122 protein-coding genes and 5 pseudogenes (1 of these 127 running past the window's edge) are annotated in these 113,372 nt (G+C 52.0%); 90 read left to right on the forward strand and 37 right to left on the reverse strand.

Annotated features, from left to right (window positions below; translation table 11 throughout):
* On the forward strand, positions 1-356 hold a 356-nt coding region (locus ACMGGH_RS22780), incomplete at its 5' end, for an SDR family NAD(P)-dependent oxidoreductase (protein ID WP_420299215.1).
* A 130-nt stretch (positions 357-486) separates the two neighbouring features.
* Here the strand turns inward: ACMGGH_RS22780 and ACMGGH_RS22785 are convergent.
* From ACMGGH_RS22785 to ACMGGH_RS22795, 3 genes are all read right to left on the reverse strand, one after another.
* Complete coding sequence (locus tag ACMGGH_RS22785; protein WP_420299216.1) at positions 487-1,326, reverse strand: SDR family NAD(P)-dependent oxidoreductase; 840 nt, start codon at positions 1,324-1,326, stop codon at positions 487-489.
* Positions 1,323-2,525, reverse strand: coding sequence for an MFS transporter (locus tag ACMGGH_RS22790; RefSeq protein ID WP_420299217.1), 1,203 nt, complete (start codon positions 2,523-2,525; stop codon positions 1,323-1,325). The genes ACMGGH_RS22785 and ACMGGH_RS22790 overlap by 4 nt, the downstream gene beginning before the upstream one ends.
* A gap of 204 nt (positions 2,526-2,729) precedes the next feature.
* Positions 2,730-3,866 (reverse strand): metallophosphoesterase, encoded by a 1,137-nt coding sequence (locus ACMGGH_RS22795; RefSeq protein ID WP_046887548.1) that lies wholly within the window; start codon positions 3,864-3,866, stop codon positions 2,730-2,732.
* A gap of 107 nt (positions 3,867-3,973) precedes the next feature.
* Here ACMGGH_RS22795 and ACMGGH_RS22800 point away from each other — a divergent pair, with 107 nt between their 5' ends.
* Entirely contained in the window at positions 3,974-4,957 is a 984-nt protein-coding gene (locus tag ACMGGH_RS22800) for a LysR family transcriptional regulator (protein WP_021468895.1), read from the forward strand.
* Positions 4,958-5,006: 49 nt separating this feature from the next.
* On the opposite strand, the gene ACMGGH_RS22805 is transcribed toward ACMGGH_RS22800, so the two are convergent.
* A complete protein-coding gene (locus ACMGGH_RS22805; protein WP_021468894.1) occupies positions 5,007-5,843 on the reverse strand; it encodes a sugar phosphate isomerase/epimerase family protein in 837 nt (278 codons plus the stop codon).
* Between the two features lie 402 nt (positions 5,844-6,245).
* Between ACMGGH_RS22805 and ACMGGH_RS22810 the strand changes: the two genes are divergently transcribed.
* The 10 genes and pseudogenes from ACMGGH_RS22810 (at position 6,246) to ACMGGH_RS22855 (ending at position 12,505) form a co-directional block, all read left to right on the forward strand.
* Positions 6,246-6,512, forward strand: coding sequence for a DUF1778 domain-containing protein (locus ACMGGH_RS22810; RefSeq protein WP_012540086.1), 267 nt, complete (start codon positions 6,246-6,248; stop codon positions 6,510-6,512).
* Positions 6,500-6,985 (forward strand): GNAT family N-acetyltransferase, encoded by a 486-nt coding sequence (locus ACMGGH_RS22815; RefSeq protein WP_420299218.1) that lies wholly within the window; start codon positions 6,500-6,502, stop codon positions 6,983-6,985. The genes ACMGGH_RS22810 and ACMGGH_RS22815 overlap by 13 nt, the downstream gene beginning before the upstream one ends.
* A gap of 281 nt (positions 6,986-7,266) precedes the next feature.
* Positions 7,267-7,419, forward strand: a pseudogene (locus ACMGGH_RS22820) (DUF5431 family protein); the annotation flags it as partial.
* Positions 7,364-7,486 carry a type I toxin-antitoxin system Hok family toxin gene (locus tag ACMGGH_RS22825; protein WP_223256846.1) on the forward strand — a complete coding sequence of 41 codons (123 nt, stop codon included), beginning with the start codon at positions 7,364-7,366 and terminating at the stop codon, positions 7,484-7,486. The pseudogene ACMGGH_RS22820 and the gene ACMGGH_RS22825, both read left to right, overlap by 56 nt.
* 919 nt (positions 7,487-8,405) lie before the next feature.
* A complete protein-coding gene (locus ACMGGH_RS22830; RefSeq protein ID WP_420299287.1) occupies positions 8,406-8,666 on the forward strand; it encodes a hypothetical protein in 261 nt (86 codons plus the stop codon).
* A gap of 60 nt (positions 8,667-8,726) precedes the next feature.
* A complete protein-coding gene (locus ACMGGH_RS22835) occupies positions 8,727-9,188 on the forward strand; it encodes a hypothetical protein (protein WP_420299219.1) in 462 nt (153 codons plus the stop codon).
* A gap of 87 nt (positions 9,189-9,275) precedes the next feature.
* Positions 9,276-9,476 carry a hypothetical protein gene (locus tag ACMGGH_RS22840; protein ID WP_031494497.1) on the forward strand — a complete coding sequence of 67 codons (201 nt, stop codon included), beginning with the start codon at positions 9,276-9,278 and terminating at the stop codon, positions 9,474-9,476.
* Positions 9,477-9,516: 40 nt separating this feature from the next.
* A pseudogene (locus ACMGGH_RS22845) lies at positions 9,517-10,299 on the forward strand (N-6 DNA methylase); the annotation flags it as partial.
* Positions 10,300-11,373: 1,074 nt separating this feature from the next.
* Positions 11,374-11,667: a hypothetical protein gene (locus ACMGGH_RS22850; protein WP_420299220.1), complete on the forward strand. Its 294-nt coding sequence runs from the start codon at positions 11,374-11,376 to the stop codon at positions 11,665-11,667.
* A 16-nt stretch (positions 11,668-11,683) separates the two neighbouring features.
* The gene (locus ACMGGH_RS22855) at positions 11,684-12,505 is read left to right on the forward strand and encodes a DUF932 domain-containing protein (protein ID WP_420299221.1); all 822 of its coding nucleotides are present in this window, start codon (positions 11,684-11,686) and stop codon (positions 12,503-12,505) included.
* 28 nt (positions 12,506-12,533) lie between these two features.
* Here the strand turns inward: ACMGGH_RS22855 and ACMGGH_RS22860 are convergent, their stop codons facing one another.
* On the reverse strand, positions 12,534-13,073 hold the full coding sequence (locus ACMGGH_RS22860; RefSeq protein WP_420299222.1) for a lytic transglycosylase domain-containing protein: 540 nt from the start codon (positions 13,071-13,073) through the stop codon (positions 12,534-12,536).
* 598 nt (positions 13,074-13,671) lie between these two features.
* Between ACMGGH_RS22860 and ACMGGH_RS22865 the strand changes: the two genes are divergently transcribed.
* Positions 13,672-14,058: a relaxosome protein TraM gene (locus ACMGGH_RS22865; RefSeq protein WP_023338043.1), complete on the forward strand. Its 387-nt coding sequence runs from the start codon at positions 13,672-13,674 to the stop codon at positions 14,056-14,058.
* A gap of 38 nt (positions 14,059-14,096) precedes the next feature.
* Here the strand turns inward: ACMGGH_RS22865 and ACMGGH_RS22870 are convergent, their stop codons facing one another.
* On the reverse strand, positions 14,097-14,738 hold the full coding sequence (locus ACMGGH_RS22870; protein ID WP_420299223.1) for an Arc family DNA-binding protein: 642 nt from the start codon (positions 14,736-14,738) through the stop codon (positions 14,097-14,099).
* A 195-nt stretch (positions 14,739-14,933) separates the two neighbouring features.
* Here ACMGGH_RS22870 and ACMGGH_RS22875 point away from each other — a divergent pair, with 195 nt between their 5' ends.
* The 35 genes from ACMGGH_RS22875 to ACMGGH_RS23045 all read left to right on the forward strand — a co-directional run bounded on the left by ACMGGH_RS22875 (position 14,934) and on the right by ACMGGH_RS23045 (position 48,159).
* Positions 14,934-15,287, forward strand: coding sequence for a type IV conjugative transfer system pilin TraA (locus ACMGGH_RS22875; protein ID WP_015572086.1), 354 nt, complete (start codon positions 14,934-14,936; stop codon positions 15,285-15,287).
* A 3-nt stretch (positions 15,288-15,290) separates the two neighbouring features.
* The gene (traL, locus tag ACMGGH_RS22880) at positions 15,291-15,593 is read left to right on the forward strand and encodes a type IV conjugative transfer system protein TraL (RefSeq protein ID WP_015572087.1); all 303 of its coding nucleotides are present in this window, start codon (positions 15,291-15,293) and stop codon (positions 15,591-15,593) included.
* Positions 15,594-15,598: 5 nt separating this feature from the next.
* A complete protein-coding gene (locus ACMGGH_RS22885; RefSeq protein WP_420299224.1) occupies positions 15,599-16,180 on the forward strand; it encodes a TraE/TraK family type IV conjugative transfer system protein in 582 nt (193 codons plus the stop codon).
* A gap of 11 nt (positions 16,181-16,191) precedes the next feature.
* Positions 16,192-16,932, forward strand: a complete 741-nt coding sequence (gene traK, locus ACMGGH_RS22890) for a type-F conjugative transfer system secretin TraK (protein WP_420299225.1) — start codon at positions 16,192-16,194, stop codon at positions 16,930-16,932.
* Positions 16,929-18,332: an F-type conjugal transfer pilus assembly protein TraB gene (traB, locus tag ACMGGH_RS22895; protein ID WP_420299226.1), complete on the forward strand. Its 1,404-nt coding sequence runs from the start codon at positions 16,929-16,931 to the stop codon at positions 18,330-18,332. Before traK ends, traB begins: the two co-directional genes overlap by 4 nt.
* A 13-nt stretch (positions 18,333-18,345) precedes the next feature.
* Positions 18,346-18,825, forward strand: a complete 480-nt coding sequence (locus ACMGGH_RS22900; protein ID WP_420299227.1) for a hypothetical protein — start codon at positions 18,346-18,348, stop codon at positions 18,823-18,825.
* The gene (locus ACMGGH_RS22905; RefSeq protein ID WP_420299228.1) at positions 18,822-19,244 is read left to right on the forward strand and encodes an MgtC/SapB family protein; all 423 of its coding nucleotides are present in this window, start codon (positions 18,822-18,824) and stop codon (positions 19,242-19,244) included. Before ACMGGH_RS22900 ends, ACMGGH_RS22905 begins: the two co-directional genes overlap by 4 nt.
* Entirely contained in the window at positions 19,237-19,701 is a 465-nt protein-coding gene (locus tag ACMGGH_RS22910; protein ID WP_420299229.1) for a hypothetical protein, read from the forward strand. Before ACMGGH_RS22905 ends, ACMGGH_RS22910 begins: the two co-directional genes overlap by 8 nt.
* Positions 19,702-19,789: 88 nt before the next feature.
* A complete protein-coding gene (locus tag ACMGGH_RS22915) occupies positions 19,790-20,188 on the forward strand; it encodes a hypothetical protein (RefSeq protein ID WP_420299230.1) in 399 nt (132 codons plus the stop codon).
* A 54-nt stretch (positions 20,189-20,242) separates the two neighbouring features.
* Positions 20,243-20,782 carry a type IV conjugative transfer system lipoprotein TraV gene (gene traV / locus ACMGGH_RS22920; protein ID WP_420299231.1) on the forward strand — a complete coding sequence of 180 codons (540 nt, stop codon included), beginning with the start codon at positions 20,243-20,245 and terminating at the stop codon, positions 20,780-20,782.
* Positions 20,779-21,033: a hypothetical protein gene (locus tag ACMGGH_RS22925; RefSeq protein ID WP_015572096.1), complete on the forward strand. Its 255-nt coding sequence runs from the start codon at positions 20,779-20,781 to the stop codon at positions 21,031-21,033. The genes traV and ACMGGH_RS22925 overlap by 4 nt, the downstream gene beginning before the upstream one ends.
* On the forward strand, positions 21,030-23,639 hold the full coding sequence (gene traC / locus ACMGGH_RS22930) for a type IV secretion system protein TraC (protein ID WP_420299232.1): 2,610 nt from the start codon (positions 21,030-21,032) through the stop codon (positions 23,637-23,639). Before ACMGGH_RS22925 ends, traC begins: the two co-directional genes overlap by 4 nt.
* Positions 23,636-24,049: a type-F conjugative transfer system protein TrbI gene (gene trbI, locus ACMGGH_RS22935; protein ID WP_015572098.1), complete on the forward strand. Its 414-nt coding sequence runs from the start codon at positions 23,636-23,638 to the stop codon at positions 24,047-24,049. Before traC ends, trbI begins: the two co-directional genes overlap by 4 nt.
* Entirely contained in the window at positions 24,046-24,681 is a 636-nt protein-coding gene (traW, locus tag ACMGGH_RS22940) for a type-F conjugative transfer system protein TraW (RefSeq protein ID WP_420299233.1), read from the forward strand. Before trbI ends, traW begins: the two co-directional genes overlap by 4 nt.
* Positions 24,678-25,070, forward strand: coding sequence for a hypothetical protein (locus ACMGGH_RS22945; RefSeq protein ID WP_259142882.1), 393 nt, complete (start codon positions 24,678-24,680; stop codon positions 25,068-25,070). The genes traW and ACMGGH_RS22945 overlap by 4 nt, the downstream gene beginning before the upstream one ends.
* Complete coding sequence (locus ACMGGH_RS22950; RefSeq protein WP_420299234.1) at positions 25,061-25,339, forward strand: hypothetical protein; 279 nt, start codon at positions 25,061-25,063, stop codon at positions 25,337-25,339. Before ACMGGH_RS22945 ends, ACMGGH_RS22950 begins: the two co-directional genes overlap by 10 nt.
* Entirely contained in the window at positions 25,330-25,875 is a 546-nt protein-coding gene (locus ACMGGH_RS22955) for a hypothetical protein (RefSeq protein WP_420299235.1), read from the forward strand. Before ACMGGH_RS22950 ends, ACMGGH_RS22955 begins: the two co-directional genes overlap by 10 nt.
* A 103-nt stretch (positions 25,876-25,978) precedes the next feature.
* Entirely contained in the window at positions 25,979-26,200 is a 222-nt protein-coding gene (locus tag ACMGGH_RS22960; protein WP_015572104.1) for a hypothetical protein, read from the forward strand.
* A gap of 55 nt (positions 26,201-26,255) precedes the next feature.
* Positions 26,256-26,579, forward strand: coding sequence for a hypothetical protein (locus tag ACMGGH_RS22965; RefSeq protein ID WP_045341727.1), 324 nt, complete (start codon positions 26,256-26,258; stop codon positions 26,577-26,579).
* On the forward strand, positions 26,576-27,574 hold the full coding sequence (gene traU / locus ACMGGH_RS22970) for a conjugal transfer pilus assembly protein TraU (RefSeq protein WP_015572105.1): 999 nt from the start codon (positions 26,576-26,578) through the stop codon (positions 27,572-27,574). Before ACMGGH_RS22965 ends, traU begins: the two co-directional genes overlap by 4 nt.
* Positions 27,575-27,584: 10 nt before the next feature.
* A complete protein-coding gene (gene trbC / locus ACMGGH_RS22975) occupies positions 27,585-28,208 on the forward strand; it encodes a type-F conjugative transfer system pilin assembly protein TrbC (RefSeq protein WP_420299236.1) in 624 nt (207 codons plus the stop codon).
* Positions 28,205-30,064 carry a type-F conjugative transfer system mating-pair stabilization protein TraN gene (traN, locus tag ACMGGH_RS22980; protein WP_420299237.1) on the forward strand — a complete coding sequence of 620 codons (1,860 nt, stop codon included), beginning with the start codon at positions 28,205-28,207 and terminating at the stop codon, positions 30,062-30,064. Before trbC ends, traN begins: the two co-directional genes overlap by 4 nt.
* A complete protein-coding gene (gene traF, locus ACMGGH_RS22985) occupies positions 30,061-30,843 on the forward strand; it encodes a type-F conjugative transfer system pilin assembly protein TraF (RefSeq protein ID WP_047959887.1) in 783 nt (260 codons plus the stop codon). The genes traN and traF overlap by 4 nt, the downstream gene beginning before the upstream one ends.
* A gap of 9 nt (positions 30,844-30,852) precedes the next feature.
* Complete coding sequence (locus tag ACMGGH_RS22990) at positions 30,853-31,344, forward strand: hypothetical protein (protein ID WP_047959888.1); 492 nt, start codon at positions 30,853-30,855, stop codon at positions 31,342-31,344.
* The gene (locus ACMGGH_RS22995) at positions 31,341-31,559 is read left to right on the forward strand and encodes a hypothetical protein (RefSeq protein ID WP_047959889.1); all 219 of its coding nucleotides are present in this window, start codon (positions 31,341-31,343) and stop codon (positions 31,557-31,559) included. Before ACMGGH_RS22990 ends, ACMGGH_RS22995 begins: the two co-directional genes overlap by 4 nt.
* Complete coding sequence (gene trbB / locus ACMGGH_RS23000; RefSeq protein WP_047959890.1) at positions 31,549-32,160, forward strand: F-type conjugal transfer protein TrbB; 612 nt, start codon at positions 31,549-31,551, stop codon at positions 32,158-32,160. Before ACMGGH_RS22995 ends, trbB begins: the two co-directional genes overlap by 11 nt.
* A 17-nt stretch (positions 32,161-32,177) precedes the next feature.
* The gene (locus ACMGGH_RS23005) at positions 32,178-32,441 is read left to right on the forward strand and encodes a hypothetical protein (RefSeq protein WP_420299238.1); all 264 of its coding nucleotides are present in this window, start codon (positions 32,178-32,180) and stop codon (positions 32,439-32,441) included.
* Positions 32,438-33,802: a conjugal transfer pilus assembly protein TraH gene (traH, locus tag ACMGGH_RS23010; RefSeq protein ID WP_069733721.1), complete on the forward strand. Its 1,365-nt coding sequence runs from the start codon at positions 32,438-32,440 to the stop codon at positions 33,800-33,802. The genes ACMGGH_RS23005 and traH overlap by 4 nt, the downstream gene beginning before the upstream one ends.
* On the forward strand, positions 33,802-37,110 hold the full coding sequence (gene traG, locus ACMGGH_RS23015; RefSeq protein WP_420299239.1) for a conjugal transfer mating-pair stabilization protein TraG: 3,309 nt from the start codon (positions 33,802-33,804) through the stop codon (positions 37,108-37,110). Before traH ends, traG begins: the two co-directional genes overlap by 1 nt.
* Positions 37,111-37,121: 11 nt before the next feature.
* Entirely contained in the window at positions 37,122-37,694 is a 573-nt protein-coding gene (locus tag ACMGGH_RS23020) for a hypothetical protein (protein WP_420299240.1), read from the forward strand.
* 285 nt (positions 37,695-37,979) lie between these two features.
* Positions 37,980-38,711: a conjugal transfer complement resistance protein TraT gene (gene traT / locus ACMGGH_RS23025; RefSeq protein ID WP_420299241.1), complete on the forward strand. Its 732-nt coding sequence runs from the start codon at positions 37,980-37,982 to the stop codon at positions 38,709-38,711.
* A 191-nt stretch (positions 38,712-38,902) separates the two neighbouring features.
* Complete coding sequence (locus ACMGGH_RS23030) at positions 38,903-39,214, forward strand: hypothetical protein (protein ID WP_420299242.1); 312 nt, start codon at positions 38,903-38,905, stop codon at positions 39,212-39,214.
* Positions 39,215-39,330: 116 nt separating this feature from the next.
* Positions 39,331-41,922 carry a type IV conjugative transfer system coupling protein TraD gene (traD, locus tag ACMGGH_RS23035; protein ID WP_420299243.1) on the forward strand — a complete coding sequence of 864 codons (2,592 nt, stop codon included), beginning with the start codon at positions 39,331-39,333 and terminating at the stop codon, positions 41,920-41,922.
* The gene (gene traI / locus ACMGGH_RS23040) at positions 41,919-47,342 is read left to right on the forward strand and encodes a conjugative transfer relaxase/helicase TraI (RefSeq protein WP_420299244.1); all 5,424 of its coding nucleotides are present in this window, start codon (positions 41,919-41,921) and stop codon (positions 47,340-47,342) included. The genes traD and traI overlap by 4 nt, the downstream gene beginning before the upstream one ends.
* Positions 47,343-47,370: 28 nt before the next feature.
* Positions 47,371-48,159, forward strand: a complete 789-nt coding sequence (locus ACMGGH_RS23045) for a DsbA family protein (protein ID WP_420299245.1) — start codon at positions 47,371-47,373, stop codon at positions 48,157-48,159.
* 138 nt (positions 48,160-48,297) lie between these two features.
* Here ACMGGH_RS23045 and ACMGGH_RS23050 read toward each other — a convergent pair whose 3' ends face one another.
* Positions 48,298-48,882, reverse strand: coding sequence for a GNAT family N-acetyltransferase (locus tag ACMGGH_RS23050; RefSeq protein WP_136487025.1), 585 nt, complete (start codon positions 48,880-48,882; stop codon positions 48,298-48,300).
* Complete coding sequence (locus ACMGGH_RS23055) at positions 48,869-49,231, reverse strand: DUF1778 domain-containing protein (protein WP_136487027.1); 363 nt, start codon at positions 49,229-49,231, stop codon at positions 48,869-48,871. The genes ACMGGH_RS23050 and ACMGGH_RS23055 overlap by 14 nt, the downstream gene beginning before the upstream one ends.
* A gap of 578 nt (positions 49,232-49,809) precedes the next feature.
* Here ACMGGH_RS23055 and ACMGGH_RS23060 point away from each other — a divergent pair.
* On the forward strand, positions 49,810-50,487 hold the full coding sequence (locus ACMGGH_RS23060) for a hypothetical protein (RefSeq protein WP_420299246.1): 678 nt from the start codon (positions 49,810-49,812) through the stop codon (positions 50,485-50,487).
* A 312-nt stretch (positions 50,488-50,799) separates the two neighbouring features.
* On the opposite strand, the pseudogene ACMGGH_RS23065 reads toward ACMGGH_RS23060, so the two are convergent.
* Positions 50,800-51,788 (reverse strand): annotated as a pseudogene (locus ACMGGH_RS23065) (tyrosine-type recombinase/integrase).
* A gap of 223 nt (positions 51,789-52,011) precedes the next feature.
* Between ACMGGH_RS23065 and ACMGGH_RS23070 the strand changes: the two are divergent.
* The 3 genes from ACMGGH_RS23070 to ACMGGH_RS23080 are packed head-to-tail and all read left to right on the forward strand — an operon-like array spanning position 52,012 to position 55,313.
* A complete protein-coding gene (locus tag ACMGGH_RS23070) occupies positions 52,012-53,214 on the forward strand; it encodes a DUF262 domain-containing protein (protein ID WP_420299247.1) in 1,203 nt (400 codons plus the stop codon).
* Positions 53,207-54,304, forward strand: coding sequence for a DUF3696 domain-containing protein (locus ACMGGH_RS23075; RefSeq protein WP_420299248.1), 1,098 nt, complete (start codon positions 53,207-53,209; stop codon positions 54,302-54,304). The genes ACMGGH_RS23070 and ACMGGH_RS23075 overlap by 8 nt, the downstream gene beginning before the upstream one ends.
* 1 nt (position 54,305) lies before the next feature.
* Entirely contained in the window at positions 54,306-55,313 is a 1,008-nt protein-coding gene (locus tag ACMGGH_RS23080; RefSeq protein WP_420299249.1) for a hypothetical protein, read from the forward strand.
* A gap of 299 nt (positions 55,314-55,612) precedes the next feature.
* Here the strand turns inward: ACMGGH_RS23080 and ACMGGH_RS23085 are convergent, their stop codons facing one another.
* Both ACMGGH_RS23085 and ACMGGH_RS23090 read right to left on the reverse strand, forming a co-directional pair.
* On the reverse strand, positions 55,613-56,098 hold the full coding sequence (locus ACMGGH_RS23085) for a GNAT family N-acetyltransferase (RefSeq protein ID WP_248056648.1): 486 nt from the start codon (positions 56,096-56,098) through the stop codon (positions 55,613-55,615).
* Positions 56,086-56,352, reverse strand: a complete 267-nt coding sequence (locus tag ACMGGH_RS23090; protein ID WP_248056646.1) for a DUF1778 domain-containing protein — start codon at positions 56,350-56,352, stop codon at positions 56,086-56,088. The genes ACMGGH_RS23085 and ACMGGH_RS23090 overlap by 13 nt, the downstream gene beginning before the upstream one ends.
* 653 nt (positions 56,353-57,005) lie before the next feature.
* Between ACMGGH_RS23090 and repA the strand changes: the two genes are divergently transcribed.
* Together repA and ACMGGH_RS23100 are read left to right on the forward strand one after the other, a co-directional pair.
* Complete coding sequence (repA, locus tag ACMGGH_RS23095) at positions 57,006-58,019, forward strand: plasmid replication initiator RepA (RefSeq protein WP_420299250.1); 1,014 nt, start codon at positions 57,006-57,008, stop codon at positions 58,017-58,019.
* A gap of 881 nt (positions 58,020-58,900) precedes the next feature.
* Positions 58,901-59,707, forward strand: a complete 807-nt coding sequence (locus tag ACMGGH_RS23100; protein ID WP_063617333.1) for a DUF4225 domain-containing protein — start codon at positions 58,901-58,903, stop codon at positions 59,705-59,707.
* On the opposite strand, the gene ACMGGH_RS23105 is transcribed toward ACMGGH_RS23100, so the two are convergent.
* The 8 genes from ACMGGH_RS23105 to ACMGGH_RS23140 all read right to left on the reverse strand — a co-directional run bounded on the left by ACMGGH_RS23105 (position 59,682) and on the right by ACMGGH_RS23140 (position 65,375).
* Positions 59,682-60,008: a hypothetical protein gene (locus ACMGGH_RS23105; RefSeq protein ID WP_063617334.1), complete on the reverse strand. Its 327-nt coding sequence runs from the start codon at positions 60,006-60,008 to the stop codon at positions 59,682-59,684. The genes ACMGGH_RS23100 and ACMGGH_RS23105 overlap by 26 nt on opposite strands.
* 131 nt (positions 60,009-60,139) lie before the next feature.
* Positions 60,140-60,910 (reverse strand): TraX family protein, encoded by a 771-nt coding sequence (locus ACMGGH_RS23110; RefSeq protein ID WP_420299251.1) that lies wholly within the window; start codon positions 60,908-60,910, stop codon positions 60,140-60,142.
* A gap of 347 nt (positions 60,911-61,257) precedes the next feature.
* On the reverse strand, positions 61,258-61,755 hold the full coding sequence (locus ACMGGH_RS23115) for a hypothetical protein (protein WP_420299252.1): 498 nt from the start codon (positions 61,753-61,755) through the stop codon (positions 61,258-61,260).
* A gap of 12 nt (positions 61,756-61,767) precedes the next feature.
* Positions 61,768-62,262 carry a thermonuclease family protein gene (locus tag ACMGGH_RS23120; protein ID WP_420299253.1) on the reverse strand — a complete coding sequence of 165 codons (495 nt, stop codon included), beginning with the start codon at positions 62,260-62,262 and terminating at the stop codon, positions 61,768-61,770.
* Positions 62,263-62,437: 175 nt separating this feature from the next.
* The gene (locus tag ACMGGH_RS23125) at positions 62,438-63,190 is read right to left on the reverse strand and encodes a hypothetical protein (RefSeq protein WP_420299254.1); all 753 of its coding nucleotides are present in this window, start codon (positions 63,188-63,190) and stop codon (positions 62,438-62,440) included.
* A gap of 42 nt (positions 63,191-63,232) precedes the next feature.
* On the reverse strand, positions 63,233-63,907 hold the full coding sequence (locus ACMGGH_RS23130) for a DUF6884 domain-containing protein (RefSeq protein WP_420299255.1): 675 nt from the start codon (positions 63,905-63,907) through the stop codon (positions 63,233-63,235).
* On the reverse strand, positions 63,904-65,115 hold the full coding sequence (locus ACMGGH_RS23135) for a hypothetical protein (RefSeq protein WP_420299256.1): 1,212 nt from the start codon (positions 65,113-65,115) through the stop codon (positions 63,904-63,906). Before ACMGGH_RS23135 ends, ACMGGH_RS23130 begins: the two co-directional genes overlap by 4 nt.
* Positions 65,112-65,375, reverse strand: coding sequence for a hypothetical protein (locus tag ACMGGH_RS23140; RefSeq protein ID WP_420299257.1), 264 nt, complete (start codon positions 65,373-65,375; stop codon positions 65,112-65,114). Before ACMGGH_RS23140 ends, ACMGGH_RS23135 begins: the two co-directional genes overlap by 4 nt.
* Positions 65,376-65,648: 273 nt before the next feature.
* Between ACMGGH_RS23140 and ACMGGH_RS23145 the strand changes: the two genes are divergently transcribed.
* The 3 genes from ACMGGH_RS23145 (at position 65,649) to ACMGGH_RS23155 (ending at position 68,235) form a co-directional block, all read left to right on the forward strand.
* Positions 65,649-66,149, forward strand: coding sequence for a HEPN family nuclease (locus ACMGGH_RS23145; RefSeq protein WP_420299258.1), 501 nt, complete (start codon positions 65,649-65,651; stop codon positions 66,147-66,149).
* 12 nt (positions 66,150-66,161) lie between these two features.
* Positions 66,162-66,935 (forward strand): hypothetical protein, encoded by a 774-nt coding sequence (locus ACMGGH_RS23150; RefSeq protein WP_103744263.1) that lies wholly within the window; start codon positions 66,162-66,164, stop codon positions 66,933-66,935.
* Between the two features lie 166 nt (positions 66,936-67,101).
* On the forward strand, positions 67,102-68,235 hold the full coding sequence (locus tag ACMGGH_RS23155; protein ID WP_420299259.1) for a DUF3800 domain-containing protein: 1,134 nt from the start codon (positions 67,102-67,104) through the stop codon (positions 68,233-68,235).
* Positions 68,236-68,268: 33 nt separating this feature from the next.
* Here the strand turns inward: ACMGGH_RS23155 and ACMGGH_RS23160 are convergent, their stop codons facing one another.
* The 4 genes from ACMGGH_RS23160 to ACMGGH_RS23175 all read right to left on the reverse strand — a co-directional run bounded on the left by ACMGGH_RS23160 (position 68,269) and on the right by ACMGGH_RS23175 (position 71,384).
* The gene (locus ACMGGH_RS23160; protein ID WP_420299260.1) at positions 68,269-68,781 is read right to left on the reverse strand and encodes a hypothetical protein; all 513 of its coding nucleotides are present in this window, start codon (positions 68,779-68,781) and stop codon (positions 68,269-68,271) included.
* A 382-nt stretch (positions 68,782-69,163) separates the two neighbouring features.
* Positions 69,164-69,463: a hypothetical protein gene (locus tag ACMGGH_RS23165; protein ID WP_420299288.1), complete on the reverse strand. Its 300-nt coding sequence runs from the start codon at positions 69,461-69,463 to the stop codon at positions 69,164-69,166.
* A gap of 121 nt (positions 69,464-69,584) precedes the next feature.
* Positions 69,585-70,589: a hypothetical protein gene (locus ACMGGH_RS23170; RefSeq protein WP_274578683.1), complete on the reverse strand. Its 1,005-nt coding sequence runs from the start codon at positions 70,587-70,589 to the stop codon at positions 69,585-69,587.
* Positions 70,590-70,658: 69 nt separating this feature from the next.
* Positions 70,659-71,384: an isochorismatase family protein gene (locus ACMGGH_RS23175; RefSeq protein ID WP_274578682.1), complete on the reverse strand. Its 726-nt coding sequence runs from the start codon at positions 71,382-71,384 to the stop codon at positions 70,659-70,661.
* 510 nt (positions 71,385-71,894) lie between these two features.
* Here ACMGGH_RS23175 and ACMGGH_RS23180 point away from each other — a divergent pair.
* Complete coding sequence (locus ACMGGH_RS23180; protein ID WP_274578681.1) at positions 71,895-72,788, forward strand: LysR family transcriptional regulator; 894 nt, start codon at positions 71,895-71,897, stop codon at positions 72,786-72,788.
* A 354-nt stretch (positions 72,789-73,142) separates the two neighbouring features.
* On the opposite strand, the gene ACMGGH_RS23185 is transcribed toward ACMGGH_RS23180, so the two are convergent.
* The 5 genes from ACMGGH_RS23185 to ACMGGH_RS23205 form a co-directional block, all read right to left on the reverse strand.
* Positions 73,143-74,129: an SDR family NAD(P)-dependent oxidoreductase gene (locus ACMGGH_RS23185; RefSeq protein WP_274578680.1), complete on the reverse strand. Its 987-nt coding sequence runs from the start codon at positions 74,127-74,129 to the stop codon at positions 73,143-73,145.
* Positions 74,130-74,196: 67 nt separating this feature from the next.
* Complete coding sequence (locus ACMGGH_RS23190; RefSeq protein WP_274578679.1) at positions 74,197-75,177, reverse strand: aldo/keto reductase; 981 nt, start codon at positions 75,175-75,177, stop codon at positions 74,197-74,199.
* 227 nt (positions 75,178-75,404) lie between these two features.
* A complete protein-coding gene (locus tag ACMGGH_RS23195) occupies positions 75,405-76,379 on the reverse strand; it encodes an SDR family NAD(P)-dependent oxidoreductase (RefSeq protein WP_274578678.1) in 975 nt (324 codons plus the stop codon).
* Positions 76,380-76,418: 39 nt separating this feature from the next.
* Positions 76,419-77,615: an MFS transporter gene (locus ACMGGH_RS23200; protein WP_274578677.1), complete on the reverse strand. Its 1,197-nt coding sequence runs from the start codon at positions 77,613-77,615 to the stop codon at positions 76,419-76,421.
* A gap of 422 nt (positions 77,616-78,037) precedes the next feature.
* Positions 78,038-79,630, reverse strand: a complete 1,593-nt coding sequence (locus ACMGGH_RS23205; protein WP_282982952.1) for a carboxylesterase/lipase family protein — start codon at positions 79,628-79,630, stop codon at positions 78,038-78,040.
* Between the two features lie 234 nt (positions 79,631-79,864).
* Between ACMGGH_RS23205 and ACMGGH_RS23210 the strand changes: the two genes are divergently transcribed.
* A complete protein-coding gene (locus tag ACMGGH_RS23210) occupies positions 79,865-80,758 on the forward strand; it encodes a LysR family transcriptional regulator (RefSeq protein ID WP_282982951.1) in 894 nt (297 codons plus the stop codon).
* A 300-nt stretch (positions 80,759-81,058) separates the two neighbouring features.
* Here the strand turns inward: ACMGGH_RS23210 and ACMGGH_RS23215 are convergent, their stop codons facing one another.
* A complete protein-coding gene (locus tag ACMGGH_RS23215) occupies positions 81,059-82,195 on the reverse strand; it encodes an alpha/beta hydrolase (protein WP_420299261.1) in 1,137 nt (378 codons plus the stop codon).
* Positions 82,196-82,365: 170 nt separating this feature from the next.
* On the opposite strand from ACMGGH_RS23215, the gene ACMGGH_RS23220 reads away from it, so the two are divergent.
* From ACMGGH_RS23220 to ACMGGH_RS23255, 8 genes are all read left to right on the forward strand, one after another.
* Entirely contained in the window at positions 82,366-83,250 is an 885-nt protein-coding gene (locus tag ACMGGH_RS23220) for a LysR family transcriptional regulator (protein WP_282982949.1), read from the forward strand.
* A gap of 583 nt (positions 83,251-83,833) precedes the next feature.
* Entirely contained in the window at positions 83,834-84,613 is a 780-nt protein-coding gene (locus tag ACMGGH_RS23225) for a carboxymuconolactone decarboxylase family protein (RefSeq protein ID WP_282982948.1), read from the forward strand.
* Positions 84,614-84,657: 44 nt separating this feature from the next.
* On the forward strand, positions 84,658-85,134 hold the full coding sequence (locus ACMGGH_RS23230; protein ID WP_338019606.1) for a cupin domain-containing protein: 477 nt from the start codon (positions 84,658-84,660) through the stop codon (positions 85,132-85,134).
* 567 nt (positions 85,135-85,701) lie between these two features.
* Entirely contained in the window at positions 85,702-86,370 is a 669-nt protein-coding gene (locus tag ACMGGH_RS23235; RefSeq protein ID WP_420299262.1) for a DUF3313 domain-containing protein, read from the forward strand.
* An 88-nt stretch (positions 86,371-86,458) separates the two neighbouring features.
* Positions 86,459-87,085, forward strand: a complete 627-nt coding sequence (locus ACMGGH_RS23240; RefSeq protein WP_282982946.1) for a paraquat-inducible protein A — start codon at positions 86,459-86,461, stop codon at positions 87,083-87,085.
* The gene (locus ACMGGH_RS23245) at positions 87,078-87,698 is read left to right on the forward strand and encodes a paraquat-inducible protein A (RefSeq protein WP_420299289.1); all 621 of its coding nucleotides are present in this window, start codon (positions 87,078-87,080) and stop codon (positions 87,696-87,698) included. The genes ACMGGH_RS23240 and ACMGGH_RS23245 overlap by 8 nt, the downstream gene beginning before the upstream one ends.
* Entirely contained in the window at positions 87,695-89,335 is a 1,641-nt protein-coding gene (locus tag ACMGGH_RS23250) for an intermembrane transport protein PqiB (RefSeq protein ID WP_420299263.1), read from the forward strand. Before ACMGGH_RS23245 ends, ACMGGH_RS23250 begins: the two co-directional genes overlap by 4 nt.
* Before the next feature lie 32 nt (positions 89,336-89,367).
* Positions 89,368-89,940 (forward strand): PqiC family protein, encoded by a 573-nt coding sequence (locus ACMGGH_RS23255; protein ID WP_420299290.1) that lies wholly within the window; start codon positions 89,368-89,370, stop codon positions 89,938-89,940.
* A gap of 388 nt (positions 89,941-90,328) precedes the next feature.
* Here ACMGGH_RS23255 and ACMGGH_RS23260 read toward each other — a convergent pair whose 3' ends face one another.
* Positions 90,329-90,946 carry a TetR/AcrR family transcriptional regulator gene (locus ACMGGH_RS23260; RefSeq protein WP_282982942.1) on the reverse strand — a complete coding sequence of 206 codons (618 nt, stop codon included), beginning with the start codon at positions 90,944-90,946 and terminating at the stop codon, positions 90,329-90,331.
* Between the two features lie 420 nt (positions 90,947-91,366).
* Between ACMGGH_RS23260 and ACMGGH_RS23265 the strand changes: the two genes are divergently transcribed.
* The 4 genes and pseudogenes from ACMGGH_RS23265 (at position 91,367) to ACMGGH_RS23280 (ending at position 94,598) form a co-directional block, all read left to right on the forward strand.
* The gene (locus ACMGGH_RS23265) at positions 91,367-91,546 is read left to right on the forward strand and encodes a helix-turn-helix domain-containing protein (RefSeq protein WP_282982941.1); all 180 of its coding nucleotides are present in this window, start codon (positions 91,367-91,369) and stop codon (positions 91,544-91,546) included.
* Positions 91,542-91,718: pseudogene (locus ACMGGH_RS23270) on the forward strand (AAA family ATPase); the annotation flags it as partial. The gene ACMGGH_RS23265 and the pseudogene ACMGGH_RS23270, both read left to right, overlap by 5 nt.
* A gap of 560 nt (positions 91,719-92,278) precedes the next feature.
* Complete coding sequence (locus tag ACMGGH_RS23275; RefSeq protein ID WP_420299264.1) at positions 92,279-93,493, forward strand: MFS transporter; 1,215 nt, start codon at positions 92,279-92,281, stop codon at positions 93,491-93,493.
* Positions 93,494-93,719: 226 nt separating this feature from the next.
* Positions 93,720-94,598 (forward strand): restriction endonuclease, encoded by an 879-nt coding sequence (locus ACMGGH_RS23280; RefSeq protein ID WP_420299265.1) that lies wholly within the window; start codon positions 93,720-93,722, stop codon positions 94,596-94,598.
* A 193-nt stretch (positions 94,599-94,791) separates the two neighbouring features.
* Here the strand turns inward: ACMGGH_RS23280 and ACMGGH_RS23285 are convergent, their stop codons facing one another.
* Positions 94,792-95,163 carry a DUF4440 domain-containing protein gene (locus ACMGGH_RS23285; protein WP_420299291.1) on the reverse strand — a complete coding sequence of 124 codons (372 nt, stop codon included), beginning with the start codon at positions 95,161-95,163 and terminating at the stop codon, positions 94,792-94,794.
* Positions 95,164-95,310: 147 nt separating this feature from the next.
* Here ACMGGH_RS23285 and ACMGGH_RS23290 point away from each other — a divergent pair, with 147 nt between their 5' ends.
* The gene (locus ACMGGH_RS23290) at positions 95,311-95,751 is read left to right on the forward strand and encodes a GNAT family N-acetyltransferase (RefSeq protein ID WP_420299292.1); all 441 of its coding nucleotides are present in this window, start codon (positions 95,311-95,313) and stop codon (positions 95,749-95,751) included.
* 97 nt (positions 95,752-95,848) lie between these two features.
* On the opposite strand, the gene ACMGGH_RS23295 is transcribed toward ACMGGH_RS23290, so the two are convergent.
* Positions 95,849-96,802: a serine hydrolase domain-containing protein gene (locus ACMGGH_RS23295; RefSeq protein ID WP_306498512.1), complete on the reverse strand. Its 954-nt coding sequence runs from the start codon at positions 96,800-96,802 to the stop codon at positions 95,849-95,851.
* Positions 96,803-97,478: 676 nt separating this feature from the next.
* On the opposite strand from ACMGGH_RS23295, the gene ACMGGH_RS23300 reads away from it, so the two are divergent.
* From ACMGGH_RS23300 to ACMGGH_RS23310, 3 genes and pseudogenes are all read left to right on the forward strand, one after another.
* Positions 97,479-98,132, forward strand: a complete 654-nt coding sequence (locus ACMGGH_RS23300) for a hypothetical protein (RefSeq protein ID WP_420299266.1) — start codon at positions 97,479-97,481, stop codon at positions 98,130-98,132.
* A 73-nt stretch (positions 98,133-98,205) separates the two neighbouring features.
* Complete coding sequence (locus ACMGGH_RS23305; RefSeq protein WP_420299267.1) at positions 98,206-98,841, forward strand: hypothetical protein; 636 nt, start codon at positions 98,206-98,208, stop codon at positions 98,839-98,841.
* Between the two features lie 47 nt (positions 98,842-98,888).
* Positions 98,889-99,667: pseudogene (locus ACMGGH_RS23310) on the forward strand (site-specific integrase).
* A gap of 141 nt (positions 99,668-99,808) precedes the next feature.
* On the opposite strand, the gene ACMGGH_RS23315 reads toward ACMGGH_RS23310, so the two are convergent.
* Positions 99,809-100,114, reverse strand: a complete 306-nt coding sequence (locus ACMGGH_RS23315) for a hypothetical protein (RefSeq protein ID WP_420299268.1) — start codon at positions 100,112-100,114, stop codon at positions 99,809-99,811.
* Positions 100,111-100,737 carry a ParA family plasmid-partitioning AAA ATPase gene (locus tag ACMGGH_RS23320; protein ID WP_008502208.1) on the reverse strand — a complete coding sequence of 209 codons (627 nt, stop codon included), beginning with the start codon at positions 100,735-100,737 and terminating at the stop codon, positions 100,111-100,113. The genes ACMGGH_RS23315 and ACMGGH_RS23320 overlap by 4 nt, the downstream gene beginning before the upstream one ends.
* Before the next feature lie 232 nt (positions 100,738-100,969).
* On the opposite strand from ACMGGH_RS23320, the gene ACMGGH_RS23325 reads away from it, so the two are divergent.
* Complete coding sequence (locus ACMGGH_RS23325; protein ID WP_420299269.1) at positions 100,970-102,328, forward strand: hypothetical protein; 1,359 nt, start codon at positions 100,970-100,972, stop codon at positions 102,326-102,328.
* Between the two features lie 605 nt (positions 102,329-102,933).
* On the opposite strand, the gene ACMGGH_RS23330 is transcribed toward ACMGGH_RS23325, so the two are convergent.
* The 3 genes from ACMGGH_RS23330 to umuD all read right to left on the reverse strand — a co-directional run bounded on the left by ACMGGH_RS23330 (position 102,934) and on the right by umuD (position 105,849).
* Positions 102,934-103,800 carry a replication initiation protein gene (locus ACMGGH_RS23330; protein ID WP_420299270.1) on the reverse strand — a complete coding sequence of 289 codons (867 nt, stop codon included), beginning with the start codon at positions 103,798-103,800 and terminating at the stop codon, positions 102,934-102,936.
* Positions 103,801-104,146: 346 nt separating this feature from the next.
* A complete protein-coding gene (locus ACMGGH_RS23335) occupies positions 104,147-105,418 on the reverse strand; it encodes a Y-family DNA polymerase (protein ID WP_420299271.1) in 1,272 nt (423 codons plus the stop codon).
* On the reverse strand, positions 105,418-105,849 hold the full coding sequence (gene umuD / locus ACMGGH_RS23340; RefSeq protein ID WP_420299272.1) for a translesion error-prone DNA polymerase V autoproteolytic subunit: 432 nt from the start codon (positions 105,847-105,849) through the stop codon (positions 105,418-105,420). Before umuD ends, ACMGGH_RS23335 begins: the two co-directional genes overlap by 1 nt.
* A gap of 231 nt (positions 105,850-106,080) precedes the next feature.
* Between umuD and parM the strand changes: the two genes are divergently transcribed.
* The 14 genes from parM to ACMGGH_RS23410 all read left to right on the forward strand — a co-directional run.
* Positions 106,081-107,052 (forward strand): plasmid segregation protein ParM domain-containing protein, encoded by a 972-nt coding sequence (parM, locus tag ACMGGH_RS23345; RefSeq protein ID WP_420299293.1) that lies wholly within the window; start codon positions 106,081-106,083, stop codon positions 107,050-107,052.
* A 2-nt stretch (positions 107,053-107,054) separates the two neighbouring features.
* Complete coding sequence (locus tag ACMGGH_RS23350; RefSeq protein WP_420299273.1) at positions 107,055-107,717, forward strand: plasmid partitioning/stability family protein; 663 nt, start codon at positions 107,055-107,057, stop codon at positions 107,715-107,717.
* 3 nt (positions 107,718-107,720) lie between these two features.
* Positions 107,721-107,984, forward strand: a complete 264-nt coding sequence (locus ACMGGH_RS23355) for a hypothetical protein (protein ID WP_032663691.1) — start codon at positions 107,721-107,723, stop codon at positions 107,982-107,984.
* Between the two features lie 2 nt (positions 107,985-107,986).
* Positions 107,987-108,205, forward strand: a complete 219-nt coding sequence (locus tag ACMGGH_RS23360) for a hypothetical protein (protein ID WP_396349949.1) — start codon at positions 107,987-107,989, stop codon at positions 108,203-108,205.
* 356 nt (positions 108,206-108,561) lie between these two features.
* Positions 108,562-109,029 carry a hypothetical protein gene (locus ACMGGH_RS23365; protein ID WP_420299274.1) on the forward strand — a complete coding sequence of 156 codons (468 nt, stop codon included), beginning with the start codon at positions 108,562-108,564 and terminating at the stop codon, positions 109,027-109,029.
* A gap of 310 nt (positions 109,030-109,339) precedes the next feature.
* Positions 109,340-110,032 (forward strand): DNA methylase, encoded by a 693-nt coding sequence (locus tag ACMGGH_RS23370; protein WP_420299275.1) that lies wholly within the window; start codon positions 109,340-109,342, stop codon positions 110,030-110,032.
* Complete coding sequence (locus tag ACMGGH_RS23375) at positions 110,029-110,250, forward strand: hypothetical protein (protein WP_420299276.1); 222 nt, start codon at positions 110,029-110,031, stop codon at positions 110,248-110,250. The genes ACMGGH_RS23370 and ACMGGH_RS23375 overlap by 4 nt, the downstream gene beginning before the upstream one ends.
* Before the next feature lie 55 nt (positions 110,251-110,305).
* The gene (locus tag ACMGGH_RS23380) at positions 110,306-110,728 is read left to right on the forward strand and encodes a DUF1380 family protein (RefSeq protein WP_420299277.1); all 423 of its coding nucleotides are present in this window, start codon (positions 110,306-110,308) and stop codon (positions 110,726-110,728) included.
* A gap of 355 nt (positions 110,729-111,083) precedes the next feature.
* Positions 111,084-111,512 (forward strand): antirestriction protein, encoded by a 429-nt coding sequence (locus tag ACMGGH_RS23385; protein ID WP_125366686.1) that lies wholly within the window; start codon positions 111,084-111,086, stop codon positions 111,510-111,512.
* A 42-nt stretch (positions 111,513-111,554) separates the two neighbouring features.
* Positions 111,555-111,842 carry a hypothetical protein gene (locus ACMGGH_RS23390; protein ID WP_420299278.1) on the forward strand — a complete coding sequence of 96 codons (288 nt, stop codon included), beginning with the start codon at positions 111,555-111,557 and terminating at the stop codon, positions 111,840-111,842.
* 172 nt (positions 111,843-112,014) lie between these two features.
* On the forward strand, positions 112,015-112,212 hold the full coding sequence (locus ACMGGH_RS23395) for a hypothetical protein (RefSeq protein ID WP_023337955.1): 198 nt from the start codon (positions 112,015-112,017) through the stop codon (positions 112,210-112,212).
* A gap of 177 nt (positions 112,213-112,389) precedes the next feature.
* The gene (locus tag ACMGGH_RS23400; protein WP_420299279.1) at positions 112,390-112,524 is read left to right on the forward strand and encodes a hypothetical protein; all 135 of its coding nucleotides are present in this window, start codon (positions 112,390-112,392) and stop codon (positions 112,522-112,524) included.
* A 496-nt stretch (positions 112,525-113,020) separates the two neighbouring features.
* Positions 113,021-113,293 (forward strand): DUF905 family protein, encoded by a 273-nt coding sequence (locus ACMGGH_RS23405; protein WP_420299280.1) that lies wholly within the window; start codon positions 113,021-113,023, stop codon positions 113,291-113,293.
* A gap of 43 nt (positions 113,294-113,336) precedes the next feature.
* A protein-coding gene (locus ACMGGH_RS23410; RefSeq protein ID WP_032656165.1) for a hypothetical protein crosses the window boundary here: on the forward strand, positions 113,337-113,372 show its 5' end (the start). The gene runs 330 nt beyond the window's last position; only the first 36 of its 366 coding nucleotides appear in the window; it begins with the start codon at positions 113,337-113,339; its stop codon lies off the right edge, out of view.

A 113,372-nucleotide genomic window follows, 5' to 3' on the forward strand; every position in this document is an offset into this window, starting at 1 on the left:
CTTTCGAAGCGGTTTACGGGGCGTCAAAGGCTTTCGTAAACTCCTTCTTTTACGCTATACGTAACGAGCTGATGGGTAGCGGTGTATCAATGACGCTTCTGATGCCTGGGGCAACGGAGACCAATTTCTTCAAAAATGCAGGACAGGCCAGCACGACCGTAGGTTCGATGAAAAAGGACGATCCGAAAGAAGTGGCAAAACGTGCCTGGTATGCCCTGATGACAGGACATGAATTTGTCTATGGTAGTGAGTATGCCGAGTATGAGGGCGAGGTGATGAACAGAATGATGAGTGAGTCACACAAGGCTCAGCGTCACCGCATCATTTCTGAACCCGATTCTGCCACGAAAAAGTAAATCCGCACGGCGCCGGGCATCAGCCCGGCGCCTCTTTCAACAGCATAAATACAATGCCAAAAGCATGGTTGCTGACGGCCTCATTTCATCTTTTAGGCAACCTGCCCCAGAGCAGGCTACCGATGACACATCAGCTTTTCATCCAGCGTTCAAAAGCCGTCTTCCAGTCAGGATGCCAGCGCGACAGGGCCGGGCGGTTGTCCAGCATATCCTGGGCGGCCCAGAGGATACGCTTAGCATCCATCTCGCTGGTAACGGCGTTATCAGGGCAGATGACGTAGAAGTCACCCCGCTCAAAGCGCGGGAGGAAATAATCAATAACCTGCGCAGCCGTCCACGCTTCATCGGGCTTGTTACCGCTGCGCTCGTTCATGCCAGGATCGTTCATATCGGTCCAGGTATAGCCTGGCACCAGAAGATGAGCGGTGAGCCTTGTGCCGGTTTCCTTCACAAGCTTATGAGACAGCTGCTCCGTCAGCACCTTTACGGCTGCCTTTGAGGCGTTATAGGCTGCGAACCCTGGTGGGGTCGTAATACCTTCCTTCGAGCCCAGGTTAACGATCGCACCCTTCTCATCCATTTTTAACATTTCTGGCAGAAAAATATGCTGTGTGGCAACCATGGACAGCAGGTTTACCTCCATCTGCTGTCGCCAGAGAGTTGGTGAATCACAGGCGCCGGCAGCTATTTTCACGCCGGCATTGTTAAACAGCAGATTTACTTTCCCCCAGGCGCTGTAAACGGTGTACTTGAGCTGTTGGAGATCTTCATCACGGGTAATGTCGCCAGTGACCAGCAGCGTTTCAGCCTCCAGTTCGCCGGCCAGCTGCTCGAGCGCCTGTCTGTTCCGGTCAAAAAGACAAAGCTTCATGCCCTTTCGTGCCAGCTCCCTTGCCGCCGCAGCGCCAATCCCTCTCGCCGCGCCGGTTATTACGGCAACGTTACCTGTCCTGATGACTTTATCGTTCATGATTTACTCCCGTCAGTAATGCGTACCGATAAGAACATAAGAAGAAGTGCTAACAGGGAAAAAGCAGCCCCAACCCATCCCGTAGAGATCCAGCTTCCTCCCGAAGCGATAACGAAACCGCCAGCAGCTGCGCCAAGTGCATTGGAAATATTAAACGCGCTGTGCGTCAGGGATGACGCCAGAGTCTGTGCCTCACCGGCAATGTTCATCATATGGGCCTGAAGCGCCGGCACGAGCGAAAATCCGCACCCGAGCATAAACAGCACGATGAGAACCGGGGTCTGCAGTGTGCCCGTAAGGGAAAACAGGCCCAGAAAGACGATGTTCCAGGCGATGATGCCAAATATGGATGGGATCAGCACAATGTCCGCCAGCCTGCCACCGATAATGTTGCCGGCAACCATGCCCGCCCCCCAGAGAACCAGGATCCATGGCACGGCTGAGGTTGAAAACCCGGCAGCTTTCGTCAGCGCCGGGGTGATAAAGCTGTACACGGCAAACATGCCCGCAAAGCTGACTGAAGCGACGGCAAACGTCATCAGGATCTGTGGGCTCTTCAGCGCGCCAAGTTCCTTGAGCGGTGAAGCGGACCTGTCGGCCGCCACGGATGGAACAAAAAGCATAACCATTATGGACGTCAGCACCAGGCCCGCTGCCACCATCCAGAAAGAGATCCTCCAGCCCAGCGTCTGGCCCGCCCATGTGACAAGCGGAACGCCGGCAACGTTCGCTACGGCCAGTCCCAGCATTACGTAACCGATATACCGGGCTTTGTGCTGTGGCGAGACCATTGAAGCCGCCACGAGCGCGGAAACGCCGTACCAGGCGCCATGAGGCATACCAGAAATAAAGCGGGCTGCGAACATGGAGTTATAGCCCATGGCCAGAGCGCTCAGGGCATAGCCTGCAAGTGTAATAATTAACAATATCAGCAGAAGGTTTTTACGGGCCTGGCGCGCGCAAAGTACCGCGATCGCAGGGGCACCGACCACAACGCCTGCAGCATAGGCACTGATATAGCCTCCCGCGGCAGGGATTGAAACGCCGGTTCCCCGCGCAAGATCCGGCAGGAGGCTCATGGGCGCAAACTCGCCCGTTCCGATGCACAATCCGCCCGCGCCCAGCGCAAGCATGGCCGGAAAAAGACCCACAGGCGGATGAATACGTTCATCCTGCCGTGAAAGCGTTTGTTCAGACATTGACTATAATTCCTGATCCCGTTCACTGCCGGCTGCAAAAAAGAAGAACCGCTATCTGTCGGGTAACGGCTCTCAGCTATGTGCAGCTTATGAGTCACAACGTTCCGGAAAGAACGGCAACAGGCAGTGGTATATTGAACTGAAATAAACTATAAACGCCTCCTTTCGGTTATTGATGAATCAGATAGTCAGTAACGATGAGTATTATTCAACAATTCTATTGCTGGTTTCGCCATGCAGTGTGATAAGCGTTATTTCTGCAGGTTTCCCAAGCCGGAAGGGAAAACCGTTCCATATGCCGGAACCGTTGCTGACGTAAAGCTTCAGGGTCCCTGTTTCGTAGAGCCCGGATACAAAACCGTTATTAGCCGATGCGACCAGCCTGTCCAGACCAGCAATCATACCGCCGTGAGTATGTCCGGAAAGCTGAAGGCTAACTCCGCTTTCTGCGGCCTCGTCAGCATTTTCAGGCCTGTGGTCAAGAAGGATGACTGTTTCACCCGGGCGGGAAAATTTCAGGGCCAGGGACAGATCAGGACCCGGCAGGCCGTATGATGGCGCAACGGCATCCGTCACGCCCGACAGATACAGCGAGTCGCTGCCACGGTTTATACGGTAACCGGCATTATTAAGAAAATGCAGGCCCAGTTTTTCAAAGGTCTGGATCCAGTTTTCAGCGCCGAAGTAATATTCATGATTGCCCGTTACGGCAAAAACGCCGTCCTCAGCCCGCAACTTTCCAAGCGGCTCAATGTCGGAGAAACGCGCTTCTGGCCAGCCATCAATCATATCCCCGGTAACCACAATCATATTCGCATCGAGCTCACGGGTGCGGGTAACAACATCCTGTATCCAGCTTCGCGGCAGCAGTCTGCTGGCGTGCAAATCCGTCAGTTGAACTATCCGGTAACCTTCAAAACGGGGGGACAGGCTCCTGAGCGTGACGTCTATCTTTTTCACTTCAGGAACCGCTGTACCATTTTTCAGGGCCAGCGCTGTAAGCATGGCCGCCAGAACAGGCAGGATAAACCAGAAAGCCGTATGCCATTTCATCCGGCGTCCTGATACCAGTCGGTGTAATATCCAGAATAGGTCACGCAGTACTAACAGGACTGCCATAAAAACGGTCATACCGAAAAGCCCGGTAGTAAGCAGCAGCAACGGTTTTGGTATCTCGGGAGAAAACATATTCCCCGTAAATAATTTCGTGAGCAGATGAAACTCGCAGGCCACAATCATTGTGCCTGCGACGGCTATTTTTACCGAAACCGGGGCGGGAAGCGGCCTGATAAAACGAAACAGCACGTAAAGCGCTGGAATGAGGGTCCAGATATGAAACACGCGGAAATCTCCCGGGAATGAAAAACTGTTAGTTTGCCGTGGCAGCGGGTTGCAACGTTTTGTTGAATGAATCTAAACTTACCATCCTTCAGGAACGATTTAATGCAATGTCATTTGACATTGCATTGAATTTTAATCAACGGTTTAACGCCATGTCCTCCAGACTGTCTACAACGCTCACCCGAAGCGATCTTGCTGAGCTCAACGCATTTCTTATCACTGAGAAAAGGCGCAGTTTTACCAGGGCCGCCATAGAACTGGGGATCACCACCTCTGCGCTGAGCCATACAATACGCAATCTCGAGACGCGCCTGGGTGTCAGGTTGTTGAACAGAACAAGCCGTACGGTCTCTCCGACCGAAGCGGGCGCAAGCCTTGCTCTGCGTCTTGAAACAGGCTTTAAAGAAATAGGCGACGCGCTTGAGGAAATTAACCGCATGCGCGATCGGCCCGTTGGAAAGCTCAGGCTTAATGTGCTGAGTGACGGAGCACGCCTCATCATGGCGCGACATCTTCCGCGCTTTATCAGCAAATACCCTGAAGTGGAACTCGAAATCAGCGTTGATGACAGAATGGTCGATATCGTCCAGGAAGGATTTGATGCCGGGATACGCTTTGGCGGAACCGTTCCTGAAGATCTCGTTGCAGTCCGACTGGGGGGAGAGCTCAGATGGGTGGCGGTGGCATCGCCACGCTATCTTTATCAGCATACCCCACCTGCCGTGCCTGAGGATCTGCGCCTGCATGACTGCATTCAGCTGCGAACCGGGCAGGGCGTCATCTACAAATGGGAATTCCGTAAAGGAGAAGACTATCGCGTAGTTGACGTCAGGGGGCAGCTCTGTGTGAGCGAAACGGCGCTGGCAATTGAAATGGCATTAGCTGGCGTGGGTATTGCTTACTGCCTCGAAGACCGGGTGCGTGATGATATTCGTGAAGGCAGACTCAGGATTGTTCTTCCGGAATGGGCTCCTCTGGAAGAGCCGATGTATCTGTACTATCCAGGTCACAGACAAGTTCCCCAGGGATTAAAGGAACTCATCGAAATTCTGAGAGAAGAAATAGAACTAACACACGCAGTTTCAGCCTGAATCAGACTCAGGGATCCGCAAATCACCTGAGCCTGGTGTTCATAACCTGTTAGGGATGTTTTTGGAGCATTTCCTTAAGGTTATGACGTGAGGTCGTAATGATAGTCCAGGGATCTTTTGGCGCGTCATGCTCAACAATATACCACTCAACCCCACTGCTTCTCCCCGCACTGATGATTGAGCGCCATTCCAGCAAACCTTCACCTGCCGGAGTGAAATTCATTTCGTCATCACGAATCCCGATAGCAGCGTTATCTTTTGCATGAATCGCATAGACGCGTCCTGAATATCTTGCAATTATTGACGCAGGATCCTGTCCTCCACGTGCAGCCCATGCCACATCAAGCTCAAGGCTAAGATTATTTTTATGGGTGTGCTTCATAATCAAATCCAGGGCTGTTACATCATCATACTTCTTCATCTCAAAGTTATGATTATGGTAAGACAACGACATTCCTTCATTTCTTAACGCCTCCCCCATACGATCAAGCCTCCTGGCATAATCTATCCATCCCTGTTTTGTCGTAGGTCGTTCATTAACCTCAATCCATGGGACAACGAGGTGAGAGTTTCCTATGCCTTTGTTAAACGCAACAATTTTTTCGCGCTCGTTCTCAAGAGCTGATAGCTGTACATGCGATGCAATAACGTTAAGCTGATATTTTTTTAACGTTTCCTGCATTGTCGGTAAATCCAGGTGATGATCACCGACAAGTTCGACATGTGAAAATCCCGCTTTTTTAGCCATGGCAAACTGCGCATCGGTATCACCAACATTTCTAAGCGTGTACATCTGAATAGCAATATCGTCCTGCGCTTCGGTACGGGCATACCCCACCATACTTGCCATCATAAGGACACCACAAAAAATCGAGTTTTTAATCATTATCGTTCTCATCAAAAAGTAATCGATTACAAAATATAATTTGGCAGATTTTTAATACAACAAGCATCCATAAAAATGTGAACTAAATCACTGAAAGAAATTTTCCCTGATAATCAGTAAAAGTTAATTTATTTAACATTTTTGTTAAATATCTATCAGCAGCAGTAATCCAGCTCCATTACAGAGGTCGCTGAATATACAGGTCGGCTATGGGGTTGATGTCTCTAATTTGGGGTATCACCTCGCCCATTAACCATTAGGGTTCGTGCTTAACGTCCGTTCCTGGCACAAAGCGGACATCAGTATTTAAAAATGGAAAACCACGACTTAATGATGTATAGCGTTTGCTATACGTGATGGTTATGCTATGCTTGTAAAGCAAATGCTATACAGAGGTGTCTTATGAAATCAGATGTTCAACTTAATCTTAGAGCCAAGGAATCACAACGGGCACTCATTGATGCTGCTGCGGAAATTCTTCACAAATCACGAACAGACTTCATTCTGGAAATGGCCTGTCAGGCCGCCGAGAATGTGATCCTCGATCGTCGGGTCTTTAATTTTAACGATGAACAATATGCAGAGTTCATCGACATGCTTGATGCCCCTGTAGCAGATGACCCTGCCATAGATAAACTCCTGGCAAGGAAACCTCAGTGGGACGTGTAACAGCACCAGAACCTTTATCCAGCTTTCATCAGGTGGCAGAGTTCGTTTGCGGTGAAACTGTTCTGGATGACTGGTTAAAGCAGAAAGGCCTCAAAAACCAGGCTCTCGGAGCGGCCAGAACGTTTGTAGTGTGTAAGAAAGACACAAAGCAAGTAGCCGGTTTTTACTCTCTGGCCACCGGGAGCGTCAACCATACAGAAGCGACAGGCAATCTTCGGCGTAACATGCCAGATCCCATCCCTGTCATCATACTTGCCCGTCTTGCAGTCGATCTCTCTTTTCGCGGAAAAGGGCTTGGTGCTGATTTACTTCATGATGCAGTGCTTCGTTGCTATCGGGTTGCCGAGAATATTGGTGTACGTGCAATTATGGTTCACGCACTCACCGAAGAAGCTAACAATTTCTACATTCACCATGGTTTCAAGCCATCACAAACTCAGCAACGGACATTATTCCTTAAACTGCCTCAATAAACGCGAAGACTATTACGATCAAACTGATACGAGCGAGGATCGGATGGTGCGTCTAATGTTAATTCAGTAGAAACGCTTCACGAAAGAAGATGACGAACAGTTATTGATGAGACTGTAAGGCGAAAGGAAGGAAGCGGCGGTATGGATAATTCGGTTACGGAATAGTTTATTTAGTGTTAGCAGAAAATAAAAAAGAGCCCATATATTAAATGGACTCTTTCTCTGATGCCTCGGTTAATCTGTCCAACTTTTTGGGGTCAGTACACCACGAGGCCCACTGAATGTCTAGTCAACACCAGTATGGCCTCTTACCGTGCAATTTGCAAGGAGGAGTAAACCATGAAACTGCCGCGAAACGCCCTTATCTGGTGCGTATTAATCGTGTGTATAACGCTCTTAATATTCACATGCCTGACCCGGAACCGCTTATGCGAACTCCGGCTAAAGGACGGGGACAGGGAGGTCGCGGCAAGCCTGGCTTACGAATCCAACGGTAAGTAGCAACCTGGAGGCGGGGGAAACCCCGCCTTTTCAGGAGCTGAGTTGGCCTGATATGCCTGAAGCGCCTTTATGAAGGGGTTGCCGGTTCGCCGGTAGCCCCTTTTTCCTTCCCGACGCGACCGCACGCCTGAACCTCCGGGAAGGGCTGTTCCCATTCGGGGAACGGGGGAAGGGGGACGCGCCTCCGGCGCTGCCCCTCTGCTCCCTCTGACTGATCCTCCCTCCTGCCTGATTTTGTTGAATTCGTAACTCCGTGAGCTATCTGCTCATACCTGGCTTCAGCCTGGTGTGCCCGATTTTCTTTATCCCTGGCGTCATATCCTGCGTCCTGACGGTTAACTTTCTCAGCTGCAGCTGCATGGCCATACCCCGAAAACAGGGCAGGGCGATGGCCCCCTTCTGCTCCCGGCCAGCGCTGCTGTCCGGTCGTCGAGCCCCACTCCGCCAGGGCGGCCGCTGCGCACCCGCCAGGCTCCGCCGAACCCCTGCGGGTTTCGGGCCATACGGCTAGGGTCTGATGGCAAAGGTCAAAGGCTGCGGCTTCTCCGGCCGTGCCGTCCGGAACGCCTTCACCGCGCCGGCTGATGCCGTCGCTTTAATGGCGCCACGCCGTTCCGACGTGTCGGGTGTGTGCATCCTGTTCCCCCGGTGAAGCCTCCCCGTGAGCCCTCACGCGGAGGGCTTGTCGTAGCACCGTCGGGTCGTCATCCAAGGGGTGAAATGCACTCCGCCAAAACTTTTTGCGTGCCGCAAAAACTTTAGTCTCCGCCCCTTTCCTTCCTCCCTTCGCCGTTGCTCCTTTGCCCTTTGCCGCGAGAGAACTCACCAGGGAGATGGCCAGCCATCACCACAGGAGAAAACCAGGATGCACACACGAAACGTCAACGTCAAAACCGCCGCTCAAGAATCTTCCAGAAAGATGGGGGGAAAAACCGTGTCGTACACGATCCTCGTCGCTGAGACGAAAAAAAACTCAGAAGAGGAATCGGACGTTCTGGAGTTCAGCAGCCTTGCTGAGCTGAAGAAACTGCGCAGACGCTGCCCAGAAACGATGCGCTGCACCTATTTCTACGCCCTCAGCAGCGGCGTCGATAAACAGTTACGCCATATCCATGTGGCAGAAGCTGACCACTTCAAACAGTTTGTGCGCCTGATCGAGCGCGCAGGTATCGACATTTAAACACGGTTCACCCCGTGCGGCTGCCGCCGCACGGAACCTCATCAGACAGGAGCCAGAAACATGAACGTTAATACTCCAACCGCTACACCAATGGCCTTTTTCGTTCCGTCTCATAACGCCGTTTATGACCGCGCAACCCAGCTGGAAGGGCAGTGGGTGACTCAGCGTGAAGCGATAACGCTGGAATCCCTGCGCCGTCTCTATCCGGATGCGGAGCTGATCCCCGCGACTCTGGTACAGGAAAAGCAGAATGACGGCTATCGCCGTCCCTGGGTGGAAATCACCGAGGCCCGGTACATCGGCCAGCTGGAAACGCTGCCGCCAATGGACTGGTGCAGAGGGTATGGCGGGGAGTCGTTCAAATCGATGGAGTTTACGGGCGGGGATGTGACCGCGATTTTCGTCCGGTATGGCGCGCGTTTCTTTGAGTGCCATGACCTGCACACCCGCCATCACCGGGAGCTGATTGGGGTCGTGATCGCCCGTTTCTGTCTCGATGCACCGCTGAATTCAGCGCATTAAAAAAGCAGGGTTGCCCCTGCTTTCTCAACGCCGGGTAGCCGCAGCAACGGTGAACCGGCAATCACAACCAAAGTAAGGAGATTGATCGTGAAATTTGACCCGCAAACTGTTGCACAGGCGAAGGCATTTGTAAATGCCCTCCGCGCCGGAAAACGCGCACGAGTACCCGCGCTGCGTTTCTCACAGTGGCAGCCGTTCCTGTCCGTGGTAAATGCCGAAACGGGCTACGCCGCCGATGCTGACTGTGGTCTGGCTGTCAGCGTCTACCCGGCGCTTGGACTGGCTTAACAGGAGACGGCCGCCCGCGGGCGGCCGGTAAGGAGAAACCATGTCACAACTGAGTTTTGAATCCCTGTTCCTGTCTGAGCAGGCAGAGGCGCTGACGCGGGCTTCTGCTCCTGCCCGAATGTTGTCGCCAGCTGAGGCGCGTAGAGAGTTCGCCAGTGTCTTCCGTCAGACTGCGAAACATATGCGCCGTTCCGAAGTGTTCCGCGACTTTATCCAGCTTGCTGCCAGCCAGCTGGATGTGGCTCGGGTGCGCACGCCAGAGGGTATGGAAAGTAACTATCTGATCTGCAAACGTTATGAACCGTCCGATTTAGACGCCATGAACCAGCTGTTCTGCCTGTTGGTGGAGGGGCTGGCGGGTGAAATACATGATTTCCTCGGCGCTCTGTATATGGAGCAGGAGCTGGGCGCGGACGAAATGGGGCAGTATTTCTCTCCGTCCTCCATCTCCCGCCTGATGGCCGGATTACTCATGCCCGGCGCTCAGGAGACGATAAATCGTGAGGGTTGGATGATGCTCGATGAGCCTGCCTGTGGTAGCGCCGGTATGGTCATTGCCTTTGCATACTGGATGACTGAAGCGGGATATAACCCGTCAGAACAGCTGTATGCCACCTGCACAGATATCGATCCGATGGTAGCTGATATGGCCTTTATCCAGCTGTCACTGCTGGGTATCCCTGCGAAAGTCGTGACCGGTAATACGCTGACCCTGAAAGCAAATCACGTGCGTTATACCCCCGTTTATTACTTCAATGACTGGCAGGGACGTCTGGAGTTCCGCAGCCGTTTCGAAGCTATGAAAAACTTTCTGGCCACCGTGGCCGCCAGACTGACAGAGCGGCAGGGCAGACCTGCCGCAGGGAGAGAGAAAATGACAAGCAACACACTAAACGCTGTTCCGGCGACCGTGCTGGAGACGCTGGCAGAACGCCTGAAAGACCAGCCTGAACCGCTAAAAATTCGCAGCAACGATGATCACGCCGCGCTGGCTGCTGATGTGCTCTGGAACTTCGCCCGTAAAACCGGGCTGAATAGGGAAAGCGAAAGCGTGCAAACCGTCATCACGGATTTTCTGGCCAATCTTCTGCACCTGTGCGAACAGTGCGATCCGGACGGGGCGGGTATCGATGGATTTAATGCCCTGCTGAATATGGCCGTGATGCATTATGAGCAGGAAAATGGGGGTGACAGCGAAGAACCAGTTTGATCGGGAGTCTGTGCCCTGGTGCATGCCATCAGGGCAACCGCACAAACCCTTTTTCCCCTTCGGGGAAACGGGGAGGGCGAAAGCGCCTCCGGCGCTCCTGCTTTTCCCCGTTGCCGTGTTTCTCTCCTTGCCTGTAATCATAACCGTCGTCCTGCTGGTTAACTTGCTCAGCTGAAGCTCCGTGGCCATACCCCGAAAACAGGGCAGGGCGATGGCCCCCTTCGGCTCCCGGCCAGCGCTGCTGTCCGGTCGTCGAGCCCCACTCCGCCAGGGCGGCCGCTGCGCACCCGCCAGGCTCCGCCGAACCCCTGCGGGTTTCGGGCCATACGGCTAGGGTCTGATGGCAAAGGTCAAAGGCTGCGGCTTCTCCGGCCGTGCCGTCCGGAACGCCTTCACCGCGCCGGCTGATGCCGTCGCTTTAATGGCGCCACGCCGTTCCGACGTGTCGGGTGTGTGCATCCTGTTCCCCCGGTGAAGCCATCCCCCGTGCGTCCTCACGCGGAGGGCTGGTCGTAGCACCGTCGGGTCGTCATCCGAAGGGTGAAATGCACTCCGCCAAAACTTTTTGCGTGCCGCAAAAACTTTAGTCTCCGCCCTTCTCCTGCCGCCCTGCCGTTGCTCTTTTGCCCTTTGCCGCGAGAGAACTCACCAGGGAGATGGACACCATCACCACAGGAGAAAACCAGGATGCACACACGAAACGTCAACGTCAAAACCGCCGCTCAAGAATCTACCGGAAGATGTGATTCAAACCTCACCACGTCCCAGTTCACGGATCTGTTTTGCTGGGTCCTGGCAGCATCGGAAGGGGAGCCACAACCGGTAATTTTTACGCCGCCAGAGAATGCCACTGAGCTGACGTTAATTAATGACGAATGCCCGGATTATATCTCTGTCTGGGTTTTAGATGGTCGCCCGGTGGCAGCTGCAATGCCGCTGGATAATTTTCACCGCGTTATTCCTTCATCACTAACTAAATAATCAGGAGTAAATAAAAATGGTCAGTTTCGCAAGCCGCTATCGTATGCCTACCTCGATCCGCAAAGACCGTCCGCTGACGAATGAGGAATTACAGCTCATCGTTCCAAGCGCGTTCTCATCGGATAAACACGATTCACGCTCTGAACGTTATACATATATCCCGACCATAAACATTCTTGACCGTTTACGTGATGAAGGGTTTCAGCCGTATTATGCAGCGCAGTCACGCACACGTGACCAGGATAAACGCGAATTTACAAAACATATGCTTCGCCTGCGTCGTCATGACCAGATTAACGGGAAAGAAGTACCGGAAATTATTCTGCTGAATAGCCATGATGGTTCAAGCAGCTATAAAATGATCCCCGGTATGTTCCGTCAGGTTTGCAGTAATGGTCTGGTTGCATGGAAGGATTTTGGTGAAATCCGCGTACCCCACAAAGGGGATATTGTCGGGCAGGTTATTGAAGGCGCTTACACAGTGCTGAAAACATTTGACGCGGTTGATGAAAATATTGACCTCATGAAAAGCATTCAGCTTACTTTGCCTGAGCAGCGACTTTTTGGTGCGACCGCCCTGGAACTTAAGTATGATGGAAAACCAGCGCCGATTACACCGGAGCAAATTATTAACCCCCGCCGGGTACTCGACAGAGGCCAGGATTTATGGACCACGTTTAACGTGGTGCAGGAAAATGTGATCCGTGGGGGGATTCGTGGCAGAACGCAAAAAGGGAAGTTGACCAGAACGCGGGAAGTCACCGGAATTGATGGTGACATCAAATTAAATCAGGTTCTATGGAAAATGGCTGAGGAGTTTGCAAAACTGAAGGCCTGAAAATTAAGCCGCTCAACAGAGCGGCTTTTTACTGTCCGCTATGTAACGAGGCCGTATCCGCAATTTTAATCTCATGCTCCTTTCCTACAGCTGGCGCCAGACGTTCAGAAAGTAACTTTTTTCTTGCCAGCAATACGCGATATATATTTTTGATATCCTGAGCATAGGCCTTGCGCTTCGCGATGAGCTTTTTGCTCGGCCCCGTATTATACATCCCCACACTGTCCCAGTTTTTTCCGTATGACCTGAAGTTGTGCGCCAGTACCCATGCCCCCGTATAAACGCAGATGCATGGATCATTCAACAGGCGCTCACGGGTAATATTGAAGTTTTTAAGTTTACCGTAATGAGAGCTGTTTACCTGCATACCACAGACATCTTCTGTCCCATTCCTGTTTGATCCATTTATCGCATCCGGTACCAGATGGCTCTCTTTAATCGAAATTGACATAAGCAGCAGTGGATCAATTTGATAATCTTTCCCGGCCTGATCAAAGCACATTTGTGGAGCTGCGCCAGCAGACATGGAAAGGGTCAGTAATGCCGCAGGCAGTATCGATATTTTCATGGTTTGGCCTTTTAACGAAATACACGGACTCTGGAGAGTCGCCTTAAAAAATACCCCGGCGGATCGTCGTAATCAAGTTAATTCACTACAAACGCGCGTGAGCGCTCTCCTGAGGGGATATAACACCTGTCCGAAATAAACATGTCAGAGCAGTAGACGGTATTAACATGCCGCTCTTTACTAACCCCTTAAAACATCACACCCCACGCAAGACTTCGTCTTGCAGATTTTTTCTTTAAATTCAGTGGCATGATGTGTGTTTTATTTCGTAATTTTTGAGTATGTGCGATTAAGGTGTGTGGACTAACACACATTGCAGTGCTTAATCAGGCACTGCAATGTGTGCTAATACAGCACTCTGAAGTGTGGGGATTGTGTGTATTCAATTAATAGAGTAAGTTAAAAGCAGATAGTGCCTGAACCACACACATCATAGTGCCTAATGCACACACACCGTAGTGCCTGATTAGCACACATATTTAGGGATGAGTCATATATAAAATCAGTTGGTTACCAGAACCCTGCACCACGGATAGCTGTTAAAGTTCGCCATTGCAGTGCCGCATCAGGCACTGCATTAGAACATCGAGAAACTATTATGCCAAGAAAGAACATTTACTTTAAAGACAAAATTGACCGCGAAATACATGATATTCTTGAAATAGAGCTACAGAAAGGGGCCACCTCTTCTGAGATGAACTACTCTTCGATAGTCAACGAATTAGTACGCCTTGGGCTAATGGTTTACAAATCGAAAGAAGAAGGAAGCTCATTTGACCTGGATGGTTTTAGGCGCGACCTTATAAAGAAAGTCTCCGGGTCACGAGAAGGTATTATGATTCTGACTGCCCTTGTCTCTGACATCTTCGTTACACTCAAAGGTCCCGACTCTGGCGTGAAACTGGAAGAGCTCATAAACACCAACATCAGTGCAATTAACGATGCGGAAGATAAAGCCGAAAAAGACCACTTCCTGGCAGGGTAAAATAACTTCTTTGGCCGGAACACTCCGGCCAGAATCGATCACTGAGACGGCTTTTCATCCCAGGGAAGGTCACTTTTCTCCACCTCCCTTATTTTCTCCTTCAGGAACACCTCGAACTCCATACAAAGAACTTTAAGTGCCTGCGCATCCTCGTTCTGGTCAAGTAACCTTTCCGTGAAATAACCCAGCGTATTCATCAGGCGGGTGAGCATTTCGTCATTCAGACTACGGTTATGCACCTTCGCCATTGCCCTAATTTCATCCGCAAGGTTCTCAGGAATACGCATGCTATATCCTGTTGTTTTACCCGGAAGCAAAATCCTTTCACCCTCACGCCACATCCACAATTGCTCTTGCTTGAGCGGGACATTAACTTTCTTCACAGCATCAACGGATTCACCATCAAGTAATTTTACAAGCCATTCCTCAAATCTCACCGCCAGCGCAATGAGCCTCTCTCCCTCCGCTGTTTTAATCACAGACTTACCCGGCTGATAATTCAGCGACAACAAAAGCCTGGCAATAATTTCCTCATTCACACTCCTGTTGCCAGCTCTGGCACATATTCTCAGCTCCATAAGCAGATTATCCGGAGCGCGCAATCGCCACTCCACAGCTTCACCCGGCTGGAACTTACGTGGACGGCCGCGACCACCCCACATTTTCTCTTTAACTTTCATAGCTATAGATCCCGGAGGCCATTTCCGTACTTTCTGGTCAACAAAGCCTACTCACTTACATATTCGGATAAATCTGAATGATTCCAAAAAATGTGACATGCGTCACAGTTTTTTTTTTTAGGGTCATGGGACAATTGCGCCCGCGTAAACAAGCACTTACGCGATTCACTTTTGTTTACTTCGGAGAAAACAAACATGTTAACCAAAGGTAGTGCCCTTAACGTCGGTAAGGGATGGGCGGTAGCGTCTTTATTCCGCAAAGCACGCGAAAATCGCCAGACTAAATTTTACTTAAAGTCAGCAGGCGCTTTTTTAATTGCACTTATGGTCACTCACCCGGCATTCGCTGGCGGCACCGACCTTCTTTCCTCACAGAACACCACGGTTAATTCCACCTTCGGTTCTGGCTCTTCATTGATTAAATGGTTTTACATTGCCGAAATCATCATGGGCCTGTTTATTTACATCAAGGCCCGCTCACCGCTGGTATTCGTCGGTATCGTAATGGCAATCATCTTTACCCGTGTAGCCTTCGGCATCGCGAGTTAAACGATGAGCGGGGAGGAGGATAAATACAACTTCCCGGAAACAATGAACCAGCAGGACCGCTATTTAGGTTTGCCAATTGATGAGTTAATTGTTACCGCACCCCTTATTGTTCTGGGGGTGCTTAACAACCTGTCAGTTGAACTTGGCGTTATAGCGGGAATCCTCTGGTTCATCGTCAGATATCTGAAAAAAGGGCAGGGGTCGTACTGGTTACTTAATTTCTGTTACTGGCACCTGCCATCACTTTTATTCAAAGTAACCTTTCGCCAGATACCTGATTCTAGTTTCCGGCACTGGAGGGCATAGTTTTCATGAAGCTGAATATTAAAGGAGAGCGCGATAAACAAATCCGCTATGCGTTTATTGGTCTTTCAGCTTTAACTTTACTTATGGGGGCCGGTAACGTACTGACAGGTTCGCTTGCATGGTATTTTGCCACCACCCAGAAAACCATTACCACACCATTAACATTTAATCACCCCTTCGCATCAGATTCAAAAGGTGTCGATGCCCCAGGCCTGACACAATTCGCCGCCTCTTTTATTTACTGGCGACTGAACGTCACCCCAGAAAACATCGACACCAACCAGAAAATGATTCTTGGATTCGTCCCTTCCGACGAACGGGACGAACTCAAGAAAGCTCTGGACATTGAAGCTGAACGCATCAGGAAAGCGGGCATTTCCACCCAGTTCGACACGAAAGAAATTCGCGTCATGGATGATGGCTCCGTGCAGTACAGCGGGGTTCTGAAGTCCTCCACCACTAACGGCGTAATCATCACGCCAATGAAAGACCAGGAAAAAACCTACCGCCTGAAACTGAGTTATGAGAACGGTGTGATTAACCTCCACAGCTTCGAAGAACTCCAGCCGGTATCCACCACCAACTGACAGGACTGCCCATGAAATTTCGTATTTCACCGGCAGCTGCTGCTGTGTTTCTGGCAGCGGGATTATTTAACAGCGGCCTCCGGGCCGCTTCCGCACCCGCAGCCATTCCGTTTGAGAACGACGCCGCCTTTAACGTCACTCTCAGCAACACCAACCCGAGCAAGGTTGTTGTCGACGGAGAACTCATTACCAGCATCAGCGGACCAACCGGTGCCTATGACCAGAGCCAGACCGACGACGGAGCACTTATTCTGTCTCCACTTGTCAGCCAGAATTTCACGCTGTTTATTCAGACCGACCGCGGCTCATCCCTGAGCCTTAACATCAGGCCACAGCCGGGTAACGGCAAAACACTGCGCTTCACCCCAATGTCACCACCACTTCGCAAGAACGACGATGCGAAGGCATGGGAAGAAGGGCAGACCTACGAAAAAACACTGGTCGCACTGTCCCGCGCCGTAGTCAACGGTCAGGTGCCGGACGACTACCAGGAGTATCCGGTCAGCCGCATGCCTGCATACACACCCGCCAGTGATGTACGCCTGACACCGGAACGCCAGTTTGTTGGTAACCACCTGCGCGTTGTGCGCTTCCGGATGAGCAACCCGGGCAGCATCACACGCAGCCTGCGCGAGCGCGATTTCTGGCGCAAGGGCGTCCGGGCCGTGATGCTGTCGCAGAACCAGCTTTATGCCGATGGCGAAGGCTACGCCTGGATTGTGTTTTCAGATGACGGAGACACCCGCCCATGAGTCTGAATAAAAACCTGAAAACCCGGCGCAAACAGCTGGCCATTCTTGCCGCCGTTATCGTGGGAGGCGCCGCCGCCACGAGCGGCGTTATCTGGTACGGGCAACATCAGCAGGAACAGAAACACCCCGCACCGGTCGCCACCCCAAACATGACTGGCGTGGTCACGGCAGCGTTTAACCAGCAGGTTAATGATGCCGCACTGGCACAGCAGCAGGCCAAGACCTCCGCACTTGAGGACAAGCTCGCCACGCTCACCCAGCAGTTTGCACAGAACAAGCTCACCACCGAGCAACAACTGGCCAAAAAGGATGAAGAAATTCAGCGCCTGAATGACCAGCTAACGAAAGCCCCCGGCAGCAACACGACCACTGGCCAGCAGACACCACCTGCCGGCCAGAACGGAACACCACTCCCCGGTCCCGTTGCTGCCGGTCAGGCCCGACCTCCCGAATACACTGTCACCCCCTCAGGCACACCGGCCGCCACTGGTGTCAACATGGGGCAGGGCGTAGGGTTCTATCCGGGCGGCTCAGGCCAGCGTATGACGGGCGGGCTGTCGACCACAAAATTCAGCTATGAAAGCCTGAAGAAAAAGCCAACCAAACTCCCCTGGATTCCGTCGGGTTCGTTCTCCGATGCCATCCTGATTGAAGGCGCTGACGCCAACGCCAGCGTCACCGGTCAGCAGAACACCCAGCCCGTCACCATCCGCCTGCTGGGCAATATTCAGATGCCGAACAACAAAGAGTACAGCGCCGACGGCTGCTTTGTGGTGGGTGAAATCTGGGGTGATATCTCCAGTGAGCGTGGCGTTGTCCGGACGAAATCACTCAGCTGTGTGCTGAAGAACGGCAAGCACGTCGATATGGAGTTCGATGGCCATGTCAGCTACCAGGGGAAAGGCGGCGTTCGCGGCAAGCCTGTTATGCGAAACGGCATGATTGTCGGCTATGCGGGGGCAGCAGGCCTCCTGTCTGGCTTTGGCGAGGGTATCAAATCGGCGGCAACGCCATCTGTCGGCCTCGGTGCCACAGCTGACGTTGGCGCGGCAGATGTGTTTAAGCAGGGCTTTGGCGGCGGAGCCAGTAAGGCCGCAGATACGCTGAGCCAGTACTGGATTAAGCGCGCTGAGCAGTATCACCCGGTAATTGATATTGGTGCCGGCAACCTGGTTACTGTTGTGTTCCAGAAGGGTTTCCGCCTTGAAACCATCGAGGATGCTGAGGACGTGAAGGCGAAGGAGGAACTGCAGAAAGCCGGCAACGCCGCGCAGAACGCCGTGACTCCGCAGCCGGCGAGCCAGACCACCGCATCCAGTACCACCTCAGTCGGCAACATCAACCCGGATGACGTTCTCCGTCAGGCCAGTCAGCTGCGCCTCGGTGACACCATCAACTAAGGAGAAGCTGCATATGTTTTTTAAAACCCAGCTGGATGTTATCGAAGAAGACCTGAAGAAATGGCGCGCCGGGAAAAAGCTACATAAGTACCGGATATTCTGGTGCGCAGCAGCTATACCGGCCAGCTTTTTTCTCTACGGTGTTTTTTATCAGCAGCCTGGTTTTATCTTTATGGGCATGGTTGTCGCCCTCATCTTGTTCGCGGCATCGTCTGGCAAAATGGACGCTCCCGATAGCTGGGAAGGCCGAATCAATCAGGCATTACAGTCGGTTAGCCCGATAGATAAAGACGCGTTCGAAAAACTATGCCTCACAGTGAAGGAGAAGAGGGTAATAGAGCCTGATGACATTGCTGCATGGCTCAAAGACGAAAAAGAAGCGCGTGCGCTTTTCGAGCGTCAGCGAGATGAGCAGCAACGCTACAGCTTCACTAAATGGCTGGATAAACAGGAGTCTGACCAGAAGGCCGAATGTAATGAGGAGGGCAAATGAAGGGACCACGCATAGATGACCGTATTAGTTTTCTGAGGGGTATTGAACGGGACTGGAAAAACTGGTCTGCAGGAAAAAACACAAAACCCCACTGGATATTTTTGGTAGGGGTATTAGTCGCTACAGGGATGTTGATTTTTAGCTTCTGTTCAGGCAATCAGAGGTTTACCGTGGCTTCCATTGCTATTGGAATAGCTTTTCTTCTCGCCGGATTGTTACAGGCTGGTGAAGCATGGGAAGAAAAAATACAGAGGAAAATTCGGGCATATGAGCCGCTTGATATTGATGCCATGCGCACCCTGGCCGTTTCTGTTTTTCACAAGGATGAGCTGACACGGGAAGAACTCAGACAGTGGCTGGACGCGGAGTTCAGCGCCATTTCTGATGCCGCTCTTCGTGGGGGAAGCCGTAATGCGTGATGAAGAGCGTAATAACAGCCAGCTCAGGAAAATGCGGATGCATATTGCTGGATGGGAGGCTGGCCGGCCAACTCCGTCAGGAAGCAGGTACATCTTTTTGGGAATTGTCATATTTATCGGTGCAGTGGGACCGGTTCTTTCGTACTGCTCATCACTGTGGGCGCTGGGTTTCCTGATTGCCTGGCTATTTCTGACTCAATGGATATGCAGCCGGATTGTCCCCCGCTTCAACGAAAGCTGGGAGGAGGTATTTGACAGGATACTTTCTGAGTATGAACCCCTGAACCTTCCCGCCTGGGAGCACCTGAAGCGTCAGACCGAAAAGGAAGGCCTCACGGTAAGCAACGTCAGAAACTGGTATCAGCTGGAAGCGAGGTCTGTCTGGCCAGAAAAGAAACCTGACCTGAAATTTCTCCACAACAATCCAGACCGCGAGACAGAGCCCGGGGGCAAGTGAGAACAGCAAAGCGGCATTCGTATTGCTGATTACTCTCACCGGCTTGTATCACCTCATCATCACAACCCTGTATTTCACTGGAGTGTTTATGTCTGCAATCAGGGGCCGTTCTGCATTACTCAAAATCCTGTATGACCACCGACATGTCTTTTTTTTGGTGCTTATTTATGCGGCAGAAATGACGGTATGGGCGGCTCTTAATTTGAAGGGACTCGGTGACGAAGACTTTTCCACATGGCGAATCTTTCTGCTCGTGAGCATGGGTATCATCGCGGGCAGTGCGGGAATCTTAGGTGATAACGAGGACGGCTGGATGGTGTATGCAGGAGCCCTCACGCCCTGGCTCATCGCGCCTTTTGTCATCATCGTATATGGCTTCATGCAAATGAACCTGCATTTTCTGTCGATAGAATGGTTTTATACCTGTGTCCTGCTTAGTTTTAGCCTGCAATTTGTGGTCATCTTCATTAACCGCTTTTCCTTTTAAGCCATAAATCCGCCCATTTACACATAACCCTGAATTACCAACCGGAGTTATCCCATGAAAAAACTACTGGGTGCTGCACTGCTGTGCAGCGCACTGACCGGCTGCGCCGGTCTCAATTCTGATTTCGACTGTAACAAGACTGCGACCGACCAGTGCCTGACCACCGGTGAGGCCAACAAGCTGGCCGCTCAGGGTAAAAGTCTGGATGACCTGACGGCAGAGAAAACCGCAAAAAAGCCTGCGGGTGAAACCCTGCCGGCACTGCGCAATTCGGCACCGGTCGTGAATCCGTTCCGTCCTGTCTCCGTCGCAGCAACCGGAACCACCGCCGCCAGGCCTCTGACCACTGCGCCCGCGAAAACATCCGGCTCACTGGTCACGCCGCTGGCCACGCCGAGTCATGCGACCCCCGTGCTGGTTAACACGGCGGGCCGCGTTCCGGTTCAGCGTATTCCTGACGCCACGCAGCGCCTGTGGATTGCCCCCTGGGTGGACACGGACGACAACTTTCATCAGCCGGCTGTGGTTGAGTTCGTGAAAAACAAATCCCACTGGGATGAGAGCTACCGCGTTATCGGGGAGGGCGGGGAATGAGCAGCCATTACGTTACCGGCAAGAACGGCATCGATCATCTGGCGAAATCGTTAGTCCATTCACGGAAAGGAACGACGCAAATCACCGCCACACAGTCAGTCGATACCGACGATGAAACGCTGGCCGTTCTGAGCGTGAGCTGTGACTGGCAGATTAAAACAGCCGGTGATGCACCGCTATCCGGGCAAATGAACGAAGAGAAGCTGCGTCGCCTGGAGTTAATCCGGGCCGCTGCGGAGGGTCGAAAATGAGTTTTGTCGACAACCTGATGGATATGCTGAAAAACGGGAAAGAGGAAGACGGTGCCGCCACGGCCCGCGAGAATCTTTCCCAGACGTGGGGCTACCCGTCCCTGGTTGCGGCACTGCCGTACCGGTATTACGACGACATCAATGAGATTTTCGTCAACGCCGGCTCTGCAGGCTTCATCATGGAAGCCGCCCCGCTGCCTGGCGCGAACGAACAGGTGATGGCCGCGCTCGATGACATGCTGCGCAAAAAACTGCCCCGCCAGACTCCCGTTACCGTCATCATGCTCGCCAGCAAGTGTGTCGGGGAACGTATCGATCGCGGTGTGAGTAACGACATGTGGAAAGGAGGGATGGCCGATCACCTCAATAAAATCACCCGCGCGTTCTGGCAGCGCTCTGCGCTGCACGGTCTGGCCAACGAACGCGATTACCCGCTTTACCTGCGTAACTACCGTATCTTTCTTGTCTATGGTCAGCCGCTGAAGCGCGCTTCCCAGACACAACGGGTGATTGATGACCTGATTCAGATCCGCAACACCATCCGCGTCTCCCTGGGCGCTGCGCGCATCGACAGCGTGAACGTCAATGTGAACGGCTTCCTGTCTGCGGTACGCGAGCAGATGAACTACCGCCAGGAACAGGTGCTGACGTCCTCAGGCGACTACAACGAGGATGAAAAGCTGAACCGCCAGGTGGTTGATCAGGGTATAGGGCTTGATGTCTATCCGTCGCATCTCCGGATGACGTTGCCCGAGACCATCGACGCGCGCGGGACACGGTTGCCGGCATCGGCATGCCGCATCATCAACATGCAGCTTGCTAAAACGCCTAAACGCTTCGCCCTGTGGCAGGGGGCTGACAATCTGCAGAACCTGCGCTTTCCTGACCTCGGAATACCCTGTCCCTTTATGCTGACCTGGACGACGGAGCTGGAGGAGCAGACGAAAAGCCAGAGTGAGGCATTTCGTAAAGATACCGATTTGTCCAAAAAGGCCAACTCAGCCTACGCCGCACTTTTTCCCGGCACCAAAAGGGCCGCAGAAGAATGGCGACGAACCCGTGAGCAACTGAACAATAACGAAATTGCACTCTGCAACACGTACTTTAACCTGACCCTGTTCGCGCCGGACAACACTACTGATGCACAGGCCTGTGAGCTGGCCGCCGTGAACGTGTTCCGCAAGAACGAGCTGGAGATGGTAACGATACAGTACCAGCAGATGCGTAACTGGCTGGCCGGCTTCCCGTTCGTCATGCAGGAAGGGATGTGGGAAGACCTGAAAACAACAGGCGCGACGCTGCGCGCCAAGTCATGGAACGCGGTGAGCCTGATGCCGGTCGTGGCCGAACGCCAGTTGTCGAATGTAGGTATGCCGCTGCCGACCTACCGCAACCAGGTCGCGTTCTACGACATGTTTGGCGAGGAGAATGGTAGTACCAACTTCAACATCGCGGTTACCGGGACGTCCGGGGCAGGGAAATCGTTTCTGATACAGGGGGTGCTGCGCGATGTACTAAACGCCGGCGGTTACGGCTGGGTTATTGACATGGGGGACAGCTACAAAAACTACTGTCATCAGGCCGGTGGGGTTTATCTCGATGGCTCTAAACTGCGCTTTAACCCGTTCGCCAACGTCAAAGACATCAAGCACTCTGCTGAAGGGATTGTGCGTCTGCTGACGGTACTTGCCAGCCCGACGCAGCCGCTTGATGGTGTCTGCGAGGCGATCCTGCAGAAAGCGGTAATGGATGCGTGGGAGAAAAAGGCAAACAAAGCCCGTATCGACGATGTCCATAATTACCTGACTAACGAGGATGTGAATCAGGCGTTTGCAGACAAGCCGACCATCATCTCGCGCCTTGCTGAGCTGGCCATGCTGCTCGATACCTACTGCACCTGGGGGCCGGACGGAGAATACTTTAACGCCGACACCCCTACGCTCGATGGTGAAACCCGCTTCGCGGTACTGGAGCTGCTGAGTCTGGAAGACAAGCCGAAGCTGCTCTCCTCGATCCTGTTCTCGCTCATTCTGGCGATTCAGGAAAAGATGTACCACAGCCCGCGCGACCTAAAAAAAGTCTGCATCATCGACGAGGCCTGGCGTCTGCTGGGTGGCTCTAACCCGCACGCGGCAAGGTTTATCGAAACCGGCTACCGAACCGTGCGTCGTCACCGTGGCGCGTTTATTACTATCACCCAGGGCATCAAGGACTTCAGCGCCAGTAAGGAAGCGGAAGCCGCCTGGAACAACAGCTCCACCAAAATCACCCTGCTGCAGGATGCTAAGGCGTTTAAACAGTACCTTGCCGATAACCCGGATCAGTTCTCGGACATGGAAAAAGAAGTTATCCGTGGCTTCCAGCCAGCCCTGCAGACCGGCTACAGCTCCCTGCTGATAAACGCCGGGGAATACAGCTCCTTCCACCGTCTGTTCGTCGATCCCGTCACACGCGCCATGTTCAGCTCGCGTGGTGAGGACTTTGCCTTCATGCAGAAATTGCAGAGAGAAGCCGGGGCCACTGCGGAGGAAGCTGCATATCTGCTGGCGGAGAAGAAATTCGGCAATGAACTTCGTGAACTTGAAGAATGGGTGAAAGCAGCATGAGTGAACAACAGGACAAGCCGTATGACGTCGATACCGTCAACGATGGTGCAACTATCGCCAGCAAAACATCCCGCTGGGTTAAAGCCAGTATGCTGGGGCTGGCAGGATTGCTGGCCATGACAGGTGTGGCATATGTGACGGCGAAAGCCGTCACACCGGAGGTGGTGGTCTTCGATATGAAGGGGACAGTCGACCTGTTCATGCAGCAGTCCGCGCAACTGCAACTCGATGAAGACAAGGCCAGAGTGCTGACAACGCGTTTCAATTCCGCGCTGTCAGAGAGTCTCGGTGAATGGCAGGCCTCACATAACGCCATCATTCTGGTTAAACCGGCGGTGATGAGCGACCAGCGGGATATCACGAATGAGATCCGTGCCGACATTGCGCGCCGCACTCAGGGGGGCCAGTGAAAATACGACTAAAGCTGATGGGTATGATGCTGCTGATGCTCTCCGCCGGCAGCGGGGCGAAAGATCTCGGAACCTGGGGCAACGTCTTCGAGCCTGCAGAGCAGGACATGCTGGCGTTTATCCAGAATCGCCTGAAGGGAATGGAGCAGACTGGCGAACTTGACCGTCTGCGCAAAGAGGCAACGGAAAGAGTGAAGGAGCATGCAGTACGTCCGACGCCGGTGGAAGGGCTCACGAAAGCGAAGGAATACCGTAGCTTTGCCTGGGACCCGACATTTACCGTGAAGGAGACGATCACTGACATGCAGGGCAACGTGATCGCCCGAAAGGGCGATACGGTCAATCCTCTGGATAAGGTGCCCTTCAACCAGGTGCTCTTTTTTATCGACGGCGATGATAAGGAGCAGGTGAACTGGACCCGACAGCAGCTCGCCGGTCAGACCAACGTAAAAGTCATCCTGGTAAACGGCAACATCAAAGAAACCAGTGATGCGCTTAATGAACGTATCTACTTCGACCAGTCTGGCGTACTGACCCGTAAATTCGGTTTTGAACACATCCCCGTGCGGATATCGCGCGATGGCCGCGTGATGAAAGTGGAAGAAATTCCGGTATCAGGAGCGAAAAAATGAGTGCAACAACGTTAGGTGACCTGTTTCCCGAAATGCGTCAGGCGGTCACATCCCATCGACGTTACGCCAGAAAACCGCGTAAACCCGCTGAGATAACTCCTCGCATGGGAACAGCAGAACGGCTGAAGACGCTGTACCCCGAAATTGACTCCTGGCATCCGGTACTGGTGACCAAAGCCTGGCTCCACTGGTGTGAGCAGAACCAGCAGGACAGCCAGGAGCCGTCGAAACGTGATGAGCGTTTCCCGGACTACATCATTCACCTCTTACTGGAGAACATGCGGGCCGAGGACTGCGCGAAACGTAAAAAGGGCCAGACGCTGTCACTTTCCGAGCGTCTCGACAGGTTGTTTGCAGGTGAAGGGCAGGAGAACGCCGAATGTCACTGATACACAATACCGCTGCGCCGTCTGTGTCTCAGCACATGACAGTACACAATGGTGATACCAAAGGCTGTGACGAAGCCGTGAAACAACTCTGTCAGCTGTACCCTGAAATCGCATCATGGCAACCGGCGCTGATCGCCGGTGCCTGGCATCAGTGGTGCGTGGAGAACCAGCTTCAGCCGATACTGCCGGAAAAACGTGATGAGGCGTTTCCCCTGTACCTCGTCAGGCTTATCCGCAACAGAATGGAGGAGATGAACGCATGGCGTTAATCAGCTGCTTCACCGGCCCTCAGGGGCTGCAGGGGATGCTCACCTGCTTGCGCGATACTGAGGGCATGGCCGGGGTTCTTGCTGTGGTTGCTCTGCTTATTGGCTGGCTAGTTGTTCAGCATTTTGCAGATGCAAGGCGTGAACGTCTGGCGCGGGAGAGCAGGCCGGGAATACCCGTCCCTCTCGCACAATTTGGCGGAGCACGACATGCCGATGCGGTTCACGCCTTTGCAAACCGGGAATACTACCAGGTGTTGCTCGCAGAGCTGGAAAAAGGCCTGACTGAGGCGGGCTATGCACTGACACGCGATGAATCATTGCGCGTGACGATTCCAGAGGCCGACCGGCTACAAATCAGCCGCCGGATTTTCCGGGCGCGCCAGAACTATACGACGCCGAGAGCCTCTGAAGAGGCGATGCAGGACAGCGAAGATGCGGCAGTGAACGATGGGTACGCCGGCTCGTGGCTCAGCTTACTCATACGTGGCAGTGAGCGCATTGGCTGGTACATCACCAGACCGGAAAACAGCCTGTGATCAACCGCGCTGCCATTCAGGATGTTCGGTGCTCACTGCGTTGCGCTCCGCCTCAGCCTGAATGCCATCCCGGTTTCCGATTAACCCCCGACCAGGTAACGCCATGAAAAAAGACCCTGATACTGAAAAGGGCCGGAATGTCACCATCTCGTCAGTACGTCACGATGAGGGTTCGGCCCGACAGCTGGATGAAATCCTCAACGATAACCCGTTGTACAAACCCTCTCACGTGCTGCGCGGAGCCATTCTTGCCTTGTACGAAATGAGCCAGGAACAACGTCTGGCCATCATCATGAAAGCGGCTGATAAAGCCAAAAATCACTGATCACTTATTAAGCCCTCCCGCCGTCCGGTGGCTGCGGCACTCCCGGAGATACCCCATGACTCACCCTGAATCTGTCAGGCCGGTGACGGTTACCCGTGACCGCAATGGCTTCTGGACGCACCCTCATTATTTTGCACCGGCCAGTGATGAGGTCACACAGACTGAATTTGGCGACTGGATGCGCCAGCACAATCTGACCTGTGCCACCCGCTGGATGGAAAACGACGCGCCTCCCCAGGTGATCGCCGACTGGGAAAAGGGGAAACAAAACATCAGTGACTGGCTCCCTTCCGCGCCAGAGGGCGAGGGCTGGTTCATTGGCTCCATTCATGACACTGAGGACGGCCCGGTCTGTGTATGGCTGCGGGAGGTGAAATGAAGCACTTTTCATGGCTGGCCGGTGTGTTACTGGTTCTTATTTCCTGTATGCCATCCCAGGCAACGGCCGCAGCCAGTAACGCCGGTGACGGCCGCTGGGTTAACCCGATAAGCGATGTCTGCTGGAAGTGCCTGTTTCCGATGACGCTCGGCAATATTCAGCTGGCCGCTGGCCCCCAAAAGGATACCAACAACCCGGCTTCGCCGATCCAGATTTGCCCATATGGTGTGTTTTACCGCATCGGTCTGGCCATCGGGTTCTGGGAGCCAATGGCGATGGTGGATGTAACCCGTGAGCCGGGCGTCATGGTCAACATGGGGGGCTTTAAAATCGATCTCGGGCGAACGGGAACGGGAACCGCAGGGCAGAGTGACCGTCCCGCTGCCGGTACCTTCTACCATGTCCACTGGTACAAATACCCGCTGATTTTCTGGCTGAACATCATCACCAGTCTGGGGTGTCTGCAAACCGGCGACATGGATATAGCCTATCTCTCCGAAGTCGATCCTCTCTGGAATGACAGTACGCTCTCGATGCTGATAAACCCCGAGGCAGCGCTATTCGGCAACCTGATAGCTCAGGGGGCCTGCGCTGCTGACGCAGCTGCTTCATCAGCGGGTCTTCCTCTGTCTCCGCTGTTCTGGTGCGCGGGAAGTCAGGGGTCTATCTACCCGCTAACCGGCTATACCAGCGGTGAGTTTTCTCCGCTCGAGGCCTCTCTTCTGGTTGGAGAGCGAATGGCATTCAAGATGCATCGTGAGGGGCTGGTCTGGAACTCTGTGGGCGCGGACGTCGCCGTATGTAACCAGTATCCATCCCCGATCATCCCGAAAGAGCGATGGCGATACCAGATGGTGAACATGTACCCCGAACCGGGTAACTGTCATCCCTTCGGGGCCAGCACGCAGCTCTGGGGCACAACGCATAACTCTCCATCCTCCAAAAAGAACTTCGGCTATCTCTTCTGGCGCAAACGTAACTGCGTATTCCTTTAAGGACATGACAATGAAAAACGCTTATCTCCGGGCGCTGACGATCAGCGTCATGGTTGCTTTCGCGCCGCTGGCCCTGGCGAGCGCTCAGACCGATATTTCCGTCTCCGACCATAACTGGATCAAAGGTCAGCAGGACGCGCTGGCAGCGATGAAGGAAGACCTGCAGGGCCATCCGGCGGCCGCGCCCGTATTGCCGCAGCGGCAACAGGATCTGATAAACCGCCTGCAGGGCGATATCGCAGCCCGGACCAACACGATGGGGGAAAAAGACACGTTCCCGGCTATTTACTTTGTGAGCCTCGGTATTCCGCGTGAAGGTCTGCTACCCATGCTGAAGGATGCCCGCCGTTTCAACATTCCGCCAACGCTGCGCGGCCTGGTCAATAACGACATGCGACAGACCGCCGCGGCCATGTTTGAACTGAGTAAGGAGGACAAGGACGCCGGCGTGCAAATCGATCCAACGTTGTTTACTCAGTACAACATCACCACGGTACCCGCCCTGGTGGTGACCTGCCCTGGCCACCATGACGTAATTCGGGGAAGTCTGCCCCTGCAGCAGGCTCTCGAAAAAGTGGCAGAAAGTGGTGATTGTGCGGCAACGGCACGCCATCTTCTGGAGGCCGCGAAATGAAAAAATTACTTTCAACGGTGCTGATGCTTTTTCCGCTCCTGGCTGGCGCAGCTGATCCTGCCTTTGAAGCGGGAGCGAGCTTTGGCAAAGGCAATGCTTCCGCCGGGACGGGAGCCCTGAAAAACCCGGATACCGTCACAGGAGCAATACCAGGCTATACCGCTAACCCACCGGAGAAAGGGTATTACGGCGGTGTGGATGGCGGAGACGGCGGGCTGGCCAACAAAGGGCAGGCCGCGCTGCAGGGTAATGACGCAGCACAGTCGGTTATCAACTCCGGAAAAACGAACCCGACTCCCGCCATCGACCCACAGGCCCCTTTCATCACTATCGGTAAAAATGCCGAAGCTGGCGCAGACGGTGTGCTTAACGGAACCGCGAACCAGTGTAAGGAGGTGACAGTATCGAAAACCACCTTTGAAAATTACACCTGCGACAAGGATGTGGCCTCAGTGGAAGCCTGCTCACGAACTGCAACACCTGGCGGACATACATCCACCACGACAGTGCAGAAAACGTTCACACTGACGGCGGCCAATGGCGATGTAGCATTTACGAATAACGGTACCTCATTCAGTTTTAGTTTTATAGCGCCGGCATCAGGACCGGTGATCAGCGCGCATTTTTACTGGGCAGACCGTGAAGTTAATGCAGGAAAAATCTCCTGGTGGGGAGTCAGCAAGACAATGATTGGGAAGGCGTTTGACTGGGAGATTCCTGGTGCACCTGCTACACCGTTGTCTAAAGGTGGCTCCTTACCCGCCGGCGCTTACACCAGTACCGGGTGTACCAGCGGGAACAAGGACCGTTGCGAAAAGCATATACGGGAACAGATTGCTGATTTTCAGTCCGGCGCGTCAGGCTTCACACTGGTCCTCGTCATGAATGCAGTTGAGACAACCTTTATCCCCGAAGTGAACTGGTCTTCATCCTGCGGCCTTGATATGTCTAAGGCGCAGAAAACTACGTCAACCTGCACCTCTCCGGGCGGAAATAAAACCATTGTTAACAATGGCCAGAGCTATGAAGTTTATAGCGACTGCTGGGAGTACACCGATAACTATGTCGTACCGTCAGACTCCACGGGAACCTGCGGAACGCTGATGGCGAACCCGTCCTGTACAGCGGCAGGTACGACCTGCACCGAATCGACCGACGGGCAGTGTACCCATATGAGCTACACCTACCAGTGTCAGACCACGCATCAGTCGGGTGGCCTGGTCTGCGGCGGCGACTACATCTGTAAGTCAGGCGAGTGTGATGACACGAATGGTGCCGGGAGCAGCGGTTTCGATACGGCGGTGGCAAAACTGGCAGGTCTTGCCTCGGCAGCTGAAGATGCAAAAGACGCAAGCAGCTCCATTGAGGTAAAAGCCTTCACGGGTAAAGCCATGCGGTGCCGTAAGGCCTTTGCAGGTTTCTCAAACTGCTGCAAAGACTCTGGCTGGGGACAGAGCGCCGGACTGGCCGCATGTGATGATGAAGAAAAGGCTATAGGGAAGGCGAAGGCGAAGAAAATCACCGTCAGCGTCGGCGAGCGGTGCGATCGCAAGGTTCTGGGTGCCTGCATCCAGAAAAGTCAGGTCTACTGCGTCTTTGACGGCAAGCTTGCCCGCATCATTCAGGAGCAGGGGCGTCGCGACCAGCTGGGCGTTAAGTTTGGCAGCGGCGACAGTCCGGACTGCCGGGGGATCACGGTCCCGGAGCTGCAAAGTATCGACTTCGACAAAATCAACTTCTCTGACTTCTACGAGGATTTGATGAAGAACCAGAAAATCCCCGATACCAGCGCGCAGGTCCAGCAGATTAAGGAACGCATTGCCGCGCAGGTGAACCAGCAGGGAGGTGGTAAATGAAGCGTGTCCTCTGTGGCCTGCTCATGGCGCTGGCGAGCCATGCGGTGATGGCCGAGGAGATTGTGACGCCGGCAGAGCCGTTCACAGGCTGGTCCTGGTACAACGAACCGAAAAAGCCCCCTGAGCAGCCCCGGAAACCGCAGCAGCCAGCACCGCAGGCCATTCCGGATCTCAGCAAAATGTCCCCAATGGAGCAGGCCCGGGTGCTGAAAGGGTACACACAGGAGGCGCTTAACCGCGCCATCCTCTTCCCCTCACGGGAAAACACGGCGACGTTCCTGCGCTGGCAGAAGTTCTGGACCGATCGGGCATCGATGTTCAGCCAGTCCTTTGCAGCGGCGCAGTTGAGCCATCCGGACCTCGATTACAACCTGGAGTATCCGCACTACAACAGTATGGCGCCGTTTATGCAGACACGCGACCAGCAGACGCGGCAGAGCGCCGTGGAGCAGCTGGCGCAGCAGTATGGTCTGTTCTACTTCTACCGGGGCAGTGACCCGATCGATGTGCAGATGGCGGGCGTGGTGGCTGACTTTGCGAAAACCAACGGGATTTCACTTATTCCAGTCTCGGTTGACGGACAGGTTGCGGCCACCCTGCCACAAAGTCGTCCGGACACCGGACAGTCCCGGTCGATGAATATCACGCACTTTCCGGCGCTCTTCCTGGTTGACCCGCGCAGCAAGAATTACCGCGCGCTGTCATACGGCTTCATGACTCAGGATGACCTGTCGAAGCGATTCCTGAACGTGGCCACCGGCTTTAAACCCAATTCCTGAGAGATCCTTATGACAAAAACACTGTTTACCCTCATCCGCGATGCAGGGCGGGCTGCCCTGTATTCCTTCGTCCTCGGCCCGGCACTGGTGCTGTATGTGTTTGTGATGCTGGCGGCATCAGACGGCTCTCTTTCCCGGCAATTCCTGACGACTTTTCATCACCTGACTGAGGGGGTGCCTGCCGGCAAGGTGATGGGGTGCGTTAATGAACATGAGATGGCAGGACGCTTCTCGCCACCTGAACCCGGAGAGTCATTAAAGCCTGTGCCTCCTGCCTTAGCGAAAGCCCCGCCTGAAGTGTTATGTCAGCGCGGGCCCGTTGACAGCGATTCATGGGTGCGTTCGGTAGATGCAACGTTGCGCTCCGTCTGGATGATGGCCGCTATGTTGGGCTTTGGGTTGTGGTTTGTTTTATATGGCCTGTCCCGGGCCGCTCAGCGTCGCATTTCACCAGACAGACATTCGGTTCTGGTACGGCAGAACAAGGAGACACAGGAATGAAACCAACTCTTCTCGCAGGACTGATTTTCTGGGGCACGATGGCGCGCGTACTGAGCGAGCTGATGACCTGGTCCGTGGAGCATACGCAGCAGGGGCTGCTGTGGCTGTGTAATGGTATGTGGGCCGGTGCGGCTGGCATGGTGATTTATGCCGGTTATCGCTGGTTCCGTTACGAAAGGGGACAGACGCATAAGGAAGCCGATCATGAACATTAAAACCGGACTCACTGCGCTCCTGTTATCCCTGCCCCTGCTGGCGAACGCCGGTGCGCGTGAGGAGTTAATGGCGCTTGAAGCGTCAAAAACGAACTCATCTGCAGACGCTACAGCCATCACCGCCTCCACCATTCCGGTACCTGCGCCAGCCAGCCTGATGGCGCTGCCGGACGGACGTCGGGCTAATATGAAAGATTATGCCGTGGTGCTCTTTATGCAGGCACACTGCCAGTACAGCGCGAAGTTTGACCCGCTGCTGAAGGGCTGGGCCGATGAGCATGCAATTAAGGTCTATCCGTACACCCTGGACGGCGGCGGCGATATCTCCTTTCCGACGCCGATGATCCCGCGCAAGAGCGATCTTAAATCGCCCATTGCAGACGAGATTGTGACCTTCTTCGGAAACGGGCTGCCGATTGCGACACCGACGGCCTTTATGGTCAACGTCAACACCCTGAAAGCCTACCCGCTGACCCAGGGTGTGATGGACATCCCCGCTCTTGAGAGCCGTATGGCCAGCCTGATTCAGGCTGACATGGACAACGTAGACCCGAAAACGCTGCCGCCCATGCCGGCAAGCGCGCAGGTTACCCCTCAGTAATACAAACGGACTACAAAATGACGACAAACACGTATGTGTTATCGCGTACCGAGCGCGTGTGGCTGTTATTCAGCGTGACGCTGCTTGTGTCCGCAGCATTCTACGGGGTGCTCGCCCACCGGGTGGTCAGCGTCCTGAACCGTCCTGAACTGACAACCTGCCTGCAGGACTTTCCGGTGCTCCTGCTTATCTCGCTGAGCATCGGTTTTTTATTCACCGTCACCGGGCTGTACGTCTGCCGGCAGACCCTGGCCAGGAAACCCCGGGAGGAGATTGCATGATTAAGGCTTTGATAACAGCCGGTGCCGTGTTCGTTGGAGGACTGACTGCGTTGACGGCTCAGGCGGACGTCAACGGCGACCTGAACGGCTTCTTCAATAATCTTGGCTACAGCGGCAACGTCACTCAGGCGCAGGCCTGGCAGGGGCAGGCGGCCGGGTACTTCTCCGGCGGCTCTGTCTACCTCCGGAACCCCGTCAAAAATGTCCAGCTGGTCTCGATGCAACTGCCATCCCTGAACGCCGGTTGCGGCGGTATCGACGCCTATCTCGGGGCGTTCAGTATGATCAGCGGCGAGGAAATTCAGCGATTCGTGAAACAAATCATGAGCAACGCCGCAGGCTATGCATTCGACCTGGCCCTGCAGACGATGGTACCGGAGCTGAAGCAGGCAAAAGACTTCCTTCAGAAGCTGGCCAGTGATGTTAACTCCATGAACATGAGTTCGTGCCAGGCCGCTCAGGGCATTATCGGCGGGCTGTGGCCAGTGACGCAGGTTTCCCAGCAGAAAATCTGCCAGGACATTGCCGGCGAAACCAACATGTTCTCCGACTGGGCGGCTTCCCGGCAGGGCTGCACCGTCGGAGGACAGGGCGACAAAGTCACGGCTAAGGCAGGCGACGCTGAGAAAGATCAGGTGCTGAAAAACAAAAACCTTATCTGGGATACTCTCAGTAAGAATGGTCTTCTCGGCAACGACCGCGCGCTGAAGGAACTGGTCATGAGTACCGTCGGCTCCATTATTTTCAACAAGAATGGCGATGTGACAATTCTGACGCCGCTGGTTGATAATCGCGACCTGATTAAAGTCCTGATGCGCGGGGGGACGGCGAAGGTCTACGGATGTGACGAATCCACACTGTGTCTGGGACCTGTTGTCACCAATCTGACTATTTCCGAGTCCAACGCTCTGGTCACACTGGTCAAAAACCTGATGCTCTCAATGCAGAACAAGCTGGTTGACGATACTGCGCTGACCGATCAGGAAAAAGGCTTTGTGAACACCACCTCTGTGCCGGTGCTGAAGTACCTGACTAACGCTCAGAGTATGGGGATGAGCGCCACCTACCTGCTGCAGGTTTCTGACTTCATTGCCCAGGACCTGATGATCCAGTACCTCCAGGAGCTGGTAAAACAGGCAAGCCTGTCGCTGGCTGGCAAGAACTTCCCTGAAGAGGCTGCCGCCAAACTACGTGACAACATCATTCATGCGCAGGGACTTCTCGCTGACATGAAGCTGCAGTCAGCTGCTGATCAGAACGCGCTGGACGGTATCGACCGCAACATGCAGTACCTGCAGCAGCAGGTGTCCACCATTGTTTCAGGCTCCTTCCAAAGCAACTATCACTGGGGTGATCGCTGATGCTTGAGATATACACCATTTATGGCGGGGGAATGTGGAAAACGGCGCTGGACGCCGTTGTCACCCTTGTCGGTCAGAATACCTTCCACACCTTAATGCGTATTGCCGGTACCTTCGGGGTGCTGGCCGTATTGCTCACTTTCATCAAACAACGTAACCCGATGGTCTTCGTCCAGTGGCTGGCGGTCTTCATGATCCTGACCTCCATCCTTCTGGTACCGAAACGATCAGTGCAGGTCATTGACCTGTCCGATCCCGGTGCGGTCTGGGTAACCGATAACGTACCGGTTGGCCTGGCGGCTATCGCGTCGCTGACGACCAGTATCGGGTACAAGATGGCGTCAGTTTACGACATGCTGATGGCCAGACCCGACTCGGTGACCTACAGCAAAACCGGGATGCTGTTTGGCTCGCAGATTGTGGCAGAAACCAGTGACTTCTCTACGCAAAACCCGGAGCTGGCTCAGATGCTCCCTGATTACGTGGAAAACTGTGTGATCGGCGACATTCTTCTGAATGGTAAATACACCATCAATCAGCTGCTCAATTCTACTGACCCGCTGACGCTGATAACCAGTAACCCAAGCCCGCTGCGGGGCATCTTTAAGATGACCTCCACCTCACGTCAGTTCCTGACCTGTCAGCAGGCCGCAACGGAGATACAGAAGCTGGCCAATACCGACGTCAACCCGGGCAGTGCGACGTTCACCTGGCTGACGAGAAAGGTATTCGGCAACAAACTGAATGGCGCGGCGCTTCTGGCCAATGCTATGGGAGAAAGTTACGGGTACTTCTATGCCGGTGGTATGACTGCTGCGCAGATCATGAAGAATAACATCACGAACAGTGCAGTACGGCAGGGGATCAAGGGTTTTGCCGCTCGCTCTTCCGACACGGCTAACCTGCTTAATCTGGCCACCGAGAACGCTGCCACCAAACAGCGTCTCGCCTGGGCCGCAGGCAACGAGCTGGCGACCCGAACGCTGCCGTTTGCACAGTCTCTGCTGATGCTTATCCTGGTATGCCTGTTCCCGCTGATGATTGCGCTGGCCGCATCAAATCACACTTTGTTTGGTCTGAACACACTGAAAATATACGTTTCCGGGTTTATCTACTTCCAGATGTGGCCGGTTATGTTCGCCATTCTTAACTATGCCGCCAACTACTGGCTGCAGAGTCAGTCCGGGGGCACGCCCCTGGTTCTGGCCAACAAGGATGTGGTGGCACTGCAGCATTCGGACGTGGCGAATCTGGCAGGTTATCTGTCTCTTTCCATACCGGTGCTGTCGTTCTATCTGACCAAAGGTGCTGCAGCGATGGGCTCTCAGGTGGCGGGGAGTGTACTCAGCTCGGGCGCCTTCACGTCAGCAGGTGTTGCTGCGACCACAGCAGACGGAAACTGGTCGTTTAACAACATGTCGATGGACAATGTCAGCCAGAACAAGATGGATACCAACCTGATGCAGCGTCAGGGTCAGCAGACGTGGCAGGCAGATAACGGCTCCACGCAGACGCAGACGGCCGGTGGCCATACGGTTATCGACGGCTCAGGCGCAATGTCGAATCTGCCGGTGAACATGAAGCTCAGCCAGCTGGCCAGCAGTGGTTTCCAGGAGTCAGCCCGCCAGTCACAGGTTCAGGCGCAGACGGCGCTCGATGGCTACAACCACAGCGTTACCAGCGGCTGGTCACAGCTCTCTCAGCTTTCTAATCAGACAGGTACCAGCGACAGCCTGACCCGCGGCAGTGAAAACAGCCAGGTCACTAACGCAACGCGCGGCGCCAGCATGATGATGTCGGCCGCTGAAAGCTATGCGAAAGCGAACAACATCTCGACGCAGGAAGCCTATAACCAACTGATGTCAAAATCACAGGAAGGCAGTTTCAATGCTGGCGGCAAAATTTATGCCAAAGCTGATTCTGGCGATTCAGCAATAGGGAAAATTGGCAAATGGACTGTGGGTGCTAGCGGTGGGATTGAGGGGCACATGGGAGTTGAATATAAAGGCTCCGATGGCAGCTCTCATGGAACACAAGACACAAACTCTCTTGCTCAAGATATGCGACACGACAAAAACAGTCAGGCAGTTAATGACTTCCGCCAGGGTATGGATATGGTTAAAAGTAGCCGTATCACCGATGGCGCTAATCATTCCGAGAATGCTGCAAGCAGCAATGTTCAGCAGCTGGCCGCAACGCTTAATGATGCTGAGAGCCAGTACCATCAGTACACCACCAGTTCGACGCAGAGTAGCGAGTTCAGCAGGATGGCCACTATTGCGCAGAACCAGAGCGCGAGCCTCGATACGAACTATACGCAGGAGTTTGTGGACTGGGCGGCCAATAAATATGGCGATAAGGCACAGTCCATGCTGACAAGTGCGCCGTCGGCGCGCGAAGCGGCGATGGAGTTCGTAAATGAACGGCTTAAACCAGAAATCATGGGGGATTATCAGCAGGGGCGTTCAGATCTTACCAGCGGTCAGGAGCATGCAGCATTTAGTGGGGAGCATATCGTTCAGCCAGCACGTGGCAGTCAACAGGTATCAGGTTCATCTGGTCATGATGCTGGAGTCAGCTACAGCTCTCAGGATGGTGGTGCTCATAGATCGGGAGGTGTTGGCAGCGCCCAGACTTACGGAACGACTCAGGGCGCTGAATATGTAGGCCAGCAGGGTGGGAATTATTCTGCCAGAACAGACGATTCTGTTTCGCCGGGTATGGAGCAGTCAACTGTTCATCAAGGACAAGCAGCCGGACAGAGAAGCAGCTCGGGTAATATCACCTCGTCGGCAGGCATGGTTGTTGCCGGTGGACGCACCACGGCAGATGAAAGAACCGGCCATATTGCAGAATCGCACTCGGAGTTCCATCATTCAGGAGCCGTCAGGGAGCAAGGAAGCATGCATGGCCAGGAGAGTGAAGTTACTCATAGCCGTTCAGGCATTAATGTTGGCGGTGAAAAAGTACGTGGCGATGCTATGCAGGAGTCATATAGAGAAAATCAGGCTAAGCTGCAGGAACATTCCTCACAGGGTTTTGGTCCCCAGAATGAGCTACAGCGCAGAGTGGCGGAACAAAGATCTGAAAATGAGCATAAAATCAACGAATCTGCTGAGGGAATTGGCAAAAAACAATCCACTGTTCAGGTATCCAGTGATATATTAAGCGGAGAACATGCGAATGCTCAGTCAAAATTCGCAAAAGGATATGAAAGTGAAAAAGGACGTCAAAATTTCATTCCTGAGGAGGCCAGCGATGCTGATGTTAAAGCTAGGCTTGCCGAAATACGCAGGAAAGCAGGCTAATAGGAGTGTATATGGCAATTACACAGGCAGATGTTAATAAAGATATTCGTATGTTGGCAGATAGCATAGAAGATGAAAATCGGCCATTGGTTAATCCTGTACAAGCTTTGAAGATAAGTATGCTGTGGCCATTGAGTTGCGCTGCTGTTTATGCAATTGCTGTCTCCTGGGCTATATATAACTTTACGCCACATATTGATCATTTCGATAATATGACAACCCTAACAGGCGAGTATGGGTTTGTACTTGCAGCCTGTTCCTTAGCTATTGTATTTTGTCTATTCATAGGTGCGTCACTATATGGTCCTGCGCTTGCATACCTATCGCTAAGCGAAGAAGCTAGAGATAAATCTCTAATCATAAGGCGATTAAAAAAAGTTACGTTGAAGGTAGGGGGATTCTTCCTCCTCTGTAACTTAGGGATAGCGGTTCTTTCAATTAAATTCCCTTCTGTTTTAGTTATCTCACCATTCTCAATCATTGTGTCATTTTTGATCACGCAAGGTGTTGTAGGTGCCGAGGCTGCTAGATATGGAATTAGTTCAATTTTTGGCAAAGTGAATAAATTAGCTAATAAAGTCTAGGCATATAGATAGAAGTGCGGGTTCTATCTTTATTGATATTGCTCGCACTTTTTATAACCATTTTAAAATTTAATAGTCATTCTTAAGAGAAAACCTATCTGAAATGATCTCATTTCCTACTACTACCATTGCTCGAAGAGATAATGGTCATGACTCCCCTAAATTTTAGTAGTAATTGACGACAAACAAACTTTTTAACCTAAATTCCCTTTCAAATCAGCCGATAACGTCTCTGTTAGCTATGTCTCGCTAACGGGGACGTTTTTCTATGCACAGGAAGAATTCATGAAATTAAAAAAATTAGCCGTTGTAGGTTTGATCGCTTCTACTCTTGCACTGTCAGGTTGTGGTGCCATGTCCACTGCGGTGAAGAAGCGTAATCTCGATGTCAAAACTCAGATGAGTGAAACCATCTGGCTGGAACCATCATCAGAGAAAACGGTTTATCTTCAAATCCGTAATACTTCTGACAAGGACATGTCTGGTCTGCAGGCACAAATTACAAATGAACTGGCCGCCAAAGGCTACCGCGTCACCAGTTCTCCGGACGCCGCCTACTACTGGATTCAGGCAAACGTGCTGAAAGCCGAAAAAATGGATCTGCGTGATGCGCAGGGTTTCCTGAAAACCGGCTATGAAGGTGGGGCAATGGGCGCTGCTCTGGGGGCTGGTATCACAGCCTACAACTCCAGCTCTGCCGGTGCGACATTGGGTGTAGGGCTGGCCACCGGGCTGATTGGTATGGCTGCGGATGCAATGGTTGAGGACGTCAACTACACGATGGTGACCGATCTGCAAATCTCCGAGCGCAGCAAAGCGACCGTCACGACTGACAATATCGCTGCACTGAAGCAGGGGACCTCAGGCGTCAAGCTACAGACCAGCTCAGAACAGGGCAACCGCGCTAAATACCAGACCCGTGTGGTATCCAATGCCAACAAGGTAAACCTCAAGTTCGAAGAGGCGAAACCTGTCCTGGAAGCTCAGCTGGCCAAATCCATCGCCGGCATCATGTAATACCCTGCGGCTGTGGCGACCGTCACAGCCTGTTCCCCCTCAGACTGATATTCACCGTGTTCTTTCCGGAGCCGGGTGCGTCAGTGCTTTCTGTCAGTTACCAGTAATTACGCTTCCTCGCATGGCTGCGCCAGGCGCAGCCCTGTCTGCGGCGAGCGTTGCGTCCTTAATTTCAAAGGAGCTCGTCCATCATGATGCATCAGATAAATGAACGTGCAGATTACTCAGCTGAATTCTGGTCGCTTATCCATCTGGAAAGCGAGCTGATGGCAGCAAGGGCCTGGATGAATGTATTCGGTTCACTTCCTGAGGGGCAGGGTATGACCATTGTTGCTTTCTGGGCTGGCTATGAATTTACCCTTTACGATCTGGAGCCCCGGGGGTGGCATTCACCGGTTTATAGGGATGTGGCCTCGTCAGTCCGTTCTGTGGCTGCATACATTAATAAACAGGACTGGGAGGACGGATGTCAGCAGGCCAGGTATGAACTGAGTCAGATGTAATAACCTGACGATTAACCCCCACGCGGTACCACATTTTTTCATCACCCTTTTCAACGTTTCTCTCTGATAACACACATCACCGCGCAGGTGATGCGATAACGGCCGGACAACACTCTATGAGCTTCGCAGGAAAAAACCTCACCCAGGGCGGGCAGATGACCGCCTACCGCTGGCGCATGTTCATTCAGGTGAACAACTGGATAGGATTCTGGATCTTCATCCTGTTCGCCGTACTGACTACCGCCATCTTTCTCTGGCGAATCCCTCAGGAAGCCCTGGATAACGGTTCCCTGTGGTGGTTCGCCAGTATCAACAGCAGCTTTATTGACCTTATGCCGGCATCGGGAACGCCAAAAATCTACGACGTTCACTACTGGTATGCGCCGACCGCGACGGCAATGGTGCTGAAAATGACTTTGCCGCAGATTTATACCGACCCGTACATGCAGGCGATGGGCGACCAATGTCTGCGCGAGCTGCAATGGGCGGCCGGCGCCAGCGGGCTTTTCAGTATGGTGGTGTTTATCGCCGTGACCTGGTTTATCGCGAATATCGGCCGAAAGGAGAGCGAGGACGAATATCTCTCCGGCATGCAGCTGACCGACAAGCCAGCGGAAGTGAATAAATTACTGCGCAAAAACGGTGAGATCTCTGATCTGCGCGTAGGCGACCTGCATATGGTCAGGATGGCGGAGGTACTCAATTTCCTGATGCATGGCACTATCGGGGTGGGGAAGTCGACGCTGATACGCTGGTTACTCGACTACATCCGCAAACGCGGTGACCGGGCCATCATCTACGACTCAGGTTGTACCTTCACAGAAACCCATTATAACCCCTCCACCGATATCATCCTTAACGCCCACGACGAGCGCTGTGCCAACTGGCAGATGTGGGGCGAGTGCGTTGACGCGGTCGATTACGACAACCTGGCCGCCAGCCTCATTCCGGTGGAAGGGGAATCCGATCCGTTCTGGGTATCCAGCTCGCGAACCATTTATGCCGATCTCGCGATTCGTATGTCGACGGACCCGGAACGGAGCATTGAGAAGTTCCTCAAAACCCTGCTGTCCCTCAGCATGAAAAATCTGCGTGACTATCTGGCCAACACGCCCTCAGCCAACCTGGTTGAGGAGAAGATCGAGAAAACGGCCATTTCCATTCGCTCGGTGGTAACCAACTACGCTAAAGCCCTTCGCTATCTGCAGGGGCTGGATGACGGAACGAAGCCGCCGTTCACCATCCGGGAGTGGATGATGCAGGAACGCTATGACAGCAGCTGGCTGTTTATTTCAACCCAGGCCCGTCATCGCAAGAGTGTACGCCCGCTGATCTCGCTGTGGGTGTCGCTGGCCACACTGATGCTGCAGAGCATGGGGGAGAACAGCGACCGCCGCGTATGGTTCATTATCGATGAAGCACCCAGCCTGCAGCGCATACCCGAGCTGGCCGAGACACTTGCCGAGGCGCGTAAATTTGGTGGCTGTTTCGTGCTGGGCATGCAGAACATGGCGCAGCTGGTTCACGTCTACGGCCGCGAGCTGGCCAAAAGCATTTTTGACCTGATGAACACGCGTATGTACGGACGTTCGCCGAGCGCCGAGATGGCCAAAGTGGTGGAAGAGGAGCTGGGCAACCAGCGTAAGCGCAAAATCCGTGAGCAGAACAGCTACGGTCTGGACCAGGTGCGTGACGGTGTGTCCCTCGGTAAGGACGAAGTGAATAACCCGATTGTCGACTACGAGCAGATCATGCGTCTGCCAAACCTCAACTTTTATGTTCGCCTCCCGGGTGAGTATCCGGTCGTCCGTCTGAAGCTGAAATATCGCGCGCTGAAGAAACGGCAGGCAGGTCTGATTGAGCGCAATATCCGCGATGCGCTCAGTCCGGAGCTGGAGAGGGTTATTCAGGAGAATGAGCGCGCAGCGGCTGCTGCAGGTCTGACGTTCCTGACCGGTGACGAAGTGCTGGAGAAGGGAAGCGAAATGTCAGCCGCAGCTGACGGTACGGCACATGTTACTTCTGCCGGTACGCCGGCATCATCGCCCGTCGAAAAAAAGACAGCAACACCAGAGACATCGCCGAAGCCTCCTCAGGGCATAGTGACTGAACGGAAACAGGTAGCTGCCATGGAGCCTGTTATCTCCGGTTCTGCGACAGTCGTACCGGAAGAGGGGGCCGGAAAACACAACACGGTGACACCTCCTGTCACTGCAGAGAAAAAAGATAACGTTGTTTCTCTCTGTTCTGTTGGCGCAATGAAGAACCCGGCGGAAGCTCCGGGCAAATTACCTGTCTCCCACGGAGTGACCGTTCACCAGGGTACCGCTGACTCTGTACAAACAATGCCCGATGCCCTCAAGGCCCTGCGAAACCGACATCATGTACCGGAACCACCTGTCGCCTCACCCCTGAGCATGCTGCACAGGGCACGCCAGCGGCCGGCCTCTTCGGAAAGCGATCCGCAGACAGAGGAAAACGGCGGTGAGTCCATGAACCTCGACATGAAAGTGACGGCACTGCCTGACGGCGGCCTGAGTGTGACGACGGCAGGGAAGTCAGTGACACCGCAAACCCCGGATGAAGCCCACAGTACTCACCGGCAGCTGGCGCAGGAAGAAGAGAACATTTTACTTCACCGTCACGCGGACGACCCGGGTTACGACGAAAACGACCATTACTATTACGACAGAGAGCCTGAATTATGATGTCAGTCGCCCCAGTAGCGTCAGCCGGCGAGGCTGCAGGCTACTACAGCAATTCCGATAACTACTATTTTCTGGGCAGCCTGCAGAGCCTCTGGATGGGGGAAGGTGCAAAAGCGCTGGGTCTGGAGGGCAATGTCCGTGGCGATGATCTGACGGCCGTCCTCGAGGGCCGCCTGCCGGACGGCTCACGGCTTGGCAAGGAGGTTAACGGACAGCATGTCCACCGTCCGGGCCATGACCTGACCTTTTCCGCCCCCAAGAGCGTGTCAATTCTGGCACTCATCGGCAACGATAAAGAAATGGTGGAAGCACATAACCATGCCGTCCGCGTGGCGGCTGGCTATGTGGAGAAGCTCATCTCGGCCCGCGACACGAAAGACGGCGTTACGTCCATTGTACACACCGGCAAGATGGTGGCGGCCGCCTATACGCATGATACCTCGCGCAATCTTGATCCTCAGCTGCACACCCATCTCCTGATTGCCAACATGACGGAGTATGCGGGCAAATGGAAAGCCCTGGCCACGGACTATATCCATAACGCCGGCTTTATCGAAACCGTCATGAAGCACCAGGTCACGCTCGGCAAAATCTATCGCAGCGCGCTGCGCGAGCGGGTTGAAGCGCTCGGTCATGAAGTGGAAGAAGTAGGCAAGCATGGCATGTGGGAAATCAAGGGCGTTCCGGAAGAAGTCAGGGACGAGTATTCCTCACGGGGCCGGGAAATTCAGGGGGCCGTGGGGGCTGAAGCCACGCTGCGCAGCCGGGATGTGGCCGCCAAAGACACCCGCAGGGCGAAAGTTGACCCTTCGCGGATGCGCCTGATGGAGCGCTGGCTGGGCCAGATGAAGGAGAAGGGATTTGACCTGAAGGCGTATCAGGAGAGCGTGGTGCCGCGTGATGCAGGTCTTCGTGAGACCGCGCCTCAGCCGGAGCGAGGTCACCAGGCTAAGCCGGTTCCAGCCGGGCCTGAACAGGCTTCTCTGCAGACGTCGTCCACGGCAGAAAAGAGCGTCGACACACCTGCTCAACCCGCAGAACGGGAGAGCCAGTCCCGTCAGCCAGTACGACAACAGACTGACACGCTGAGTCAGCCGGCACAGACCGGTCCCGAAAAGACACCGGCGACCAGGAGCTTACCTGCCGCGCAGCTGGACACTGAAATACCCCGCCCGGAACTGACTGAGGCTGTCCGGCTGGCCATCTCGCAGCTCAGCGACAGTAAAACGCGCTTCACCTTTGGCGAGCTGATGATGACCACCGCTGAGCTGAGTGAACGGCTGCCGGAGATTAAGGATATTCGTGTGGCCATTGATGCAGCGCTGAAGGACGGCATGATTGTGCCGCTGGACAGTGAGAAAGGGGTTTTCACCTCCCGTATTCACCTGCTGGATGAACTCTCGATCCAGGCGCTGAGTCAGGAGCATCTCAAATCCACAAAAGTCGTCAGTTTCACCCGCCCGGCGCAGTACGCGCCGGCGGCGCTTGAAGTTGTGGAGAAGGACGCCCTGGTGCTGATGAATGCCCCGTCAGGCGTGGCGGGCATCCGTGACCTGACCGCGCAGCTGGCCGGTATTGCCGGCGCGAATGGTCGTGATGTGCAGGTGCTGGCCAGCTCTGCCGAGCGCGCCATTTCGCTGGCAAAATCCGACGATTTGCGTGAACGGATTATCAGCCGGCAGCATGTTCTGAGCGGTGATTTCCACCTGAAACCCCAGAGCACGCTGATTATAGAAGGGGCAGAGCGTCTGGGGCTAAAGGAGACGCTGGTTCTGCTGGGCGAAGCGCGCGCGCAGGACGCACAGCTGGTCTTTCTCGACAGTGCCGGACGGCAGGCGAACGGTAACGCCATGTCCGTGCTGGAGTCCGCGGGGGTTGCCCGCTCCCGCCGCACGGAGCCTGCGCCCGGGCTGGAGGCCGAAGTGGTCAGTATTCCGAACAAACGCGACCGTTACGAGGCGCTGGCCAACCGGTTTGCAGAGCTGAGCGGAGGAACTGATAACGTCACCGCCGTCGTGGTCGGCAAACGTGAACAGGCGCAGCTGACGGGCCTGGTACGTGAGGCGCTGCAGAACGCAGGGCAGCTGGGGCGTGACGGCGTGGAGATAGAGGCCCGGCAGCCGGTGTGGCTCGACAGCAAAACGCGCCGCATGCCAGGTTCGTACCGTCCCGGCATGGTGCTTGAAGATCGCACGGACGCAAAAGAGCGTAAGTCCTATGTGATTGACCGGGTGCATGAGGACACGCGAGTCCTCTCGCTAATCGACGGTGACGGCGTGCTGACCCGGATGAAAATCGGGGATATCAGCGCTGACTGGCGTCTCTTCAGCCGTGAAACCCTCAGCGTGGCCACCGGCGAAAAACTGCTGTCCGTGGCGGGCGACCGCGAGCACAGCCTGAAGGCCAAAGATCGTCTTGAGGTGACCGGGATAAGTGAAAAGGGGATTGAGGTTAAACGGGGGGAAGACACACTGACGCTGCCAAAAGACCAGCCGCTCTATCTGTCACATGCTTACGTGACCGCGCCGGGCGGACGGGATAACGACACCGGCGTGGTGCTGGCCGCGCTCAACAGCCGCGACATATCGACCCAGACCATGAACTCTCTGGCACAGAGTGGCCACCGGGCGGAAGTGTTCACCGCCGAAGTGCAGGACCGGGCTGAAGCCCGGCTGCAGCGCATGAAGACCAATGCCTCTCCCGTGCAGCTGGTCAGAAACCTGAGCGGTCACCAGGACGTCAGTCAGGCGGTTGATTCACTGCATCACAGCGTCCGGACGGACGCGGGTCTGGCCGTGTGGCGTGCCATTAACGACCAGCGCACCGTGGTGATCAGCGAGCTTAAGCTGGCGACGGAAGCGCAGAAATATCATCCCGACCTCGAAGCCATCGGGAATGAAATTGGCGCGATGATTAAAAATGGCGAGCTGTTGTCCGTATCCGCAGGGGGAGAGCCGGTACTGGTGTCCCGGTCCACCTGGGAGATGGAGAAAGCCATTCTGCGCGTGGTGGAGGAAGGGAAAGGTACGCAGCAGCCGTTGCTGGAACAGGTACCGGAGGCCGTGCTGAACGGACTCACCGATGGCCAGAAAAAGGCGACCACCCTGGTGCTGGGTACCACCGATCAGTTTATCGGGATTCAGGGCTATGCCGGCGTGGGGAAAACCACGCAGCTGAAGGCGGTGATATCTGCACTGGAGACCCTGCCGGCGGACGTTCGTCCGGTGATGACGGGGCTTGCTCCTACGCACCAGGCGGTGAAAGAAATGAGCGACGTCGGTGTACGGGCGCATACCATCAAATCTTTTGTCGTTGAGCATGACCAGGTGACGGCCGCAGGCGGGAAACCTGACTATAAAGGCCAGGTGTTTCTTATTGATGAATCATCAATGGCAGGCAACCAGGATACGGCGGTACTGTTCCAGGCCATTGCCAGCGGCGGTGGTCGCGCGGTCTCGATGGGTGATATCGACCAGTTTGAAGCGGTCGACGTGGGCGCGCCCTTTAAGCTGATGCAGGAGCGCAGCCCGATGGATGTGGCCATCATGAAGCAAATCGTCCGCCAGAAAGACCTGCAGCTGCGAGGCGCCGTCCACGACATCATTGATAACCGGATCGATGCGGCCCTGCAGCGCATTGAAACCCAGCCGGCTGACCGTGTGGCGCGTAGCGCTTCAGCCGCGCTTCCGGAAAGTGCGATTCAGGAAACGGAGACGCCTGTTAGCGACATCGTGGCTGACTGGAAGGACCGGACACCGGAGGCGCGGTCCCGTACGCTCATCATTGCGCAGCTGAACGCCGACCGTAAGGCGATAAATGCCGGCATTCATGCCACGCTGGCTGAGCGGGGAGAACTGGGAGAGAAGGCTATTAAGGTGCCTGTGCTCGATAAAATCACCCATACGCGCCATGCGTTCAATAAAACAGAGGCCTGGGAAGCAGGGATGGTGGTTAAACGCGGTGACCGCTACCAGGATGTGGTGGCCGTTGACCGTAACGGCAGAACGGTGACGGTACGTGATGAGGAAGGGAAGATTGCTCTGGTTTCACCGAAGGAGCTGATCAGCGGTGACGTGCAGCTGTTTCGCCGCAGCGAGATGGAAGTCCGTTCCGGCGATCTGCTTAAGTTCACGGCGACCGATCGCGAACAGGGACAGATGGCCAACCAGCGCTATACGGTGGAGTCGGTCAGCGAGGAGGGGAATATCCGTCTGAAAGGGGAGAACGGTCGCGTCACCATCAATCCGGAGAAGGTCCGGGCGCAGCAGCATATCGACTACGGCTGGGCCGTCACCGGCTACGGTGCACAGGGGGCCAGTAGCGATTATGTCATTGCGCTTGAGGGCACGAAAGACGGGCGTAAGGCACTGGCTTCCCGTCGTGCCTTCTACATTTCAACTTCCCGCGTCAAGGAGCACGTCCAGATTTACACCGACAAGAAAGCGGACTGGGTTAAGGCGATAAAAACACCGGAGCGTGATATCAAAACGGCGCACGATGCGCTGGCACCAGAAACGCAGCGCAAACAGGCGAAAGCCATCTGGGCAATGGGGCAGCCGGTGAATAAAACGGCCATCGGGCGCGCCTGGGTGCGCCATCAGGGCATGCAGGAGGCGTCACTGACGGCAAAAATCATCCCGGCCACCCGGCGCTTTCCTGAACCGGCGCTGGCGCTGCCGGTGTATGACAACAATGGCAGGAGTGCGGGCCTGGCTATGGTTTCCCTGGTTTCCAGCCCGGAAGGACGGATAACGCAGGGTGAGACCCGGATGGTCATGACAGAGCGTGCCCGTGGCGCCGTGCTGCAGCGGAGTCAGTCCGGAAACACGATTGTGGCCAGCGACCTGACGGCTGCACTCGATGCAGTACGAATTCATCCAAAGGACGGCGTGGTCTGGCAGACCGGTGATGAACCGCCTTCAGCATGGCTGCTTAAGGTAAGCGGTGGGACAAAACAGGATGTGTCACCGGGTATTGTCTCCACGCTGACGGACGAACAGAACGTACAGCAGTTGCGCGAGCAAATGCTGGCAGACCAGGTTCGCAATGAAGAAGCCGGACGGAGCAAGCAGCCGGAGTCGTTGCTGGCGGAAGTTCCACAGGAAGAGGTGATCAGACTGAAACCGGAAGACATTAACCCGCGTAAACCGGAACCACTCAACCCGGACGCGGATGTGATCGCGAGGGTCAGAGGTGAGGAAAACACCGATGGACAGGAAATAAAAGCCGCTGCAAGCGTCAGAAGCGAGCTGGAAGGTGCTGACAAGACCGCCGGTGAACAGTCGCGGGCATCGCGTGTGATTGCAGATCTGGCAAACGCTGAACGAGACATGCTCAGGGTGGCAGAAAATACTGAACGCGGCCGCATGCCGGAACGTGAAGAACAGACCCTCACCCGAACCATTCAGAAAGAACGTTAATCTCCCTTTTAACCATGAGAATCAGACAATGAAAGCAAACAAATTAGCCGCATTAATAGTTACAACATACATTGGCTTTATTTCAATGGCACACGCTTCGGCACCTCAGCCCTTATTCAGCCCGGAGCAGGAGGCTCGTATCGGCGAAATCGCTGCCGACTATCTGGTATCTCACCCGGAGATTCTGGTGACCGTCAGTAATAAGCTGCAGGAACAGCAGGAGGCACGTAAGCAGAAGATGTTTGCACTCAACGTGATGGAGAATCAGGCGAACCTTCTGCATGATCCGGACACCCCGGCTTACGGGCCTGATAATGCAAAGGTCGCGGTGATTGAATTCTTTGATTACCAGTGCGTGTTCTGCAGCCGCTTCGCGCCGGAGCTGGAGAAGGTCATGAAAGCGCAGCCGGACGTCCGCTACCTCTTTAAGGAGTGGCCAATATTTGGTGGTCGCTGGGAAGCTTCACTTCAGGCTGCACAGCAGGGGCTGACGGTCTGGCAACAGAAAGGGCCGCAGGCCTATGTCACCTATCACAATGCCATCTACGCCACCGGTCATAATGAAGGCAAACTGACGGCGCAGGATATTCACGGGGCAGCGGCGAAGGCGGGACTGGCCGCCCCAGCGCCTGGCGACAATACCGCGTCCCTTGAGAAAAACAGTAACCTGGCAGAGGCGCTGGGACTCACCGGAACGCCGGGGATCATCGTCATGCCCGTTAGCGGGGCGACTCCCGACACCATCACGGTTTTCCCGGAAGCCGTTACCGATGATAGGTTGTTGTCTGCCATCCATAAAGCCAACTTGGATAAATGATGTGCGTTGAAGACGATCTCACACCAGAAATCTAATCAGGACATTTTATATCGATAACAGGATATAATAAAAAGCCCAGCATATAGCTGGGCTTTTTATGTCACCGCATGAGGTCTGGTTACCTCATGATCATAATTACTATACAGCCGACTGTTGGTCTTGCTGTTTACGTTTGGCGTCAAGCGCCTGCAACTCACGGATCGATAAGAACATAAAGCAGGTTCCGTATTCATCCGGAGTGTCTTCAACCAATGTAAAACGATGCCGCTCGTAAAACTTCACAACATCTTCCTTAGCATCAAGGACAACACCCTTGACGTCATTGGCAATTGAAGCAACATCAAGTGCATGGTCCAGAGCCACGCCAAGCAACTGCTTACCCCAGCCGTCTTTTTGATACTCTTTAGTAACGGCAATCATAGATATCTTTACTACGGGCACTGCCTTAGGGAGCGAGTAGGGAAACGCGTCCCCAGGCAGTTCGTCCTTTCCCGTAAGATGGAGATGAACGCTGACAAATCCTGCAATCCGTTCTTCTTTGTTGGGGTCAAGAAGAACAAAGATTTTTTTGTTGTCGCGTTCACCGTCTCTCTTAAGGTTACTTTTAACGTAGTCATTAATAACCTTATCTCCACAATCAAAATCTTTAACCCCTTTGTAAGAACTGCCTTTCTTAAAGGCTTCAATTACAAAGGGTTTTGGTTCAGTATTACCTTGTAACATAGCGGCGTTTCTCCACCATTAGCCGCTCCAGCTCATCATCCTTGTCCGTGACAGGCGCATCAATTAGTGCGTTCAGTTTGTTCCACGCTTCCTCTGTCAGCAAACGCATGCGTTGTTTTTCAAGCGTTTTCTGTGCTAGTTCAGTGGCAGCCAAAACAATAAACGAACTCATATCAACTCCCATTAAGGAAGAAGCGGAACGTACTTTTTCTTTGAAATCCGAAGTTGTTCTCAACTCCAGGCGTGTATTTTTAACTTCTGAAGTAGGAAAAATACCTACTTCTTTTTCATTGAGCGCGGTGGCCGAAGCCAAACCTTCAGAACCACCACGTAAGTGGTTGTTTCTCATAATATAAACCTTATAGAAAAATAAAAATGTAGTGAGCCTCCTTAACGTTTATGAGTATCTTCGGTGCCTGCAGAAAGATGTTGCGGGCCGGTTTATTTTGGATTCATCTAAATCTGTAAAAAGCTCTCTATTAAAAATGTTTGCACGGATTGTGTATGAGGACATGTTTGGATTCCTTAAGTAGATTGATCGTTTTCTAATACAAGTCATTGAATTAATTATAAATATAATTTTAACTAAAATTTAACATTTCTGGTACGTACAATGTACGGTTTTAAAGATACAGGTTAAAAATGAATCTGTCAAATGTCCGGATAATGCCCGTACATTGGATGGAAGATGATTTCACCTGTACCTTTTTCCGGGAGCACCCAGAAAACTGTTGAGATATTAGAGGCCTGATGCTCTATTTTGACAAAACTAAGAAAGTGCCCTCGGATGCCAGATCCATCTTCGAGGGGGAGTTTGATGTACATTAAGCCTGTTTTTGTAGAGGTTTGCTGGAACAGGGCGACTGTTAATGAAAAAGCGTGATGAACAGCAGGCGCTCAAGTGAGTTTTGATAAAAGGATCTTAAGGTGAAATTTTTAGGCAAATTGAATATTACAGTGTCTGATATCCTCTCACTCTTGGCATTAGTGATTTCAGGTGTGGCCGCGTACTTCACCATTCAGGCTGATTTCCGCTCACAAAACACTGACAGGCAGGTATCTCTGGTGGTCATGGAATCCATAGGGGATAAGTTAAAGCGCTATGCTGAAAATGCTAATTCTTCGTATCGCGTGCTGCGCGCGTACAGGGAAATGGCGTTTGAATACCCTGAAAAACAGGTCACCTCAGAGAAACTTACTCTCGAATATCTTGAAAAACAAAGTACGCGGGATGCCACATTTTCCGAGGACCTGCTGCTCTCGCTGGCAAAGAGTGAAAGCGAAACTGCACGGAAAATTGCCCGCTGCTATTCGCAATACGAAAGTACAGTTAATGATGCCAAACAGTTTTCCGGCACAACACCTGAGACGCTGACTATTCCACAACACATGACGCTTGCAGTCATGTTGTCCCGCTTCAAAAAAGTCAGTGATGCCTGTGAAGATGCGGACAAAAGTTTGTCGCTGCATATTGCCTCACAAGCTCCCCTCCGGGGGACGCTTGGTGAGCTGGAGGAAGCTCAGGTATTGGTGCTTGAAGGAATGTTCCATACCGGCAGCGGGAAAAGGATTGTATCATCCCAAAATGGGCATGAGGGACATTAGTTTCGGGCATGACCTTCTCGCAAGGTCGCAGGTAAACACGGAAGAATATAATACTGTCCGAACGTCTTTGTTCCGGCGGTGCAGCTACAACCACAACGGCATCTGGCCAGTGTCAGAAAACCACCGACCATCCACAGATCCAAACCACCCCCGGTTCAGAAGGGAAAGCAGGATGGTCGGCCGGCCTCACTTTATCGCAAACCCTGCCGCGGTGCCACAGGCATTGTAGCCCGGACGGGGTCCGGTATATCATCATGTTAAGTTAATATCATATTAACTTAACATGATGCCCTCTAGATATCCTGTGCCGCGTCAGGTCAGGTCCAGGCGATCACGGGCCGTGCGCAGGCGCGCTTCGCCGCGGCGATCGTACTGCTGGGTGGTGGTGACGCTGGCGTGGCCCATCGCATCCTTCACGGTAATCAGGTCTTCACCGTTATCCAGCATGGCGGTCGCAAAGGTTCGCCTTAAATCGTGCGGAGCGCATTTCGCTATTCCGGCCTGCCGCTGGCGCACCTGCAGAACATGGTACACCGCCTGGTCGGTCAGCCGGTCGTTCGTCAGGGCGTCAAAGCGGCGGATACGGGTGAACAACGGCCCGTCTTTTTCCCCCGGATGTCTTCAACCCACTTCTGGAGCCGCTGCCAGGTGCCGGCCGGCATATAGGCCAGCCTCTCCTTGTTGCCCTTGCCCAGCACCCGGAGCGCCCGCTCATCTGTGACAACGTCACGAAAATCCAGCCCTACAGCCTCCGACCTGCGCAGGCCGCAGCCGAGAATGACGGCCAGCATTGCAGCATCGCGTACCCCGATGCTGGAGTCATCGGCCTCGCAGGCACCAAACAGCGCCCGTATCTCCTCCGGAGGCAGAGCCCGGCCACGCGGAAGACGGCTGCCGCGCAGGTTACGCACCGCCCGGATATGCTGGAAGCTCTCCACGTCCATCAGCCTTAGCATCCAGGCTTCCTTCGCCACGCCCTTGAGTGCCGAAAGGTAGGTGTTGACGGTGGCCGTGGCCCGGCCGGTGTCACGCAGCAGTTCGGTCACGGCCATCACGTGATGGCGCCGCAGGCTGCCCCAGCTGCAGGCATCGAGAGATGAGGCACCGAGCATGCCGGCGACGATGTTCAGAAACGAGGCCATGGTCTGTCGGCTCCGGGGCGAATTAAGAGACAGCAGGTAGGCCCGGGCCGGGCTGACCGGAGCATTCTCACCGGCCAGCGCCGGCAGAAACTCCTCACCGGATGACATGACGTCTGTGGGCAGACTCAGATCCGGTTCGTCATCGGGTATCAGGGTCATGTCGGGCTCCGTCCGGGCCGGAAAGCCTCCGGCGCGCTGCGTGAAAAATCGGGGAAATGATACCGTCAGAGCGTACCGCAGAGAGTCTACTTTTTCAAACATACATTTTAGTAAGTAGAAAACAAAAATTTAGATATTTTAGAACAAAATCATACACGGGTTTTCCAGAGCAAATTTTTAAAGATATAATGTAAAATACAAGCTTAGTTATGTGAGATAAAAAATGATTGCTGATGAAGAATTTGACGAAGCGAACGCTAATGTTGTAGTACCCATAGACAAGGAACTGAAAGTCGAAATGGAGAAATTTGATGATTCTCCATCTGCACATCCTTGGGATCCTGAAAAAATAAGAATTACAACAAAGCATTTTTCCCTACGTGAAGTAGTGGACCAAATAAACGATAATGATATTGATCTCTCACCCGACTTCCAGCGTGATTACGTCTGGAGCACTCAACAAAAGATTAGATTGATTGAATCAGTATTATTAGGCATTCCTTTGCCAGCTTTCTATTTCAATCAGGAATCTGACGGATCATTTCAGATAGTCGATGGAGTGCAAAGATTAAGTACTATATCTTCTTTCATGAATAATTTATATTCATTGCAATCCCAACATTTAGAGTATCTTAAGCATTTAGATGGGATTAATTTTGAAAATCTTCCTTCTCTAGAATTGAGGCGTTTCAGGGCTACTCAAATTGTAGTTCATGTAATAGAGCCATCAACACCTAATGGTATTAAATACGATATATTTAGCAGGGTAAATACTTTAGGTAGCCCGCTCAAGCCGCAAGAAATAAGACATGCTATGAGCACATCACGTGCAAGAGAATATTTGAAATTACTTTCAGAGAATGACTTTTTTGATAATGCTACCGGCTGGAATTTTTGGAATTCAGTTGATGGTATAAAAGTACGCGATAGCGGACGTATGACTAATCAGGAGTTGGTCTTACGGTATTGCGCATTCAAAATGACTTCTATTGATGAGTATAGAAATTATGCAAGCTTAGACCGTTTTTTGATTGATTTTACACGTCGGCTTGATGGAAGAAAATCTGAGGAGTCGGATCTAGCCCCTATTAGTGACGATGAGTTAGATTTACTTTATCAAAGCTTCATATCGTCGATGAGAAGTGCATATGATATTCTTGGCGATAACGCATTTCGAAGAATAGAAGAAGGTAAAAAACGAGGGCCTATAAATAGAGCTATTTTTGAATCTCAAAGTATCGCTTTGTCTTTATTTCCTTATAACAAACTTATAGATAAGAAAGAGGAAGTAAAACAATCCTTACTGGAGCTATTCAAAGATGAGAGCTATCTGAAGTCTGTAACTGTGAGCACCGGTTCACCTAGCGCGGTAATAGCAAGATTAACCAAACCAATAAATGAATTAAAGAGTATACTTAATGATTAAAACAGTTAAGATTGAAGGTTTCAAGCGATTCATTTCTGAAACCTTTCCACTAAAAAATCTAACAATTTTAGCTGGAGTAAATGGTGCAGGTAAATCATCACTTATTCAAGCAATTTTGTTATCTCATGAAGCCTCTAAAGGTCACAATACAGTACCATTAGACACTGCTTATGGCGTAGATCTTGGGACAGTACAAGATATAATGAACTGGCGTAATGGAAAGGAAGAGATTGATATCTCCCTTGAATTTAATAATGGAGTGCATGGTGAGTTCAAATTTACATCTTCAAATTTATTCTCTTTATATTTGGATGTGAAGTACTTTTACTCTGGAGAGTATTTTAATACAGAAAATAGATCATTTATATATTTGTCAGCGGAACGATTTGGCCCAAAAACAGAATATAAATTCACGTCAAAGCATCATCAAGAACTAGAGCTTGGAATTAGAGGGGAATATTGTGCACAGCTTATAGATGGCATTGGTTTAATGCCTATTAATCACGCCTCCAGAACTCATCCTGACACTCCAGAAAATGAAGCTCTTTTTTTGAATTACCAATTGGAAAGATGGCTTTCTGAAATTTTTAGACCTATTAAAGTACGCTCAGAAAAATATGGATCAAATACATCCTCCTCACTACAATTCAAAGTTGAAAATGGAGAGTGGGTTAAAGCTTCAAATATGGGGTTTGGGGTAACATATGTTTTACCAATAATTCTTGCAGGTTTAGTGATTAAAGAGAATGGTCTGCTTATAATTGAAAACCCAGAAGCTCATTTGCATCCTGCTGGCCAATCAAAAATTGGAGAATATATTGGTTGGTTATCTGCGAAAGGGGTTCAGGTTTTAGTGGAGACTCACTCAGATCATGTCCTTAATGGTATAAGGAAATCTATAGCAGCTAAAAATAACATTTCACATAAAGATGCAAATGTTTTATTTTTTGATAATAACGAAAAAGAACCATCAATTACTGAGTTACATTTTACTGAATATGGCGGTTTATCTGGATGGCCAAACTCTTTCTTCGATCAATACCAACTAGATACAGCTACTCTCGGTAAATTTAGACGGAGCAGAATATAAAATGTCATTCGTTATTGATTCATCTGACTGGGATTTTATAAATCTCACATGTCCAGAAATTGCTATTATTTTAGAAAACTTCCTAGATAGGCTATATATCGCTAAGGAACGTGGAGAAGATTTCTTTTTCGGTAATGAATTTCAGAGCAAAAATGTATGTAGGGGAATGGATCTTTGGACATTCCTTTGCTCTCCAGAATCTGCTGAAATCGACAAGGGAATCAAAGATGAATTAGCGTCATATATAAATCGTGGATGTTTTTATGAGGATATGGAAAATTTATGGCCCCCTACCTTTCTAAAAAGTGATGTCACTGATAGTTCTGGTGCAATTGTCGGACTTGATTATGCTTATGCTTATCATAACTTGATTAACAATACCCCTTTCGCCTGTATATCACTCAGGGATAAATCAAAGCTTCCGGTTTCGTCAACATATGGACAATTAGAAATTTACTTTGTTAATTCTGAAAAAAGCAATTTAACATTCTGGAGAGAGTGTGCATTATCGACAGTAAGGGATACCCAGGAAAACTTACATAATCTTTCAAGCCATCTTTATCCTGATTTATATTTCTTCAAAGGTGTATGGGACGGAATAGACTCGTTTGAGGGAGGCTATTCTTCTGTTTATCAAAAACTAAAAAAATATTTAGAAGTATTCAACGATTATGGTAATTGGATTTATTCCGCTCCACCTCCTGCGATACATATTAGCGATACAATTAATTCAACAATAGGTCAGAAGCCAACCAATGAACTAATTGAAGAACGATTCCAAGCCTTAGGATTATGTGTAGCGCCTGAAAAACCAGATGTTAGAAAAAATGAAAAATGTCGAAAAGAAAGAGAGATAGTTATTAACAAAACCACGCATTATTGTGAATGGCATGGTAAGTTTGAGCCACATCAAAATAGAATTCATGTACATGGCCCAACATCACATTCTGCAGGAAAATTTATTATTGCTATTTTTTGTAAGCATCTATCATTGCCCAAGCATAAATAAATGTACCGAGCCGGCTGGCCGCGGGACGTGTAGTAAGACGCCGGTCAATCACGTCCTGAAGGATCCCGAGTCGGTTCACATCGTTCATCGAGAAAAACTCCATTCCGCGTCTTATCCTTTGAAAGTAATGATCGCTGGAGTGAGGCTATAGCACGGACATGTATATGGTCAGATGCTGACATCTCAATTTAGCTACCACACTATCAGTTCGCATAACAAAGATTATGTTAAATTAATTAGTTTTTTCATTAATAATCAATTAGTTATCTTACAGAAACACTCCCTCAGGGTCTCACAACCTACTGTGGTAACTTGAGAAACAGTGTACGTTCCTGGGTTTGCGATGCCTTAAAGCCATGGTGAAGATAAAAACTTTTGGCTTCTTCAGTCAGTACATGAACCATGATCGCCCGGACTCCAATATTCTCTGCTACACGGTAACAGCGCAGAACTGCATCGTGCAGTAGATCAGCGCCTAATCCTTGGCCACGGAAAGATGCATCGACTGCCAGGCGAGCAAGTATGATTACCGGAATAGGATCTGGCATGTTACGCCTGAGACTTCCCGTGGCTTCCACGTGGTTAACGCTGCCGGTGGCCAGAGAGTAAAAACCGGCAACCTGTTTCGTGTCTGCTTTACAAACTACGAACGTTCGGGCGGCCCCCAGAGCCTGATTTTTCAATCCTCGCTGTTTAAGCCAGTCATCAAGTACAGCCTCCCCACAGGCGAACTCAGCAAGTTGATGGGAGCTGGATAACGGTTCTGGTGCTGTTACACGTTCCACTGAGGTTTCCTTGCCAGCAGTTTATCAATGGCAACGTTATCCGCAACAGGTGCATCGAGCATATCAATGAACTCTGCATACTGCTCATCGTTAAAATTAAAAACGCGACGGTCGAGGATCACATTCTCAGCAGCCTGGCATGCCATTTCTAGGATGAAGTCCGTGCGTGATTTATGGAGAATCTCTGCTGCAGCATCAATAAGTGCTCTTTGAGATTCTTTAGCTCTAAGGTTGAGCTGAACATCTGATTTCATGAATGCGCTCCTTGTAAAGCAATTGCTATACAAGCATATCATAAAGGTGTTGTATAGCAAACGCTATACAGATTTATCCAATGCAGTGATAATACGAAAGAGTCAGCGTGTAACTACTGTGGTAACCCCACTCCTCTAAATTTCACTTCCCTGCCCAGGCATAACTAATCAAACCCAACTCACTGACATTACTGAGCGCGGCGTCGGTTAAAAACCCCTTCAGGACAATTAGCACGCAAACAATGGACGCTAATATGGCCTGACATCTGGAAATATTGCCAGCGAGAAGGTAGTATTCGTATCGTCAGCGATCGTCTTGTGGTGGGACAGATTGTTGATCCAGATTACTTTTGTGACCTATCTCAAACTGACGGTTTGACTGCTTTGTGGTGAGGCAGGCGGGTGGCAAAAAGCGTTGACGGGAGAAATGCGGACTTCCGGAAACAGACAGGGACAGGACGTGTCCAGTAAAAACGTTCAGGAGCAGGCGACGGAATTTCCCGGAGCCTGAATGCAAAAACCCCCCGATATCTGCTACGAACTTGGCGGAACGTCAGATATCAGGGGGTCCAAAAGCAGGCGCGTTGCCTGTGAAGGATTATAACGCATGCACCATAGAAAACAACACCCGGCCGCCATAAGAACAGGCCGCCGTGAATGACAAGCAGATTTCTGTTCACTGGTCTGAACTTCCGGCCGAAGAGTTAATCCGTTTCTGGCAGGACGTTGATGCCGGCACACAGGATAATTTTCTTACTGAGCCGGTCAAAAAGCGGACCCGCCGTAAGCGCGGTGAACACTCCACAAAAGCCAAATGTGAAAACCCGTCCTGGTTCCGTCCTGAGCATTATAAAAAGCTCTCCGGGGAACTGGGGCATGCCTACAACCGTCTCGTGATGTTCGACAAGCGGACCGGCCGCCCCAGACTGCGTGTTCACGTTTCCCGTCATCCCCTTTTTGTCACGGGTCGCCGTAAGGCAGGACGCAAATATGGTTTCCGGCCGGAACGCCGGAGCCTGATTGACTCCCTCTGGCCCCTGCTCATCAGTTTCTGTGATGGCGGCAAGCATACCGTCGGCATGTGTATCTCCAGGCTGGCCAGAGAGTTAAGCCCGAAGGACGCTAAAGGAAATGTCATCCCGGAAACGGAGGTGACGGTGTCACGCTTATCCCGCCTGATTGAAGAGCAGGTACGCTTTGGTGTGCTTGGGCTGGCGGAAGAGCGCACCTGGGATCGGGAATCCCGCTCCTGGCTGCCGACTTATGTTTATATCACCCCTATGGGATTCCAGATGCTGGGCGTCAATATGGACAAGCTGTTTAAGGAGCAGGATAAGAAGCTCCGTCAGAGCGCCGAGCGCGAGCAGCTGATCCGGGACGGGGTGATTAACGAACATTATGATGTCCAGCCCCACTCTGCGCGTAAATGCTGGTCTGCCCGTAAGCGCCGTGAAGCACTGATTTACCGTCGTAAAAAAGGCGCTGAGCGTAAACGAGCCAATAACCTGATAAAGCTGCCGGTGGATGAACGTCTTCATGCCATGGAAAAATGGGTTTTCAAAACCCTTCCTCATGATGAGGCGTACTGGTGTACGCCGGAACGACTGACACAGCTGGCGATTCAGCATCTTTACCAGCTGGACCTGGCGCTGTCACCGCCGGACTAGCCGCGACATACGGCACATCATCTCCCTCTGTTCACATGCCCCTCGCCGGGGCTTATTGTGCTGGTTTTTCCCGGAAAAATTGAGCGTTTTTTGTTCCCGTCACCCGGTCGGGCTGCATTTACTGACGCAAACGCATTACCCTGATGGCCTGGAAAACCGACGAATTCTTTTTTCCACAGAAATCCGCAAACGAATAAGTCACCTTTTCCGGAAAGGAAAAAAACAGAACCCGCAATTTAATCTAACCCCCCTTTTTTTATCGCTCTGTTCATTTCATTCCAGAGTGGATCTTTGTCTTCCGCCACTCTGTGGATAATTAAAAAGGCCTTCGCATGCAGCGGCCTCACGGCCGCGCGCTCAGATGAAAATCAAAAGTACCTCCCGTCGCAGGCGACAGGCCCCGTTCTGGCCAGAACCTGACACCCTCTCCTGGCCTGACCCCTGCTAAACCGACGCCGCCCCGGCCCGAAGGGCCGGAACACCCTCGCTTTAAGAGGGATGTTGTAACTAGTATTAAGAGTAGCTGTAGTTAAGTCGCGGTAATCCCTTTATACACGCTCGTAAGCGCCTGACGGCGCTAACGCGGAGATACAGCCCGTCAGCGGCCAGAGGCCTTGACGGACTCACTCCGACCGCGCACATTAGTAATCGGAAAGCTTTAAGCGGGTATGGCTTTGCAGGGAAAGGGATGGGATTGGCAGAACCTATCAATCCGTAACGGCTGATGCCGGTTACGACGCCCCTAACCAGAATCACCCGGTTCAGCTCCGGCTGGCGTCTCCATGCCGCTTCGCGGCATACATTTACCCTTTAAAGCAGGGTTGCCTAAATCCGGGAGCGCGATAAGCTTAAACGGGTGATTTTCAATCAGGATGAGTAAAATGGATATAATTCTTCCGGGAAACAAGAGCCAGGCACGAGTCTGGGCAGAAACCATGATTAATCTGGAGGCCCGCAAACTCGTCAATACCGCTAATATTGTTGGCGCCCGACATCTGGGGGATGGATTGACGCGTCTCAAATTCATCGATGAAATTAAATCTGTCATTAATGGCGAATTTGAGCGTGCCCGGCGGGCAAAGTCTGACGAAGAGTGCATGACCTGCCTGCGTAACCTGCAGGCCGAAAACAGCAGTCTGCTTGAGCAGAGCCGTCAGCTCCAGACCGGTTATGCGAAACTATATGCCCAGATCAAATACGTCAGGGATGAAGACCGGATGGTCGGTTATGTCATCTCAGGAATTAAAGTGGTGCTGGCAGGTATGCAGGGCGCATTTGGCTTCGTGCTGACTTCCTCAATGACACCCGTTGGCGTTCTTGCCGGGGCTATTCTGATTGTCGACTCGGCCAACACGATAACCCGTGAAGTTGGTCGTCAGTTCCTGAATGAACCTGACACGCAGGGTATGTTTGGTGATGGTGCCATGAACATCGCTAAATTCATGGGATTTGAACGATCAACAGGGTTGGGGATATACAACGGGATCGCACTTGCAGGCAATATCTACAGTGTCTATGGATTAATGGCCAGACCTGGAACATGGCGTCTGTTTAACTATATCAGCACCGATTTTTACCGGAAAATCGACACCATGTCCCGGGGTAAACTGACAATGAAAATTGTGGGATGGGGGGTAAAGGCTAAGGTTGTTTTCGATCTGATCACTTCTGATGACGCCGGGAAATGAGATTCCGGCGGTAATGCCATGATTTATAGGCCAGCTTCAAAGGCATGGTAATCGTAAACAGAGTGCCAAGAACAAGAATAGCCACGCCAAAGGAAATGGCATGCATCCTCGAGCCAGCCAAAAGTGTGGCCACAAAAATCAGTAACATGACTGACAGCACCCATATCAGGGCCTTAAAACGGTTTGCCAGATCGTTCAGCAGGGTATCCATCTCCGTACCCGTTTTAGCTGAACTGGCCCGCAGCCGGACAATGTCCTCTTCACTGAAGCCGTGGTTCGTCAGATCACTTTCATGGTTCATGCTTCTCTCCTTTTCCCTGCGGGAAGTTTAACATGCCCTGCGCTAATAACCAGTTAAGCCCGACCGATAACCTGTCAGGTGGTTACGGGCTATCAGCTCTTTCTCACTGATAGCCATCACGTCATCCTAAGTCAGCCAAAAGCAGACTGTACCAGACCAATAATCCCCAGGTGGCCGGCGTAAGCATAATAAAAGAAATTACGCGGCATGAAACGCTGGCGGCCTTCCGGACAGATTTCCCTGCAGAAAGAAACCACCACCAGGGGGAATACCAGAGTAGGCAGCGTGGCCAGTAATAATGTTTCTGCGGGCAGGTTCAGGATATGCGACAACCCGTTTAAACAAATCAGTGACAGCACGACGCCAGCGACCGCCAGTCGCTTCACTCCGGGTATGCCGCTGCCTGATAAGGTTGCCATACTGATGGCCAGCGTAATTCCTGCCAGCCCGTAGCTTGCCGGCTCCAGTGGCCAAATCATTAGGGCCAGGATCAGATATCCGGCAAGCATTCCTTTCCGGCCGTGCCGGTACTGCAGGGCAAGCAGCTGCGTGACGCCGGCAAACACGAACAGAATGTTCAGGGCCCACCAGGGCTGGTGATGCAGGAAGGCCAGGCTGAACATCGGCTGCGTAATGATTGCCCAGATCCACAACCGATTGGCTCTCTTCTGCAGTCGTTCCGGGGTGCGCTGTACGTTCATCGCCCATATAAGCGTGAACAGGGGGAAGGCCATCCGGCCAAGCGCATACATCATCGGCCAGGCTGGCGACAGAAACACCGTATTGGTGTGGTCGATAATCATGGCCAGAAGTGCGAGGAGCTTGACCATATCGAGAGCAGCGGGACTGAGCTGGCTGGCGTTCCGGATTTTGGGAAGAACGTCGGGTACTGAATGATTCATGCTGTATATTCCCCTGGCGACACGCGGTTAACAGCCAGCCCTGAACATAATGCCAGAATGCCCTGCCGGTTTGCGTTGTGACCCTGACCTTAAGTTTCTCCAGAATCTTGCGCACCGCAAATTCTGATTTATCACGCAGCACACGCATTGCGCCCGCCACATCCTTATTCTGAATACAAATACTTAAAATATGAAAATCGTTCACACCGCCCCCTTTCTTACTCTCTTATTATCGGCTGTATGAATATTATATTTAGTGCGGTAGGAAAATTCCTAAAAAAATTTTTATATTAGCACCATAAATCATGTCACATTATTGATAATTTTAAATGACTGACGATAGTTTATTAATTATTTGCATTACATGCTGATGCCTTTTCCTTGACCAGAGCAAAATCTTCACGAATAGATTTTGCGGCTGGCTTCCACCCTTTAGCCCATTCCTCATTCATACGGCCTTCACTGACAATCTTCAGGGTGATGGCATAAGGGGTGCGCTGAAGTTTCTTCGACAGCCAGAGTATATGATCATCGATTCTGTCATCCGGAATATCAGCAATAATCGAATGAATAAGGTCAAGATCCTCCGGTGCCCATGGTTTTCCTGAACGAGGAAACACTTCATCCGGAAGGCGTGGTTTTTTTTCCTTTTCTTCTTTTACCTGCTTTTTAGCTTCCTTTTCCGCAGTGATGAGGCGCTGCCGTTCCATTAAGCCTCCCAGAGTTGCAACCGTCCTGACCATATTTTCGCGCTGCTCACGTGTAATATTTACTTCACCGCATATAATTGCATTTAACGTATCAACAAGAATTTCCAGTTTGCTTTCGGTTAATTTTAAAGTCATACAATAATCTCCTTAATTTTTATTCGTTTTTAGTTCTTCCTGATGCAGACTACGCCAGCGCCAGGGCTCTGTCTGACCCGGTACTGACCAGAGTCCGACTGACTGACGGCGGGCTTCGGCCTCCAGAACAGCGTAGTCTGGCCGGACGGGTTTTCCGTGGTACCGGTATGCCCAGGCCAGGCCTTTGCGTATCTGTTCGGCATTAACATCCGTCCCGCCAAGCCACACGGTACCGAGCAGACGTCCATAGCGATCCGTATCACTTCCGGTGACAGTTACATGCCGCTGGGCCACCATCGATGAGAGTTCCTGACGGGAACGCTGGCCGAAGGGCTGACTCTTTTCCGGCGCATCGATACCGGCCAGACGAATGCGCGTCAGTTGGTTTCCTGGCTCAAGCATCTCAACGGTATCCCCGTCCAGCACGCGCACAATCCGGCCGCTGATATCTGCACTGGCCGAAAACGCCACAACGAACAGGATCAGCGAGCAAAACTTCCGTTTCATTATTCGTTATCCCCGGTTGCATACACTGCGGTTATTAAGCACGTAAATTTCAACCCGACTTATCCTCCTACGAGGCTTTTTAAAAGGATGTCAAACATTGAATGTTATGTCCTGATCATGGGCAGCTCACCAGTGATATTGAACCCGTCCTGCTTTTTTTGTACCCACAGTAAACTTAGTCTGTATCCTTGTTAAGACAGAATAACGACTGGATATGGCGCTTACCTCTGAAAAATTGATCATAACTAGCAACCATTTTCCCCCAATTTTCAGTCATACATTGGATCTGAGTGATCGCATTGTCGACGTTTGTCAGAGTAAAAGGCTGTGACATGTTTATTCCGTTTTCTACATACTGCTTGTAGCGAGAGAATTCGTTCGTAATATGCATTTCAAGTTCATCGGCACACTTAAGGCAATTTTGTAGAGCGACAAGCATGTTAGTTAAGGCATCCTTCCGACTTCCGGAAGCTACGATCCCATAACTGAGCATCTGAATGGATAGTCTCTCACAGTTACTTAGTATTAGATGATGTCGGGTACGGATCTTGTTAAACAGATTTATCCTAGCCTGCATGACAAGTAGTCTGGATGCAGACGATGGAAACCCGTTGAAACCTGTATAAAATGCGCAAAAACTGCTTGCACGCTCCAGGAGTTCATTTTGCATGTTCAACTCAAGCAGGTTCTCATTCACCATTTTGGTCGCCAGGGTGTAACCTTCCTTAGAAAAAAACTCATTCAGATACTGGCTTGCTTTCCTATATGCAGCAAAAGCGGCGACGGCCATGGCAACGTTAGCAAGTGCGATAATCCAGTTGCTGATGTCATTATTTTTGGTGGCACAGCTCCAGATAATTACTGGGATGAGCATAGCCAAGGTCACCACTGTAGCGGCACAGAGTGCCCGATCAATTCTACTTATCATTGTATTCTCGCGATCACTTAAGGTTTTCTCTGAGCAGAGTGGCTACGTACTACCGCCAGGAACATATTTATCGGGGTGATTATCCAGAATTTTTACTGCATGACTGATGTTGAGCCCGGTCATATTGGTTTTAAGCTCATTCATCATCGCTGCACTGCTAAGTGCGATGTTGTTACCGAGCCTCCCTTGATATCCTTTTGAGGTGACTATCGTTAGTTGATTCAGTGAGGCAAGTTCTGCTCGCCCTGCGCACAGATCGTCTTCCACAGCATGCACATAAAGTGGTGAAGCAGCTACGATAAACTGATCTTTGTGCCTAGCCTGCATCAGAGCCCTCAGGGAGGCACTTCGTCGCTCCGCAGGCGGTCGCGTTGTCAGCCGTTCCCAGTGAGTGCGATGGCAGAACGGCATCGAGGAGAACGTCGCTTCATACGGGACCACCGGGTCTGATACGTGCAGCAGCCCCAGGCCAGCTGAAATCACCCACATTTCGGCACCGTTCCGCGCCGCAGCTGCAGCTGCCCTGCTCCAGTGCTGGCCCGTATACAGCTCGCCGGCGGTCATGGAGGGCGATCCGCGACGGGCCTGCGCCAGCCTTTCCAGCCAGAGCCCGTAAGCTCTCTCCACGTCATGTTCATCCGGAAAGACCGCATCACCTGCAGGCACGGTTTTGCGGCGCGTGCAGGTGACGATGAGATGGACGTTGCCTGTGCTCATGACGGCATCCCCGCGCTGTTGTCGTTCCAGACGATAACCGTGGCCAGATGGTCCGCCACCTCCTGCCCCGTGTAACCGGCCAGGATCGCCAGCGCCCTGTCGCCTGCGTCTCGGGAGAGCGGACTCCGGAACCCGAATCCGTCCATCATCAGGAGCCACTGCAGACGGTCAGTCCAGCGCTCGCCGGGTTTACGGACCGGCGAAAACACAATCTCCGTCAGCTGCCCGCGGTTGCAGTACAGCTGTCGCTGTTCCAGTTCGTCCAGCAGGTTGTTCAGCTCGCGCCGGTCAGCTTCTTCCTGATCCATCAGCGGCCAGCGGATGCGGTGCCACTGCAGCTCCTGCGCCTGGTCGCCCGTGAACCCCGCTCGGGTGAGCAGGTCGGCCAGCGCGGCCTCCGTGTCTTCCTCGTATGTGGCAGCCGTGAGCGGGTCCGCGTCGCGCAGAACGTGCAGCAGGCGCGCCGGTGCCGGCAGCATCCGCAGGGACGCTTCCGGCCTGACCACGGCCAGGCGAATATCCTCAGTCAGCCCGGTGATCCCCAGCGCATGCAGCGCGGCGTCCAGCTGGCTGTACCAGATGCCGGTCAGGTCCGCCGGCGCGGTACCGTCCGGTGTACCCTCCTCCGGCGCGGCGCTCTCATTGATCTGCATCCGGACCGCAATACCCGCCCCGTGGCAGGCCTGGAGCCACTGCGCCACCTGAAGGGGATCGCCCGTCAGGCGCGTCACCTGCCCGGCCGTGTTCCACAGCTGGAGACAGGTGATCCCGTCGAGGCGGATAACATAGTCGCCCCGGCACGCCAGGTGCCAGCGGTCGTCCAGCTCCACCGGCCGGTCTTCAGCCTCCCCGGCCTGGCCGGGCGGGATCAGGGGCAGAACCCGGACCGTTGTCGCGCGCTGCTCCGCCAGGACGCGCGCCTGTTCGTCAGCCAGAAGCGGGGCGGCCAGCGCCCGGCCGGCGTCCGTCAGCTCCACGGCCAGCTGCATGTTAGGGGCGCGCAGGGTGCGCAGCCAGCCCGCGGCTTCCATCCGCCGGCAGGAGGCACGCAGGTTCGGCCCGTACACCGGGGCGTCCCCGGCCTGCTCCAGCACCCGCTCAATATCCCGCGTGGCCACCGGTCCCGGACGTTTCGCACCGAGGGCGGCCAGCACAATCAGCACCCGGCGCTGCAGCGGTGACGGACGACGTGCGTTGGTCATGGTCATGCTGCGTTGTTCCCGTTCCGGATAAGTGCGTTCAGCCGCTCCCAGTCGGCATCAATCTGCTCATAGAAACGGGCATCCGGTGCTCCTGTCTGCCCTTTCAGCGCCAGACGGTGCCAGAAAGACAGGAAGTCCCGGGCTTTGTTCAGCTCCTGGAGATAGTAAGGGCCAGCCTCGCGGAGATCGCAATTTTTAATCTGCGCTTCCGCTTCCTGCAAAAGCTGCTCATAGCTGAGTGAAAACGTCACTTCTTTCTCATCCATCCTGCACGCTCCGTCTGATAATGTCAGTTTAGTGAAAAATTATATCTCGAATGATTTTCCACCAAATAAGTAAACATCATATCAGATATGATGTTATGAATTATGACGAATATCACATTTAGTATGATTTCATGATGTTGGTGCGATTATAATATTCCTTGCGTGTTTTCCGCCTCGCAGATCCGAAAAGATGCTTAGTAGGAAATGCCGTACCTGAGCCGTCAGGCTGGCCGGATGATATAGTGGATCCTCGAACCGGAACGGGAGGGTTAAATGGGAAATTATTCAGATTTTGAGACCGATTTTGTTCAGCGAACACTGGCGCTTATCGATCAATATAACGAAATGATTGAGGTGCTGGGCAAACCCTTCAGGGAGCAGTACAACTACACGTTGACCCTGAATTGCCTTCTGGGCCTTATCGTGTTACCGAAAGAGAGGGCGCTCTCTTTCCTGCCTGCTGACCGTTTAACGCGGCAACTTAAAGCAGAAATGGGATTACATGAGTCACAGCTGCCCGGACCGGAAATGAACCTGCGGGAGTTGATCCATAAGATGCGGAATTCAGTTGCTCATTTCTGCGTCCAGGTAGAGTCAGCCAGCCATGCACACCTTGTAGACTGGATTGTTTTCAGGGAATCTCAGGGAGATGGAGAAGTCTACGCCAGCTTCAGCGCTCCGGAGCTTTTACCCTTTCTGAAATATTATGCGACCCTGCTGCTCGACAATATGGCCCGCCGTCGAGCCCCCGCTGTTAACATATTGGATTTGTAAGGGATTTACACCATGCTGATTCTCGATTGCTCCTCACGAACTCAGGCGTTGCATACATTATCTGCCGGGTTTGGCTGTCCCCCTGAAAAGCTGAAAAAAGTGCTGCTTTCGCTCGATCTTGAAAGTATCTACGAGCTTAATCCTCGCCAGTTGGTTGATGCACCTCAGTATCTGAGAGAGTACGTCTGTGCGGAACTGGGCGAACCGGGACCATTCACCCGGGCTCTGTGGTTTCATGGCACCCGGACTTTCGCCGGTAATACTTTTCCGGCGGGGTTACTGGCGCTAAATCAGTCAGAATCCCTCGCCATGAAAATGCTGCTCGACCTGGCCCCAAATGAGATGGTCCGTACACACCTGAAGGAATGGGATGTTCCGGGGGGCGTCCCGGATGAGATGTTTCAGCTCAGAACCGGCGATAAAATCCACTGGGGGCCTTTTGGCCATTTAGTCCGGGAATTACATTTTAACGCCAGTGAAAATGGACTGCATGATTACCTCTGGCTGCCGGAGCTGGTAGAGGATGTCTGTAAGGCCTACCAGAAGAAATACGGCCACGATCTTAAACCGCATTATCTGAGCGTGCTTCATCCCTGTATTGTCTGGTTCGAGGCGGATATTGTTTATGAAAAAGGGGTTCTTGAAACGGCTCTGTCATATGCCTATACATCAGTCCGTGACCTCCCGCCGGACGGAAACGCAACTTTCGGCATAGACTGTGACGGGAAATCTGTGTCCAGGTCGGCCATTGCCAGAATCGAGTTTCTGCAGCCCGGGCAGATGTAATCCCTAAAAAACGGGTCTGTGATCCGGCCCGTTTGTTCATTGCCGTGAACCCAGTATTGAGGTCATTAAAGCATTAAGTGGATCACTTGCAGCTGGCTGCAGAAAGGTTTTACATTGACCCGGATTATGCCGTTTCCCTTCCTCCTGCCTGGTAAAGGATCTCTGAATGCACTTTTATGTGGATGAAACAGGCCAGACTGGCCGAAACCTTTTTGACAAAACCCAGCCAGTCCTCTCCTACGGAGTGCTGTCGTCTGATGCTAATCTGGATAAGGTTGCTGAAGCAGATCTAGCCGTAATACGCAAAACGCTTGGCGTGCAGCGCCTGCACGCTGCGGAACTGGGCTTGCACCGCCTTTCTGACCTTGTGGATACGCTGCTGGTTCTGCAGAAAAAGCACCGGATACGGTTTGACATCTGGCAGGTAGTAAAGCGCGATCATGCCATTATTTCGTTCTTCGACCAGGTATTTGATCAGGGAATGAATCCGGCCGTTCCCTGGTCTGCATACTGGACCCCTCTGCGCTACCCCCTGCTGCTGAATCTGGCCAGCCTGTTTGATGATGAACTTGCTTCAAACGCATGGACGGCAAGGCTGGAGGCGCATGATGAGCGGGCGTCGGAACTTTTTTGTACCGTCAGTGATGAACTGATCAGCAGGGCGGCAGCCAGCGCGCTGGACCACCGGTCGAAGCAGCTGATCACCGATGCCCTGAACTGGGCGTCAGCCAATTTTGAACAGCTGGGCTATAACTGTAAAACCAACAAGGAAAGGCTGCGGATTATGCCCAATATGATTGGCTTTCAGTCCGTATTGCACGGGATCTGTTCCCGCCTGGGGGCACCAGAAAGAAAGGCCAGTATCATTGTTGACCAGCAGTCACAGTTCAACACCACCCAGCGTGAACTTAACGAGTTTTACTACCAGATACGGGATATGCCCTGGGAACTGGGGCCCGGATTACCTGTTATGAACATGAAAAATATGCCGGCTGAACCACTTGTATTCCAGTCCGGTACCAAGAGTGCAGGTCTGGAGCTGGTAGATATTTATCTCTGGACATTCAAGCGATTCATGGAAGACAAGGCGCTGACAAAGCCACTTTCCCGCCTTGTTTATACCAATCTGAAAACAGCCAGGACCAACAGCGTGTCAATCCAGTCGGTTGCCAGTCGATTTAAGGAACTCCTGGGTAAACTCCCGGTACCAAGCGCAGAGATCATGAGGCAGGCGCAGGAGCTGCGGGACTTTGATGAAGCCAGACGCATGCCATATGTGGTGTCGGGATCACCCGACTGATGCCGGATATTATCTGCTTTCAACTGCTCCCTCTCAGGGGCAGGTTTTCAGGTTAACCGGCAGCTGTGATCCACGACGCCGCTTACAGTCATGCTGCGATGCCAGAATGTCAGCAACCTGATAATCGGTCCCCATCGCCACATCGTGCAATAGCAGGAAAAAGTCCCCGTCACTGCCGCCCCTGCGCGAATCCAGATACCGCTGCAGCCATCGGGCATGATAAAGAACGTGGCGCTGTTCGCGCTGCAGCCATTTCAGCGGCAGACGGGACGTCATATCGTCAAGGATACGCATTTCCTGATGAAGCGGCGCAATAACAGCGGAAAATTCCTCTCTCAGTATCCGGGCAGGTTTCTTCTGTCCGAACATCGCGGCCATTTTGCTCAGGACATCCTCGATCGTCCGGCTGACTTTCTGGGCCTGATCACGGGAGGCCTGATAACGCGTAAACCAAAACTTACAGTAGAACCCCGCAGCGGCAAGCAGCGCCGTAAGGATCGGTCCAATCAGACTTGTGTCCACAATATTCTCCTTAAAGATGGTCATGAGGCCACCTGAAGCAGCCGATGACGCAAATATACCCCGTTTTAGCAATTAGTGCTATCTGAGAATACAAAAAGTGCTATTTGTTGTTTTTGGTATTGATATTTAAACTGATGTGTGAATTTTGATTTTCCTTCAATTTTCTCACCTGAGATCCGAAAAAAGCTAAAGTCGGATCCTGAGCCACGAGCCGGCAGGCTTCCGTCCCGTCTTATCACCGCAGAAAAGGCATAAAAAAACCGCCGGGAAGGCGGTCTGTATGCAGCTAGCAGGGGAGATCAGGAGGTGGTGCTGGCGAGCCTGGCCGCAAATCCAATGAAAAAGAGACCGACCAGGCATTTACGATTGCAGACAGTCTGCGGTTACCACAACTGCCGGCGCGGTTTCAGGCGGGATAGATGGATTCTTTTCTGGCATTAATGCCCTGAAGATGAACACGGCCGTTGTCAGGCAAATGGATACCCATCAGGCGCAGGATAAAGTTACGCCAGCCTCGGTTAACCTGACGATTATAGTCATACAGGTCAGTATTCTCTGCCGTATCGCGGTCTATCCGATTCAGCAAAATCTGGATAACGGCGAGTTTAAACTCCTCCGGAAGGCGTTCCGGAGCAATAACAATATCTCCGGAAATTGCTTCAGCCGGTTCACTGAAAAGCCAGCCGTTGCCCGTGGAGTCCTGCAGTTATCCTTCAGGACAACTGCAGGTGGCGAGACGTTGTCCCTGCGTCTGAGGCACTGCCAGAAGGCACGGCTAAAAAGCTTAAGGAAATGGCCGATCGCCAGGCCTGGTCCGTTTATATTATTCAGGCAATATCTGCGATCCAGTTTTTCAGTAGTGCAGCAACATCATCGCTGTTCTGTTCAAAGAACATCATATGGCTGTTACCCGGAATACCATGATCAGGCAGGAAGACGCTGTCAGCTTTGCCGTTTACGGCATGGATTTCATCGACCAGCGTCTGGTTCAGCTCGCCTGAATGCCCGGTGTTGGAATAGTGTCCGCCTGCGCTGTTGACGTTGAGAAGCGGAATATTGTGTCTGGCCATCGTGGCCGCTACCGTTTTATATTCACTGATAGGCCCGTTATCGAACCATTTTCCGGGCTGTGGGAAACGATTTTCGCCGCTGTAGCCGTCCAGCAGGATCAGGGCTCTGAACAGGTCCGGGCGCCTCAGCAGCAGACGTTGCCCCAGACCACCGGCCATTGACCACGCCACAAAAACTGCCGGGCCGGACAGATTATTGACCTTTTCAAGCACGCTGATGAAGGTGTCGTCCAGAATGGCATCAGGAACCGGTTTATTCGGGATAAGCGTCCCGAGCAGGCGACGTCTGGAAGCCTCATCACCAGGCATCTGATTGCCCTGAAGGATACCATCACCCGGTACCCCCCATTCAGGTCCCATATTCCATGCAGCCCAGGCACTGCTGTCCTGGCCTGGCCAGAACCCTTTATCAACAGACATCGCGCCATCAATCACCATCTGTGCATGGTCGATATCATCCGGATTAAAGCCGGCACGTCCTGACCCGGGCGGATCGATAACATACACCGGGTGGCCGTTACGCAGGAAGAATTGCGCCCAACCTTCTTTCCCGTCAACGTTACTTAACCAGGCTGAAGCCGCGAAATAATTATGGGTCAGAATGATAGCCGGGCGATCTGCCGACAGGTCTGAAGGAATATAGTATTCCACGTATGCCTGATGGCGCAGGGTAACCTCTTCTGTGCCGTCGGTATTCTGCCGCCTGACCACTTCGCCACCGGCAATAAAGGAACCAAATGTTGAGAGTTTTATATCTTGCATAGCGTGCTCTTTTCGTAGGTTTAAACAGGTGAAACGGACATATCGTCAGTTTATACAGCTTCGTTTTTATTAAAGTTTGGCGTCCAGGATAACGGAGAGAATGGTCGTTCCGGGCTCTTTAGAAAAATCAGGTGCCAGCTGAGCTGCCACACTGGCGAGGGACGTGATTTGTGCGCCTGCCTGTGCAGTTCGGGCCAGTGCTGCATCTTCGGTGCGAGCTGAGCGATTACCGATACAATCCACAGGGATCAATACCCGATACCCGTTATCCAGAGCGCCCAGCGCGGTAAGCATGACGGCAACCTCTGAGGTATAGCCCGAAACGATGAGGGTGTGTTTTCCAGATTTTTTAATTGCATTAACGATTTGCTTAACCCTGAATGGATCCGCATTTTCCCGGTAAATAGTGTTTTCTGCCGTCGCGTAAGGCTGTAGTTCCGGAAGGAGTTCACCCGGTTTCCCATTCCGTGGCACGGTCAGAAAAAGGGACGGGGCCTTGATGGCATGAGCAACTTTTGCCAGTCCCCCTGCGTTGGCTGCCAGCGCAGACGGTGACATTGTATTGCTGGATGCGATTAGATCAGGATGCAGGTCGGCAAAGATAAACAGTACATCTGATGGATCCAGCGTATCGTTTCTGACCGTTTTTACACCGGTTGCTGAAATTACCGAGGATGTATAAGACAGATGAGTTTCCGGCGCAGTTATCTGGTTATCTTTTGCCTGTACGCTGGTCAGAAACAGGCTTGCACCCAGTAATATTCCCATATTAAGGGAGGTTAATTTTTTATTCATTTGATGAGTCGCTCTGATTGAGTGTGTGAGAGGTTTATTTATTTGCAGACTTGCCCGGGGCACCATGACCATAAATCGCAATATTAGGGAGCTGAAATCCCTGCACCTATGAGGCCATGAAATTAATATTGCCTGACAATTCTCATATGTAGCGGTCATACCGGTAGACATGACAGTTACCAGATGATGTATCCCGTCCATTGACTCGACAGGCAGAACGGACGGCACAAGAATGCCGTTTCGGCAGCCTGTTGCGTATCTGTCGCCGTTGTATTTCCTGAACGGCGGGAGACAGCACTTGTGCAAAACTGCATCAGGACATCACCCGTCTACACTATACTGCAAATGTTTTATGACATTTAATGCAAAGATGAGAATGAACTGATGAGATAATTTCACTAATATTGATGACTGAACCAGCCGCATGTCGGACGGGCGGCTTACGGTTCCGTTCTTTTCAGCACCATTCCGGACTGATTAATAATTTATTACGACTTCCTGTGGATTGTTATGGCTAAAGATAATTACAACGACCTCGCAGCGTTCATGGCGGTTGCCTCCGAACTCAGTTTTACCCGGGCGGCCGCCAGAATGAACGTATCTCCCTCTGCGTTAAGCCATACCATCCGGAATCTGGAAAGGCGGCTGAGTATGCGACTGTTTACCCGAACAACCCGGGCTGTGGCCCTGACTGAAGCCGGCATTCGTTTACAGTCAGGAATTTCACCCCTGATGGATGCCATTGACGAACAACTCGATGCGCTCAACACTCTCCGGGATAAGCCTGCCGGTACCATACGTTTATCTGCCCCTGAATTCGCCGCCCGGTTTTACCTGTGGCCAAAGATCAGACGGTTCATTTCTGACTATCCGGATGTGACGGTTGAAATGAACGTCAGTAACAGCCTGCTTGATATCGTGTCCGAGAACTTTGATGCAGGGATTCGAATGGGGGAAAACCTGGCTAAGGATATGATATCAGTAAGGATAAGTCCGGATACGCGCTATCTGGTAGTGGGCGCGCCGGCCTATCTGGACACCATTCACCTTCCCGCGCATCCCCGGGAGCTGATTCAGTATAAATGCATTAATTACCGTTTTTCGCTGGCAGGTCAGATTGTCCCCTGGGAGTTTGCCCGTGACGGAAAAATCGTAAAAGTCCGAGTTGAGGGCCCCCTGATATTTAATGACGTTGAGCATGCACTGCAGGCGGCTGTGGAGGGAATTGGACTGGCTTATGTGCATGAAGAGTATGCCGATGAGTATCTCCGCAATGGCATGCTACAGGAACTTCTGGCTGACTGGTCGCCGCTCTGGGAAGGTCTGCACCTGTATTACCCCAACCGGCATCTTACTTCATCAGCTTTTACCGCGTTTGTAGAGGCGCTTAGATTTCGTGAATGATTGCCGCATAGCGACATCCCGGTCGCCATTGCTCTGTTATTCAGTAAAAGGTGCTTATTACTGAAAAATATATTCAGTCCGCAATTAATGTTGCAGTGCTTTTTTGTGACACATGACGATCAAAACCAGGCTCCTTTTTTAAAGCGTACATGATTATGGTCAGAAAACAGTTCCTGAAATAAGCGTGTTCTCTGGCGCAGGTCGTTTTCTGGCTGTCCGTGCAGACCCTGGCTGCAGGCTCGCTGATCATGAAGATGGATACCGGGTCTGTACCCGGTATGGTTCAGTATTTACAGCCGGTCATTCTTCTGAGGAGTAAAACCGGGCAGATGAAAGGTTTTTCTGTAACGGGCGCTACTCCGATTCAGCGAAACAAAGTCCCTTTTCTCCGGTCAGCTCTTCCGCTTTGTCCCACAGAGCCTTCGCCTGTTCAGGATCCGCAGCATAAGAACGAACGCCTTCGCGCAGCCCCTCTCCATCCATCACTTTCGCAACGTGACAGTCTTCGCAATACCGCCCCCCGGCCTCCTCCACAGGTGCCGCCACTGCAGCCCATACCGTTGTTGCCGCTCCCTGTGAAATATCCTTATAGCGAAACGGGGGGCGTCCGGCTTTTTGGTTGGCTTCATTTATAGAAGCGACAAGGGCTTCTTCATCTTCTGGACTGTAATGCCGCTGAAGTTCTGTCCGGATGGAGCCTGGATGAACGGCAATGGCACGAATGCCATATCGTTGTGCTCGTCGGTCCAGCTCCAGGGCAAACAAGGCATCAGCCGTTTTAGAACGACCATAAGCTATCCACGGATCGTAGCGGCTGTGGGTAAAATTAAAGTCGTTCAAATCAATATTTGCCCGTGAGTGTGCCCCTGAGGATAAAATAACGACCCTTCCGCCTTTCTTAAGCAGTGGAAAAAGGCGGTTAACAAGAACAAAATGGCCGATAAAGTTTGTGCCAATCTGGATTTCAAATCCCTCTTTAGTCAGACCGAATGGTGTGGCCATAACCCCGGCATTGGCAATAATAATATCCAGCGCTGAAACGCTGTCCCGAAGTTTACCGGCACAAGAACGGACACTGTCCAGGTCGGCAAGATCGAGCTGGATCAACGAAAATTTACCGCCGCCCTGTATTGCCGCTTCATGAACAATTTGTGTAGCCAGCTTACCTTTATCAATATCCCTGACCGCTCCGATCACTTCAGCGCCATGCGCAACCAGTGCCCGGGCTGTCTCTACGCCAAGCCCGGCAGATGCCCCGGTGACAAGAATCCGCAAACCAGAAAGATCATGACCTTTCAGAACATCTTCTGTCGTCGACTCCGCATTAAACTCGTTTTTCATTTTCACTCCTGGTATATGTATGACTAAGGGAGGGGGTTGTGTCTGAAACCTCCCCCATTTTCCTCGTTCAGCGGCCTACCAGTTTTAGGTCCTTTTCGTTATACCGGGTTCCTTTCACCGGCATTTTAAGCAAGAGAGCATCCAGTTCCTGAAGGATTTCCGGCGTCAGCACCACTGAAGCTGCCGCTGTATTTTCCTGCATACGGTGTATCTTTGTGGTCCCCGGGATAGGCACAATCCATTCCTTTTGCGCCAGTAGCCACGCCAGTGCCAGCTGGGCACTGGTACACTTAATCCCTGATGCCAGACGACCTATCTCTGTCGCAATTTTCACATTGTTATCACGGGATTCTGTACTGAATCTGGGAAGACGGTTACGTACATCATTTTCATCAAAAACAGTATCTGATGTGATTGCTCCCGTCAGGATCCCCTTGCCAAGGGGACTAAATGGAACAAATCCCACACCAAGTTCATTCAGAAGCGGCAGAATGTATTTTTCAGGATCCCGGGTAAACAATGAGTAATCACTCTGCACAGCCGTAACCGGGAAAACGGCATGGGCGCGGCGGATGGTCTCAGGCCCCGCTTCAGAAAGGCCAAAATGTTTGACCTTCCCTTCTTTCACCAGATCCGCAACCGTACCCGCCACATCTTCAATAGGAACATCGGGATCCACGCGATGCTGGTAAAACAGGTCGATATAATCTGTTTTCATCAGCTTCAGGGATTTTTCAGCCACCTGCCGTATCCGCTGCGGACGGCTGTCGAGCAATCCCGTTCTGGCATTACCGTCCTTCCAGCCAAATTTTGTGGCAAGTACGACGTCATGGCGAAATGGAGCAACCGCTTCTCCCAGTAGCGTTTCATTTTCAGCGCCATAAGCTTCTGCAGTATCAAAAAAAGTAACGCCGTTCTGATAAGCTGACCGGATGAGTTGCACTGCTTCATCCTGCTTCACAGCTGGTCCATATCCGAAAGAGAGTCCCATACAGCCAAAACCTATGGCAGATACCCGGAGTTCCTGACCCAGTTTACGTTGTTTCATTCTTTCTCCTTCTGATCATCCAAAGTTTGTTATAGAACCTGTTTCATCAAAAATTAATACTCATGTTTGAGATGGACTTATGAAAAAAAATCAACAATACATAACTGAAAGGCCAGTTTTATGTAACTGGCCAAAGTTTCAGCGATAGGCGCTGCTGACTAAAAGAATTTCGTCAGGGGATGAAAGTGGATACAGCTTCAGCCGGTGGGCGATTAATTCTCCCGAATTTATATATCACCGAACTTCTCTTTCACCAGACGTTCTGCGGCGTCCCAGAGAGCACTTGCATGTGCTGGATCCTGAGCATAAGAACGAACCCCGTCGCTGACCCCCTCACTGTTATTGATGTAGGCGACATGGCAGTTTTCACAGTATTTACCGGCGATATCAGACACACTGGCTGCGGCGGCAGCCCAGACTGTCGTCGCAGCTCCCTGTTGTACTGTTTTCCACTGAAATGGTGGGAGACCTCTTCTGGCATTCGCCTTATTAATCTCAGCGATGAAAGCTTCATCGACTTCCTTACTGTAATGGCGTTGCAGTTCGGTCTGGATCGCACCTGGATGAACGGATGCTGCGTGAATATTCTGGCTTCCGTACCGGCGTTCCAGTTCGACTGCAAGCAGTGCAACTGCCGTTTTTGAGCGGCCATAGGCTATCCAGGGATCATAGGGAGTGAGCTCAAAATTCAGATCCTCAATATTCACGTCAGCAATGGCATGGGCAAGCGAAGAGAGCAGGATAATTCGTGCTCCCGGATTAAGGGCTGGTATCAGACGTTTAATGAACACAAAGTGACCGATGAAATTTGTACCCATCTGGGTTTCAAACCCGTCCGCCGTTTTCCCTTCCGGTGTCGCCATGACGCCTGCGTTGGCAATGACGATATCAAAATGTTGGTTACTGTTGAGCAGGCTGTCCGTTGCTGCACAGACACTGTTCAACGCGGCGAGATCCATCTCAATTAAGTGAAAGGAACCGGCCGATTCTGCAGCCAGTAATCTGATATCAGAGACAGCAGCTTCCGCCTTTTTCAGGTTACGCGCAGTTCCTGTCACTGAAGCTCCCCGTGCAACCAGAGCCCGGGCCGTTTCCACGCCAAGACCGGCAGAGACACCGGTTATCAGAACATTTTTACCTGTCAGGTCAACATTGTTGAGAACATCGTTTGCGGTGGACGTTGCAGTAAAGTCAGTTGTCATAAATTATCCTCAGTAAGAACAATAGCCACGGGTGCTGATTCACCGGTGAGTTGCCAGATTTCCACGAAAGAAAAACCAGATAAGGAAGGTTATGCCCAGCACTGCCATGCCTGCACCTGCAACGGCGTACCAGTTACCGGCATTCCAGAGCAGACCTGTCAGGGCTGAACCCGTTGCCCCACCGATGAAGTTTAAAGTAATAAATGCGGTATTAATCCGGCTGCGGTTGACTGGATCCAGCGCCAGTATTCTGGACTGATTCACCACGTTCAGCGTCTGGATTGCCATATCAAAGGTAATAACGGCGATAATGACCAGCCAGATGGTGTGTACGGCAATCAGCGTCACAGCAAGGGAAACAATGGCCAGAATGAGTGCATAACCCGTTGCTGCAACCGAGTATCCTTTATCGTGAAGTGAGCCCGCTCTTCGCGCTGCGAGCGCTCCAGCAAGACCGGCAATGCCGACCAGACCAATTTGGTCGGTCGTATAGAAAAAGGGCGAACTGCTCAGAAGAAATGTTAAACCTGTCCAGAATGCGCTAAAGACGGCGAAGACACCAAATCCCAGCATCAGGGTGGTACGGATAGCCTTGTGGCTCCCTGCAATTTTAAAAACAGAGAGGATCAAAGGAACATAGGGTATACGAGCTTTATCTTTTTCTTCGGGGAGTATGAACAATAAAAGCATCGCTAACAAAAATGTGCATCCGGCGGCAAAAAAGTAGATAGACCGCCATCCCAGATATTCACTGGAAAAACCGCTCAGTGTACGTGAGAGCAGGATCCCGGTCAGCATTCCGGATACAATAGTGCCAATAATTTTTCCACGTTTAGCAGCAGGAGATATATCGCTGATAAAAGGAGTCAAAATACCTCCTCCCACTGTAGTCACTCCCAGAATCCCCATAAATATACACAATATAATGAACTGCGAGGAAAGAGCACATCCGAGAAGGGCTAGTGCAGAGGTAAAGAGAACAGCAGGGATCAAGTATTTCCTGTTTATCGTATCACCCAGTGGTACAATCAAGAAAATCCCGAGTGCATAGCCCAGTTGCGTAATCGTAATAAGTAGACTGGCGTTGCCTGCCGGAATATGCATATCAATAGCAATAACATGCAATAATGGCTGGGCCCAGTACAGATTTCCGACAGCAAGGCCGCCAGTGACGGCGAAGAGGAGCACCATCGCTTTCGTGAGGTTTGTTTCAGGGATCATGCTCTTATCAGTCAATTTTTCTTCCTTATGACGGTCAGGTGTTAGTTTTTTCCAGTAGCCCTTATCAAGGCAGATATATATGATTATTAACTAATGTGATTTATTCATTTTTTTATACTTCCTCAGCCGTCGTCGCTATTTCACCTAAAAAGGGGTGATCGCAAAATATACAACTAGGCAGTATGCAATATGTTTATCTTTAAGCAGAACACTTGTCGCACCCAGTAAAAATCACCGGTAAATATTAAACATTTCGGTGCGTAGACAAAAAAAGACGAAGTATTTTATATTGTGATTTTCAGATTCGTTATTAACCGTTCAGTTTCTGGGTGAGACATACTTCATTTAATAAGCTCCGGGGTGACAAATTAGCTACTCAACGGTAGTTGATAAGCCGCAGCATTAGCTGCGGCAACAAACCTCAGCGTCAGAATAAATCAGTAAAGCCCCTGCTTATCCCAGAATTCACAGTGATGAGTATCAGCGAAATGCCCTGATACCATTCTGGCTTTCGGAAGGGCGAAGGTCATGAAATTATCTGACTTCGCACTATAGCGGGGCCAGCTCTGTTCACGGCTGGACATTTTTGCCATACCGGAGAAGTAGCCGACCATTTCCTGTGACAGTTTTTCCTGGGCTGGGTTAAGGCTGATATGTATATCGCTTCCTCCGTGAAAACCCGGAAACACGTAAGCCAGTTCAAATGTATGAGCTGCCAGCAGAGGGAATGTTGTTGCGCTGATATAAGAGGGTGCAGTGCGATCGCTAAACTCATACGCATACACGGGGATTTTATCAGCCAGACTCCGGTTTAATGCGCGCGCAGGGCAGGAGAACATGCTGTCCGTTGCAGCGGCTGCAAAAGCCTCACTAGGATTGTCATAGTTTTTAAGTGGGTATTCTGCCAGCACCTTAGGCTTGAGCGTTTTACCGTACTGCTGTTCAATCCATTCGGGGTAGTCTCTTTCCTGCAGGGTTTTCCCTGTCAGTATTTCCGGCAGTGCGACGAAAAAGCGCCCTTCGTCACGCGTTGTCCCGTTGATAAGCGTAACCGGGTTGATCTTACCACTTTTGTAAGCATCAGCCGGATGAACAGGCAAGGTTTTACCGTCGATGATAAATTCGTTAAGTGCGAACGATGGCTGAACATCCAGGATCCGCTTGGTCGGTACGGCGCGCAGGCATTCTGCATCCCCGGCATCACAGCCCAGGGCTCGGGCAAATTTTATCCCCGTTTCACGCGCAACATCCAGTGGACGCGGAGCGCCAAAAGCTGGATGACGCGACATGATTCCGGAACCACTCATTGCCACAACATGCTGGAACAGACCAGCTGATCCCGGAGCGGCAATATGTGCCATAACGCTGTTACCGCCGGAGGATTCTCCGGAAATGGTGACATTAGATGGATCCCCGCCAAAGGCAGATATATTCTTCTGCACCCAGCGCAGTGCCGCCTGCTGATCCATAAGTCCGTAATTGCCTGCTTCATGCCCTTCTGAATCCAGCCCTGGAGTGGACAGAAAACCAAACATTCCCAGTCGGTAATTTAAGGTGACAACAACAGAATTACCTTCCCTGACGAGTCTGGATGGGTCGTAATCCCCCCCCTGCCCTACCTGAAGCCCTCCTCCGTGGATCCAGACGAAAACTGGCAGCTTTTGATCACTATTGTGCATTTCAGCTGGGCGATAGACGTTCAGGTACAGGCAATCTTCATTTCCCCCGGCCCTGGCGAACTCACCAAGATCAGCGTTCTGCGCACAGCTTGCTGCCAGTGCATTTGCCTTTAAGGCCGTTGTCCAGGGAGCGACTGGCTGCGGGGGTTGCCAGCGTAATTTACCGACAGGTGGGGCGGCGTAAGGCAGGCCAAGCCAGGAACTGATACCATTAATTACCGTTCCTGTGACCGGACCTGAAGAGGTGGATACCTCCAGTGTATCCTGCGCCATGGCTGGCAGAGCCATCATCAGGCAGGCGGTGGTAATCAGTGCCGATACTGATTTTTTGAGTTTACCATTTCGTTTCATATTCGATCTCATATCAGTCACATCTCTAAGAATGTAATGATAGATTGGTTTTTGTGATTAAATTAGTATCTGAATAGTGGATGCTATAATGTATAAAATTCATTAATTGAACGGTAAGGTACCTGTACTGGGCTCCATTGTGGCAGTCTGAGTTAACAGGGCTGAGATACTAGGAAAAAGTGACCAGTAAGCTTTTTCTTTTTTGTAAAAAAACAACGTCCTGAGATTTCTTTGATGATCCGCAATAATATTAACGACCTTGTCGCTTTCCTTGCTGTTGCAAGAGAGCGAAGCTTTACCCGGGCGGCTGCGAAGATAGGGATCTCTCAGTCAGCTCTGAGTCACACCATAAGGAACCTGGAGAAAAGACTGGGTGTACGTTTGCTGACCAGAACCACCCGCGCCGTTTCACCGACAGATGCCGGTGAAAAACTGATACAGGGCATAGGTCCACATTTTGATGGCATTGAAATGCAGCTTGAGGCGCTTAACGCGCTGAAAGAATCGCCCTCAGGCACCATTCGTCTGAATGCACCGGATTACGCCATCAGCAACGTGATCTGGCCAAAACTGAATGATTTCCTGCTGGCTTATCCTGATATCAAAATTGAGCTGATGCTCGACAACGGTCTCTCCGATATTGTGACTGAACGCTATGACGCCGGAGTACGTATGGGCGAGCAGCTGGCAAAAGATATGATTTCTGCACGCATCAGCCCTGATTTTCGTTTTGCAGTGGTGGGTTCTCCCGCCTATTTCAGCAACCATCCTGTCCCCCGTTCTCCTAATGAACTCATCACTCATACCTGTATAAACTACCGGTTTCCGTCATCCGGTGCGCTGTATGCGTGGGAATTTGAGGTGGAAGGTAAAGAAGTCAAGGTACGCGTTGACGGGCAGCTGACCTTTAATAATATTTTTTATGTTCTCGACGCAGCACTGGCCGGGTACGGACTCGCCTACGTACCTGAAGAAATTGCCCTGGCATATATAAAAAAGGGCGATCTCCTCCGGGTTCTTGAAAATTGCTCTCCCTGGTGGGAGGGGTTTTATCTCTATTATCCTCACAGGCATCATGCCTCCCCAGCCTTCAGAGCGCTTACTGAGGCCCTCCGTCACCGCGGCTAAGCTCTGACACCATCCGGTCTGTAGTGTATTCCTTCTCATGAATTTCATGCCACAGTTAACTTTGTAACGAAGATCATATGCGAGTCCTGTCAGGTTCCGGGTGAGGTATTTTTTTGATTATCAGCCCGGACCAGGCTTCCTCATCATCAGGCTCATGCCAAAGCTGGAATGGGGGATCGCCATTCCAGGTATAACGACACGGCGGGAATGAAAATAAGCGGAAAAGTGGCATACACTAAGTCATAACAGTCAGGTTTAAGCCACCCGTTTTTAAGGCGGGTGGCCTGGTATCCCATCTGGTTATCTTAAGTTTGCCGTGAAGAAATGTTCAATTTCAGCAAACGGGATTTTACCCGCAGCGTTATCGTAGAGATCGACATGGTTTGCCCCAGGGACAATCACCAGTTTTTTCTCTTTGCTGCCGATTGCCTTGAAAGCATCTTCAGCAAAATAGCGTGAGTGGGCTTTTTCACCAGTCACGATAAGCGCCGGAATGGTGACTTCGCTGGCGTAACTCAGCAATGGCATATTCATAAACGACAATGGCATGGTTGCATTCCATGCCCCGGTGGAATTGACCGAACGCGCATGGAAACCACGCGGCACACGGTAGTAATCGAAGAATTCTTTCAGTACCGGATGGGGGTTGGCGGGTAAGGTTTCCGGCAGAATACGCGCGGCAGCGGTGGCGTTACCCTTCTCATCAACATAAATGTCATGCCCGCCCGGCGCGGAAGTACCGTTTGCCGCATCCTTCCAGCGCTGAGCGTTCAGAAACTGCAGTACCGCACGGCGATCGGCAGTGGTGTAGCGGTCTTTACCATCACCCACCCCATGCCCCATCGCCCGACTCATGTCATACATTACGCTGGTCGCCACAGCTCTGACGCGAGTATCCATCGCTGCATCATTTAACGCCATCCCCCCCCATCCGCAAATGCCGAGCAGGCCGATACGGTTACGATCCACCTCGTGTTGCAGGCCCAGAAAGTCCACGGCCGCGCTGAAATCCTCGGTATTGATATCCGGTGAGGCAACATTACGGGGATAGCCACCGCTTTCGCCCGTATAGGAAGGGTCAAACGCCAGTGTGACAAACCCCAGTTCGGCCAGCGTCTGTGCATACAGGCCGCTGGACTGCTCTTTCACCGCACCGAAGGGGCCGCTGACGGCAATAGCAGCCAGTTTACGGTTACCGCGGTCTTTCGGCAGGTAGAGATCTCCAACTAAGGTGATCCCGTAGCGGTTCTGAAAGGTCACCTTACGGTGATCCACTTTCGCGCTTTCGGAGAAAGTTTTATCCCATTTTTCAGTCAATGAAACAGGCGCATTCGGGTTAGTTGTATCAGCATAACTCATCGTTGTAACTCCACTTAATAAAGCGCATAGCAGCATGACGGGTATCCCGGATTTCAGTCTTCTGGAGAAAAGCGTCATCAAAAACCCCCTGAAATAAACGCGACAGAAGCAGGACTTGAATGGACAATGCTGCTGTGCCTGGTTGACATTTTCCTATTCTAGCTAGCAGTAAAAGAGCTTATTAGTGGGTAAAAAGTGCTAAGATTAATAGCTTATTGTTCTGAATAGCGAACTGGCAGTGAGGAAGAATGGCGAAACGGGAAAACTATAATGACCTTTACCTGTTCATGCAGGTCGTGAGGGAAGGTAGTTTTACTGCTGCCGCGCAACGGCTTGGCCTGGCTCAGTCGGGGATCAGCCGCGCTGTCCGCGAACTTGAAGAGCGCCTTGGCGTTCAGCTTCTGGTTCGAACCACCCGTCGGTTATCACTCACTCAGGCCGGCGAACAACTTTATCACAATGTTGCATCCGGTTTTGACGCCCTGGACCTGGGGCTAACCAGACTGGCGCATTATCGCCAGACACCCTCCGGTACGGTACGCATCAATGCCAGCCAGCACGCCATTGATAAAGTCCTGCTACCGAAGCTGGCAGCATTTAAACAAAGCTATCCCGATATCAGACTCGAGCTCATCAGCGAAAGCCGGTTTGTCGATATTATTGCAGAGCGATTTGATGCAGGCGTTCGTCTGGGCGCGGAAGTGCGAAATGGTATGATTGCAGTACGTATTTCCCCTGATATGGAGATGGCCATTGTCGGTACGCCGGAACACTTTCGTCGCTACGGCTTTCCCCGAACTCCCGCCGATTTAGCCGTACATCCCTGCATCGCTTATCAGTTTGGCGACGGCAACCTGTACGCCTGGGAACTCGATCTGGATGGGAAAAAAATCACCCATCCACCTCAGGGACAGTGGGTTTTCGCCGACAGCTACATGGAAGCCAGAGCGGCCAGGCTGGGTCTTGGCCTGGCCTATGTCCCGGAAGAGCTGATAACCGAGGATTTAGCACAAGGCACACTTATCCGGGTACTCCAGCGTTTCAGCCGGCGTCTTGACGGTTCATTTCTCTATTACCCGCACCGCAATGTGTCACCTGCACTGAGAGCGGTAATTGATACATTACGAATTTAAAGAATGAAAATATGATTATGCGCAGATCAGGTCATGAAGCAGCAGTTCCTGACATAGCACGGATAATTTAACTAAACCAGGCAGAGGGTGCACAGTTTCAGTTGAGTATTGTTCAACGATTTATCCGTCACGAATCTCGGGGAACTCCTTTCTTTCTGTTTTCGAACACACACTATATCGTCTTGCCCGGAAGGCATATACATTCATTCATGAGTATTATTCATTGGTTCAATAGGTTCACGTTTATAGTTAATCAGTAATCAACAGGCTATAGTGAAATGATAAAATAAAAAACCGCCCGCTCCCGTAATTGGATTTGTCATTTCTGAAAATCAGTTACTTCTTGTTAAACCAGAAAGGCAGTAACTACATCTGAAATCGGGACATAATTGTTGGGTAAGTGAGCGAGTTTTAAAATGATACTTTTGTTAATGGCTGTAATTAATAAAGCTATCATTTTGGGGATGGAAGTCAGCTGCTTATTACTGAGGTGTGTCGGAGTCGACTGTTTTTTTCAAAGGACAACGAGCTGATTCACAATCTCAGAATATTTTCCCACATACATTCTTGAACGAGGATCGTTATGAAATCAATACCAGCTGTTTTTCTGGGAATCATCCTGTCAGCGCCAGGTTTCGCGCAAGTTACTCAAGGAGAGCACCGCATGTCTTCAGATACCCCCCCTTCTGTTGCCGTCGTTTCCCCGGCATTGCAAAGTTATATTCAGAACGCTGTTGAGGGTGATCTGTGGAAACGACCACAGCTTTCACCACGTGATCGAAGTGTCATTACTGTAGCCGTACTGATAGCCCGGAACCAGATATCGGAGCTTTCGGGTGAGCTGAACAGGGCCCTTGATAACGGTGTTAAACCCCGTGAAATATCTGAAATCATTACGCATCTCGCATTCTACTCCGGACTTGCCAATGCCACAGGTGCTGCCACTGCAACGGCAGATGTCTTTGCTGCCCGGGGCATTGGTGTCGAGCAACTCCCCTCAACTGAGCCTGTACTGTTACCCCTGGATGTAGCCGCAGAGACAAAGCGGGCTGAAACTGCGGAGAAGATTGCAGGCTCCGTTTCGCCTGCACTGGTGCAATACACCACTGACATCCTGTTCAGAAGCCTCTGGCTACGCCCTGATCTCACACCCCGTGACAGAAGCCTGGTGACAGTATCTGGCCTTATCGCGAATGGTCAGGTGAACCAGATCGGATTCCATCTCAATAAAGCAATGGATAACGGCCTGACCCGTGCACAGGTTGCTGAATTGATTGCTCAGGTTGCGTTTTATGCAGGCTGGCCCAACGCGTTTTCCGCAGTTCCGGTTGTTCAGGACGTTCTCAATAACCGGAACAGCTGAGAAAAGATTCTTCACAACCCCTTTTCATACCTGGAGTGTCAGACATGAGAAATATATTAATGGTCGCTCTGTTTGCATCAGTAGTTATATCAGACAGCGTTAATGCCGATGATGGTCAGGATATTACAGTAACTCCGGCTGGCACTGTGTCTTCAGAGCAGGGCTCTCCTGATTATTTCACAGGGCATGTGATTATCGATCTACTGACGCCTTCGTCGTTAAAAACTCCTGCGTCATCGGGTCTGGTGACATTCGCGCCGGGAGCCAGAACAGCATGGCATATTCATCCGGCAGGTCAGATGCTTATTGTCAGGTCGGGTAAAGGCTGGATTCAGAAAGAAGGTCAGGAAAAAAGGATTATTAACCCCGGTGATGTCGTCTGGATCCCGGCAGGAGTAAAACACTGGCATGGCGCCACTGATACTACCGGAATGAGCCACATCGCGGTTACATATCTGCAGGACGGGAAAGGTGCAGACTGGCTTGAACCCGTATCTGATCAGGAGTACAGCGCAAAGTAAATCATTGCCGGCCAGTTGAGCCGGCTCTTCCTGAAAACCACCGCCCGGTAATCTTACTTTCCCTGCGGCAGTATGACTTGTGCATGGAGTGACCCGCATTTACAGAAAGGTTCATTCACACAGTCCGGATATCAGCAGACGCCTGCTCAGCTTAGGTGTAGTAACCTGCATTTGAAATTACCCGACCTGCATTTACCCCCGATTTTCAGCCCACGTTAGCTGCAACCAGCGATGGTCTCAAAGCCACAATACCTGCAAAATGAACCTGCATTTATCCGTATCGACCTGCATTCCATTTTCACCTACCCATAATAACTGAAAATGAAAAACTGACTATCAGTGCCCATAGTAGGGAACACCTTCCAACGATATATACCTCCTCTGGTCCGTTATCTTCTCCCTTCGTTCTTACTCCATCCGTTGCCCGCACATCCAACAAGTTGTCAGATCTAAACATTATGTTGACAATATTCATAAATCACATAAAACTAAACTGTACAGTTTATAGTATGGGCCATACAAGGAATTGCTCGGTCCAGCCGTCATTCATTACGTCAGGATATTTACATGAAGATCATCAGCAACATAAACCGGTCTGCCACAGTCAGTCTTGTGCTCTTATTTGTCGCGGGTTGCTCCGGTAATCAGCCCGTGCGTTACAGCGGGATCGAATCCGTATCAAAAATGACAGCCAATTCCGATGAGGATGATGCAAAGCGTATTCCCTGGCGTTATGCCCCCCAGGTGGACTGGCAAAAATATAACAACATCATTATTGACCCCGTGACTATCTATCAGGGAAAAGACGGGCAGTTTGGTGATATGCCGCAGTCAGATCGCCGTGCACTTGCGTCTTATATGCAGGAACAGTTTACCCACGCCCTGAACGGGCGTTTCCAGGAAGTTAAGACACCCGGCCCGGGAACTCTCCGTCTGAAACTGACCCTCACGGGAGCTGACACCACTCCACAGGTTGTCGGAACGTTTACCAAATTTGACCTGGCCGGTGGCCCCTACAACATCGTTCAGTCAGTCAGGGGAGGTGAAGGCCTATTCAGTGGTTCGGTGAGCTATGCTGCCGAAATTTATGATGCCAGCAGCAATGCATTACTGCAGTCTTATATTGCACGTCAGTACCCAAATGCAATGAATGTTTCAGCCAGTATCGGTTCACTCAGCGCAGCCAGAACGGGTATCGAAAAGGGGGCTGAACAACTGGCAGAGATACTGCAATAGTCCCTTTTACTTACCTGATGGCCGGGGTATCAGAAGCCTGAACCGGCCTGAATTGACACTCCGGCCCTGTTAACCGGTGGTATCCTTTATGAAGATATTTCCGCATCTCATCATTTGTCCACACTGCGACAGCGTCTACCAGAAACAACGAGCTGCACCGGGAGATACCGCGAGGTGTCGCCGCTGTCATGCTGTTTTGTGGCAGGGGGATGGCAGTGTATCAGACCATCTACTTCCTCTCGCGCTGGCATCTGGGATCTCTTTTATTCTGACCTGCTGTTTACCGGTCATGTCTGTCGGTTTTCACGGGGTAATCCGGGAGATCACGCTGATGGATGTCGTCTGTGCACCAGGGCATGGTGGCAGTAATTTTGCTCTGGCGGCAGGTATACTGTTTCTGCTCCTTATCGCCCCGGGATTACAGATTATCCTGACCGTATGGCTGCTGCTCTTTTCCCGTTTCCGGCATCCGGCTCCGGGATTTATCCTGACAATGAAGTTACTCAAATGGATCTCTCCATGGAGTATGGCGGATGTCACCGTGCTGGGTTTTCTGGTTGCTGGTATCAAATTGACATCACAGCTGGATGTGTCAGCAGGTCCCGGAGGGTATGCCCTGGCTGCCGCCAGTTTTCTGATGCTCTTCGTCCGTCATCACGATCTTCAGCCGTTATGGTCCTTGCTCCCGGCAGAAAGGAATGAAAATGATGCATAACATTTTGTCTGCCCGTCGGCTGCAAATCTGCCGGTGTACGCTGTGTGGAATGGTATGTCAGGACATGCCCGTATCCGGCAGAACGGAAAAATGTCCCCGCTGCCACACGCCACTCCCTTACCGCCAGTCGGGATCCTGGCAGACAAGCCTTGCTCTGCTGATTGCCGCCATGATCCTCTATGTTCCGGCTAACGTGCTTCCGGTCATGCATACCATGCTGGCGGGTCAGGTAAGCGACAGCACGATTCTTTCCGGTATCCGGATATTCTGGCTCAGCGGCTCTCCGGGAATAGCCACGCTCATCTTTATCGCCAGCGTTGTTGTTCCCTGCATAAAGTTTTTGTCGCTGGGCCTGTTGCTGTATGCATCGGCCCGGAAAATCGGGTGTGCCGGACGCGGACGCACCCGGCTCTGGCGTCTTACTGAGTGGATTGGGTGCTGGTCAATGCTTGATGTGGTGGTGGTGGCCGTGGTGAGCGCTCTGCTCAGGTTCCCCCTCATGAGCGAAGCGGAACCCCGTTCGGGCATTCTTTTTTTTGGCATGGTCGTCATTCTGACCATGCTCTCTGCACTGGCATTTGAGCCAAAATCAATATGGGAAAATCATTCATGAGGGTTCTGCTTCCCGGGGTTCCGGTTTTTATCCGCAGTCGATGGCGACAGGGACTTATCTGGCTGGTACCACTTATCGCGCTGTTGATGGCCGTGTCTGTTTTCATTCAGACCCGGTTATCAGCCGGACCGGAGGTGGTGATTGCCTTTCGAAGCGCCACGGGGCTTGAGGCCGGAAAAACAATGGTTAAATATAAGGATGTGACAGTGGGTCTTGTCAGAAGCATCACGCTGAGTCCTGATAACACCCGGGTGCTTGTACGGGTCAGCCTGAATAAAAATGCCCGGAATCTGGCACGTGCAGATACACGATTCTGGGTTGTCAGACCCCGGGTGGGGATGAGTGGCGTCAGCGGCATGGATACGTTGCTGTCAGGTGCTTACATTGGCGTGGACAGCGGACATTCATCCAGTCAGAAACTGACGTTCACGGGACTGGATACTCCCCCGGCCATTGTCAATGACACACCGGGTAGTTCGTTCACCCTTGAGGCTGACGACCTTGGTTCCCTGGATATCAATTCACCGGTGTATTATCGTCGGATCCCGGTCGGGCGTATTGCCTCATATCAGTTGCGCAAGGACGGGCGGGGGATTGAGTTACAGATATTTATCGATGCCCCCTATGATCGCTTGGTCACATCCGACACGCGCTTCTGGAATGTGAGCGGTGTGGATCTCTCTGTCGGCAGCGATGGTTTCCAGCTCAGAACGCAGACAGTTGCCGCGATTATGGCCGGAGGGATAGCTTTTTCTGCCCCAGATTCACCTTCGCAGGGTGTGCTGACACGCTCCCCGACTTTTCGTCTTTCCCCGGATCAGGAAACCGCAATGGCACCTTCAGACGGTCAGCCAGTACGTTTTCAGCTTCGGTTTGAACATGCCCTGCATGGGCTCAGTACCGGATCTCCGGTTGAATTTTCCGGCGTCAGGGTGGGCCGGGTCACCTCTGTCAGACTCGACTATAACCCGGATGGTTACCGGTTTCCCACGATTGTGGAAATCGAGGTTTACCCGTCCCGGATGGGAAATGTGCTGGAGAAGCTCCCCCGTCCGACAGATGATACGGACATTAATACGGCTATTTTCACTCGCGACATGATTGAACATGGCCTGAGGGCACAGGCAACCACCGGCAATCTTCTGACCGGCCAGCTTTATATTTCACTGGACTTTATGCCTGACGCCCCCCAGGTTGCGTTTGACGTTACCCGCCGCCCACTGGAGCTCCCGACTGTTAACGGGGGGCTCAATATTCTTCAGGAACAACTGACGGGAATAGCACGGAAAATCAATAAAATGCCCCTTGAATCGATAGGTAATAATATGAATGCCACTCTGGGAGAGCTCAGTAAAACGCTGCACATGGTCAATACTCATACGCTCCCTGTCGCGAACCGTCTAATGCAGCAAACGCAGAAGACAACGCAGAATGCGCAGGAAATACTGGCAGAAGATTCTCCGCTGATAATGAATCTTATCCAGTCCCTGCAGGAAGCGACACGGACATTACGTGCTGTCCGCAGTCTGACAAACCAGCTGGACAGGCATCCGGAATCCCTGTTGCGGGGACGCCCCTCCGATCCCTCCCAGAAAGGTGATGATGAATACCGTGTATCTGATGGAGGCCAGCCATGAAGCGTTGCCTGTCAGTGATAATCATGAGTGCCATGGCGGCGCTTTCCGGGTGTGCATCACCTGAGATACGTTATCATACCCTGGTGAGTCCTGAGGCTGCGGGGGTAACGGGAACACCGGCCAGTTTCATGATTGAAGTGCTTCCGGTCGGGGTTCCGGCGCAACTGGACTCGCAGCAGGTTGTGATACGCCAGAGCAGCAGTCGTGTTGTGGTTCTGCAGAATGACCGGTGGTTAAGCCCGCTGGGTGAAGAAGTGCAGACCGCACTCTCATCACGTATGACACAGCGGCTTCAGACGACGGATGTGGCCGGCCTGACCCGGGACGACAACAAACCCGTTATCCGCGTGCTGTTGCAGGTACGCCGTTTTGACAGCTGGCCTGGGAAAAGTCTCACACTGGATGCTGGATGGAGCCTGAGCCGGATGAACGGGGGAAAACGGATCAAAGTGGTCTGCCATACCCACCTGTCCCGGACATTATCCGGGGATGCCAGCCAGATGTTTACGCTATGGCAGGGAGAGATGGAGATTGCTGCCGACCAGATGGCGAAAACGGCACGCCAGTGGATGAATTCAGGGGATACCACATGTCCTCAGCCCTGAACGCTCATCCTCTGAGGTAATTATCAAAAAGCGGGTCAGATATCTGACCCCGTTCCGGCTTGGCTGTTCACAGATGGCTGCCGATGGACAGGCAGCCACTCAGCGCAAATGTGAACAATAAAAGGCCGACTGGCCAGCAGAATTTCATACTTACTCCCGATACAAAAAAAGAGCTGTCATCCTGTTCAGAACAGCGATACACAACCTGACAGAACAAGGACGCAGGACACTACACTCAGAATGGTCACAACTTTCATATCATCTATCTCATATAGGTGAACTGTACGGTGTAGTTTTAATTGTGGGGGGCAGTAATGTCAAGGCATTCTGCCTCTCGCTACAGGATAATCAGATTTTTCAGGCAGAGCATATCTGCCGGATGCCGGCACTACCGGGTTGCAGCACCGTCAAGAAAAAGACGCACGCCATGACTCACCATCTGCCGGACATCATCAGATGTGAATACCGGCATCTCACGCTGGAAAAACAGGATTTCCACCTCGGCTTTAATCAGGGCGGTAAACTGCCTTGCCCGGAGCATGGGATCGGCTTTACTCAGTTCTCCTCTCCCGATTGCCTCTTCCATCTCCCGCGCAAGTATTTCCATACCCTGACGGATACCGGACTCAAGGAAAAGTTGGCCTATATCAGAATGTCCGGCTTCCCCCATGACCACCCGATAAATCTGTAACGCCTGGTTATCACAGGTCACGACGCGGAGCATATCTTCACCAAACCGGGTCAGTTTTTGCTCCAGTGAGCGTGTTTTATTTTCAGGCACATTGAGCCCACAGGCCGCCTCAGTGAGAAACCGGGCACTGTTATTGAGGATAACCGCTTCAAATAACGCCTCCTTGGAAGGGAAATACTTATACAGCGTGGCTTTCGACCCGCCGGCCCGCCGCGCCACCTCATCCATTGAAGACCGTTCAAACCCCGTGTCCAGAAACACGTCTGCTGCTGCGGTAACAATTGCCTTGCGTCGTTTTTCAGATAATGTTTTCACTACAACTCCTTCATCAGGCATATACAGAATAACTATACCGTACAGTATTAATGACATTGTGTCATACAGGAATGATGGCATTAGTCATTAACGCAACCTTAATTACCCGACACGAGGGTCATCATAGTAACACCTGTCTGAGCAACTGTGGCAATACCCGGCGACCACTGGTGCACTTGCTGTGTTTTCTCTCCAACAGGCCTACTGAATGGCACCGGTACAGCATCAGGTGCAGCCAACACAGCATGATTTAACTTGGTTATTTTTTCTGAGAATCTCAAAAAGATGTACTGATGGAATTGCCTGTAGTTCGCCAACGACTCCAATTTAGTTGATTAGAGTTGTCGTATGACAACAGAAAATAAATCGACACTCAAATAAATATGATTCCATAAAACGACCGTTTTATGGAATCTGACAATGATCGGAAGCCCTGACCTGCAACCCGCGCAGCTCAGCCCGACAAAAAAAGCGCTGGCGCTGAAGTTACACCAGGAGCGAAATCATACTATTCAGGAAATCTGCAACATGATGGGGATCTCCAAATCAACGCTGTATAACTATCTGAACAAGGCGGGTCAGGATGCCGGGATGGCGTAAACTCGACGATCTTGAACCCACTCTCATCCGCCATGGTTATCGCCTGAAGGATATGGTCAAACAGTTTGATGCCAAACCTGCTGAAATCAGGGCACTGTTCAATCACCAGTTGGATCCGACGCGTACCGCCGAGCTACGGGATCGCATCCTGGCCGCAGGGCTGCCTATTTAATTCGTCTTCTTTAAAACCAGTAGCCCTGAAGGCTACTGGCCAGATATTCATTTTCAGTTATTGTGAGCCAGTGAAAATGAAATGCAGGCCGATACGGATAAATGCAGGTTCATTTGCAGTTATTGTGGGTTTGAGACCATCGCTGGTTGCAGCTAACGTGGGCTGAAAATTGGCGATAAATGCAGGTCGGGCCGATTTAAAATGCAGGTCACTACACTTAGGATGCTCCGGTCAGAGCACTGTGTTTATTTATGCAAATTTCACATAACAGCATCCACTATTCAGATACTAATTTAATTATAAAAACTGCCTTATCATTAACTCTCTTGAGTTCTGTCTGCGGTAACCCATGCCGTACAAGGCTGACTCAGCCCACAACAGGGCCTGATCACGGGAATAATCAGCAACAGTATTGGTCCGGAGATTGTCCCTTAAGGCAGGGCTTATCCCTAGGCCGCTACGGAACAGACTGACCGTTAATACACCACATTGCACCTCCCTGGAAATTTAAACCAGTCCCGTCACATCTGATGACCGGACCTTCACCTGCGTAAGAAAAAATGACAAACAGAGACAATACGGACAAAAGCCTGCCAGTTGCCAGGCATCATTCAGATTCTGTCGCCCGGGCGAACTGGAGTGGCGTGTTCGCCATCACGCTCTGCGCCTTTGTACTTGTTGCATCAGAATTTATGCCAGTGAGCCTGCTTACGCCTATGGCCAGTGCCCTGTCCGTCACTGAAGGTATGATTGGACAGGGAATTGCAGTATCTGGTGTGCTGGCTGTACTCACCAGTTTAAGCATGCCTGCATTCGCAGGACGGCGGGATCGAAAATCTATCCTGCTGGGTCTAACTGTCCTGATGGGGATTTCGGGCCTCGTTATCGGTACGGCCTCCAGCTATGTTGTCTACATGCTGGGGAGAGCGCTAATTGGCATTGCCGTAGGGGGGTTCTGGTCTCTGTCAGTCGCAACAGCAATGCGACTGGTAAAAGCATCTCAGATCCCGCGGGCGATGGCTATTTTTAACAGCGGTAGTGCACTGGCTACTGTGGTTGCCGCGCCGGTGGGAGCATGGCTTGGATCCACTATTGGATGGCGGGGCGCATTTTTTTGTCTGGTTCCGATTGCCGTCGGTGCGTTCCTCTGGCAATGGTTTTCATTGCCAGTAATGAAAGCTTCGTCAGAAAGCCATCAGTCCGGGAATGTTTTTGATGTCCTGAAAAACAAACAGGTAGCCTGGGGAATGGCCGGCTGCGGCGCGTTCTTCATGGGGCAGTTTGCCCTTTTCACTTATATTCGCCCTTTCCTTGAAGCCATTACAGAGGTTCATGATAGCTCCCTTTCACTGATCCTGCTGATGATGGGGTTGACTGGCCTGCTGGGGACCAGTCTGATAGGCCGGTTCCTGACGACAGGACTGTACAGGATACTGACAACAATACCCTTGATGATGGCTGCCATTGCGGTGATGCTGATCCTTTTCGGTGACAGGACCGTTCTGGTCGTTGGTTTACTAGCGTTCTGGGGACTCATCGCGACAGCGGCTCCGGTGGGATGGTGGACATGGCTTGCCAGAATTCCTCATAACGCCGAGGCTGGCGGAGGACTGATGGTGGCCATTGTACAGGCGTCAATTGGTCTCGGGTCGACTGTCGGAGGCATACTTTATGACACAGCAGGTTACCAGGGGGCTTTTCTGGCCAGCGCCATGGTGCTTTTACTGGGCGGGATTGTGGCGGGAGTGACATCAACATTTGAAGGCAAAAGATAGTACCAGTCCGGGCTGTGCAGTTGCCCGGACTGTCATTCAGTCCGGGTGGGATCCCGTCGAAAATAACCTCAGCGATTTACAGTCCTGAAAAGCCCTTTCAGATAAAGCCGCGACATCAACTCCCCTTTCTTTGCTGACTGAGGAAAATATAAGGCTGGTATCAGAACCTTTATGCTGTACCACCTGCTCTTACAGGCCGTTATACTCTGTAAAAAAGGAGGCTGACGTGAAACTGAAAATGCAGGATCTGAGACTGTTTAATCTCGTTTTTGAAAGCGATCCGGGCTGGATACTCGATTTTTCCAACCGCACGCTGTCGGCTTTTTTTAATGAAGAGCTGAACATTGATATTGATGATGAACGTTATCAGGAATACGGAACCTCAAAAGCCAAACGGGTCAGATGCCTGCTGAAACAGGTGGATCGCGAGACAGCCCTGCGGGTTCTTGATGCACTCTGGCGGTACAAAATGGAGAGCATGCCTGAGCAGGCCGAACAAAGCCGCAATGACTGGCTCGCACTGATTTCACGGCTGGAAAATGCAGACGCTGATACAGCAGGAGGCGACAGGCCTGTTCAGGTATGGCACGATGTTGACTGGCCTTCACTGGTAGCCGAAATGAACGCGATGAAATCCCTGCCGCCACACCCGCGGGGTTTCCGCTTTGAAGCATGGCTTGCAGAACTTTTCAGTACCTTTAAGCTTGCTCCCCGCTCGTCATTCCGGAACACGGGCGAGCAGATAGACGGCAGCTTCCGGCTGAATGATGACTTTTACCTGATGGAAGCGAAGTGGCATCAGAACAGAACGCCGGCGGCAGATTTGCACGTTTTTGAAGGAAAACTCAGTACCAAGGCAAAATGGGCCAGGGGCGTGTTCATCAGCTGGATGGGGTTTACTGATGAAGGTCTGACGGCCTTCGGGAAAGGAAAACGGGTGATCTGTATCAGTGGTTATGATCTGTACCATTCCCTCAGTCACGGTATCGCTCTGCCCGACCTGCTTGAAGCCAAGCTCAGGCATGCGGCTGAAACGGGGGAACCTTATGCTGAGTTTGACAGGCTCTACACCCTCAGAGACAGAATACCCGGCACGCTGAAATAACCTGCCGGGTGGTTCAGGAAATTACCCTGAAGAGAGCGGCTTACTTCACCCAGTCTTCCAGCACCAAAGTCGTATCTGGGCTGGCTAATCGTATGGAAGGGAGAAAAAGATACGGCACGAAGGAGTTCAGAGTAAAACGCAGGTGGGAACGGAAGGTCCGCTTTGAGCGAGGAGCGGACGTTGAATTTGACGACTACATGCTCTGTGCCTCAGGTGTTCCCTGATGGAATACCAATTTCCATTGCCCGTTCTCAGAGATTTCCCAGCATGAAGAACGAAGGGATGCATGACTACCATCTGGATGGACCGTTCTGTAATGCAATATTGCGAAATGATCTCTAACGATGATAAGCCGGAAATCACTACTAAGAATAGCTGGAACGCTGTCTTCCCCCGAAAGGGCTTCAATAGTCTGTACACGATCAACTAATACTCCTGAGCGCGTTATTTCGCTAAATCTCTCATGGAGTATCTGTTCAAGCCATTTCCGATCTTTCCGCCTGCTGCCATGAAGAAAACATTCGAGTCTTTTTAACGTATCCAGTAGCATAGTATTTGCCCTCATCACAATCGAATATTAACTCTTAAGGTGACAATCGTTGGGATGCAACGTCCGTCCCCGGCACAGATCTAATGTGAAATGCGGCGCTGTTGATCTGCTATGAGCGGGTTAATCATCGAAATTACACTGTATCATGAATGGAATAATACGATGAATATAAGGACAAGATTAGCTCTACCCTCTGATATAAAGGCTATTTTTGACGTCAGGACTTCGGTTAAAGAAAATCATCTCAGTCGAGAAGAAATGGAGCGGATGGGAATTACCGAGAGCGTTGTCACCGATATGATTGAAAAAAGTCGTTGCGCATGGGTTGCTGAAGATGATGGGAAAGTGACTGGCTTTTCAATGATTTTGCCTGATGAAGCATGCCTTTTTGCGGCATTTGTTCTACCTAAATATGAAGGCCGAGGTTTAGGTCGCATACTTGTTGGACTCGCAGAACAGGAAATTTTCAAACATCATGAGGTGGCCTGGCTTGAAACCGACAAAAACAGTCGCGCGGCAGGATTTTATAGGCGGCTGGGCTGGATTGAGAAAGGAAATGTTAGCGAATCCGATATTAGATTAGAGAAACTTCGCTGCGTTTGAGCAAAGACCTCTTTCGTAAATGTCCGCTCCTGTCACAAAGCGGACCTTAAGTCTTGGTGTAGGGTTGATGTGGACCATCAGAAAATGAGTTGTTTCTTTAGTCATCCATTGCCATCATACCTTTAAATAACTTAAGAGCAGTCGCTGATACATCGTAACTTTCGATATTAGATAATACTGCAAGAGTAAAACTTTTATGCTGCGAACGTATAAAATAACTCTGACTGCCAAAAGTAGAACCAAGATGGCAATAAATTTCACCTGAAGCATCTTCATCAAGTTCAATGCCAAAGCAGTAAGAGCTATGTTCTTCAATCATAATGCCTGTATCAGTAAACTTGGGAAGTGGAGTGAGGAATTTTCTTATTAATTCATCACCTCCTACTAAACCAGTACAGAAGTTTAGTCCCCATTTCATTAAGTCATTAGCAGATGAGTGCACAAGACCTGCCCCGGTCACTCCCCATGGGCTGAATACAGGAGAAAATGTGTTATCTTCATTTTTATGATAACCACTTACCACCACTTTCTCCTTGGCTAATCCATCAGAAACAAAGGATTTACTCATGCCTAAAGGATTAAATATTTCCTTTTTTACAAAATCAGCAAATCTTGTTCCTGAAACATGTTCAACCACCTGAGCCAGAAGTATATATCCAGTGTTACTATACTCATGCTTGGTGCCTGGAGTGAAATGAAGGATCCTCTCTTCGAAAACTCCAGTAATGATTTGTGCTGTATTAAATTTTGAAAAATAACCAATTTCTTTTTTTTCTGCTATATCAAACAGGCATGGAAGCCCGGATGTGTGATAAATGAGATTCTCAATGGTTATTTCACTCTCAAACACAGCAGCTTCAGGGATGTATTGAGAAAGCAGATCGTTTAATTTCAGTTTGCCCCTTTGCTCAAGCAAAAGAATGCTAAATGCTGTGAATTGTTTTGATAGAGATGCAATATCAAATATACTATTTCGGCCAATTGGAGAGTTAGTCACTATATCTTCAACACCCTCGCTGAACTGAAAAGATCTTCCATCATCGTATTGCATAAGGGCAATGGCCCCGGGTCTGTTAATCATTATTCTTGTCATAGAGTAAAAATTATAGTCAGTTTATTAGTGATAAATGTACTTAGATAATTCTAACAGATAGTACATGTAACCGGAATGGTTAATTACTTCTCAAACCATTGGGATCATTTTTCAATGATATCCATTTTTTCCGGCCACGTTTATCCTCACTTTATTATTACGCATAAATTGCTTCCTAAACGTCCGCTTCTGGCACAGAGCGGACATTCTTCACTTCTGTATTACTGAATCTGTTTGAACCTTACTTTTAACTGGCTTTGTTCGGATACATTACCACTCCAGGCTGGAGATAAATTGCGCCATTCAGATTGTCAGTCTCACCAACTAAACGTGCCTGCCCAGACGGCCGATATCTCACATGTATGTGCCGCAAGAGATCCATCACGAACCCAGGGAACAACTGCCCCGCCACGATCAGAACAGTAAAATTTCATGCATCCAGTTTTGCGCCAGAAAAAGCTGCATTCGCCGCAAACAGGGTACAAGAAAAGCTCCTGCCGGTTATGTGTAGGGCTTTACCCAAATGTGTCAGCGCAGCTTTCTGCTGTCATGTAACCCTACGGCAGGAATTAGAATGGAACTTGATGAAAACCAGTGAAATACTGTGCAAAAAAACTAACGGAAGAGCCTGAAAATGATACCCACCCCCTGGCTTACATTGCCTGCCGCAGATGGTGACCGTGGTGAAGTGAATGCACTCGGATATGAAGCACTCACTCCAGCGGTTCTGGAGAAAGAGAAAGCCGCCAGCTATATCGAAGCCCTGAATTTTGCTTACATCCAGCCCGACATACGTAACGTTGCAGTGACCGGACCTTACGGCGCCGGAAAGAGCTCGGTAGTGAAAACCTGGTGTCAGTCGAAGGAGGGCACGCTGCGTGTGTTAACCGTGTCTCTTGCTGATTTTGATATGCAGAAAGCGGTGTCAGAAAAAGAAGCGCAGCCCGAGAAAGGCAAGTCTGAAGAGGTTGAAAAAAACGCAGAGACTTCAGAGAAATCGATTGAATATAGTATCCTGCAACAGATCCTTTATAAAAATAAAAAAAATGAACTGCCTTACTCCCGAATTGAGCGAATCTCAGGTGTTACGGCAAAGCAAATACTGAAATCTGCCTCGTTGCTTACTTTGACAATGATGCTGGCAGGCGTTGCCCTTTTTTTCCTTGCGCCTGACTACATAACAGCCAGGCTTACACTGCCGGTGGCAATAAGTCAGAAGCTTCTTGCATGGCCTTTTTTAGCTCGCCTGATCGGGGCTGTGGCATCGGTTCTGACCTCACTCAATTAATTATCCTGAAGCAGAAGAAGGGACCCCAGAGTGGGATGCAGCCGCTCAAGATTACAGCTGGTTTCAAGAGGCTATGGAGGGCGCTGCAGAGCAGCAGTATTTTGTGGCCTCGCTGGCCATCATTCCTGATCGTCTGCAGGATGCCAAAGATGAATTGCTTGAGTTAGAGAACCTGATGCAGTTCAACCAACCGAGAATTGTGGAACGGATGGCTTACGTTCATTGTGTGAGTGTTCTGGATAGCTTCCTTATGTACAGCGCCAGGGCACTTCTTAGTCATCCTCCACATTTGCATCGATTTCTGCAACATGCGAGTTCTTTTGTTCGTAAGGATGAGAAAAGGGATCTACTTAATCGTAAATGGATTGAGCAGGAACCCGAAGTGGATACCCCTGAACAGGCCTACGTCTGGCGCCCCCAGGCTCTTGTGGCGAAGATGACGTTTCAGAACCACAAAACAATTTCCAGATATTTTTCAACCATGCTGACAACACCGCATGAATGGCCGTTGCAGGAAATTGAGGGATTAATCAAGATCCGAAACGCACTGGTACACCGTAATGGCGTTACCGAATCTCTTGAACCCGTGTATATCAGTTCGGATAGCGTGCAGAATGCTATCCACACGGTACGTACATTTATTGCAGTCGCGGCAGTAACCCTTCTGCAGGAGGATGCACTATACAGGACGGATGATGGCATATTCTGAAATCACTACGTCACCATCCATAAACGTCTTCACTGAGGGATATGTCGATGACTTCGCTTCCCGCTAACTGTATTCCAGTAAGCAACTCATCTTTACCTGTCAACATTGACTACCCGGCTGCTCTGGCACTTCGGCAGATGGCACTGGTGCAGGATGAACTGCCGAAATATCTGCTGGCGCCGGAAGTGAGTGCCCTGCTCCACTATGTACCCGATCTCCACCGCAAGATGTTGCTGGCAACCCTCTGGAACACCGGCGCGCGCATTAACGAGGCGCTGGCGCTGACCCGGAGTGATTTTTCCCTGGCGCCGCCCTACCCGTTCGTGCAGCTGGCCACACTCAAGCAGCGGGCGGAGAAAGCGGCCCGAACGGCCGGCCGCTCGCCTGCCGGCAGTCAGGCGCATCGCCTGGTTCCGCTTTCCGATGCGAACTATGTCAGCCAGCTGGAGATGATGGTGGCCACGCTTAAAATACCTCTTGAACGACGCAACAAGCGAAGCGGCAGAACCGAGAAGGCGCGTATCTGGGAGATTACCGACCGGACGGTCCGCACCTGGCTCAGCAAAGCGGTTGAAGCGGCAGCGGCCGACGGGGTGACGTTCTCCGTGCCGGTGACACCGCACACGTTCCGTCATTCCTACGCCATGCACATGCTGTATGCCGGTATACCACTGAAGGTGCTGCAGAGTTTAATGGGGCATAAGAGTATCAGCTCGACGGAGTGTATACGAAGGTGTTTGCACTCGATGTCGCGGCACGGCACCGGGTGCAGTTCCACATGCAGGGCGATGAGGCGGTAGCGTTGCTAAAAAAAATAGGTGATTAAGATAGCAATTTATTATCTTAATATCTTATTAAGATATTAACCTTACCACCTCCAACCATCAACTTACTAACATACTAAGTTGGTAAGTTAGTAAGTTAGTAAGTTAGTAAGTTAGTAAGTTAGCATGATAGTAAGTCAGTATTATTTTAATCTCGATTTTTCAATGAGTTGAGAGATTTCTTCGCGCGACAAATTTTCTAACGCCATCACCGCAGCTCTAACTACATCAGATCTATTCACTCTCCTGTTCCCTGATAACATCTCTTCCCTTATGACATTATCAATTGAGCTAAGATTCTCTTCAGCAAGAGAGATGCTGACTGGTTTTGCTTTACTAGTCGCAGGTTTATTACTTGGTTCGTCTAGTTTTTTTGCAGTGAGACCAGCTGTACCTCCGTTTATAAACGAAGCTTCATCCTTTGGCGGCGTATGTGCTCTATTTCTCACAGAATGATCTCCTTAACCAGAGCTTCAATTTCTTCTTGGGCTTTGATGTTCTGTGTTTCAAAAATAGTCATCGATTCGGCCCAGGCATCCCTGTGAGCTTTTCTGTCACATACGCGAGCATTAGACAGATTCATTTCCGGAAAGTCTTTGAGAACATCCGCTGCCTGATTAGCTTCATTAACGAACATGTTAGTTGGTGTCATATTCAATACTAAATACCCACGTACAGACTCGTTGAAATCTTTAGCTGCAGTAAAAACAGAGCATGTATGTGGTACGACATCCAAATCCATTTGGGACGGTCGTAAAGGGGAAATGAACACATCTGCAGCCATTAATCCGCTTCGCATCTCTGCACTGTCACGGCCTGCACAATCGGCGATTACAAAGTCATAAGATTTTTCATGCTCTTTTAGCATGGCTTTGATGTTGCCGGACGCTCCAGTCACAGGCATATGAGGCAAGTTCTCTGGTCGATTGTTATACCAGGTCAGCACTGATTTTTGATCGTCGGCATCTACAATGAGAACTCGCTTTCCTAGTGCCATAAGATATGCAGCGATGGAAACTGCGAGCGTGCTTTTACCTACTCCACCTTTTTGACTACCAAGAACAATGATCATATTCCGCACACCTTTTTTGTTATCTTATTAAGATAATAGGATAACAAAAAATAATTTTCAATATGCTCTGGCGTTGACATTTTGCTATCATATTAACTTAATATGTTAATAATTTCATTTAGTTCAATGCGATGCGAACAAACACAAACAACTTACTATCTTAATAAGTTATTATGTTATCAAGATGCCATCTTGTTATCGTAATCACACTTTTGAGTGAAGGAGTAAATCAATGGACCTTGTGTGGAAAAAAAATCCAAGGGGAAGACTTGAAAGGAAACTGAATCTGGCAGAGAGAGAGGCATTGCTGCATGTTTTCAGCAACGGTCGAAAACCCGCTCAGGCTGATTTACGTATAGCAAATTATGTGCTTGAAGAAATGGACCGCCGTAAGTTGTGGTTAAAATGTGATTGCGTCGAAGATGACCCGAACATTGAAGGTCCTTTTAACTGCGAGGTTAACGTTGCCAGGTTACGCCACGTCAAGACGACAAGACAGCATGATGAACAGTGCCCTTTGTTCAGGCTAAAGAAAAATAAGGATGCTGACAACGCTATCAATGATGGAAAAACCAGCCCACTAAATCCGGTTGGCGGGAATGACTGGTTGCCTGACAAGAAGAAAGACACCAAAATCACCGCTGTGGAAGGGCAGGTAGTGCCCCGTAAGCGTCGACGCAAAACTCTTAAACCCATTCCGGCTCTTGGCCGAAAATTGCTGACTCTCATTCAGGCAGCGGGCCTGAACCAACTTGAACTAGTACCTGAATATAAAAGTCCGGGGTTAGTCGGTTCGGTCAATAGAATAAAAGAAGTTCTGGATGAACATACAATGGGCAATGGAACACAGCTTAATAAGCTGTTCTGTTGCGCGCCCTGGTTGTCCCTCGAACGGATTAACGACATGCTGACTCAGCTAGAAGTTTCACTGCAGACTGATAGCCGTGATAAGGAGGCATGTGTGTATATCATTGGTATTGCGACCGATGCCAATCGGGAAGAAGTAACCTTTAGCGTTCGGAGTAATACTTTTATCCATAGGCCTGAAGCCCGAGTCAGTATCAATGGAGAAAGCACCTACAACACTGGCAGTCGGGCCCCATACTGGGCAATTCTGGAATACCGCAGAGGTAGGGATGGCAGGGTTTACTGCCATGAGGGCTATGCGCATGCCGCGTATACACTTGATAATCCGGTTCCTGTAGATAGCAATAAACAGCGTGACACCCTTAAGGTAATAATAAACGCCAGCAGCTATGCAGGCCGCCAGGTAAATCATCCGGATGCGATCAGCCTAAGCAAGCCACTTTTCACGACAAAAAGCATTAAGAATGGGGTGGAAGAGGTCATTCATCCTGATTTCGTACTGAATGTGGTACCGAGCAAAGAAACAACAGTTACCACTTTCATCATTGAAACAATGGGCTATGAGTCCGGAGAATATCTCGAACGAAAACGCCAAATGCACAGTTGGATGGAACAGGAAGGCGTTCTTATAACCGATCCCCCAGGATGGCCGGGGCCTTCTGAAAAGTCCTTCAACAGGTATCTCCTTAAACATATTTTTGGGACAGGAAAAATGCGTGATTAAGGTTAAGCCGTGGAATTGCACTGAATGGAGGCATAAGCGGTTACCTTAAATGCAATATATGCGTCTTATGGGAAACAGGTCAACTTCACGGACACCCCGGACTATGGGAAACAGGTCAACTTTACGGACGGACTGGACTGTGGGAAACAGGTCAACTTCTCGAACGGCCTGGATTGTGGGAAACAGGTCAACTTCGCGGAGGGCCTGGACTGTGGGAAACAGGTCAACTTCTCGAACGGCCTGGATTGTGGGAAACAGGTCAACTTCGCGGAGGGCCTGGACTGTGGGAAAAAGGTCAACTTCGCGGACGGCCTGGATTGTGGGAAACAGGTCAACTTCGCGGACGGCCGTGACTGTGGGAATGAGGGCAACTTCACAGACATCCCGGAGTGTGGGGAAGAGGTCAACTTTATGGCCAGCCGGGAATGTGGGAAACAGGTCAACTTCGAGGGCAGCCGGGAATGTGGGAAACAGGTCAACTTCGAGGGCAGCCCCGAACTATGGGAAACAGGTCAAGTTTGGCATGCAATGTGGGAAATACAGCAAGTTTAGTATCCCCCCAAATGTAAGAAACAGACCAAGGGGGATATAGGATAAATTTCAGATTATTGTTTTTTATCAAGAAAATTAAACAGTAAACGACCATCTTCTTCGGTTGTATAACTTACCTTTAAGGGCGTCTTCTCATTAATTTTCTTCAGCGCAGGTTCCAGGAAGGTACGTTTCATTTCCGCAATATTGTTCTTCTGCGAGGTTGGAAGCATAAACCTTTCACTTAACCAGTCATGTGTGGTGATCCAGACACCCGTGCTCCGGAACTGACACAGGCTTTCATAAAGCCGGATGACACGAACACTATTGAGCTGGCCGCAGTCATACAGAGAATAAGTAGTGAACTGGGAGGTTAAGCCAACAAGGAATGGCATGACCTTGTAGTTAAACTCAATCTGCCAGGAACCCCGGCCTCTCTTCATTCCTGCTTCAGCAAGCCAAGGACGTTTAACTTCTTCAAACTCACCTTCTTTTGGATAGAAGGTAACCGTTGATTCGCCCAAAGCATTTACCCCAGCCTTTACATCACGACTGGCGACAGACGTAGCGACATTGAAGTATTTGACGTAATCGGAAACGCTAATTTTGAAGAGAGGTAATACGTCAGAATCATCATCCTGACTGTCGTTGAAATAGGCCTGCATAAGGCATAACCACAGCACACGTTTTGCCTGAAGAGGCAAGTAATATGCGGCTTCGGTCAATTCGTTAGATTGCTTTATACTGGCGCGTTTTTTAAACGTTTTAGTAGCTGGCAAGAGTGCTTGAGTATCCATTCCAAGGCCTATGGGTAAATTATTATTCACCCATAATGACAGTGAAAACAGAAATTGCAAGCTATCGCGTTTCTTATCCACCGGGAAAAAATGCAATTTATCCACAAGTGGATAATTGAGATCTAAACTTGACCTGTTTCCCATAGCTTGTTGATGCGTATCCCATAGCTTGTTGCTATGAAACCCACAGATACGTGATTAATTACCCATAATATGTTAACCAGTTGCCCATAATGAACTCCTCTCAGGGCGCGCTGCATGCGGCTTTCAGTCTCCCTAAAAGGAATAAAATAAAGAAAAAAGAATTAAAAAAGACTTTATAAAAATATGCCCGTGGATAAGTGGATAAAGCAGAGTGGGGTATCCATTTAACACCGAGCGTAAGCAGAATTTATCAGTGCAGTTCCCTGGTGCTTCCTCGCTCACTCGCGGGCTTCGCCCTGTCGTTCGACTGCGGCGAGCACTACTGGCTCTCTCTGAAAAGCGAAATTTAACTGATCCTCGCTATGGGGATATCTTTCCAGCGGGTGGTGTACGCAGGGGAGAGCATGTCGCGTTTCATTTGCCATGATGGCGCTATCCCTCGTCCGGCAAACCAGACCTGTCCCAGCCCGGAATGATTAATGCCATCGAGAACCTTCATCAGCTCAGCGCTGTGAGGACGTGGAGGACGTTCGTCGAACAGCTGCAGCTGCGAAACGCCGGAGCCGGTGAAGTCATTCAGCATCACACCGGCTTTGGCATACTGGTGCCCATCCTTCCAGATACGCTCCAGAGCCGTTGTGGCGGCCGCAATGATGTCCCGGGTGTCCTGAGTGGGGGTAAGCAGTTTCTCCGTGGCCACGTTGCCGTAGTAAGGCTCTTTAACGGCGAACGGAGACGTTTTGATGAATACGGAAATATGCCGGCAATACTGGCGCTCTTTACGCAGCTTTTCTGAGGCCCGCTCTGCGTACTGACAGACAGCCTGGCGGAGCGAATCGTATTCAGTGACCTTCTCGCCGAAGCTACGGCTGCAGACGATCTGCTGCTTTGTTGGCGGGGCTTCTTCAAGCGACATGCAGCTTTCCCCGTTCAGTTCGCGTACTGTTCGCTCGAGAACGACGGAGAAATTTTTGCGGATAAAGGCCGGGTTCGTCAGGGCCAGATCGAGCGCGGTTTTGATGCCCAGAACATTGAGCTTGCGTGCAATACGGTTTCCCACGCCCCAGATCTCTTCGACCGGCTGCAGTGAAAGCAGTTTCCGCGTTCGCTGTGGATTCCCCCGAGTCAGTGCGAGCACACCACGAAACTGTTTCCACTCTTTTGAAGCCCACTGGGCTGATTTTGCCAGGGTTTTCGTCGGCCCGGCACCCACGCCGATGGTCAGACGGGTACAGTCATACACGTGCTGGCGCAGCTGCCGGCCGAAGTCCTCCAGGTCCATGCAGTGCTCAACGCCGGTCAGGTCGAGGAACATCTCGTCAATCGAATACTGTTCCACCCTGGGGGCCAGCTCCTCCAGGCAGCTCATCACGCGTGCCGACATCGAGGCATAAAGTTCATAGTTGCTGGAGAATGCGTATATTTTTTCCGTGTAAGTCTCGTTTTTCATCTGAAACCACGGCGTGCCCATTTTGATCCAGGGCTTTGCCTCGGCACTTCTTGCGATTACGCAGCCATCGTTATTACTGAGCACCACAACTGGCTTTCCTTTCAAGTCCGGGCGGAAAACACGTTCACAGCTGGCATAAAAGCTGTTCACATCGGCCAGGGCAAACATCAGTACATCTCCCTCGGGCGGTGGATGATGTGCGTGACGACGCCAAAGATATCCAGATCGTCCGGGTCAGGATAAATCGGCGACCAGGAGGCGTTCATGGGCTGCAGCGTCAGTCGTGGCGTCAGCAGCAGCCGTTTAACCGTAAATTCCCCCTGCACGCTGGCCACAACAATATCGCCGTGCCGGGGCTTCTCGGCACTGTCCACAACCAGCAGATCGCCATTGTACAGGCTGCCGTCGGCCATGCTGTCTCCGCTTGCGCGAAGGTAGTAAGTCGCGCTTGGATGTCGTATGCAGTAATCATGGAGATCCAGGTCGGACTCGACATAGTCAGCTGCAGGGCTGGGAAAACCGCAGCTGGCCAGGTCTGCAAACAACGGACGGGCCTGTGGCGGGAGTGCTTTCCCGGTGCTGAAAAGCTGCAGTTTCATCTTTCCTCCTGACGTTCAAGTATACTGGTTATGCATACAGTATATTTAACAGCGTGAGGATAATCCAGATCACCTGCTCCATGAACAGGGTGAGTAACCTAAGCTACTCAAAATGTTCGTGAATATCATTTTGATTCACACATGTTGCTCATAATGAGAAATAAGACTTTTATTTTCCCATGTTGCTCTTATAATGTGTATCAAATTGAGTTTAATTGACGGAGCATAATGATGAATATTTACTGCGATGATGGTTCAACTAATGTTAAGCTGGCATGGTTTGAAGGAAACGAGCTGCAGACCCGAGTTTCTGCGAACTCCTTCCGGCATGGCTGGAAAGTGGCGGAATTCAGTGCGGCAACGTTCAACTATCAGGTGGGCACGCTGAAATACACCTGGGACAGCGTCAGCCGGGATGCCATCCCGACAACAAACGTGGAATATCAGTACGGTGATCTCAACTTGCTGGGCGTGCATCATGCGCTGCTGAACAGCGGACTTGATCCGCAGCCGGTGAGCCTGACCGTGACGCTCCCTTTGAGCGAGTATTATGACGGGGACTGCCAGCGGAACGAGGAGAATATCCAACGCAAACGGGAAAACCTGATGCGTGAGCTGGTTCTGAATAAGGGCAGGGCATTTACCGTAACGGACGTGAAGGTGATGCCGGAATCACTGCCGGCGGCGTTCTCCCGTCTCGCGGAGCTGAAACCCGGACCCGCTGAGACCACCCTGATTATCGATCTCGGCGGAACCACGCTCGATGCCGGCGTGATTGTCGGACAGTTTGATGATATCAGTGCGGTACACGGCAATCCGTCTGTCGGCGTGTCACAGGTCACCCGCGCAGCTGCAGGCGCGCTGCGGGCTGCAGACAGCGAAACCAGCGCGCTTATTGCTGACACGGTCATCCGCAACCGCAATGATCGTCAGTATCTGCAGCGTGTGATCAACGATGCCGGAAAAATTGACGATGTGCTGAACAAAATTACGGAGGCAATCACTTCCCTGGGGGCGCGTGTCACCAGTGAGCTGACGGCCTTCAGGAACGTTAACCGGGTATTCCTGGTCGGGGGAGGGGCATCCCTCATTGAAGAGGCTATCCGTCAGGCCTGGCCTGTGGCTCCTGACCGTATCGAGGTTATAGGCGATCCGCAGCTGGCGCTGGCCAGAGAGATTGCCCTTTATAATAAAGAGGACTAAACGTGCCGGACGGCCAGTATTCTTTCTATCTGCACAGCGACGATCGCACCGACATCGCGGCGATGGCGACCATCAGCTCCATCTCACAGCCCCTGCGCGGTGACTTCATCCGGACCGCCGCCACCGCCGGGGCGGTGATGTACCAGACGGATGCCCGTTTACCGGCGCTGATCCCGGTGTTCTTTGACGGGCATCTGAGCGCCATCCGGCTTTGTGCCGTGATGGCGCTGGTATCCGGCACCTGGTCTTCGCTCTCAGGACTTCCTGATGAGCCTGATGGTGGCGTGGCGGCTCTGGCCATGTCACCGGAGACGGAATACCAGCGCCGGCGTTACACCCTGACGCTTCAGGATGACCGGAGCAGTGAACGGGTTGAGCGTGTGCTGACGGGCGTGTCATCCCGCCTGCGTGGCGAGCTGCTGAGAAACCTGATTATCACCGGTCTGGCCCTGCATACGACCGCACCGGAGCTGCCGCGTCTGCTGGCCAGTATGCCGGTACCGCCCGGCACGGTCAGCGAGCTGCAGGTTCTGGTTCAGCAGATGGCCGGTACAGCTGGCGCGTGTAAGGCTGCAGTACCGGAGAAACCAGCAGAGCCTGCCGCACCGTTAACCGGTGACGCGACCAGGATAAAGAAAAATATGCGACGGGCATTCGGAGACTAGAACATGTCAGTGATTAAACAAAAGGCAGAGCAGTGCATTCATAACTTTCTGCGCGCCCGGAACGTGCCTGAATCTCAGTGGCCGGATCTGGTTAAAAAGACCGGGAGGGGAATGATACTGGCAGGCGTGGCCGTTGTGGTTCCCGGCGTTCTGGCTGATAACATCTCCCTGCCGGTGACTATCGCGATGCAGGTCTGTTACGCCTCACTGATCGGCCTCGGGGTTCTCCTGGCGTTTGACGAGAAAAAACCAAAGGGACGGGGATGAATATGAGCATAAACAGTATGCAGCTTGAAGAACTGACTGGAGATGAACGCACGCTGGTCGTTGTGGCGCTGCAGGCGCTGCACCGTGAGAGATTAACCGCATCAAATGCCGTCTTTACGGTCTGTAGTATGGCCGGAAAAGAGCAGCCGCCGGAAGATATATTTGGGCTGCGTGAAGTTCAGGATGCACTGAGACGTCTTGGTGCTGCCCCTGCGCGTTAGATCCGGCCCCGTACGCTTCAGAATTTAAAAACGGCAGGCTGATATCTTGTACCTGCCGTAAGACATGACCTCGTTTTAACCTCTGCCTCCTCCTGAATAAAAAGGAACTCGGTTCCCTTCGCCTTATTGCCGCCAGCCGGCGGCGTGTTCAACGCCGTGCCTTCACGCTAACCCGGCCGCTACGGTCGCAAGGGTTTACGTTGTCTCCGTCCTCACCCGTTCGCACCTTTCACGGTGCATTCAGCCCGTGAAAGGCTTGCGCTGCGGCTTGCGGCGTCGCCCCTGCGCCCTCCGCTTTCCGCCGGGTTTTTGTGGCGGCACGGCGCAACAGGGTGCCGGATGCTGAGGACACAACCATGTTCAGACTGACCTGTATTGAACTCGATAACGGCGAGTTTGCCGTCTATATCAATCACCATTATCTGTGGAGTGAGGATGCCTGCTCAGAGCGGCTTTCCCTGGGGGAGGTTCTGGAACAGCTCTCCATGCTTCCAGGCGTGGAATTACAGACCCTGCATGAACCCGTGCCGGAGGACGATGACTGGTGCTGGAACGACATCGCCGATCGCGTACTGCCGTCGCGTCGAGCATGTCGTGATGATGTGACGGTGGCTGGGCTCATCGCCAGGCTGAAGCAGTACCCACCTGATGCACTGTGTCTGGGAACGTTCTGGCTGGAAGATGATTTCCTGTCGCTCGATGGCAGTCTGTCAGAGGAGGAAATTGCAGAAGCCATGCGTATCTGCGACCACAGCCACGATGCAGGCATCGGTTTTAACTGGGACACGCTGCAGTTCGCTATCGACCACGTGAAGGGGCGCTGAAAAAAAGGACACCATCCGGGGAGGTGGTGTCCTGAAGCCATGCAATTCGTTAAGGATGTCGGTTCCCTCCGTCTTATTGCCGCCAGCTGGCGGCGTGTTCAACGCCGTGCCTTCACGCTAACCCGGCCGCTGCGGTCGCAAGGGTTCACGTTGTCTCCGTCCTCACCCGTTCGCACCTTTCACGGTGCATTCAGCCCGTAAAAGGCTTGCGCTGCGGCTTGCGGCGTCGCCCCTGCGCCCTCCGCTTTCCGCCGGGTTTTTGTGGCGGCACGGCGCAACAGGGTGCCGCATATCAGAGAGGAGTGTGTCTATGTCCCGTTTTATTCTGGGTGACTGCGTGCAGGTGATGTCCCTTTTTCCGGCGCTTGCCGTTGATTTTATTCTTACCGATCCGCCGTATCTGGTTGGCTATAAAGACCGTACCGGCCGCACCCTGGCCGGGGACAACTCTGCCGAATGGCTCCAGCCCGCATGTCATGAAATGTACCGCGTGCTGAAAAACGACAGCCTTATGGTGAGCTTCTATGCCTGGAACCGCGCGGATCTGTTTCTGAATGCGTGGAAAGCGGCCGGCTTCCGGGTGGTTGGCCATATCGTCTTTACCAAGAGCTACGCCTCAAAATCGACGTTCGTGGGTTACACCCATGAGAGCGCTTACCTGCTGGCGAAGGGGAGGCCGCAAACCCCGGACCGTCCCATCCCGGACGTGATCCCCTGGAAATACACGGGCAACAGACACCATCCGACGGAGAAGCCGGTGCAGAGCCTGCGACCGCTGATCGAATCGCTCACGCGTCCGGGGGCCATTGTCCTTGACCCGTTCGCCGGCAGCGGCTCCACCTGCGTGGCCGCCGCCGAAGCCAGCCGCCGCTATATTGGGATCGAGATGCTTGAGCAGTACCACGCCGCCGGCGTCCGCCGTCTGGCACAGGTTGAACGGGCGAGAAGGATGCCGGCGGCCAATGACGGTGCGTTTTACCCCGACTGGCCGGAGGCAGCATGAATTACCCGGGTCTTGAACACCTGCGCGCGGACGTGGCCGTGCTCAGCAATGCAATGTGTGATGTGCGGATGCTGCTGAACCGCCTCGAATCGCAGCACCGGCACGACGCGGCAACGCTTACTGAACGTATGGCAGCGCAGACTCTGCACCGGATCAACACCCTGCTTCTGGAAGCCTACCGCGAAGCCCTGGTGCTGGACGAGACTTTTCAGGACTGACTGACCCTGCCGGGCTGAGGCCCGGCCTGTAACCCCTTACAAGAGAGAAAAAACAATGTACGGAACTCGCGAAGAACTTTGTGAAGATCTTGAAAACATGTTCACGCCTGACGAACTCCTGGTCCTGCTGGTCTGGACGGAAGAGGGGATTAGCGTGGCCTGCCGTGAAGCCCAGCCAGAACCGGACGGGGCTGAAATCCGGAATGTGATGAAGGCGCTCGGCGAAATGAAAATGACGCAATACCGTCAGCAGGGGGTAAATAATCTGACCATTAGCGACCTTCTGAACCGTCAGCGCGAAGCGGAAAACCGTCAGGTGAGCGTTCCGGCGGTACTCCTCTCCCGCGTCCTGCGTAACTATGAATGCGAGCTGGAAAACCGGATCGGTATGGCCTGGGAAGCCGGGCGGCAGGAGCCTGAATCTGTCAGGGATGAGCTGAATAACGTTCGCGCCCTACAGGAGGCGCTGGCCGCCTGAGAGAACGCCGGGGTAACGCCCCGGCAACCGGTGGCCATCCACTGCGAATAAGGATGTCAGTGCCTTCCGCTTTTATCCGCCGCCGCCCTCCGGGCCACGTCGGGGCAATGAAACTCCCCTGAAGCTCCGTGCGGTGACGGCATGCGCCGTGACTTCACGGTAGCCCGGCCGCATCGGCCACAAGGGTTCGCTGACGCCTCCGTCCTCACCCGTTCGCACCCTTCACGGTGCATTCAGCCCGTGAAGGCTTTGCGCTGCGGCTTGCGGCGTCGCCCCTGTGTCCTCCGCTTTTCGCCGGTCTGTCGTGTCGTCACGGCGATGCCGGAACCGAGAATATGTTAACCGTGGAGGATCTATGAACCAGACCGTGACCTGTGATGCTGTTCGTCTTGAGGGTGCGCAGCGCCTGACTTTCCTGCCTGATTTGTTTGGCGGCGATTTTATGACGTCCGAGGCATCCGTGTACGCCTACGCCCAGCGTTATTGCCCTGAGTATCAGGGGGGATTCTGGCAGTTTTACCGGCTGCCGGAAGGCGGCGGATATATGGCGCCTGACGTGGTGAGCCTGACCCTGTGCAATCGGGAAAACTGGTTTGAGCAGACTGTCAGCGGGGAAGTGGCGGGGATCATCCTCACGGCGCTGGTACTGAATCACCGGAGCTGGCACCACAGCAACCATGACCACGAGGAACTGTGCCGCCACTTCTGCCGCCGTTATGAGCAGCTTATGGCATTTGCTGATACCCATCCGGAAAGCGCCACCATCTGGCGTGCCCTTGACTGACTGACCGTGGGCGGCGATGCCGCCCGATTAAAGGAGAAAAACATGATTGGTACAGCAAGAGAAATTGCCCTTGAAATGTTCAGATGTGCCGACCTCGATGCCGAGAAGTACGTTTTCGCCAGCTGGGACAGCAATGATATCCGAAGCATTTGTGTGGACTGGGATCTGAGCAGTGCCGAGATCGAAACGATTATGGAAAGGTTAAGTACCACGCTGGATTACGGCGGCTGTGTCTCTCTCATTCATGGCATTGTGGAGGAAATGATTGAGGAGAAGCGAGAACACCGCACAGTGACCATCCCTGCAACCTCACTTGAAATGGTCATGTAACTTGCAGGAAGGGAAATGCAGCGTATCGCCGTATGCGCGGAGGATGGCGGCGGATCAGCAGAAGAAACCCTGAAAGAAGAAAACGACGTCATGATGCGCCTGCGTGCTGCGCTTGAGGCCTGACAGAGAAGCCGGAGGCGTTGCCTCCGGAAACTGAAAAAAGGAGAACACTATGCAACTGTCACCGGAAACCCGCAGTATCCTGCGCCAGTATAAAACGCTCATCAACGAGCGACGTCGTGAATCCGGACTCAGCCCCGTAACCACAGCGAAAGTGCTGGATGAGATCTGCGAATCGGCTACCCGCCAGTGCGCCGTCTATCTTTGCGGCCACTTCATTCTCCAGGGCGGCCAGGGGGATGGACAATAAATGATCCGGGCGGGGCATATGCGCCGCCTGTTCGTGCGCGAAAACCCTGTCATCCCTTCGGGCTGACGGGCGGCAAGGCCAGCGCCTGCGGCGCTGCCCCCTCCCGCCTTGATGTAAGCCCGGGTAGATGCAGATAAAAGCCATTGTGAGGGCAAATTGTCACGGATACGGTCCTGCGTGGCGTGGCGTGGCGTGGCGTGGCGTGGCGTGGCGTGGCGTGGCGTGGCGTGGCGTGGCGTGGCGTGGCGTGGCGTGGCGTGGCGTGGCGTGGCGTTGTCGCCAGCTCTGAAACCCGATCAGCAAATCCTCTGAAAACACCTGAATCCCTCTTCTGGCCCCCTTCGGCTCCCGGCCAGCGTTGCTGTCCGGTCGTCGAGCCCCACTCCGCCAGGGCGGCCGCTGCGCACCCGCCAGGCTCCGCCGAACCCCTGCGGGTTTCGGACCATACGGCTAGGGTCTGATGGCAAAGGTCAAAGGCTGCGGCTTCTCCGGCCGTGCCGTCCGGAACGCCTTCACCGCGCCGGCTGATGCCGTCGCTTTAATGGCGCCACGCCGTTCCGACGTGTCGGGTGTGTGCATCCTGTTCCCCCGGTGAAGCCTCCCCGTGAGCCCTCACGCGGAGGGCTTGTCGTAGCACCGTCGGGTCGTCATCCAAGGGGTGAAATGCACTCCGCCAAAACTTTTTGCGTGCCGCAAAAACTTTAGTCTCCGCCCCTTTCCTTCCTCCCTTCGCCGTTGCTCCTTTGCCCTTTGCCGCGAGAGAACTCACCAGGGAGATGGCCAGCCATCACCACAGGAGAAAACCAGGATGCACACACAAAACGTCAACGTCAAAACCGCCGCTCCCGAATCTTCCAGGAAGATGGGGGAAGAACAAAACCCTGTTTCTGTCGCACGGGAGTGGGGGGCTCAGGCCACTGCGCTGAAAGCGGATGTCACCGTCACCCTGTCCGATGTGTCCCGATACGGCGACGTGCAGGTGGAGATCCGCACCAACGGAACGCTTAACTGGCGCGCCTGGTCGTTTGAACCGGATTTTCTTTTTGAACTGAAGCGCAACCTGCAATACGTGCAGATGTAACCGGAGGCCGGACGTCCGGCCTTAACCCAGAGAAGGAGGAACCATGCAGAACCTTAACACCCGCCAGACGACCAGAAAG

It is taken from the genome of Enterobacter sp. BNK-16 (genome assembly GCF_048684955.1).
Classification (GTDB): Bacteria; Pseudomonadota; Gammaproteobacteria; order Enterobacterales; family Enterobacteriaceae; genus Enterobacter; species Enterobacter bugandensis.

Coding starts and splice junctions, on each gene's coding strand:
- ACMGGH_RS22905 (WP_420299228.1), top strand. CDS start 18,822: ATGAAGGGACCACGCATAGATGACCGTATTAGTTTTCTGAGGGGTATT.
- ACMGGH_RS22995 (WP_047959889.1), top strand. CDS start 31,341: ATGAAACCAACTCTTCTCGCAGGACTGATTTTCTGGGGCACGATGGCG.
- ACMGGH_RS23100 (WP_063617333.1), top strand. CDS start 58,901: ATGGATATAATTCTTCCGGGAAACAAGAGCCAGGCACGAGTCTGGGCA.
- traN (WP_420299237.1), top strand. CDS start 28,205: ATGAAAAAATTACTTTCAACGGTGCTGATGCTTTTTCCGCTCCTGGCT.
- ACMGGH_RS23140 (WP_420299257.1), bottom strand. CDS start 65,375: ATGGATGAGAAAGAAGTGACGTTTTCACTCAGCTATGAGCAGCTTTTG.
- ACMGGH_RS23135 (WP_420299256.1), bottom strand. CDS start 65,115: ATGACCATGACCAACGCACGTCGTCCGTCACCGCTGCAGCGCCGGGTG.
- parM (WP_420299293.1), top strand. CDS start 106,081: ATGAATATTTACTGCGATGATGGTTCAACTAATGTTAAGCTGGCATGG.
- ACMGGH_RS23365 (WP_420299274.1), top strand. CDS start 108,562: ATGTTCAGACTGACCTGTATTGAACTCGATAACGGCGAGTTTGCCGTC.
- ACMGGH_RS23045 (WP_420299245.1), top strand. CDS start 47,371: ATGAAAGCAAACAAATTAGCCGCATTAATAGTTACAACATACATTGGC.
- ACMGGH_RS23255 (WP_420299290.1), top strand. CDS start 89,368: ATGGCGGCGCTTTCCGGGTGTGCATCACCTGAGATACGTTATCATACC.
- ACMGGH_RS22955 (WP_420299235.1), top strand. CDS start 25,330: ATGGCGTTAATCAGCTGCTTCACCGGCCCTCAGGGGCTGCAGGGGATG.
- ACMGGH_RS23320 (WP_008502208.1), bottom strand. CDS start 100,737: ATGATCATTGTTCTTGGTAGTCAAAAAGGTGGAGTAGGTAAAAGCACG.
- ACMGGH_RS22915 (WP_420299230.1), top strand. CDS start 19,790: ATGTCTGCAATCAGGGGCCGTTCTGCATTACTCAAAATCCTGTATGAC.
- trbB (WP_047959890.1), top strand. CDS start 31,549: ATGAACATTAAAACCGGACTCACTGCGCTCCTGTTATCCCTGCCCCTG.
- traH (WP_069733721.1), top strand. CDS start 32,438: ATGATTAAGGCTTTGATAACAGCCGGTGCCGTGTTCGTTGGAGGACTG.
- ACMGGH_RS23405 (WP_420299280.1), top strand. CDS start 113,021: ATGCACACACAAAACGTCAACGTCAAAACCGCCGCTCCCGAATCTTCC.
- ACMGGH_RS22810 (WP_012540086.1), top strand. CDS start 6,246: ATGAAATCAGATGTTCAACTTAATCTTAGAGCCAAGGAATCACAACGG.
- ACMGGH_RS23125 (WP_420299254.1), bottom strand. CDS start 63,190: ATGATAAGTAGAATTGATCGGGCACTCTGTGCCGCTACAGTGGTGACC.
- ACMGGH_RS23150 (WP_103744263.1), top strand. CDS start 66,162: ATGCTGATTCTCGATTGCTCCTCACGAACTCAGGCGTTGCATACATTA.
- ACMGGH_RS23005 (WP_420299238.1), top strand. CDS start 32,178: ATGACGACAAACACGTATGTGTTATCGCGTACCGAGCGCGTGTGGCTG.
- ACMGGH_RS23250 (WP_420299263.1), top strand. CDS start 87,695: ATGAGGGTTCTGCTTCCCGGGGTTCCGGTTTTTATCCGCAGTCGATGG.
- ACMGGH_RS22790 (WP_420299217.1), bottom strand. CDS start 2,525: ATGTCTGAACAAACGCTTTCACGGCAGGATGAACGTATTCATCCGCCT.
- ACMGGH_RS23120 (WP_420299253.1), bottom strand. CDS start 62,262: ATGAAACGGAAGTTTTGCTCGCTGATCCTGTTCGTTGTGGCGTTTTCG.
- trbI (WP_015572098.1), top strand. CDS start 23,636: ATGAGTGAACAACAGGACAAGCCGTATGACGTCGATACCGTCAACGAT.
- ACMGGH_RS23175 (WP_274578682.1), bottom strand. CDS start 71,384: ATGAATAAAAAATTAACCTCCCTTAATATGGGAATATTACTGGGTGCA.
- traK (WP_420299225.1), top strand. CDS start 16,192: ATGAAATTTCGTATTTCACCGGCAGCTGCTGCTGTGTTTCTGGCAGCG.
- ACMGGH_RS22925 (WP_015572096.1), top strand. CDS start 20,779: ATGAGCAGCCATTACGTTACCGGCAAGAACGGCATCGATCATCTGGCG.
- traG (WP_420299239.1), top strand. CDS start 33,802: ATGCTTGAGATATACACCATTTATGGCGGGGGAATGTGGAAAACGGCG.
- ACMGGH_RS23375 (WP_420299276.1), top strand. CDS start 110,029: ATGAATTACCCGGGTCTTGAACACCTGCGCGCGGACGTGGCCGTGCTC.
- ACMGGH_RS23360 (WP_396349949.1), top strand. CDS start 107,987: ATGAGCATAAACAGTATGCAGCTTGAAGAACTGACTGGAGATGAACGC.
- ACMGGH_RS22835 (WP_420299219.1), top strand. CDS start 8,727: ATGAACGTTAATACTCCAACCGCTACACCAATGGCCTTTTTCGTTCCG.
- ACMGGH_RS23240 (WP_282982946.1), top strand. CDS start 86,459: ATGAAGATATTTCCGCATCTCATCATTTGTCCACACTGCGACAGCGTC.
- ACMGGH_RS23275 (WP_420299264.1), top strand. CDS start 92,279: ATGACAAACAGAGACAATACGGACAAAAGCCTGCCAGTTGCCAGGCAT.
- ACMGGH_RS22850 (WP_420299220.1), top strand. CDS start 11,374: ATGCACACACGAAACGTCAACGTCAAAACCGCCGCTCAAGAATCTACC.
- traL (WP_015572087.1), top strand. CDS start 15,291: ATGAGCGGGGAGGAGGATAAATACAACTTCCCGGAAACAATGAACCAG.
- ACMGGH_RS22860 (WP_420299222.1), bottom strand. CDS start 13,073: ATGAAAATATCGATACTGCCTGCGGCATTACTGACCCTTTCCATGTCT.
- ACMGGH_RS23170 (WP_274578683.1), bottom strand. CDS start 70,589: ATGCAAGATATAAAACTCTCAACATTTGGTTCCTTTATTGCCGGTGGC.
- ACMGGH_RS23325 (WP_420299269.1), top strand. CDS start 100,970: ATGGACCTTGTGTGGAAAAAAAATCCAAGGGGAAGACTTGAAAGGAAA.
- ACMGGH_RS23180 (WP_274578681.1), top strand. CDS start 71,895: ATGGCTAAAGATAATTACAACGACCTCGCAGCGTTCATGGCGGTTGCC.
- ACMGGH_RS22990 (WP_047959888.1), top strand. CDS start 30,853: ATGACAAAAACACTGTTTACCCTCATCCGCGATGCAGGGCGGGCTGCC.
- ACMGGH_RS23055 (WP_136487027.1), bottom strand. CDS start 49,231: ATGAGAAACAACCACTTACGTGGTGGTTCTGAAGGTTTGGCTTCGGCC.
- ACMGGH_RS22865 (WP_023338043.1), top strand. CDS start 13,672: ATGCCAAGAAAGAACATTTACTTTAAAGACAAAATTGACCGCGAAATA.
- ACMGGH_RS22960 (WP_015572104.1), top strand. CDS start 25,979: ATGAAAAAAGACCCTGATACTGAAAAGGGCCGGAATGTCACCATCTCG.
- ACMGGH_RS23335 (WP_420299271.1), bottom strand. CDS start 105,418: ATGTTTGCCCTGGCCGATGTGAACAGCTTTTATGCCAGCTGTGAACGT.
- traT (WP_420299241.1), top strand. CDS start 37,980: ATGAAATTAAAAAAATTAGCCGTTGTAGGTTTGATCGCTTCTACTCTT.
- traV (WP_420299231.1), top strand. CDS start 20,243: ATGAAAAAACTACTGGGTGCTGCACTGCTGTGCAGCGCACTGACCGGC.
- traF (WP_047959887.1), top strand. CDS start 30,061: ATGAAGCGTGTCCTCTGTGGCCTGCTCATGGCGCTGGCGAGCCATGCG.
- ACMGGH_RS22875 (WP_015572086.1), top strand. CDS start 14,934: ATGTTAACCAAAGGTAGTGCCCTTAACGTCGGTAAGGGATGGGCGGTA.
- ACMGGH_RS23160 (WP_420299260.1), bottom strand. CDS start 68,781: ATGACCATCTTTAAGGAGAATATTGTGGACACAAGTCTGATTGGACCG.
- ACMGGH_RS23235 (WP_420299262.1), top strand. CDS start 85,702: ATGAAGATCATCAGCAACATAAACCGGTCTGCCACAGTCAGTCTTGTG.
- ACMGGH_RS23145 (WP_420299258.1), top strand. CDS start 65,649: ATGGGAAATTATTCAGATTTTGAGACCGATTTTGTTCAGCGAACACTG.
- ACMGGH_RS23380 (WP_420299277.1), top strand. CDS start 110,306: ATGTACGGAACTCGCGAAGAACTTTGTGAAGATCTTGAAAACATGTTC.
- ACMGGH_RS22800 (WP_021468895.1), top strand. CDS start 3,974: ATGTCATTTGACATTGCATTGAATTTTAATCAACGGTTTAACGCCATG.
- ACMGGH_RS23020 (WP_420299240.1), top strand. CDS start 37,122: ATGGCAATTACACAGGCAGATGTTAATAAAGATATTCGTATGTTGGCA.
- ACMGGH_RS23245 (WP_420299289.1), top strand. CDS start 87,078: ATGCATAACATTTTGTCTGCCCGTCGGCTGCAAATCTGCCGGTGTACG.
- ACMGGH_RS22885 (WP_420299224.1), top strand. CDS start 15,599: ATGAAGCTGAATATTAAAGGAGAGCGCGATAAACAAATCCGCTATGCG.
- ACMGGH_RS23290 (WP_420299292.1), top strand. CDS start 95,311: ATGAATATAAGGACAAGATTAGCTCTACCCTCTGATATAAAGGCTATT.
- umuD (WP_420299272.1), bottom strand. CDS start 105,849: ATGAAACTGCAGCTTTTCAGCACCGGGAAAGCACTCCCGCCACAGGCC.
- ACMGGH_RS23225 (WP_282982948.1), top strand. CDS start 83,834: ATGAAATCAATACCAGCTGTTTTTCTGGGAATCATCCTGTCAGCGCCA.
- ACMGGH_RS23285 (WP_420299291.1), bottom strand. CDS start 95,163: ATGAGGGCAAATACTATGCTACTGGATACGTTAAAAAGACTCGAATGT.
- ACMGGH_RS22805 (WP_021468894.1), bottom strand. CDS start 5,843: ATGATTAAAAACTCGATTTTTTGTGGTGTCCTTATGATGGCAAGTATG.
- ACMGGH_RS23185 (WP_274578680.1), bottom strand. CDS start 74,129: ATGAAAAACGAGTTTAATGCGGAGTCGACGACAGAAGATGTTCTGAAA.
- ACMGGH_RS23215 (WP_420299261.1), bottom strand. CDS start 82,195: ATGACGCTTTTCTCCAGAAGACTGAAATCCGGGATACCCGTCATGCTG.
- ACMGGH_RS23070 (WP_420299247.1), top strand. CDS start 52,012: ATGATTGCTGATGAAGAATTTGACGAAGCGAACGCTAATGTTGTAGTA.
- ACMGGH_RS22830 (WP_420299287.1), top strand. CDS start 8,406: ATGGGGGGAAAAACCGTGTCGTACACGATCCTCGTCGCTGAGACGAAA.
- traD (WP_420299243.1), top strand. CDS start 39,331: ATGAGCTTCGCAGGAAAAAACCTCACCCAGGGCGGGCAGATGACCGCC.
- traB (WP_420299226.1), top strand. CDS start 16,929: ATGAGTCTGAATAAAAACCTGAAAACCCGGCGCAAACAGCTGGCCATT.
- ACMGGH_RS23205 (WP_282982952.1), bottom strand. CDS start 79,630: ATGAAACGAAATGGTAAACTCAAAAAATCAGTATCGGCACTGATTACC.
- ACMGGH_RS23110 (WP_420299251.1), bottom strand. CDS start 60,910: ATGAATCATTCAGTACCCGACGTTCTTCCCAAAATCCGGAACGCCAGC.
- ACMGGH_RS23230 (WP_338019606.1), top strand. CDS start 84,658: ATGAGAAATATATTAATGGTCGCTCTGTTTGCATCAGTAGTTATATCA.
- ACMGGH_RS23370 (WP_420299275.1), top strand. CDS start 109,340: ATGTCCCGTTTTATTCTGGGTGACTGCGTGCAGGTGATGTCCCTTTTT.
- ACMGGH_RS23210 (WP_282982951.1), top strand. CDS start 79,865: ATGATCCGCAATAATATTAACGACCTTGTCGCTTTCCTTGCTGTTGCA.
- ACMGGH_RS23155 (WP_420299259.1), top strand. CDS start 67,102: ATGCACTTTTATGTGGATGAAACAGGCCAGACTGGCCGAAACCTTTTT.
- ACMGGH_RS23305 (WP_420299267.1), top strand. CDS start 98,206: ATGGAGGGCGCTGCAGAGCAGCAGTATTTTGTGGCCTCGCTGGCCATC.
- ACMGGH_RS22900 (WP_420299227.1), top strand. CDS start 18,346: ATGTTTTTTAAAACCCAGCTGGATGTTATCGAAGAAGACCTGAAGAAA.
- ACMGGH_RS23385 (WP_125366686.1), top strand. CDS start 111,084: ATGAACCAGACCGTGACCTGTGATGCTGTTCGTCTTGAGGGTGCGCAG.
- traC (WP_420299232.1), top strand. CDS start 21,030: ATGAGTTTTGTCGACAACCTGATGGATATGCTGAAAAACGGGAAAGAG.
- ACMGGH_RS23265 (WP_282982941.1), top strand. CDS start 91,367: ATGATCGGAAGCCCTGACCTGCAACCCGCGCAGCTCAGCCCGACAAAA.
- ACMGGH_RS23080 (WP_420299249.1), top strand. CDS start 54,306: ATGTCATTCGTTATTGATTCATCTGACTGGGATTTTATAAATCTCACA.
- ACMGGH_RS23295 (WP_306498512.1), bottom strand. CDS start 96,802: ATGCAATACGATGATGGAAGATCTTTTCAGTTCAGCGAGGGTGTTGAA.
- ACMGGH_RS22870 (WP_420299223.1), bottom strand. CDS start 14,738: ATGAAAGTTAAAGAGAAAATGTGGGGTGGTCGCGGCCGTCCACGTAAG.
- ACMGGH_RS23130 (WP_420299255.1), bottom strand. CDS start 63,907: ATGAGCACAGGCAACGTCCATCTCATCGTCACCTGCACGCGCCGCAAA.
- ACMGGH_RS23105 (WP_063617334.1), bottom strand. CDS start 60,008: ATGAACCATGAAAGTGATCTGACGAACCACGGCTTCAGTGAAGAGGAC.
- ACMGGH_RS23115 (WP_420299252.1), bottom strand. CDS start 61,755: ATGACTTTAAAATTAACCGAAAGCAAACTGGAAATTCTTGTTGATACG.
- ACMGGH_RS22855 (WP_420299221.1), top strand. CDS start 11,684: ATGGTCAGTTTCGCAAGCCGCTATCGTATGCCTACCTCGATCCGCAAA.
- ACMGGH_RS23075 (WP_420299248.1), top strand. CDS start 53,207: ATGATTAAAACAGTTAAGATTGAAGGTTTCAAGCGATTCATTTCTGAA.
- traU (WP_015572105.1), top strand. CDS start 26,576: ATGAAGCACTTTTCATGGCTGGCCGGTGTGTTACTGGTTCTTATTTCC.
- ACMGGH_RS23190 (WP_274578679.1), bottom strand. CDS start 75,177: ATGAAACAACGTAAACTGGGTCAGGAACTCCGGGTATCTGCCATAGGT.
- ACMGGH_RS22950 (WP_420299234.1), top strand. CDS start 25,061: ATGTCACTGATACACAATACCGCTGCGCCGTCTGTGTCTCAGCACATG.
- ACMGGH_RS23220 (WP_282982949.1), top strand. CDS start 82,366: ATGGCGAAACGGGAAAACTATAATGACCTTTACCTGTTCATGCAGGTC.
- ACMGGH_RS22945 (WP_259142882.1), top strand. CDS start 24,678: ATGAGTGCAACAACGTTAGGTGACCTGTTTCCCGAAATGCGTCAGGCG.
- traI (WP_420299244.1), top strand. CDS start 41,919: ATGATGTCAGTCGCCCCAGTAGCGTCAGCCGGCGAGGCTGCAGGCTAC.
- ACMGGH_RS23390 (WP_420299278.1), top strand. CDS start 111,555: ATGATTGGTACAGCAAGAGAAATTGCCCTTGAAATGTTCAGATGTGCC.
- ACMGGH_RS23330 (WP_420299270.1), bottom strand. CDS start 103,800: ATGGGAAACAGGTCAAGTTTAGATCTCAATTATCCACTTGTGGATAAA.
- ACMGGH_RS23355 (WP_032663691.1), top strand. CDS start 107,721: ATGTCAGTGATTAAACAAAAGGCAGAGCAGTGCATTCATAACTTTCTG.
- ACMGGH_RS22910 (WP_420299229.1), top strand. CDS start 19,237: ATGCGTGATGAAGAGCGTAATAACAGCCAGCTCAGGAAAATGCGGATG.
- ACMGGH_RS22965 (WP_045341727.1), top strand. CDS start 26,256: ATGACTCACCCTGAATCTGTCAGGCCGGTGACGGTTACCCGTGACCGC.
- ACMGGH_RS22785 (WP_420299216.1), bottom strand. CDS start 1,326: ATGAACGATAAAGTCATCAGGACAGGTAACGTTGCCGTAATAACCGGC.
- ACMGGH_RS23030 (WP_420299242.1), top strand. CDS start 38,903: ATGATGCATCAGATAAATGAACGTGCAGATTACTCAGCTGAATTCTGG.
- ACMGGH_RS23090 (WP_248056646.1), bottom strand. CDS start 56,352: ATGAAATCAGATGTTCAGCTCAACCTTAGAGCTAAAGAATCTCAAAGA.
- ACMGGH_RS23395 (WP_023337955.1), top strand. CDS start 112,015: ATGCAACTGTCACCGGAAACCCGCAGTATCCTGCGCCAGTATAAAACG.
- trbC (WP_420299236.1), top strand. CDS start 27,585: ATGAAAAACGCTTATCTCCGGGCGCTGACGATCAGCGTCATGGTTGCT.
- ACMGGH_RS23195 (WP_274578678.1), bottom strand. CDS start 76,379: ATGACAACTGACTTTACTGCAACGTCCACCGCAAACGATGTTCTCAAC.
- ACMGGH_RS23300 (WP_420299266.1), top strand. CDS start 97,479: ATGATACCCACCCCCTGGCTTACATTGCCTGCCGCAGATGGTGACCGT.
- ACMGGH_RS23050 (WP_136487025.1), bottom strand. CDS start 48,882: ATGTTACAAGGTAATACTGAACCAAAACCCTTTGTAATTGAAGCCTTT.